The following is a 111,632-nucleotide window of genomic DNA, read 5'->3' on the forward strand; positions in this document are numbered from 1 at the left end:
AATGGGGTTACCTTGGGTAAGGCTTAGTGGCGCATATCGAGACTGACGAGATGTACCAAGAGAACTACCCAAACTACAAGGAGTACACCCGGCAGCAGCTTTAATACCACCGACGACCTTATTGCGTACAAGGGAAAGTCTTCCGGCGTGAGTAGGCGCCGGTAGTCATTTGAGCGGCTGGTCAAAGCCTTGCGCAGATGCTCTCGATAAACACAGGTACGCGTAATGGAGGACAGCATCAGACTTGTAAAAATGATGCCACACACAACTACGACATAGGCTGCTGGCCGGACGCTAGCGCCTTCGACCAGCGCGACACCAAACACTGCCGATAAAAACGCGGTGGCGGTAAGCAGATAATTAGTCTTCTGGTTCACTACCGCGTTTTCGCTCATCCAAAGTTTCGCAATTTCTTCAGGACTCACAGTATGGGTCTCGGCGCTGGCTTCACTTCCCATGGCGTGCCTCTTATTTGTTTGTGGATTTTGTCGAGCACCGCAACGCGACGGCCACGGTAACTGGTTCTTCCAATGCCTTCTTGATGTTTTCTTCAGAACAATCTTACAGTCGGTGCGCTAGCGTACGAATTATGGATTCTGATAGCGCACTAATGAGTTGACCTGCGTTTGCATAACAGCTGTTTACCATCTGAACCACGCAACCTTGTCGTCACGCCTTTTATTTCGACAAGGAATGTCAGTTTTCCGGTCCCGCTCTGGTTCGCGTTGTTGCAGCTTCCTATCGTGCAGGACTTTCCCAAACGACGACGTGCTGCTAACATTGCAGCACCTTCCGCGTCTCAGACGCATCGACACTTCCGGTTGTATAGCCGGACATCTGATTTTCTCCCACCACGGGCCTTCCTGCCCGTGGGCATGTTGGCCCTTTTTCTTTTCCAGAGGCCATCATGTTCAAGCGTATCGCTTCGCTTTTCCTTTCCTGCTTCATTTTTGCCGGCTGCGCTGCCCAGCAGACGTCTCCGAACGCCTATCGCAGTTCGGAAGCGCTGCGTACCGGTAGCGTCGAGGCTGTCACCGTCGTCCGTGTCCGTTCGGTCGCGATCGTTGACAGTGATGGCTACACCTCCGCCAACAGCGGCATCCCCGGCGTCGTTGGAGCTGTTGTGGGCGGTTTGCTCGGTGCGCGAGTCATCGGTGGTGGCAACGGCCGCTACATTGCCGGCGCCATGTCGGGAACCGTCTCCGCCGTTCTGGCACAGACGGTTGCCAGCCAGATGAACCGCCGCAACGGCGTGGAGGTGATCGTCCGCAAGGATGACGGCCGCCAGGTCGTTGTTACGCAGGACGCAGACCAGCAGTTCGTCTCGGGCGAGCGGTTGTTCCTCGTGTCTGCCGCTGGTGGCTATCGTCTGACTCGTTGATTGGGTTCCACTCGGTTCCCCAAATTCCTTCACTTCCCCGCACGGAACCCCGTGCGGGGCTTCGTGCGTCCATCGGAGCCTTTTATGCCGACAGTGGCACATACGCACCCTAAATTCTCTCCTGTCCTTACTAAGGGTAAAACGATCGCCGAGGTAGTGGAGCAGTATGCCGCGAGCCTGCGCGGTACCGAATTGGAACCGGAATGGCTTGATTCCGCCAACTTTCCTGAAGATGACAACGAGGCAATGTATGGCCCGAAGCCGGATCGGCCGTGGCCGGAACTCGGCGCACGCGATCGTCTGGCAGTCTATCTGCAGAGAGGATCGTCCGAAGGCTGGATCGTCTATGTCGACCACATAGGCTATGCCGGTGATGCGCCAAACCGCACGACAGCGCTGCAGAAGCTTCTGACCGGCAAGACGTTGTCCCAGCAGCATGGCTGGGATCTCGTTCGCGCGATCACCAAAATGCTCGATGTCACCTGACATCGCAGCTTTCAAGCCCGAGAGGGCTTGCCCAAGCCCCTAGGCTTTGGCAAGTCGCTTTCACCCGCGTCACTGACGCATCGACCCCTGTCCGGCATCGCCCGGACCACCAACCCAGCTGGGACACTCGTCCCGCAGGGAAGGGATGTCCCGTCCATATCGAGGACTTCCATGAAACTTCCCAAATCCTTTATCCGTCGGCACCAACCGACCGACTCCGCAGCCTGCCACGCGATCCGCCGAGATGCTTGCCGCATCTTGCGCGGTTTCGCTGGTGACATGGCCTTGAGCCCGCGCGATTTCACGATCCGGGAGCATCGCCAGCGTCGCCGCGATGTCAATGTGTTTGCCTTGCAAACCGATTCATTGCTGGTGGAAATCCAACATCCCGCTGGCCCTGAGGGCGGCGTGAGCATGTCCTATCGGACGTGCCGTGGCCGCAGCGACCTGACTGGGGGACGCGACAATTCGATCAGCGTTGCTTCGCTCGCCACCGATCAAGGCTATGCCGACCTGGTCACCACGTTGCGCGTGGTGGCTGGCCGGCGCGGTTGAGGAGATAACGATGTCGCGAATTGCGAAAGTCGTATTTCGCTCTACGAACGGTGTCGAGGTCTCCAGCTCGGTACGCTATGAAGGCAGTCAGGGCATAGTTGCGCTGCCAGCTCGCATCGCCTCGTTGGTTGAGCAGATCGGCGGTAACGGCGATGAACACATCCTCCTGCTCGTCGAGCGCGGCTTCGAGTATCCGCTGGTGCGTGAAAGCAGTGGCGTCTATCGGGTCGATCGTTTGCTCGGCACGCGTCCCGGGTTCCTGCACGAGTTGAAATCCTCGGTTGTTGCGCCGACGAAGGATCAGCGGCTGCAACACGGCCGCTATTGCCATACGTTGTCGGTCTCGGCCGTTGTAGGCGCAGTTGGATATGGTGCCGGCGTTCCTGGCTGGACCGCCACCTCCGTCGTCAACTGCGCGAGCCTTCTCGCCTTTGGTGTTGTATTATTTGCCGTGGGCGCTGTCCTCTCTAAAGGAGAAAAGTGATGTTTGGACCATATGTACTGTTGCTGGGCTTGCTGATCGCGGCATACATGCTGTGGGCTGACCGCAACGGCCGTCGCATCCACAAGGACTAGCCTTCCATTCTCAGGAGCCGATTCCCGGCTCACCGCTTGAACGCACCCTTGAGGTGCGTTTTTTCTTTTCTATCCCCATCCGGGCGTCGTCCCGGTGGGGCGACTCCCATTAATCGGAGTTTCCCCATGGATCAGACCATCTACGGCGCAGGCCTGGCCAGCTATCCCGCTGGCGTGAAACTGCAGACGAGCGTCTACGCGACAAACCGTCGGCCGGCCTTCACGCTGCTGTGCGCGGATGACGGCATGCCATACGGCACCCTCACCGTGAACGTTCCCCATATCGATCTTGCTTCGGACGAGATTCTCGTTTCGGCCGACTGGAACCTGCCCGCCGAACTCAAGGCGGCGCTGCTGGCCACCGGCAAGTTCGCGCCCACAGGGCGCTGGAACCAGGTCGGCCTTGGCCGCGGCGAGGTTTGGCGCATCGTCGATCCCGAGCTGCTCGCAGCTGTTGAACGAATCCACGCCTCGGTGCCTTGCCGCAAGGCGAGGGCGGCCGCATGCGCCTGACAGCCGAGCCTGTCTGAACAATCCTTCTACCCATTCCGGGGCGCTGTCCCCGGATGGGGTGGCGCTCCCTTCAGGAGCTCCTATGTACGTTGTATCGTTTGGCCAGCGCGCGGAGACCGCGACGACGCTGGCCGGTGTCTTGTATCTGCTCAACGGGGACCGCGAAAGCACGGGGCCTCGTCTCGAGGAGACGACGGTGCGGCACGTCGAGCGGGGCGCCATCCCGTTGGTGCGCCTCTCCGCTGGGACTATCGGCGTCAGGCCCGAGGGCACCGCCCGGTCGGTCCTCGCGCAGATCATCGACGAGGTTGACCGTTTCATTGTGCGCGTCGACGGCAAGGTACTGCGTCCCCACGAGATGAGCCGTGCCTCATGGGGGGCCGTCATGGTTGCAGGCCGCCTCGGCTACTTCCCGGAACAGGTGATCGAGCTTGGCCAGGCTGACGCGGGCCCACTCTTTCACACGAAAGATTTGTTCGAGGACACCGGGCCGTTCGACATGGTTTCCTACGTCGAATCGGAGTTTCAACGTCGATTCGGGTACGGGACAAATGGGCCGCTTTACGCAGCGGGCCAGATTCCCAATTGCCGGCATGAGGTGCACGTCGCCTACGCCTTGCTGCGTGGCGAGAAGCTGCGCGAATGCGTACTGAACACGTACCGGGGCAACGAGCGGTACGGCCAGCACGACCTGCAATGGATGCACACGCTGATCGCCGTGCCGTCATTGCGGGGTGCGCTGACGCCTGACCAGACCCAAGCGCTGTGCAATGTCATGCGGCACGCAAAGCTGGCGATTGACCATCAGAACACGCCGAAGCTCGTTGGGATCGTGCGCCATCTCCCGGCCAACGCCACGGCGGTGCAAGTCGACGACGCGCTGTACGCTGCCGGCGTGCTGCCGCCGCATACGGTGGCGGCGCCCAGGGCGCCCATTGGCGATTCTGCGACGGCGATATCGCCGCTTGCCCAGCGGATCCACCAACTGATCACCGAGCGCCAGTTCACCGAAGCCGTGCGCAAGGCGACGGCCGATCGGGAAGCGATGCACATCACGCAACGCCACTTGGACGAAATCTCCCGGCGCGCCGCGCACGCACGCGCAACGGCCGGTTTCGATTGGGCCAACAAGGTAGCGCTGTCGGTACTGGAGCGAAACGTGGCGCAGCTGCTGCATGTCTTCGACACTGCGAAGGATTGGAACGTCGACTCCAAGCGCGCATTGCGTGAGGTAATCGGCGTGGACCTGATCCAGTGCACTGCTTCGCAACGCAGACGGCGGATCTTCGAGATGTGCAACTTCTCGGCGGACGAGCAGGCGGCCTGGGAATCCCGCGCAGCGATCGCGAAGGTACAAGCGGGCGCAGCGCGCGAATTTGAGGATGCTCGCAAGCAAGCGGAGTGCGCACGGATCAAGATCGAGACGGGCCAGGTGATGAACGGGCGCGAGTACGTCGATTTCTGCATCGCAGCCGGCTTCTCGCAGTTGCAGGAAAGTTCGCGGGGCGCTGCGCGGCGGTACTGGATTCACAATCCGTCACATAGGGCCTCCCGACCGCTTCGCGCGAAGGACGGCACGCTGGCTTATGCCCGCGCCCGGCTTTCTCAGCAGGCAGCGACTGTTTAATGTTCCCCCCGGCCTAGGCCGGGGGATTCCTTTCGAAACAGCTATCGAAATGGTGAGCTTTCATGCCGCCACGGCGAGGATGCTCGCGCTAGTCTTTGTCTACACCGATGAGCGGTGTTCGTACTGAAACAGATTCAGTCCAAACACAGTTTGTCCGCGTCTTCCGACGCATCGACCCCAACGCCGGCACGCCGGCCACTTCTTGAAACCTCCCACAGGGACTGCTCCCTGATGGGACGGCTCCGTGGGCTTTTTACGCCCCTATGCACGCATTTTTGCTGTAGCCATTCGGCGCAACGTCTGTCGCCGCAGGCGATGGCGCGCGTCATTTCACCCCATCCGGGCGTCCGCTCGGCGTCCTTTCCTTCATTTCCATCGTGAGTTGCCGCCTACGGCGGCGCTCGCCCATTCCATTTAGGAGTAATCGATGTCCCATCTCGTTCAAACCATGGCCTATGTTGGCGCGACCCCCTGGCACGGCCTGGGAAATCGTCTGGAAGCCAATCAACCAATTGGCGTCTGGGCTGAAGCTGCCGGCATGAACTGGCAGATCGAGGAGACCGACGTCATGTTCCGGGTCGGCTCGCACGATCTGGATCCGATCCAGTCGTTTCCTGAGCAGAAGGTTCTCTACCGGTCGGACAACAAGAAGCCGTTGTCGACCGTGTCGAAGAAGTATCAGGTCGTTCAGCCGGCAGAAATCCTGGGCTTCTACCGCGACCTCACGGAGGTCGGTGGCTACCAGCTGGAAACCGCTGGCGTGCTTAAAGAGGGCCGCAAGCTTTGGGCGCTCGCGCGCACCGGGCAGTCTGCGACGCTCGCCGGCGGGGATGAAGTCCGGGGCTATCTGCTGCTGGCCACGGCCTGCGATGGCACGCTGGCCACCACGGCCCAGTTCACCTCGGTGCGCGTGGTCTGCAACAACACGTTGCAGATTGCCGTCGGCCGCAATCGCGGCGCCGCGAAGGTGCCGCACCGCAGCCAGTTCGATCCGCGCGCGGTAAAGGAGGAACTCGGCATCGCGATCTCGTCGTGGGACACCTTCAAGGCGAGCATGCAGCAGCTCGCGGACCGCAAGGTCACGCAAGCCGAAACCGAGCGCTTCTTCCAGCGTCTGTTCACGTACTCGTGGGCCGACAAGCGTGGTGCCCAGACGACGGACAGGATGAATGAACGAGGCTTCAAGTCGGTCATGAACCTCTTCGAAGGCAACGGGCGCGGCGCCTCGCTGCAATCGGCCTCGGGAACCGCGTGGGGGCTGCTGAACAGTGTCACGGAGTACGTCGACCACCAGCAGCGTGCCCGTAACGATGGGAACCGCCTGCACTCCGCATGGTTCGGCGCGGGCGCAGTTCTCAAGCAGCGTGCATGGGACGAAGCGCTCGAGCTTGCTGCGTAGCAACATCAGTGTTTGTACTCTAGACCGCCTTAAGCGACGACCAAATGTGCCGATGAAAGGTACTGAAGTGGTCGTTTCAGGCGCATGCCCCGGCTAAGTCCGGGGCTTTTTTTTTTGGTTGCACATGCAAATCCCTCTCGAAGAACTCGTTCAACGCATGCCCATTGTTAGCTTGCTGGCAACGGTGTTGGTCATTGTTGTTAGACCAGCTCACCTGGAGTTGGGAGTGGTTGCCATTGTTCTGGAGAGGGCGCGAGGCAACCAAGGAGCTTCGCTTGAACTCAGCCCCCTTGGAAGTCGACATCGATCACCTACCGCGCAAGGGATTGGTTCGACGCATATACGAATGGACCGCAGAAGCCAGATCGGGACGGACTCAGTTGTCCTTCGATGACTGGCTTACCTGCATGGCGTTGCCAGCAAATATCGCATCGGCCGGCATCATTATCCGGCAGAGAGATTTGACGTTTCTGCTCCAGCATGGACGTCGGTACGTCATCACGGATCCCGACCGCGGCATACGGGTGTTTGAATGCCGTATTGATGAGCGCCTGCCCATCGTGGCTTTTGTTGACGCGACCGGCCGTAGAGGCCCGTGGTTGACACTTCCCAAGCTGTTAACGATCGAGGAGATCGTCAGCTTGAGGCCCGCGACGCCACCATGAAAAAAGGCCCGACGAGCGAATCGTCGGGCCTTTTTCTTTGCTCGCGACCCAATAACAGTAGGGTTTTATGTGAGCTTACTGCGGAAATAGCCTGAGCATGCTCACATGTTGGAGCCTGCCGCGGCCGGTTCGGCAGATTGCCCCGGCGTCGTGTGCGCGTCGTAGGAAATCCCGGCGATCCGTGCAATCGTGCCTTCCAGCGCTGCGTTGGGGCCCAGGCGGATGGTGCCGGCGTAGGCGATTCTGCCTTTTACCTTGCCGTTGATGTGCAGCGAGACGCGGGCCGCGACATCGCCTTCCACGGTCCCGTCGATCAGGACATGGTCGCCTTCTACTGTACCGCGAATCAATCCCTCCGGGCCGACGTGCACCAGTCCGTGAGCCGAGCGCAGGTCGCCGCCCACCAGACCGAAGCAGCTAATGCCATGGTCGGAAGCCACATCCCCGTGAATGCTGAGCCCCGCTTGAATAAGGCTAAAGTGTGCTGTGGTCATCGGCTGTCAGAAGAGTTTGATCTCGTTGTTTCGCCGCGGCTCCGGAGCGTGGGCGGTTTGCGCAGGTACCATCGCGGCCGGCGCCGGAACCGGCTTCGCGGCCGTCTGAGCGGGGGCTTTAGCTGCTGGCTTGTTTGGCTGCTTAGCCGGCGTGGCACCTGGGATGGCAGACGAATCGGCCGTAGCAGAGGATGCCTCGGAACCTGGCTGCGGCAGCGCGAGGACGGGTGCCGAGGATGCCGGCGCTGCGGGAAGAGAAGCCGCTACCATCGCCGAAGGAGCAGGGGCCTCGGGCGTGTCCTTGGACGGCCATTCGTGGCTCTTGGCATCCGAAGTGCTCGCTGCCGCGCTAAGCGGACCGACCGCTGGAGCCGTTGCAGCCCGTGGGGCGTTGTCATGCTTGCCGCCCGAGGCCGTCCACATGCCGATCGGAAAGGCCACAGCCGCCACGACCAGCACCGCGATGGCCTGCCGCTGTGCGATGCTAAATCGGCTCCATATTGACGTTGCCTCGGTGGCCGGGGCGGTTGCTGCAGGACCGTCGAGCATTGGGGTGGCGCCGCCTGGGCTAGCCATTTCAATGGTCAGGGGAGGCTGGGCGTAACTGGTGTGCAGCCGTGCGATGTCTTGGATGTCCATGGCGTCTCGGGGGATAGTCTGTCAGGAATCGGCGTCCGGTTGCTTGCCGTCGCGCGCAAACCGGTCGTTGTCAGGGATACAGAGGCGATGGATAGCGCTGATATGACGGGCGGCACCGATCAATGCGTCATCCTTCTGCACGTCATCGATGGTGTGGGCCATATATGCGCCGAGGACATTCGCGAAGAGTTGATCGTGCTGATTGAGCAGTCGTGCAAGGCGGCCGGCGAGGGAGTGGGTCACCACCACTTCGCGCCTGTCGTAGCGAAGGCTGACATTGCGCCGCCGAAAGGACCTGGACCACGCCAGCTTCGCGTCCATCCAAGCATTGGCCTCCCGGAACCGCGTGTCCAGCGCGAGGATTTTGTCCCTGGAGGCCACGCTCATCTTGGCCGTGCAAAAATTCCAGTCACTGCGCACAAAGTCCCGTACGAAATCAGAACAGTAGGTGAGCACAGTACCGCTGTCGGTTTCCGGGATGATCCGCGACACGCGGTCCTGGCTGAGCAGCCGCTGTATCGGCTTCGGTCCGCTGTGCGCGACGGGATCTTGGGGTGCAAGACTGCTGTCAGGTTCCTGCGACTCAGTCTCGGTACCGCTGCCCCGGTATTGGGGGTCGGATGATTCGGCCATTTTCCATACTTATGTGGATCTCTCTCGTAGGCAATTTTCCGTCACAACGCCGCCTCAGTGAGCCGAGAAACGCATACGAAATTGCTGAGCTTTCTGACTTTTTGCGCGGTGTATCTGTGCCACAATTCATTCCATACCTCGCGTCACAGACGCATCGACCCTGACTCCTAGCGAGTCCATCTCTTTGTACAAGTCGTGCCTTCGTGCATGCGCCGACCGATTGGCTATCGGTGTGGATATTCTCTTGTGATAAGTGTTTTAGCCGAGCACTTCCCTAGTTCAGCCCGTAATACGCGTCCTCTGTCGTGCCTCTTCGTGAGCGCATGCGGGACACCGTTCGAGCCTGGGACCATGTGGCGTCTCTCTCCAGGCCCCTCCTAGGCAGAACGGCCGTCGTCGTGCTGACCGTGAACCTGCGGCCGAACCTGTGGGTTCGCGAAATGGGTAGTTGTGCAGCGTGACCATGCTGCACGAGGACGACTTTACGTCCTCAGCATTGAGCTGCGCACAATAGTGCGCCGCTCCCTGAGTGCCACGCCCCCGGAAGGGGCGTGGCATTTCGGGTTCCTGACATCAAAGCTCGCTGCCGGCGCAAACCGGGGCGGGCTTTTTTGGTTTCTGGTGAGAGACCTCGATCCTCAGGAGATGCTCATGCACCAGAACGAGATTTCCGCCGCAATCGCGGCAACGCTGAACCTGCGACGTCCTGAATACAAGGACATGCCGCAGGCCTGGCGCGCACTTTGTGAGGCGGCTTACGTCGCCGGTCTTCCGGAAGCCGCACGAACGGACTTCCTTAATCGCGTAACGACCCAGCGCGGGGCCGACACAGCCCTGCGCCTTCGGGAGCATGCTGCGTCCATCCGGGCCAACGTCGTTCAGTTCCTTCAACAAAGGAGAATGAACACATGCATGCACCCATCACCTACAGCGAGCCCGGCGGACGCCGAAGCCTGCTAGAGGAGCGGCCCATGCGGCCGCCTGTCATTGGCAAGATCAGGCCAGGCATCAAGATCCTGACGAAAGCAGCGCGCGATAGGCCCGAAGCCGTCACGATCCACGACGCCATGCTCGCCCGGGGCGAGAGCTTCGAACGGATTGGGGCCGAGATCAGCCGCGTCACCGGCATCAAGACGCCGCTCGTTCCGAAGAACGTCCCCTGGTTCACCTGCCGCGCCTCGGACTTCGCTAACCCAGCTGTAGCCGAGGAAATCGTGCAGCGCTACGGCGAGGACCGCAACGATGGCAATGGGCATCGCCTTTGGCGTTTCCCGGTCATCTTCGCGTTCGACGACTGGCTGAGCAACATGCCAAACCAGCTCGTGGCGTGGACGCAAAGCGGCCGGCAGTACTTCTCGGAGTATGGCCCCGACGGCAGGCGGTATTGCAAGATGTACGCACCGCCCGTTCGCGATGCGCGCGCCAACCGCGCAAAGCGTGTATGGGGCGGGCGCTCCGTCATCCTGCGACAGGACGACGCCATCCCGGACGGTATCTGCGACCCGCAAGAGTGCCCGCAGTATCAGACCGGGCAATGCAATCTCTCGGCCAGCTTCTTCTTTGCCGTCCCCTGTGCCCCCGGCCTCGGCCTCATCGAAATGCCCACCACCTCGATTTACGTTCTGCAGAAGGCTCACGCCGCGATGCAGACCGTTGCGATGGCGCGTGGGAGGCTGGTGGGAGTCAAGTTCTGGATGTCAAAGCAAGAGGTGGAGATCAGCCGCATTGACGACGCTGGCAAAGCCGTGCGTCAGATGCAGTGGCTGATTACGCTCGACGCGGAGATCGACATCGCGGAACTGCTGGACGGATCCGACCGTCCCGTGCCCGCACTGGCACTCGCCACCGAAGCCGCTTCCGTATTGGAAGGGACTCCTGGTGGTGAAAGGGACGACGTCACGGAGATCTCTGCGCAGGAGGGGCAGGGCTCCGATACGGATCCGCCCCCTGAGGAGGACGACCTCGAGAGCGAGTACCGCGACCTCGTTGCCCGCTTGAAACTGGACAACGATGAAGGGGCACTGCAACTCAAGGCGTTTGCCACTGCGACCTTTGGTCGCGGCTGGACTAAGCGCCCGCAGGACGTGCGGCAGTTCGTGCAAGAGCTGCGTACGGCGCTGGCCAATCCGCTCGCGTTCCGTGAACAGGTGGCGGCCATCGCCGCCGACGTCATTCCATAACCTGCCAGCCTCGTGCCGGCCTTGGAGGGGAAGCCCAGCGGGCTTCCCTTTTTCTTTGTCTCGCCGCAATGCGCCGGCACATCTCTTGGAGGTATCACAATGCCCAACGAAAGCGATCCGCTCTGGATCGCCCATTTTTCAGACCTGCATTACTCGCCCGGCAACCTCGCCGAAGCGGACCGGTGTTTCGGCTTCGCGGTCGAAAATGCGATTGTCTCTGGCTGTCACGTGGCTGTGGTGTCCGGCGACTCGACGGATCACGGTCTGGACGCTCACACGCCGGCCCTCGGTTCGCTCGCGCGGCGCATCCATCGGCTCACCGGCTACTGTCCAGTTCTCATGCTGCAGGGCACATTTAGTCACGAGCCGCCCGGCACGCTGGACGTCTTTCGACTCATCGGCTCGCAGTATCCGGTCTACGTAGCGGACAGGATTCACCAGGTGGCGCTTTGTAGCGGCGAGTTTCATCCGTCGGAAGGGCCGATCTTCACCGAAACCGAGTTCGAGGCCCTGCGCGTCGAGCACGGCGTGCCCAAGGTGATCTTCACCTGCGTGCCAACCGTCAACAAGGCGGTGCTGGCAGCAGCGGTGGGCGTGGCCAAAGCCGCGACAGCTGTGGGAGATCATCTCGCCGCCTATCTTCGGGCGGCCGGCACGATGAATGCGCGATTCCGCAGCCTGGGGATTGCAACGGTCGGTGTGTCACATGGCACGGTCAATGGGTGCCAGACGGAGCACGGTGTGCCGATGGCGGGCTTCGATCACGAATTCGGGATCGGCGCGCTATTCGATGCAGAGTGCGATGGCTTCCTACTCGGTCATATTCACCGCGCCCAGCAATGGGAGCGTGAGGGCAGGGTGATCGCCTATCCGGGCTCCATCGGCCGGTTTCACTACGGTGAGATCGGCGCGAAAGGGTACCTGCAATGGGACATCGTTCCCGGCAAGGCGACCGCGCAGTTGGTGGAGACACCGGCGCGCGAGACGATCTGCGTGGACTTCGATGGGCCGCCTGACATGGAGGCACTGGCTGCCGTCGCGGCGGATGCCGCCGACAAGTTCGTGCGCGTGCGCTGGACGGTGAATGAAGAGCATCGCCAACTGGTTGACCGCGAAGCCATCATTGCCCTGTTCGGCAAGAGCGCCGAGCTGAAGATCGAAGCCCGTGTCCTGCCAGCCGTACGCAGCCGTGCCGAAGGCATCAGCCGTGCGGCCAGTCTGCCCGAGAAGTTGTCGCGGTGGGGTGAACTGGCTGGCGTGGCGACCGAACCGCTCTCGGAACGTCTGGCAGTGCTGGAATCGCTTGACGCACAGTCGATTGCCGATAGCGTGCTCGCGCACTTGCGCGACCAGGCGGATATGGCATCCGGTGATAGTCCGCAGGAAACAGCCGATGTGTTGCCTATCCCTGAAATGGCGGCCTTGGTTTCAGAGCCTCCCGAACGGGATGCGCCAGTGCCGACGACCACGGAGGTTCATCCGGTCATCGCCCAATCTGCAGCGGCGCCTGGGATGGAGTGGCTGATGGAAGATCTTTTTGCGTAGCAATACGCCAACCCATTGAACATGCAAGCCATGTTCCGACTGCCCGCGAGGCAGTCGAAACCCGGTTTCACCCGCGTCCTAGACGCATCGACTTAGCTGTATCCATTTCTTTCCATTGACCCCTGACGGGTGCTTCCCGTCTGGGGCGCACTCCGTCCTATCCTGAGGAGTGCAACATGATCTTGTACCACGCCGGCCCGCAATGGCTGTTCGTCGACGAGACGTCTATCAACCGCTCGGAGATGGCCAAGCGCCTGACCGATCACCATGGATTTACCCCTTGCACGCTGTACGAGCCGTTCGGCGCGGGCCGCGGGGCTGTCATCGCCAAGCGAGATCACATGCTCGTGATGGCGCTTGGCGAGCCCGGCGGCAGCACCTTCTATGCTGTGGCGCCTTCCAAGGAGCTGCAGGACCTCATCTGGTCGTTCTCTCACGGACTCGCTTCGCAATGGAGCGAACTGGAACTTCGCGCCCTGACAGGCGAGGGGGACTGGAATGCCGTTATGAAGCTGGCCACCTCTCAGTTTGCGGCCGCGCGTGTGTCCGTGGAACGGGCCATTGTCGGCAAGCTGGAGGGTAAGTCCCCGGAGCTCGCAGAATCCGCGCCGGCAGAGATGCCGATGCTGGATGATGACGCCATGGAAGTGCCCTCGGACTACCTTCATTCCTTCGACGGCTTGGAGATGTCCGAATGCGCCCACTGAAATTGACCCTCGCCGGGTTCCACGGGATCCGCGATGGTATGCAGCGCGACAGCGTCACCGTTGACCTGTCCACTTTGCCTGCTGGCCTGATCGCCATTGTCGGCCCCAATGGGGCCGGCAAGACGACGATCATGGACAACCTGCATCCGTATCCCATCATGCCGAGCCACGCGTCGAAGATGTCGGTCGACGCGTTCTCGTACTGGGACCACCTCTGCGCTCCGCGCGCGGAGAAGGACCTGGAATGGGAGCACGGCGGCAAGGTCTACCGATCGGCATTTGCGTTTCGCAATCCGGGCAAGAGCCGCAAGGCAGAGTATTACTTGTTCGAGAGGGTGGGTGACGACTGGAAGCCGATGCAGCTGGCTGACGGAACCGTGTCGGATGGCAAGGCGGAAACCTATGGTCGTTGCCTCGAAGCGGTGCTTGGTTCGGCGGAGGCGTTCTTCACGAGCGTGTTTTCGGCGCAGAACCGGCGGCCGCTGGCGAGCTATCAGCCCGCCGAGATCAAGAAGCTGCTCGCCGAGTTGCTCGGGATCGATCACCTGCGCGAGTTGTCGGCCAAGGCTGGCGACGTCGCCAAGGCCCTTAGCCGGGCATTGGAGACGCTGCAACGTGACGTGCTTTTGCTGGCTGGCAAGCGCAACACCGCCAAAGCGATGGCCACGGAGATCTGGCAGATCGATGAAGGTCTTGATGCCGAGCGTGCCCACCGTGCCGAACTGTTGGCCAGCGGCAGCAAGATGGAGCAGGAGCGAGCAACATTGGCAGCCAAGCATGCCGCTTCTGCCGTTACCGAAGCACGGTTGCGCGAGTTGGATCAGCGCCATCGTGAGTTGACAGGCCGCCGGCAGCAGGTGGCCGGCGATGATCGTGTTGCGGCAAGCAAGGCCGTAACCCGGCGAAGGGAGCTGGAACGGCTTGCTGAGGGGCATCGCACGACATTGGGGCAATCCGACGCCATCCAGGCGGCGGCGCAGCAGCGTGACGACGTGCAATTGTCATTGGGTCGCCGGCGCGGCGAGCTTGAGCGCCGGCAGAAGGATCTTGCTGGCCTCGAGCCTGTTGCTGCGAAGCACGCGGCGCTGGCCAGCGAATTGCGGGGGATGGAATCCCGCGGCTCGGTTGCTGCGCAGCTGGTGAAGACGCTCAAGGCCCAGACGGAGGTGATGGACCAAGTGCCGTGTGCTGGCCATGACATCCACGATCGTTGCCCGTTGTTGGCGCAGGCGCGGGAAGCCAAAGGCAAGTTCGACACTCAGGTCATCGAGGTGACGAACCTGCGCACGAGTTACAAGGCAAAGCAGGAGACCTTGCAGCAGCTCACTGAGGCGCTAACCGAGCTCAACGATGTTCGCAGCGCCGTATCCAGGCTGCGCCAGGAGATCGAGCAGGACTCTTCGGAGTTGCAACGCCTCACGGGGCTGGCAGCGAAGAAGCCCATGCTTGATGTCGCGGCAGCCGGGCTGGAAGCAGCGCAGCGCGACGTTGCCACGCTGGAGGCGGAGGAATCCGAACGGAAGGAGCGGCTTGCCCGCGATATTCGGGACGTGGAAACTCAGCTTGCGAACCTGCAGCGCGAACGCGACAGCCTGGCCGTGGCGGATGTTACAGGCCTCGTAGCCGATCTCGATCGCCGGATAGCGGCGGGCCGCGAGGCGGTCAGTGCACTGGACGGCCGGATTGAGTCGCTAATTCGCCGACAAAGCGGACTAGACATCGAGCGCGGTTTGCTCGAGCGTGAGCTTGCTGGACTGGGTCGCCTGGAATCTCAGGCGTCGCACTTGTCGGATGAGATCTCGCAGTGGAAGCTGTTGGCCAAGGGCCTGGGGAACGACGGCGTCATTGCCTTGTCGATCGACGACGCGGGCCCGGCCATTACTGCCATGGTCAACGATCTGCTGCTTGCCTGCTATGGACGACGCTTCACGGTCGCCATCCAGACGCAGACCAAGCTGGTCAATGGCGACGCCCGGGAGGGTTTTGCCATCAGCGTGCTCGACGCGGACAATGGCACGACGAAGGATTTTGCCGTGTTAAGTGGAGGCCAAAAGGTCTGGATCAATGAATGTCTGACGCGCGGCATCGCCCTGTACCGGGCGGGGGACGCGCAGCAGCCGTTCCAGACGTTGTTCACCGATGAAGCAGATGGTCCGCTGGACCCGGAACGCAAGCGTGCCTTCATGCAGATGAAGCGCGAGGTACTGCGTCTCGGCGGCTACGAGAGGGAATTTTTCATCTCCCAGACCGCCGACTTGGTCGACGAAGCAGATGCTGTAATCGACGTTGTCGCGCTGGCGCAGCAGTAGCCTCCGGCGTACGCGCCCACCATGCTCGCGGCCCGAGAGAGGGATCATTCTGTGAGCCTATTGAACAGCCCCGGCGTCGTAAGATGGCCGGGGCTCTTTTTTTCCAATGTCTCGAAACGGCCGACTTCGGTCCATTTTGACTTCGGCCCAGCCGCAGATATCACTCACCGACGCTCGGCCGAGTAGTAACGTTCGTTCATGGCCGAGCTCTGCCTGCCGATACCTATTCGGGTACGAAGTGGCATAGGTCGCCCTGGGTAGCACTGCCGAACCGCTTCCGCGCGACGATGGCACTGACCCGGCCCGAATAAATCGAAGCCGCCAGGCGCAGCTGCCCATCCCAGCGGTCACGAATGGCCTTGAGCGAGGTCTCGTGAGACACGGCGGCCGACGATCCATCAGCCACCTGCAGGCCACGTGATAAATACAGCTTGCGCTCCGACAGGTTTCGCAGCCAGGGGCACAGGTCAAAGCCCAGCAGTTTGGCCACCGGCACTCCCACATTCGTATAACCAGGGGTGTCGACCGCGAGCCGGAGCAACCCGCCCTCTGTGTGGGTCTCGTTGTGACGTATGACACCCTCGATCACCACGCCGGTCTGGCGTTCGTTGAGCACCATGGGCTGGTTATAAGCGATGCCGTGCTGATCCAGCACGTGCATATAGATGCCGACGGCGCACCCGTGCTGTCAGTATCTATACCTGCCTGGGCGGTGGAGGCCGCAGACCCGGTTCAGAGAAGCGTGATGTGATCGAGGTCGATGGAAACAACCAGCGGCTCTGCCATGGGATGGCCGTCAGGCATGCGCGGATAGATGCGCCGCCGCGTCGGGAAGCGAATGCCGGAAACGGTGACGTAGTCGCTGACGTAATGGGCTCCTGCCGTATTTCCCGCGATCTGCACGTCGTAGTCCAGTCGGCGCACGAGGTTTTCGGCATCTACGTAGATGGCTTGCGCCTTGCTGAATACCTCCAGTGAATCGGCGTAATGCACGCGGACCTTCCGCCATTGCTCGCCGTGCTCCATCCACTCGCCCACGTCTTCGCACTCGACGCCGTCCCAGGCGAGGACGAATGGTGTATTCAGATACGTCCACATCGCGCAACCGGCGAAGAATGCCAATTGCAGGGCGTCCCAAGGCGTTTCCAACGCGTGCCCGTCGAAAGAGGCGCGGGGCTCATTGCGTTCCTGGAGCACTTGCCCCGCCCCATCCATCAGTGCGACACGGTAACCGGTGAATTCGCTCCTGGCAGCGATTGTCCCGAATGGAGAATGGGAGGCCCATTGCGTGTCGGTCGCCACTGTCACTGTTGTCTTTTCCAGCACGCCATCCTGGCCTTTCAGTGCCCACAATGCTCCACGCTGGGTCAGGTAGGCACGCACCTTGCTAAACTTGCGCCATTGTTCGATGCCGCCGTGGGCGTCGATGATTGATTGTGCGATGTTGTTCATTGCGCGTATCCAGTGTTCTAAAGGTTGATCAGTGTATTTGGGTCGGAACAGGGTTCGTCCACGTCTTGACCGATCAAGACGATATTCCTGTCGGACGAGAATGTGCCCGGTCTGCGCGTTCAGGAAAGAAAACGCTCAACCTCGGCCGCGAAGCTCTCAATTTCCTGGAACAGGAATGCATGCCCAGCATCGGGATAGAGGATCAACTTCGCGTCAGGCGCTTGTTGCGACAGAACGTAAGAACGGTACGCCGGCAGCACTACGTCGTGCGCGCCGTTTGCAACCAACATCGGAAGACGCAATTCATCGGCGCGATGAAGCACGCCTGGCCACGTGGAGATGGCTTTAACCTGGGTCATGAATGCCTCGGCAGTCACTAAAGGACCACGACCTGGCAACGCTCCAATTCGCGTCAGCGATGCCCGTCCTGCCGAGGTCGCGGTTTCGGTCTCAGGGAAGAAAAGGAACAGAAAGTCCTCGATATCGTTGGTGGGGCGCGTCATGACTTGTGGAACACGCGGATGCGGCTTTGGTCCATCCAGCGCACCTCCGGGAGTGGAGCCGGCGACAATCAATCTGCGAACGAGATGAGGGGCATCCAGCACAAGTTGCTGTGCGATGACCCCGCCTAGCGACCATCCCAGAACGTCCGCTTGCGGCGAGCCTGATCGTTCAATGACGGTAGCCGCCACCGCAGCCATGCCTCCGATTGTGTCTGGCACGCTTCCTTCCGACCTGCCAATACCTGCACTATCGAACCAGATCACCTTGCGATCGGCAGACACTAATTCGATGAAGCCCGGATCCCAGTCGTCCATCGTGCCGCGAAAGCGTTGCAGCAAGACGAGTGGTATTCCCCCATGCGGCCCAGCTTCGCGCAGTGCGAGCCGACCATAAGGGGTTTCGGCATAAAGCGATCGGGTCATGAAGAACTCGGTTGGTCATGTGATGGACCAAGCGTAACGTCGTTCGCCGCGTTCCAAAAGGACATATCCGCAGCCCTTCCGGTCATTCCATCGATTCGGCGTCGGCAAAAGCCGCGTTGCGGCGCAGGCTGCTTGGTGGCAAGCCATAGGCTCTCACGAACGCCCGGCGCATCCGGTCACGGTCTGCGAAGCCGGCGTCTCTCGCCACCGTGTCCATGGGGTGGCGGCCATCCTCAAGCATAGCTCTGGCCGCCTCGAGTCGAAGCATCTCGACCGCCTTCGCAGGAGACTGCCCAGTTTCCTCGCGAAAGATCCGGCTGAACTGGCGCGGCGAAAGCCTTGCTGCGTCGGCCAACTCCTCGACCGTTAAGGGGTTGCGCAAATGCTCCTTGGCGTAAGTCAGCGCACGCGTCACCCGGTCGGTACGCGGCTCCAGCTCCAGCAAGGCTGAGAATTGGGACTGCCCCCCCGGACGCCGGAAGTAAACGACCAGCCGCCGTGCCACATTGCGCGCGAGTGCGGCGCCGTGATCGTTTTCGATCAATGCGAGCGCAAGGTCCATGGCCGCGGACATTCCCGCCGAGGTCCAGATGTTTCCATCCTGGACAAAAATCCGGTCCTCGTCGACCCGCACCTCCGGAAAGCGTTCCTGCAGCCGTCGGGCGTGCAGCCAATGCGTAGTGGCAGTCTTGCCGTCGAGCAACCCGGCTTCGGCCAGCACGAACGCCCCGGTGCATACACCCGCGACCCGTCGCGCCTCGGAGCCGGCTCGCGAGATGTAGGACCGGAGTTCAGGATTTAACGGACCCGGTATCCGAATGCCCGCCACCATCAAGGTATCGGGCATGTCGCCCAATGTGGTGGTCTCGATGCCCACGCCGATCGTCGAACGAACCGTTCCACCATTTTGGGAAAGGATGGTCATCCGATAGGCATCCTGACCGAGTTCGGTGTTTGCAAGCTCAAACGCCGAAAGCGCGGAGAGCCCCATGACCTGGAACCCGTTCTCTAGTATCAAGCCGATCTGTCGCATTACGTGTTCGCCTTGAAATGACGACCAATATCTGACTTCCCAATGTATTGAGCAGCGGCGGCAACGTCAAGCCTGGGTCGCCGTTATGTCCGGATTTGCGTGATTCACGTCCTGATACCGGTTTGTCGGCAAGCGTGTCCGGAATTTCCGCTTATACGTCCGTCGGGCCGATCATCGCCAGCGTATCGTTGTCTCCACTTGCCAGCTTGCTTGCAATCGTCGCCGGCAGAAGCCCTTCCCAAGAGTTCCAGATGGAGTCCCCGCAAATGAAAAAGACGATCGCTCTCGGACTTGCCACGCTAGCCGTGGTCGTCGCCGGTCCCAGTCACAGTGCCAACGCCAGCGAGGGGCTTGCACAGAAGTATGCCTGCGTCGGCTGCCACCAGGCGAACACTCGCCTGGTGGGACCTTCCTGGAAGGAGATTGCCACCCGGTACAAGAACGGCTCCAAAAGCGCCAGTGACCTCGCGGCAAGCATCAAGGATGGTGGCAGCGGCAAGTGGGGAGCGGTACCCATGCCTGCGCAACCACAGGTCCCCGATGCCGACGTCGGTTTGTTGGCGCGGTGGATCCTGTCGCAAAAGTAATTGAATGGCCGGTGCTCCTTCCAGCCGCTGGCACCAGACAGCCGCGGCAAGCCCATCTCGCCCAAGACGTCGTGGAACACCCGCTTGAATGACATGCGAGCGCACGCCGGAATGCCTCACATGAGATGGCGAATCCGTACCGGCGAAAGGCCGGCCCCATGAATACAAGGACACAACCATGCAACTCACAGACAACACCATCTTCATCACCGGAGGAACCTCCGGCATCGGCCTCGCCCTCGCCATAGCCTTCCATGGCCTGGGTAACAAGGTCATCGTTGCAGGACGACGCAAGTCCTTGCTCGACGCCATCTCGGCCGCACACCCCGGCATTGACGGAATCGAACTCGATATTTCCGACCAGGACGATGTGGCAAGCGTGGGAAAAACGCTGATCGAAACGTATCCGACGCTCAATGTCCTGATCAACAACGCGGGGATCATGCCGTTCGACGACCCCTCGATGCCCGTCGATGATCAGCTTTCCCGCAAGATTCTCGAGACTAATCTGCTTGGCCCGGTGCGAATGACCTCGATGCTTATCGGGCACCTCAAGAATCGACCGCGTGCAACCGTCATCTATAACACATCGGTCCTGGCCTATGTGCCGATCGCGACGAATGCCGTCTACTCCGCCTCCAAGGCAGCGCTGCACTCGTACGCGCTGTCACAGCGTTTCATGCTGCGTGACACGAACGTGTCTGTTCAGGAGATCGCGCCACCATGGGTCGATACGGATCTGGTGAAGAAGAGCGGCGACCCGCGCGCAATGCCGCTCGATGCGTTTATCGCGGAGACCATGAAAGGACTTGCCACTGAAGAACCCGAGGTCTTCGTCGAATCCATTCGTGCGTTGCGTAACAACCCGGGACTTGGGGAGCACGAACTCGTCCACGCGTTCAACCAGAGCATTGCCGAGCATCCGATCCCGGTCTGACAAGCCGTCCGGCGGCGCCATCAGTGGGCGCCTCAGTCCCAGGAGAACCATCGTGTCCAGTCATTCAAGCACATCGCCGGCGGCTCCCGTCAAAGCAGCGGAATCTTCCAGCATCAGCGGGTCGATGGTGCCTGCGATGTTCCTGGCGCTAGGCACCTTCGCGATCGGCACCGAAGGCTTCATGATCGCGCCGCTGCTGTCGACTATTGCAGCAGACTTCCGGATGTCCGTTTCCGAAGTCGCGCTGCTCGTTGTCGTTTTCACGCTCACGATGGCCGTCAGCTCCCCGATCTCCACCGTCCTGACGAGCAGATGGAGACGTCGCGATACGCTGGTTCTGGCAATGGTCATTTTCTCGGTTGGCAACGTGCTGGCAGCATGGTCTCCAAACTTTAGGATCCTGATGGCCGCCAGGGTCCTGATGGCGTTGGCCTCGGGACTCTATGTCCCCAATGCGAATGCGCTGGCCGGTGTCATTGTCTCTCCTGTCAAGCGCGGAATGGCCCTCGCGATCGTCAGCGGGGGGATGACGATCGCCATCGCACTGGGCCTGCCGCTTGGCGCGCTGGTCGGTCACGCGTTTGGCTGGCGCTCGACCTTCCTGGCGGTCGCAGCAATGAGCATGGCGGCGATTTTCGGTGTGCTATTTGGCGTCTCCAGACAAGCGGGAGCGGGCATCCCAGTCGCGACGCTCACACAACGCGTTTCGGTCCTTCGACACCCAACCATCCTCAGGCTGCTCTCGATCAGCCTTTTTTGGTCGATTGGCGCCTACACGGTCTATCCGTATATCGCCCCCTACCTCGCGGACGTGCTTGGATTCGGCGTCGTCGGGGTCAACGCCACCGTCTCGATGTGGGGCCTGGCCGCGGCGTTTGGCGTAACGACGGGCGGCGCCTTGAACGACAGATTCGGCTCGGGCCGCGTTGCGCGGCTCTCGCTCCTGGGGCTCGGCCTCGCGTTCTGGATTCTCGCGCTATGCACACAGCTGACGCCCGGCAACGCGCTCATCCCTGCCCTCGCTGGCATTGCTGCCTGGGGTTTCACGGTATGGGCATTTTTCCCCGCACAAATGGCGCGGCTGATTGCCGCCGGAAGCCCCGCGCAGGCACCCCTTGCACTCGCGTTGAACACCTCGACGATGTATCTCGGGTTCTCCATTGGCAGTGCATTGGGGGCTGTCATTCTAAGTACCGGTTCAATCTGGGCAATCGTGCTGATTGCCGGGGCTGCCGAAATGGCCGCGCTGGGCCTGGACTGCCGCGCGCCGCCTGCCCGGCAAGAAAACGGCGGAATCTGCGCCGAGGCTGACGCGACACATCAGGAAAAATCACCATGACCAGCTTGAACATCAATGGCAAGACGGTTGACGTCGACGCCGATCCGTCGACGCCGCTTCTTTGGGCATTGCGCGACGATCTCGGCATGACCGGGACCAAATTTGGGTGTGGCGTGGCCGCGTGTGGCGCCTGCACGATCCACATCAACGGGACAGCCACGCGCAGTTGCGTCTTGCCGATCTCCGCAACGGCAGGAATGCCCATCAATACGATTGAGAGCATGGGCGAGGACAGGGTTGGAAAAGTGGTGCTGGACGCGTGGATCAGGCATGACGTTGCGCAGTGCGGCTACTGCCAGAACGGACAGGTAATGAGTGCGGTGAGCCTGCTCCGTGCCAAGCCCAGGCCGACAGATACCGATATCGATCAAGCCATGGCAGGCAACGTCTGCCGTTGCGGAACTTACCAACGGATTCGTGCGGCCATCAAAGACGCCGCACGCGTCCTGGCCTGAGGGTGGAAGACCATGCGATTTCATGGCATTGAGACACTTGCCGGCGGCACACATCTTTCCGGGGAACCCACAGTTGGACCCGTTTCGCGCCGCAGCTTTATGAAACTCGCAAGCGTCGCCGGCGGAGGGTTGGCGCTCGGAATTGCAACACCCCGCGTGGCGGCGCAAGCCAAAGGTGATGCCGCAAAGCACCCACCCTCGCCGCCGCAGGCCTTTATCGTCATCGCACCAGACAACATCGTTACCATCGCCGTCAACCGTCTTGAGTTCGGTCAAGGTGTTCATACCGCATTGCCGATGATCCTGGCCGACGAGCTCGACGTTGACTGGCAGAACGTGCGTTCTGTCCTTGCACCGGCCGGAGATGCCTATCGCGATCCCGGTTTCGGCATCCAGATGACAGGTGGCTCAACGGCGCTGGCACATTCGTTCCAGCAATACCGTGAGCTCGGTGCTAGGGCACGGGCCATGATCGTGACCGCCGCGGCACAGCAATGGAAGGTCGACCCGGGCAGTTGCGCCGCGTTGCAAGGCGTCGTTACATCGGGTACGCATCGCGCAACCTATGGAGAACTTGCCAGTGCGGCAATGCGCCTTCCCGTACCCGAGGACGTGACATTGAAAGACCCGTCGCAGTTTCACATCATCGGCAAGCCAACACCCAGGCTGGATGCTGCCTCGAAGTTGCGCGGAGACGCGGTCTTTGGACTGGACACCCGCATCAAGGGCATGGTGGTAGCCGTCGTGGCACACCCGCCACGCTTCGGCGGCAAGGTCAAATCATTCAACGCCGACAAGGCGCGTGCCATCAAGGGCGTGGCCGCCGTGATGCTGGTTCCCGTGGACAGGGGCGGTACCGGCGTTGCCGTGGTCGCAAGCGGCTACTGGCCAGCAAAGCTGGGGCGCGACGCGCTGCAGATCGCATGGGAAGACAGTGGATCGAGGGTCAGCACCAAGGTGCTCTTTGAAGAGTACAGCAAGCTCGCGAAGCAACCCGGCATGGTTGCGCGATCTCCGGAGGGCGTCGATGTCCAGATGGCCATGTCTCAGGCTGCTCGCGTGATCGAAGCCGAATACCGACTCCCCTATCTTGCGCACGCGCCAATGGAGTCGCTTAACTGCACGTTTCAGGCGGAGTTCGAGGGCAGCAAGGCCACCCGTGTCACCGCATGGATCGGTTCGCAGTTCCAGACGATCGATCATGCCGCGATTTCCCGGGCGCTCTCCCTGCCGCCGGATAAAGTTAGGCTCAATACTGTCATGGCGGGCGGCGGCTTTGGTCGACGCGCCGTACCCACCGCGGACTATGTGGCCGAGGCCGCCGGCGTACTGCGCGCCTGGATCGAGAGCGGGCACACCGCGCCACTCAAGGTCATATGGAGCCGCGAGGACGATATCAAGGGCGGGTACTACCGTCCCCTGCACGTACACCGGGCGCGCATGGGTTTCGATGCGAAAGGAGAGGTCGTGGCGTGGCAGCATACGATTGTGGGGCAGTCGATCATTATTGGAACGCCCTTTGAATCGGCCTTGGTCAAGGACGGCATCGATTCGACCATGACCGAAGGCATTGTCCAGAATGACTACGGACTACCGCTGCACCTGACGGCCCATCATCCCAAGGTCGACGTCGCGGTGCTCTGGTGGCGCTCCGTCGGCAATACCCACACCGGTTTCGTCAAAGAGACCCTCGTTGACGAGATCGCGACGATGGCACGGCAGGATCCCGTGGCGTGGCGCTTGGCGCGACTCGATGCGAAGAAGCATGCCCGCCATCGCGCGGCGCTGGAACTCGCGGTGGAGAAATCAGGCTACGGCAAGCGCAAGTTGCCGAAAGGGCGCGCTTGGGGGGTATCCCTGCACGAGTCATTCGATACAGCCGTTGCGTATGTCGTCGAGGTTTCCGTGGAAGAAGGGGAGCCTCGCGTCCATCGCGTCACGGCCGGTGTGCATGCGAACCGTGTCGTCAACCCACTAGCGGCGGAAGCTCAGGTACAGGGCGCGTGCGTCTTCGCGATGTCGATGATGAAGCCAGGCTTCGCCATCGAGATGGAGAATGGTGTTGTCAAGAACAGTAATTTCCCAGACTACCCGCCACCACGAATGCCAGACGCACCGCAAATCGACGTGTTCTTCGTGGCATCCGAAGCCCCTCCCTCGGGTCTCGGCGAGCCCGGGGTACCAGGTCTCGCCCCCGCGGTCGCGAACGCGCTGTTCAGGCTCACTGGAAAACGTATGCGGCAAATGCCATTCATCATCACGTAGCGGTCGAGAAACAGTGTGGCCGGGAATGCATGGCTTTCATCCGGTCTCCAAGCACCCCGCAGCGCCCGATAGCGATGCCCTCCTCGACAGCTCGTCTCCATGATTACCCACTCCTGCCTGCGGATCGCAGGTAGGACGGCATGACCAGCCAACTATCGTCAAACCACTCCCAGGCGATCAAGCCGATCGTTGCCCATATCCCAGAACCATAATGTCATCCAACTCGGCAGTTTCACTCTCCGCCCCGACACCATCCAGGATTTCGATTCCGGCATCCTCTTTCGGAATCGTTCTCGGCATGGCGGGGCTTGCCAATTGCTGGAAGGTCGCGCATACACTTTGGGGTACCGGCGAGGTCATCTATCACACCCTTTTCGGCCTGACTGCTGTCTTGTGGGCAATCCTTCTATCCGGCTACGCCGCCAAATGGATCTTTTGCCGGGTGGAAGCACGCGCCGAAGCCGGTCATCCGATAGGGTGCTGCTTTATCGGGCTTATTCCAGTGGCCACCCTGCTCGTCGCCGTCTGGATATCCGGCGAGCTGCCTGTGCTTGGCCGAACATTGATCGTATCTGCCGTCATTGCTCAACTGGCATTCTCGACAGTCAGAGCCGGCGGCATGTTGCGAGGCGGCCGCGAGCTCTCCAATACGACTGCGGTGATGTATCTCCCGACCGTGGCCGGCAACTTCGTTTCTGCCATCGCGTTGAGCGCGGCAGGCTGGACCGACGCAGGCAAGATGTTCTTCGGCGCGGGGCTTTTCTCATGGTTCGCCCTTGAGTCAGTGATTACCTACCGGCTCTATTTGGGCGAGGAACTTCCGAAGGCGATTCGCCCAACGCTGGGCATTCAATTGGCGCCTCCCGTCGTTGCCGCGGTCGCCTACCTGGCGATCAGCGAAGGAACGATGGACTGGCCGTTCTACGCGCTCTACGGATACGGGGTGCTTCAATTCCTGTTCCTCGCCCGGCTGGCGCGATGGTTCTCCGCATCGGGTGCCAGTCCCGCATTCTGGGCCTTCAGCTTTGGCGTTACCGCCATGGCCCTCGGATGCCTGCAGGCCGCGGTACTTGCCCCCGCGTCCGTGTTTGCCAAGGGCGCCCTGCTAGTGTTCCTCTTCGCCAACCTCTTCATTGGCGGGCTCGTCGTGATGACGTCATGGCTGCTTCTGCAAAACCAGCTTTTCCGTCAATGACGGCAGACCCGTGGATGGGCAACGCACGGCGTCGTAGCTGCCCTGCCTGCCCGGATGTCACACAAGGTTGGATAGCCACACAGGACTGGAGATAGCTTCATGGATCGGAATCATCACGGCACGGCCGTTGTCTCGGGAGCGTTACCCCTTCATTCGTCCGCTTGCCGCCGATTTTTCAACTTCGAAAACGAGGAACATAGGGTGTCCGTAGTCATTGACCAATGATCGGCCGACTGAGTCTTTCAGTACGGCGCCGCCACGATGTCTCAAACTGGCCGAACTCTGCCTTTAGCCCTCCCTTCGTCTCATTCAGGGTTAAGTGTTGGGGCTGCATTGCCGACATAGTTATATGGCACAGCTGTGCCAGTATGTGTCACACACCGGTCCCCACCATGAGTCCGCCCAAGCAAGCCCTCCGTGTGTCAGTCATCCCGGTTAATCAGAACTGGCACGCTACTCCCTTGTTCGACGATGGGACGGCGGGGCATAGTCAGAGGTTCACCGAGGTGAGTGCCGCTTGGGATTGGGCGCGCACCATTTACCCGGGCGTCCGGGTGACTGTCCAAGCCAACCCGAAGAAGCAACGGTCGGGGAATCGGGTGGCAGCCGTTAATCTGGAAATGAGACCGAAATAAAAAAGGGAGGCTGCGCCTCCCTCTCTAGTACAAAAGCGTTCAAGGTTTACAGCGCTGCATCCTTGAGCTTTTTCAGCGGACGGACCTTCACCTTCACGCTGGCCGGCTTGGCCGCGAACCACTGGTCTTGGCCAGTAAAGGGATTTTTCCCAAAGCGCTTCTTCGTGGCCGGCACCTGAATGGCCGAAACCTTGAACAGGCCGGGAAGGGTGAATTCGCCCGCGCCTTTCTTGTGCACGGCGCCGACAATCGTGTTCTCGAGGTGGGCAAGCACCGTCTGCACGGTCTTTTTGTCCAGTTCGGTCTGTGCAACCAGGTGGGCCAGCAAGCTAGACTTGTTAAAGGTGTCCTTCAGGGGCTTCGCCACCGGGGCCGTTGCGGCTTTCTTCGCAGCCGGCGCTGCCTTCTTGGCGGCGGGGGCCGACTTCTTTGCCGCGGTCTTCGGTGCGGCCGTCTTCTTCGTTGCCATGCTCATTCCTATGCGAGAACCGGCACCATTGCCGGATGCGGCGAGCATATCGAAATCCTGCCCATCCTTGCAAGGTGATATGCCGGCAGTTTTGTGTCTATTTGTCGCACTCGGATGACGAGACACCCAGGTCAACAGGCAGCGCGTTTCTGACGGCCTCGTATCGCTTGTGCTTCCACGCGTTCTTGGCGCGGATGGTGCTCTGTATTGCGCACGACGGGCACCAATGTCCTGCCCGGATGCTCTCGGACCTGGCCTGCCAGACGTGGCCATGGTGGCATTCCCACGTGAGCTTTGCTTTCCCGTTGTCGTATGTATCGGAGAGACATCGGCCGCCACGTTCGCTGGCGAGCGCACGCATGGCCTCGATGCCAGTCTTGAGCGATTCGTTATGGCAAGTCCGGCACCACCGGCCCTGCAGGATGTTGGTGGCCAGCGCCACCCATTGGTGTCCGACCGCGCAGCGAAATTGGTAGCGCTGGTTCGCCCCGCGGTAGCTTTCGCTCAGGCAGACGCCGCCGCGTGCCCGGGCAACGGATTTGAGGCGACTCAGGCCGTCGGCATCCGTTCTCTTCGCGGCCAGGCGCGCATCTGTACAAACTCGGCACCAGTTGCCCGCCCGTAGCACCTTGTAGCCAATGGCGTCCCACTGATGACCGGATGCACATTCGAAAGGGTAATGGGCCCGAGCGGTACCGAACCAGGTCGCCAAGCATTTGCCACCATACTCGGCCGCCTTTGCCTGTAGGTCTGCCAGTCCATATTTCCTCGGAGGCCCTTTTGCAGCCCGACCGCGCTTACCTGCGCAATCGGGGCACCAATTGCCCTGCAGGATGCTGCTCCCAAGGGAGCTCCACTCGTGTCCGTGGCTACACCGGAGCCGGTGCGGCACGGCGCCGCCGTGGTATCCACCGCTTAGGCACTGTCCACCACGTTTCGTAACAATATTGTCGAATTTCGACGCCGCGCCACTACGAGAGCATTCCGGACAGGCAGAGGCCTTGTAGAGGACGCCATTGCGGCGCGTTCGAACTGATGGCCTTGTCCACACTGAAACCGGTACTTTTCTCCTACGCCTTGCCACTCGGTGGACAGGCATACCAATCCTTGGGCGGCGGAAACGGCGACCATTTTGGCCAAGGCGCGCTCCGAGCGCGAGGGACTGTTACTGGAGGGGCGTTCCATCAGCCGCGTCGTCAGTCCATGATGGTCGAGCGCATGCGGTCGACAGTGCGATTGCTCGCCAGCCCTAGGCGGCGGCTAACGTCGTCGGCCGCCATACCCTGCAGCAGCGCGCGCCGGCAGTAGGTGTTGCGCAGGATCCGAGGGCTCATATCGGGTGCACGGTAATCGATGGCTTCGAGGGCTGCCCGGACGATGATTCCAAAGCTCATGTCGGTGATCGGCGTTCCGGCGCTTGTGAGGGTGAACAATCTGTCCCCGTCGGCGCCCATCTGGGGCCGTGCCTTCAGCCATGCTTCCAGCGGCGCGGCGGCGAAGGCATCGAGGTGGACCGTCCGTGGCATCTTCGGACCTTTTCCTGGGACGTGAAGGTAGGGTGGTTGTGCCTCGGGATGCAGGTCATGCAGCGTGGCATTCCGCCCCTCGCTGGCTGACACCCCGGTTCCGAGGAACAGCGCAACGATGGCGCGGCGGCGAAGCTGCGTCAGATCGTCGGCCGCGCACGGCTGCACATAGTCCTGCAGCCGTGCGTCGACGTCTTCGTCCAGGAATAGGGGAGGCGGCTCGTCCGTTGGCCACCGTCCATCCCGGACCAGATCAGCGGCAGGGTTGGAAGCGCGAACGCCGGCATTGACCAGGTGCCGGCACAGCCGGTCGATCAGCTTCAGGTAGCGCATCCGTGTCGCCGGCGTATAGCTCGCCGAGTCGGGATCCAGCCAGAAGGCATCGATGTTGTCGGGGCCGAAGCTGGCCAGCGTGGCGTTGTGGCGCACGATATGCCGGTGGAATCGGTCGAACATTGCCCGGTGTTGGACGATGGAGCGTTCGGCGAAAGGCCGCCGATCGGCGCCGGCGGCCTCGCGCTCCTGCCAGTCGGCATAGGCGCGCACGGGGTCGGAGAGCCAGAGTGTATCCATAGGCATTTATATACTGAAATTTGCCTTCCCCGACAACCCCACCGCATCTCCGATGCGATCATAGCTCGCAACTGCGGGGCGCTCACTCCCGGACAGGGCAGCTGGCCGCACGCCGGCAAGCGAGATCCATCGCGAGACCACTTTAGGTCGGCCTGCAACAATGTCCTCCACGTCCGCACTGGCGGTAGGTCCGGCCGGTCCGACAAACAACTCGGTCAGGACGGCGCATTTCGGGGGGCGCGGGCCAGCTTCGGTGAACACGACGCGATCTCCAACCGACACCGAGCCGTAGCGGCGAAACAGCGGGCGGCCGTTGGGATGGGAACCAATCTGATCCTGGAAGGCGGGGCGTTGCCGATCAAGAAAGTGCGCAAGCTGGGCACGATGATGGCCAATCCCTCCACAAACCTCTTGGATGGGGAGATCGCTCGCGCCTACCAGCCGCAACGCGGCACGCATTACGCGCCTGTACTCCCTTCCACCCACCATGAACACGCCGCCGGCCCGGCGGGGCCATGAAACCTGCGTGATGCCCCGGTGCATGGCTGCGAGCAGCTCGTCTGCTCGGGCAGCAGACATTCGCTGGTCGTACGGCTCGAGCGCTTCATCCGGTGCGATGAAACCGTGCCGGGCTGACAGGATTACGACCTCTGGCTTCGCTTCGGCCCGAACATGGACCCGAAGCGTCTGGTACATGACGCCCTGGTAGAGCTGCAGCGCCGGCGCGCGGCACTCTGCCTTCCGCCCGGAACATGCGAGAAGCAGGAGGGGCGCCACTGATGGGTCGAACGCAATCGCGGTGTTGCGCGGGAAGAGGTCCAACTGAAGCGGCATGGAGCTTTGGGTAAGGGTGATCGCTCCTTCAGCCTACCCCGCTGAATCCGAAGTCAAGGGCATGTCCGTAGCCGCATGCTCGGTGTGACTAAGGCCCCGCCAAGCTTATGTCGCGTGCTCGCCAGCCCTCTCTCGCGCCGCGTGGTCCGTTGCGGGAATTTGCGGGTTAGAAACGATGGGCGGCGCCGACGTGGCGGACAGCCCCGCGTTCGCCGTACGGATCTCGTCGACATACGCCGGTCGGTGCAATGACAACAATAAGGGGGATGCGGCAGCTGGCCCCCGGCGCTTCAGAATGTGTACGCTGACCAAACCGCCGGGAGCCGGCTCTATCGAGAGCCGCAAAGGCGCAGCCGAGGCGTCGTTGGCGGCTGCCGGCGTGCGTACCGCAAAGACCAGCGCTTCTGTGGCGGCGGCGAGGCCCTGCAGTCGACGGATGTTCTCCGCCCGGGCGCGGGGGAGCCACGCAATGACGGCGCCCAAGGCATTGGATCGAAGGATGGTCTCGCACGCCCATTGGGTGTCTGAAGGCGTTTCAGTTTTTACCCAGCGCACATTCTCGGCCAGGCCATCGCGGGATAGCTCGAGCCCGTTGGGAGCGAAGGGGCACCCCACCAACCAAATAGGGCGGCCGCGGTCGGCCACAGCGCGAAGAGCGCCGCGCACTATTGATAGTTCGCCGACGCCGGGCTGCCTGACGATCAGCTCCGCGACTGAACCCGCTGCCCAGCCTCTGCCCGGCAGCTCCTGGTCCAGCGCCTCGATCAGGCTCGGCACAACCTTGCCTACCGAGCGAGCAAGCTGGCTGGCCCTCCAAAGGGAAGGGTGAATCGACGCCGGATCGTCGAGCGGACGCACAACGGGTTCCGCCCCCGACTTTTCGGGACACGGGGCGTCCAGAGGTGCTGGCACAGCCGCCGCGGACGGAGCAAGCAGGGCGTCCCCATCCACTGCTGGCGGATCCGGGAGGAGGCTCAGTTGGGGGTCCGTTGCCTGGGAAGGTCGCTTGGCGGTCTGCATCATAACTGTATATATATACAGGGCAGAGTCTCTACCGGCAAGCCGCGATGGCCACACGCGGCGAGCGGGCCACAAGCGCACACGCGTCATTGGTATCTGATAGCTACCATGTCCAGGCTTTGCTCAAACGTCGGGGCGGGGGCTGCGGGACGCCTCCCGACGTCAAGGATAGCTGGTAGCTACTAGCTATTGGGGGAAATCATGGAGGCCAAGGCCGCCGGCCAGCCACGACCGTCGCAGAACGACCCATAGCTGTCCTCCGTGTGTCTCAGAAACGGACGTTGCCACGCGCGACGTCACGGCGGCATTGCGCCACGTCGTAGACGTCAAAGGGGGAACGCTTCCGGATAGAGACGTCGCGCCTCTGCCTCATCGACTGTGTCAGCGAAGCGCTCATGCTGCTCCCAATACGTTTCGCAAGCAGAGCAGCGATGCAATCGGGAGTGCAGCGTGAGACTGACGGCCAATTCGACGGGCCGCTGGCCCGATTCCCACTGTCCCCGACACGTCGGACATCCTTTCTTGTTCCATGCTGTGGACATGTATCTCCTATCGTCGCGGCTAATATGGGAGGGCGGCTAGTGGCCGACTCGCCGCCTCGGTTGCGTGGCCGTGTTAGCAGCCGACCCGAAGCGGACGATCAACCTGCTCTCAAGCGCCCATCAATGAAGCTGGAATACGATCTTTTGCGTGCTACTTCGAACAACGCCATCGGCGGGACAAGTCACTGCTTCTACAGCTCTAGATCCCGCCTCATCGAGGACGCGATAGCCTGAGCTCTGAATGACTTGAATGACTTTCGCATGACCCTGCCCATCTGATTCGACGGCAAAGAGAACCGCTCCGTCCATGCCGCTTGCGCGAGCTCTACTCGGATAAATGGGGGAAAGCTCGGAGCAGTATTTTCCAACCCAATTTGGTTCCGCAGGAATAATCTCGGCAGCCCATCCCAAGGGGGTGACTGTCGGCAATCCAAGCAGAATTGCCAATTTAAGGGTCTGGAGTCGCATAGCGATGGTGTTGTCAGAAAGATGGCAAGTCGAAACGTTAGCTTTTGAAACCGCTTTCATCGCATTATGGCCGGCTTTGAGCCCATTGTATCGACCAGGCAAGTAGCTATGTCGACAGACCGCTTTTGGCCGGTCGCTGCCCTCGATGCGTTGCGGGTGCCGGAGGCAATTGCCGACTCTCAAGCGACTTTCGTCAATCCAAGGGGGCGCACTAGTCAAGTAATGGATCCCGCTAGCTTCAGCCTTGATTTGCACGCCGGCGTAGTGCATTCCGGGAAATCAATAGGGAGAAATGTATCTATCGGGCAAGGAAGGAGCTCGAAGCGTCTCCGCGGATGCCCCATGAACACCACGTGCCGTCGGCCGATTGCTGAACGAGGACAAAGTCACCGGCATCCTCATCGAACAAGAGTCGATGGCAAATGTCTTCGGCGACAACGTAAGCTTTCCGTTTGCCTTTCGGCAGCCGGTCCTGGGCCGGTATGAGGGCGTCGTCGCAGTCATATCGGGTCTCATACGGCTCGACAAGCAAGTTGCGCATTTTGTCGAGTTCTTGCGAGATTTTCTCGATGCCCCATGGCTCGCCAACGGTAGTTCCTTTGGGTGGCGTGCGGAAATCCGCCATGTATTGCGCCATATCGTCGAGGACCTTGGCCCTGAGTAGTTTGAGCGCAGCTTCCGTGACCATTATTTTCCCGTAAGGAGTTACGCGTTGCGACAGCCTGATTCATCCAATCGTCGTACAAAGGCAAGTAATTCAAATTGTCGGATCGAGCTTAGCAGAGGCCGTCTCAGCAATGACATGTCGCGAAGTGGGGTGTTGGAAGTTGGGGACGGTAGTCAGTAGGCGATGCGGCCTTCGCTGAAAGTTCGTTCCGCAGTGACCGCCCTAAGCGAATGACTCCTACTGGCCGCTCACGGCTGTCTCGATAACGGACCTCCCTCAGTGCAGAGGAGCGGCCCGCGCAGCGGCAATGCGCGCCTGCGCGAGCTTAAAGGCATCGCCTTCCCAAACATCCACCTGGCTGCCGTCTGCTAGATATTGTTGAAGGAAGTCCTTCGCGAAGCTCCATGGGTGGTAGAGCCCGCCTGCTTCGCTCGCTTTCGCGCTGTTGATGAACCAGAGGTCAAGGATTGCAACGTCGATGGTCTCGGACAAATGAAGCGCCTTCCTTGTACCCGTCCGCCAGTCGCCTCCCGCGTCCGCGAAGAACACCGGATGTTTGGCAATCAGTGCGCCGATTGATTCCTGGGTCTCGGCGGGTAGCTGCCCTACCACGTCGAGAACAAGGAACTCGAAGAACAGGTCCAACCAGCGCTTTTGTTGATGGTATGGAGCCATCGTCGCATAGAGGGAATCCAGCGAGAGTGGGAGGTTCGGTGCCGCATTTTCTGCAACGGGTTCAGCTTGCTCGGAAGGCGGGGCGGGAGAGCGAAGTAGTTTGATGGCGCGCTTGAACATGGGCAGTGGAGACGTTATGGGCGGCTCACGCCGCAAATCTGGATGATAATTGAAGGTCCGATGTTGGCTGCGACTATTCCAGTCGGTAATCCGGCGAACCGATCGCGGCAGGAAGAAGTCGACCCTTCACGGTCGTTCACTAAATCTCGAAGCGCATAGCCAGGTCCAGAAAGCTGTCAGCAATGCGGATGGCGCACTCTGGCGCCATGCCGATCATGGGCAGCATAAATACAGCCCCGGTAGGGTCAAATGCCAACAGCTCTCCGCAACCATTTCCGGCGAAAGCCAGGAACCCAGGCGCGTAGGTTTCGACTTCAACGTCGGAGTTATTGCCGGCAATTTCCTTGACCGGCCATAGCGCAACATACCCCGGTCTCGCTCCCTCCAGAGTAAATCCTTCGAAGACTCCGTGGGCCGCTAAGTAGTCAATGTACTGACGTGGGATAGAAGGCAACATGTGTTGGCTCTCGGTGTCAGATTTCCATGGTTATTGCCAGCGAACGTGGCAGGTGACGAAGCTTAGAAACGACCTAAGGTCGCGAATAGTCTACGTCCGAATCGCCGAACACGCGCTTAACAGCGAGGGGACGCCTGTCGGAGATATCCTCGTTTGGCTGCAGTCGATCCGGATACGCCAGCTCGAAACTTAACGTGCCATTGTTAATCGCGTAGCTCAATACACGCCACTCTGAATTGCCTGGAGTATCCTTCCACGTCTGCCAAAGGGCGTAGACCACCTCTACCATCTGAGTTGGGCCGTAACGGAAGCGAACCGGCTTATCGGATGTCCGGTAAAAGAGGTCTGCCGAGACTACCCCATCTTCCACCTCTGCATATAACAACAGTCGATCCACCGGCTCCCCGGCTGCCTCCAATGCCAATCTTCCGAGCTCCTGATAAAGCGATTCGAGTTTTGTAGAGCTCATACGTGCCCATTCCTCATGTGAGTGAGACTATCTTGTGCGCGATTGTCGGCGAGTTGAGCCGCGAGGTCGACTGACCGTTTGTGGCCGGTAGCGGCCGCTCGGGTGAGGGCCATTGTCCCAGGTTCGACTGCCGTTTCGAGGATGAGGCTAAATCAAAACGGGTTCGGGAAAAGCTCTATGCCAAGACAGAATCTCCACGCCGTCCCGTAGCCCCACAATCCAAAATGGATCCGATTGAAGTAACGCCTCCACCTCGGCTTTGTGGGCGGCCTTGACAATCCATAGGCCTCCTACTGGCGGAGAATCCAATTCTGACCTGAGCGAGCCTGCCGCAAGTACCTTGGATTGATGGCGTCTCAGCCAATCCAAGTGCGCCTCCATGTTTGCCGCGCGCAAATGGAAATTGCCTGGATTGTCAACGAAACGAACAGCAAACAGCATTAACCACCTCCGCCGGGATGAGCGGCGCCACTGCCGCATTCAGAATATTACGACACCGATCGCGGTGCCTATCGCGGGCTCCGGTGCAGCCCTTGGTTCAAAAACCCCGTAGCCGTTCGCCCGTCCCCACCCCGCTCCAAACGCAGGCACAAGCGGCCAGCGACACCGCCTGACGGGCACCCCACAAACCGCACGCCCATGCCGACATTTGAATTTGCCGCGCGCCCCGACATCTGAGACCGCCCTGGACATTCGATGTCGAAAACTGGTCGAATAATACTTATGTTAAATAAGTCACGACGTGATTTAATGCCTCGCTTGCTTTCACACCAGGCGGACCAGCATGCGAGCGCACAGCGCACCGGAGCTTCACCTTCCGGCCGCGTGATATGGTTGCAGCTCCCCAACCACTCGACCATGCGACCATGGCATCCGATTTCAAGACCGGCTCATACGACATTATTTGGCCCGATGGCGCCATGGCACCCGTGCGCATCCAGGGTGAGTTTCTGATGTTCTTCGACGCCCCAGTGGACCCGTTATCGGGCGCGCTCCGGGTGAGCCTTCCACCTGGCACTTCGAAGGAACACATGCCGGCTATGCCTGGGCGTGACGATGAGACGCGCCATCGGATCGAGGGCAGAACCCTGCAGTTGCAAACTCCGGGTGGCGTGGTGCAGCTTACGCTCACACTGGAGTGAGGCCCGTGGCTAGCCGGACGCCGTACTGATGGACGCGGCGCGGCGAAATCGCCGTGCTAGGATGCATGGGCGGACGGGCGTGTTGAGAGGGCCAGCCGGGCAACCCGGCCGGCACGGTGCTTAGCGCGCCAGCAATTGGCCACAAAACCGCCTCCGGGCGGTTTTTTTGTGTCTCGCCGCCGTGCCGGGCCCGCAGAAATCGTTTCCGCCGCCGCCATTATGAAGAATAAAGTAGATTACCAGTCAAACGACTACGATAGACAATCACAGAGATTTGTCATTCCTTTGTACATCAAAGATGATCTAGACAACTTCGAATTTTCATCTACCGGCACATTGGCCAAGTACAAGGGGCATCACTATATATTATTTGCTGCGCACGCATTGGCCGGCAACCTGGATTTTGATAGGGTCCACATATTTGGGGCGGACGGCCAATTCCATCAGATAAAAGCTCTTTCGATCGGCCACCACGTATTCAGCGATCAAGATATAGTGATCGTCGACTGCTTTAATCAGGTGATGGACGGAAAAAACTATTTCAACTTAGACCAACATAGTCTCATCGGATTTGAAAAAAAAGTGTTTGCTTGGACAGGCTTCCCGGCGAGCCTATCAAACTCCAAGCAGGTTCACAGAAGCAACACTCCAGATAAACTAAAAGAAAGATTTGTGTCCGTCACCGACCATGGGAGCTATTTCAATAATGCCCGTTACTTTACAATACACGCGAAATTGAAAGCGAACAACAAAATCCAAATAGCAGGGGTATACAATCGCAAAAATGTAAATCTGAAATATAAAGGCAATGCGAGCACCGGCCCCCATCCAAAAGGCATGAGTGGCGGGGCCATGTATTTTTTTGCAAAAGATACTATCCTCAAGTCTAGTCTTGATGAGACATTTCGATTTGCTGGAATTGGCATAGAATACAAAGACAACACAATTATCGGTGTGCCCAGATCGAAAATCGTAGAGCTGCTAGAACTATTCGATAAAGAAATGCCGTTGCGCCTTGCTTTAGCCTCAAACCATGACCCCGATAACGGGGCTGGCCAAAATTAAAATATGGGCCCTAGAGCGACACCTGATTAGCGACCACTTCAACGTCTGTCGCCGACGCTCGAGGTTTGGAGGAACGCGGCCAACTGCTGCGGTTTCGTGTGACAAATTAAACCCCCGGTGCGGGGCGCATCTTCGATCGCAAAAGCGCTGAACCATAAGATGATCTTCAACGACTGCAGAGTCCAATCGTTTGGCGCCGAAGGCGAGGTGCCCGGCATATGCCTGATCAAACTGGACGCAAAAAATATCGCGCTTGAATACGAAGATGAGTATGGGCAGGTCGTTTACACGGGCCAAGCAGAACACCCTGGTCACTATGTTTTGCGCTGCCCTGATCGAAAGGGACTAGCTACCTTGCATCGTATGCCTGGGAGCAGCATCCTGGAAGGATTTTGGCGCGAGGGCGACGCTACAGGGATGTGGCGCATCCACCTGCCGGAGTTGGTCGATTTGGCCTAACGCCATGGTGACCGGCGCTCATCTTTGACCTCCGGTTGCTAGTTTGCTACGGGACTCCCCAGTCCCTGAGGCAAATGACGGTGACCCGGTCGACCCCATTCAGGGGACTGAAGGCCTCGCGTACCGTACTACCGGTAGCGGCTCGTCAGCCGCTGAGTCTGCCGCGTGCTCAGGTGCCGCCTCGGTGCGGTGGCTCCGCCGGTTTGTGGAAATCCTGAAGGCATGGCTTGATTCTGCACTGTATATTCATACAGTTATAGTCCTGTAGGACGCGGGCCGATACCGAGCCAGCCGTGCGCGCGGGACACTGAGCGTCATACCCCCAGACACAGGAGACGATCATGGCCAATGCAGACATCCACGTGGTGCCCGCCGGTGAAGGCTGGGCGGTCGAGGCCGCCGGCGGTGGCAAGCGCACGATGTACGCAACCCAGGACGAGGCGATCAAGGCCGGCACCGAACGCGCACAGCGCGACAAGGTCGAGCTACTCATCCACGGTCGCGACGGACAGATCCGAGAGCGCAACTCCTTCGGGCACGACCCCCGCAACGTCAAGGGCTGACGCCTTGCCCTTAGTTCACTAAAATATCGATGTCGCCGCCCGCAGGCGCGACGCACCAGTCAATTGAGGCAGCCCGCTCCCGCAGCGGGCTTTTTTTTGCGCTTGTCGGCAGCTGGCTGATCACTGTTTCCGCCTTTCGCCTACGGCGCACGGGGAACACATCTCCTACGCTCGTCTCATCCCCCTCGAAATTTCAGGAGTGCATGATGGCTGCGCGCTCTATCGCCTCGCTTTCGATCAGCTTCGGCTTGGTCTCGATCCCCGTAAAGGTCTTTTCCGCCACAGAGAGTAAGGCGGCCATCGGCTTCAATCTTCTCCACAAAGGCTGCGGCTCCCGCCTGCGACAGCAATACATCTGCCAGCGCGAGGGTGTCGTGGTGGACCGGGTCGATATGGTCAAAGGCTACGAGTTCGAGAAGGACCAGTATGTGATCTTCGAGCCAGACGAGTTGAAAGCCCTCGAGGAGGCAACGCAACACACTATCGACATAGTCGCCTTCATGCCACTGGCAGCCATCGACCCTATCTACTACGACAAGGCGTACTTCCTGGGCCCGGACAAACGAGGCGGCAAGCCCTACAGCTTGCTCGCTGAAGCGCTACGCGCAACGGGGAAATGCGCCCTGGCCAAATGGAACTGGAAGGGCAAGCAATACATGGTGCAGATCCGAGTGGGCGAGGACGGGTTGATCCTGCAGCAACTGCTGTATGCCGACGAGGTTCGGTCAATGGCTGACCTGCACGTGGAGACCGTCGCGGTTTCCGGCGCCGAGCTGTCGCTGGCCGAGCAGTTGATCGAGCAGAACTCGGTGGAAGGCTACGATCCCGCCGAGTACACCGATGAAGAGAAGCAACGGATCCTGGCACAGATCGACAAGAAGATTGCGGGCCAGGACATTACCGTGGCGCCTGAGACGCCGGGGGCGGCTTCGGGCGCTGAAGTCATCGATCTGATGGAAGCGCTCCGAAAGAGTATTGGCTCCTCGAAGGCACCCGTCACCGCGAAGACGGCGACGAAGGACACGAAGGCGCCCGCTCGGCGCGCCGCAAAGCGCGCCGAAACCACAGCCTCCCCCGCTAAGAAGACGAGGACCCTTGCCACCACTGGTCTTGAGCCAGGATTGCAGGCCGAGTTCGTCCAGCAGCGTTTTGACCAGGAGGGCCGCCTCCTGCATCGTTTGCCAGCTGACACCTTCGCCCGGGTCGAGATCCAGGATGAACCGGTCGGGAGTATCGATCTTTCGCGCCACCGAATTCCAAGTGTGAAATTCGACCACGTTCATCTGCGCGGCGGCCACAATGGCCTCAGCGGAGTTAGCTGCGAGGAGGGCCGCGTGGCCTGGCCAAAGGGCGGCCGGCAGTTCGGTAAGCCCCGGAATGGCAGTTTCCGTGTGCTTCTGGAAAAACTGTGGCTTCCCGATGCCTTCCGGCGCCCGCACGAGCGACAGCGGGCGATCTTTCAGGTGCGGGAGCATCCGGTTCGCGATGCTCTCGTAGTAGCGCACAAGTTCGAGCTTGGTAATGCCGCTGCTGTCGTCGATGACTCGTCCTGGGTTGGTGACCTTGACGGAAGTGACGCCTTGGGGGGCAACGGCGGTCTGCAAAGCCTCGCGGCGAATTTGCTTGGCCGGCTTGTCGGCGCGCATGCCCTTGAATGAAGCGTGACGAACCTGCCCTTCAGGCGTCCATTCGGAAAATTCCACCTCCACAACGAGCTTCGGCTGTACCCAGTGAACCGGCCCATCGCTACTGCGCCCCCAACGCTTCGCTTTCGTGAAGACGCCGAACGGCATGGCATCGACTACCTGGGCGCCGAGCCGTCGCCGCAAATCGGCGGCCGTCGCGCTGTCCCAGCCGGTTCCGACGCCGCCTACGTAGCGTAGCTGGTTGCCTTCATACACCCCGAGATATAACTTGCCAACCTCGTTCCCTCCGCCTCCACGATCTGAGAAGCCTCCCACAACGAATTCCTGCCTCAGCTTGCACTTTGCTTTCAGCCACGTCGGCGTGCGAGCCGATACATAGGGTGCATCGGCGCGCTTGAACATCAGCCCTTCGAGTTGCAAGTCACACGCGGCCCTGAACAGCTGGGGCCCAGGCGCGTCGAAGGCGTCGCTGAAGCGCAGGCGCTCCGAAGACTCGGACAGGATTTGCGCGAGGTGGGCGCGACGAGTGTCGAGGCGCAACTGTCGCAGGTCACGCCCATTCCAATATGGGACGTCGAAAAGGAAGAAGAGAATCTCGTCGTTTCGATGGGCGGATATCGCGTTCTGCAAGGCGTTGAAGTCTGGCAGATCGTCGCGAAGCACGACAATCTCGCCATCGAGCCACGCCTCCCGGATGTCCAGCTTGCCGATATCGCTGGCAAGCGACCGAAACTTGCTCGTCCAATCATGGCCGTTCCGCGTGAATAGTCGGACTTCGCCGTCCTGTATCCGTGCGAGCAGCCGGTAGCCGTCGAACTTTGTCTCGATGATCCATTCTGGCCCGATGGGCACGGTAGGGGAGAGGGTTGCCAGCTGCGGCGCGAGCTTTGCCGGAAGGGCGGCAAGGGGAGCGTCTTCCACGGACTGTGCCGCCGGGGCTTCGCGGTTTTGGTCCGAAGCGGGCCCGGCCGGCGGTTCTCCTTTCCCTGAGACGCTATTGGGCATCGCCGTAAGCACGTCGAAATCCGCGAGCGGGCGCGCCCAGGCGTCACGCTTCTTGAAGAGAATCCACTGTTCAGACTTATCGCCAGGCTTGGCAATACGGACTAGCTCCCACCGGCCTGCGAGCTTGTGGCCGTGAAGGTCGAACAGGATTTTTCCGTCGTGCAGGCCTTTCCTTGGATCCCCGATTGGCGTCCACGTGCCGCGGTCCCAAACGATCACGGATCCTGCGCCGTATTGGCCGCGAGGGATCTCGCCTTCGAATGACGCGTAGTCCAGAGGATGGTCTTCGACATGGACGGCAATGCGTTTTTCGGCCGGGTCGAAGCTTGGACCCTTTGGCACGGCCCAGCTGAGCAGCACGCCATCCAGTTCTAAACGGAAATCGTAGTGCAGCCGGCGGGCCCAGTGCTTCTGTATCACGAAGGACAGCGCGCGGGAGGCGCCCCGGACGCGTTTCTTGCGCGCCACCGGCTCGGGCGTAATTGAGAAGTCCCGCTTCGCATCGTAGCGGTCCAGGGCGCGGGTCGGCGACGTCATGCCAAGGGTTTAGCTGGTGATCATCCGATACTGGTTGTAATGTCTCAGCGCATCCTGCGGCCGTCCGGCGCAGTCGTAGAGCCGGCCCAAGTTGAAATGAGCGTCGGCATTCCTTGGATCCAGTGCCAAGCAATCGTGATAGGCATGTTGTGCGCCGATACAGTCGCCGAGGTCTTCGAGTGCCAGCGCCTGATTAAAGAGGAGGGCGGTGCTGTTGGGGAATCGGATGCGCGCTTCTGCCAGGACACGCAGAGCCTCACCGCAGTTTCCGTGGTCACAGAGCAGGGCGCTTAGATCTACCCACGCCGCATGCAGAGCCGGATCGAGCTTCAACGCCCGGCGGTAGGCGTCCTCCGCCTCGCCATTGCGAGCCTGTCGCTCGTACTGCCGACCTGCTTCATAGAGACGGTAAGCATCGGTGCTATCGCTCTTTCTGTGTGCGACGACGTCTCCGACACCGTAGGGCTCAGAAAGCTGGAACCGCATCTGCCCCGTGTCCGCCTGCCATTCGCGGCCGTTGGCGCGGGCGACGATGTTCTTACCTTCGGCGCGCAACGATGTGGCCGCTGCGTCTGCGGCGATGGCTTTGGTGCGGAGCAGCGATTCCTTTATACGCCCGGCAGAGATATGGGACTGGCGCAGCGCGGCGGCCATGCGCAGCACCACCAGGTCGCGGAAGCCGAAAAGGTATTCGCCATGGTGGCCGCGTACAGGCGCCATGACGCCTGCGGCAACCAGCCCCATGACTGCACTGCGCGGGATGCCGCTGATGTCGAGGACATCTCGGATGGTGTAGGTGCGCATCACGCTTGCTTCTGCACGTCGTTGTTCCGCTCACTGGCCGGCACGGCTACGACGTCGTCAAAGACTTCACCCGCGCAGCGGTCCAGCACTTGGCAGCCACCCTGCCCCAACGATTCAGCGCCAAGTCCGGACCGGCAAATCGCAAAGGGAAGATATTCGTGGACTACCTGCGAAACGGCCATGCGCAGACAACGGCGGCGGCGTTCTCAGCGCGCGCGCGGCCCGGCATGGGTGTCTCGATGCCGGTTGCATGGGACGCTCTTTCGGAACTGAAGAGTGGTGCCAACTGGAACGTCAGAAACGCCCGGGAATACCTCAGTTTCGAGCGCGTGGATCCGTGGGCAGGCTACTGGACGGCCCGTCAAACGCTCACCGCGGCGATTAAGGCACTCGGCTAATCGCATCGCCGCCAGTGCCGTCCGGGCGCTATACTACTGTATATCCATACAGTATGTGCGACGCATCATGCCTTTTCACTTGTCCGAATGTCCGATTTGCAGCGCGATGGCAGAACGGACGGGACGCCCGACTTCGCATGTCTACTACTTCACATGTCCAGCTTGCGGCACGTTCGCAATTACGCGGCCGGCACTCGCATGTCGCGCCGTGCCGTTGTCGGCGAGGCAGGACATCCGCCGGCTCAACTCGTTCGGACACACGCCACAGATCGAATTGGTCCGAGAAGGTCTTCGCGTCGTGCCTGCCAAGCACGCCAAGCCGTGACCGCGAGGCCGCCATGCTTTTTGAAGTCATGAAGCTCTGCCTTGAAGGGCGACGCCTTCACCGCGGCTGGTGGGGTGGGCAGCGCCTGTATCGCGGGCAGGTCCTTATTGAGGATCGCATGGACACGCGCGCTCATCGCGTATTGCCCCATGCCTTCATGGCCTACAGCAAACACCAGGACGTGAATGAACTCGGTGTACTTTACGATGCCCGGCTGGTAAAGCTATCGGCAGATGATCTTGTCATCAGCGGGTTCGAGCGCGACGCGATCCTGGAGAAGGAATACCGCCAAGCATGGCTGCTGCGATTGATCTCGCCGGCGGAAATGGATACGCCGATTGAGGCGGATGTGGCTCGAGGACGATCGAAGCGGCAGGAATAGGACAACGGGAGAAGCTATGTGCGTGAACTACACCCCTGTGCAACGCCAGGTATTGCGAGATGTATTCGGCGTCGAGCCACCCCCCGCGGAATGGCGGGCCGAAGCTTGGCCAGACTATCTGGCCCCGATTGTCCGGGCAGATGAAAATGGCAAGCGGGAGGCTGTGATGGGCTCCTTCAGCATGGTGCCAAAGGCGAAGATCCCACCCGGCGTTCGCTACTATCCGACTGCCAATGCGCGCGCCGAAACCATCAGCAAGCTCAGCTCGTTCGCAAAGCACTGGAAGGCCGGACAGTTTTGTTTGTTACCGGCGACGGCCTTTTACGAGCCAAACTGGGAAACGGGCAAGGCGGTGCGTTGGAAAATTGGTTTGCCCGGCGCCGAACCCTTTGCGATTGCCGGCCTGTGGCGCAGCTGGCCAGATGGGGGCCTGTCCTTCACCATGCCGACCCTGAACGCTGACACCCACCCTCTCATGCGCAGGTTCCACAAGCCCGGGGATGAAAAGCGCGGGGTCGTAATCCTACCGCCCGAAACGTGGGACGACTGGCTGAACTGTCGAGATCCGGAAGTGGCGCGTTCGTTTCTTCGTCTCTACCCTGCCGAGTCTCTGTTTGCCGAGCCGGCTCCGATGCTTCCGCGTACCGGCAAGCCTGCGACGAGCGCCGCGGAAATCTAGGTCGCGCGCGCCGATGGCAGAGAACGGCCAGAAGCGGTCAGTCGGCGTGGCCGCCCAGATCGCCGACAATTTGATACGCTCAAGAGCGAGGCCCGAACGGGAGGGGGGCAAATATGGGACCAAAAACACAAGAGACGTCGCTGAGCGGAAATCTCGGCTTATCCTCAAGCAGCCCTCCCAAAGTTCAGCGGCGCTTGCCGTAACGAGCGGCTTCGTCCAATGATCGTACCTTGGTCACCCGCATGCGGGCATCGAATGTCGGCCAGATCGTGTCGCCGTTTCGTGGCGACACGATCCAAGCAGGAAAGCGGAAGGCCCCGGGGATCTCGGTCTCAACAAAGCGATACTGGGTGCTTGATGGCAGCACCAGACACGCCGCGTTGCTCTTGTTGCCGTTCGCGTCAATCTCGCAGCGGTTGTACAGCGGCGGCAGTCGAAGATTCGATGTGTAGTCTGTCTTGCCACTGAGGAAGATCGCCGACTCGTTCAGGTTCTCGATCAGCACAGCCTTGTCGCGCTGTGGGTCCAGATAGTAGGCTACGAACGAGTGTTTGATGAGATCCTCGCCATAGGGTAGCCGGCCGTCGAGCCGCGTCACCACGCGATGCCGCGCACCTAGCTCGCGTTCGGCATACGTATAGCGCGCCGTCAGCAGGCTTTCGCGTTCACTTGAATAGGCCGCGTCAAGGTCGCGTAGATCCCGGTTCAGGGCCGCCATCGCCGCGCGCAGCTCGACAATCCCTGGCTTGGGAGCGCCGTTGGCCACTTCACCAAATGCGGTGTTGTAGATGTCGGTGATGCCCTTGATGGCATCTCCGTAGGCTTGCCCCGCACCCATCACGTCACCGGCCGCGACCGCACCGACGAAGGCTGAAATGGCAGGCTGCGCCTTCTGTATGACGCTCACGAGATCGCCAAAGCTTGCGCCGGTCTTGGCCGGCAGCGCTTCGATCTCTGCTATACGCTGCTGCACGGCGGCCAGCTTTGCCAGGAGCATCTGCTGGCGTGCCACATACAGCTGCTGGTTGAGCGCAAGTTCTACACCGTTGAGCGCGCGCAGCTGCTCGGCGCTCGCTTCAACGACCTCAGCCAAGGTATCGACCACCAGTTTGCCGTTGATCGCCGCCGTCGCATCTGGATTGGCCACACTGAACGCGCCGGAGGTCCCGGAAAAATAGGCGGAGGCCAGATTGCCGGCGGGAACGGTGTCAAGTTTGCCCAGCCGCTGCACCAAGCCACTGATACTAGGTGAGACCATCGGGTAAGGTGCGTGGGTGAGCGCGGCACGCATGCCGGCGAACGGCTCGACGGAGGGCACTTCCGACACCGGCTGGCCAGCCACCTGCCGCGCTAACTGCAGGGCCCAAAGGCGGTTGGCGGCCAAGGCGATGCGCGAAAGCGTCGAGCGCTCGAATTCTTCCATGCTGCGGTACTCGACACGGACGTCCTCGCGCGCGCGTTCGACGAGATCACGCATGTCCATCGAGGGCCGCGCATCGGTGCTCAGCGCAAATGCATCGGCGCGCTCCAGCGCTTCAAGAATCGTGGCTGTACCGACATTTATCGCGCCGGCTGTGCCGGCAGCCGCCGCCGGATGGTTGCCGACCGGCTGGCGGGCACAGATGTTGTCGGACACCTGCGCATCGACCTCGCGCGCGTCAAGCGTGCGGTAGATAGCGGCTGGTCCCGGTGGACCACCGGTCACATTGGTAGCCTGCTGCAGCCGAGCCAGCTCGGCGGAGGAGAAGGGCGCGCCGATCCGATACAGGCCCACGCTTCCCGCGTCGCCGCCGGCGCCGGGCGGCGCGCTCAATCCGCTATTCACATAAAGCTCGTCGGCACAAGAAGAGCCCCCACTGTGGTTCACGCGCGAACACCCCGGCGGACTGCCCATCCCGCCCTTACCGCCACGCAGACCACCGGCTTGAAAGGCGAAGTTTGGCGAAGCGTTGGGACCGGCGCAGATTGCAGAGATCGGGGCGACACCATGAGTGAGGGCATCGGCCACACTATAGGACTTGGCGAAGATCACAATGGCACCACTCTGGGCCAGCCCCCGGTCGGGTTCGGTGAGCAGGGGCGGCGGACTGCCGTTGGCCGTACCAAAACCTTCCGGCAGCTGGATGGTCGCGCCGCTGGGAAGCTCCGGCGCATAGGTCGCTCCACCCAACACAACGGCCTCCGGGTTATCGCGGTAGTAGCTCGCGAAGAAATTTTCGTAGGGCGCTCCAATCGTGACGCTATTGCGGTAGTAGCGCGCGCGTCTGCCGATATCGAAATAGACGCGGCTGTCGATCGGGGCGCGCACATCAAGCCGGTTGGCCAGGATAAATATATTGCCGCCGTTGGAGCGCAACGGCGCATGAATCGCAATGGTATCTCCGATGCACAGGATGTCGGCGGCGTGGTTGGTTACGATGTCGGCGTAAGCGTCCTCGCGTGAAATCATCGGTGGGCTGTAGGGCGGCTGAACGCCGCCGGGTTGATCGGCGGGATCGATGAACCGTGCGCCTGTATAATAGTCTCCGAAGCCGGTGCGTTCAGTTCGCCGGATCGTGTAGCAGCCCGTCGGGAGGTTGCGAGCCTTGTCCAGCGCGCCGTTGTTGGTGACGGGGTCGCTGGCGCCAAGTGCTGGCAGCCCCTGCAGGCCCTCGGCGGTGACACCGGCGAGCAGCAGCATTCGGCGCAGGGCGCGCCATGGCTTGGTCGACATCGTTTCCTCCATCTGCTGCATCGCAGGCCACTGCACTGGACAGGACGCGGCAATTCTGTGGTCGCAGCGAACATTCCCGCGCATGAGCTATTTGATACCGTGCGTTAGCGCACAGACCGCGATGCCCACGAACCGGCACGACGGCGTGCCGGCCCTACGCCCCGATGACCGGGAGGAGCGCTAAGTCGTCGCGCCGTTTCAATAGCCGTCTTGTCCCATAAGCCAACGGCGACCCCAGGTCTCCGCCTAGCTGCCCATTGTTCACCCCTCTGCCCTAGCGACACGTGACTGCTTTCGGTCAGCAGCGACGTCAGCAACTCAATTGTCAACTCCTCGACCGTATTACCTGGCGCAAACAGCAACGGATATTTGCGAGTAGAGCGGTTGTCGCGCATGAGCGATAATTACGCGCTTAGGCCTAGGAGACCTTATGCTGCAAAGCGCACGAGTACAGCGATTCAAATCCATTTCCGATGCTACCGTTCCATTTGGACGCGTAACTCTTCTTGTCGGGCCCAACAATGCAGGTAAAAGCAGTTTCCTTCATGCTATCCAGTTTGGAGTTTCCGTTGCGCAGAGCCTGCGCTTGGACAACGTCGCAATATGGAACGGCGAGGATTTATCTGGAAGCCTTGCTGCACAACAGCTTGTGTACACGCCGCTTCGGGATGTACATGCGCTTGCCGCAGGAGGAAACCTTCGTCAGGACGCGAATCAAGCAATCTCGGTAACGCTGACGACAGACGATATCGGTTCTGCAACGATTCAAGTAAGACGTGGAAAGAACAAGAACATCGCTGTAAGTATTCAAGGAAGTTCGCTTGGCAAGCGGCTTGAGTCAATGGAGCAACCGTTCAGCGTTGTTGCACCAGGGTTGGCCGGTATCCCAGCGTTTGAAGAGTTTCGATCGCCTGGGATAGTCCAACGAGCGGCCGCGAAAGGCGATGCAAATAGTGTGTTTCGAAACGTGCTCTGGCTTCTGAAACAAGACGCAGCAGCTTGGCAAACATTCAATACCCGTCTCGAATCGATCTTTGGCGGTTTGAATATCGATGTTTCATTCGATGCAGCCGTCGATGAATTCATCTCGGCGAAAGCGGTGAAAGCAGAGAGTACCCTGCCGGTCGATTCATGCGGAACTGGCGTTCTCCAGGCCATCCAAACGCTCGCATACATTGGGGTGTATAAACCGTCGCTTCTTATTCTCGATGAGCCGGACTCGCATCTGCACCCAGACAATCAGCGACGTATGGCGCGACTAATCGACACCATCACTCGATCGTCGGATCTCCAAGTCTTGATTTCTACGCACTCGCGGCACTTTCTGGACGAGTTTACCGAACTTGGTGCAACCGTCCACTGGTTCTCTGAAGGCGCGATTCATGCGGATAATACAGATCGGGTGTCGGTTCTGCTCGGCCTTGGCGCACTTGACGCGGGGGATCGTCTTCGCAACGGGAAAACGCCACTTATCGTCTTGACGGAGGACTCAAAGCCAGACGGCCTTCGAATCCTCCTACAAGCGTCCGGCCTAGGCGACGACGTATGTCAGATTTGGTCCTATGCTGGTTGCAGTAATGTTCAATCGGCTAAAGTCCTAGCAAGCTTCATCCGTGATCATGCGCCCGGCACGGTGGTCCTGGTCCATCGAGATAGGGACTACATGACCGATGAAAAGGCCGAGTTGTATTCTCGAAGCCTTACCGATGCCGGGATGGCGGTTTTCCTAACTACCGGTACTGACGTTGAAAGCCACTTCTTGAATGTTGACCACATCGCCTTGTTAGTACCTGAAGTCGATCGACCTGTCGCCGAACAGATGGTCAATGAAGCTACTTCCGAATCCCGTGCTATATCGGTAGAGCGATGCATTAACCACTGGCACAACGAGGCACAACGAGATCGAAACAAGGGTGGTCCGGAAGTCAATGTCGGACGTATATCTGCAGACGCAAATGCTGCGTACGACGCTGAACCAATCCGTTTTCGTTACGGGAAACGCGTCCGGGGCGTGGTGGCATCGAAGCTACAAGCCCGCCTCGGCCGTAACGTTGATATCGTTCAGGCGTCGGCAGCGTTGAGCGTCCCCCAACTGCAAGACATTGCGCGTCGGCTTGTACATGATCCAGAGTAGCGTGAGGAGGGGCGAGCTATTCATCGCGAGCCTTGATAACGCAAGTCAGCGGTCCGAACGGCCGCTTTAGGGACATGCGTTTGACCGCTTCGGGTCGAGCAGGGACTATCGAATGACCGCTGTTGATCCGCAGTCGGCTTGGCGCCGTTGGCACATCGGCGCAAATACAGACGGATCCAGCGTTGCGCACAATGTAGTTCGTGCCCTGTTCGGGCGATGCTGATCTAGGCCAAAGCTGGCTACCGCGCACGAATCCAGCATGACTGCTGTAAGTTCAGTGCAGGTCAGTATTAAATTCCATGCAATTGCCCATTGGCGACGATCTTCTACGATCCATACATTGCCGGACAGTCCGTGGTCGGCCTTCCGCGCAACAATAAGTGGCAATGCGAGGGGGAGGGCCTGCGATGACGTCAGGCACATCTACAGGTCAGGTCTTAGGCCAGCCTAGGAGACGGCACCCACCGCGCTCTCGGAATCGCGTACCGCGCCCGCAGGCGTCTCGCGCTCCGCGACTGAGAAGCAATTCACGCCAATTCCACACGCCCCTGGCACCTGCCAAGGCACCAACTCTCTATTCCACCCGGCCGCCAAACCAAATTTGGCTCCGCCTGGAAATGGCCTCATCAACCGTTGGCTAGTACCGCTGATGAAACTTGGCAGGCGCTACCCTTCGCTGTGAGCCGATGGTCATTCACGTCGAAAGAAGGAGAAATCCAAATATGGCGACGATCAACCATTTCGGACCCTACTACGTCACACCTGCTGGAGGCTTGGCCCCCGGCGCAGCGTACAACGTGGTCTGGGGCCCCAGCGATGTATTCAAGGGTTCGACGATAAATGTGACAGCTCACCCTGGCGGCAACCGCAGAGGTAGGTATGCGGCCTGGATCAGCGACATGTCGATCGAGAACGTCATTAGCGGCACAGGGGACATCAGCTTTGTAGAAACAAATGCGTATGCCACGTTCGCAAACGACGGGCAGGAGACCATTGACTATGTTTCCTTGTACCTGACAGTGACAACTGCTTAGGAGATTTCCATGAGATTGACGGTTATTCATGACAGCAACGGGAGCATCGTTTCCATGGTTGCTTATCCCGAAGGTTCGCCTCCGATGTACCCCGAGACAAAGCCCGGGCAGCATATGACTGAGATGGAAGCGCCAGCAAATATCAGGCTTGATCTGGATGCCAGGCAGCTACATGAGCGCCTGTCCGAGGTGATGCAACACTATCGGGTGGACATGGGATCGATGAAGTGCAGCCTGACCAGGAAATTCTGAGGCTTCAGCAGCCTGGGTTAGTGGGCATGCACTGGATCGGCACAAACTGCCGCTACACCCAGGCTCGTTGATCGAAACACATTTCAACTGACCCTCTCCCCAAATTAGTCCGGCTTGAAATTGGAGTCTGCGGCTAATCTTTGGGTATCCGGCTGCGCGGCACCACCACCGGGGTCCGTCATTGTGTCCTGATGTGCCGCTGCAAACTCGCGTCGGCGTGAGCCAGCCCAGGCTGCTGTGCGGTCTTGCCCGTTGTATTCATCGCGCCACGCCTGAATCGTTGCCCTGGCACGGCGTAGCAACAGGAACCAGTGGTCATTCAGGCATTCATCCCGGAATCTCCCGTTGAGGCTCTCGATGTAGTCATTCTCGACTGGACGACCTGGCCGGATGAAGCCCGGGTGGTACGCCGCGCCGATATGCACATTCATCAAGGACCTTGCCCGCAACTCCGGACCGTTGTCGACCGTGATCGATACCGGCAGCTTGCGGCTGTCAGCAGTTCTCTGTCGAGCACGGCACCGACTCGTAGTCCCGTCAGCGAGGTATCGACCTCAATGGCAAGGCATTCCCGCTTATAGTCATCGACCACGGTCAGGCATCGAATCTTGCGCCCACTGGCAAGTGAATTAGTAAGTGGCATCGCTGATGCCGTGCTTGCGGCAAAGCTCCTTGACCGGGGCTCCCGCCTCCGCCTCCTTCAGTACGGCGATGATCTGGCTCTGAGCGAATCTCGTCTTCTTCATTGTTCTGCTTCCTCTGGGTGAAGCAGACTCCAAATCAATCCGGGACTAACTCAAGGGAGGAGGTCAGGTCGGAACTTCTGATTCTGCTGGGCTAATTGGCGGGCCTTCTTTGTTTCCCATGTCGACACGAAACACGAAGAATGGCTGACGCTCAAGTTCAGTATCTGACGATCCGATATCTTCTGGCCCTTTCGGGCGATGCGCGGGATCCGTTGACAAACTATCCTCGACGCGACGGTGCGACGCCGCAAGGGGATAACCATGAATGTCATCGAAGAGGTCGAGTGCATATGCGGAACGACGGTGGAAATTTCGGAGTTCCGCCTTGGGCTGAGGGGCGAGACCGTTCCGACGAAGGCGCCCTGTCCGATGTGTGGAAGGGCCCTGTACGAAGTCGAAATGGACGGCATGATCCTAGTTGAGGTGATACTTCACGCGAACGCCCGCGCTTCGTAGCGATGGTCGCGCAGTCCCCGTCATGGCAGACTCATAGAGGCGCAAGGGAGTTTTCGGTAACTAAACCATGCAAGTCGACAGTCGCTTTTATGTGATTTTATAGACACTTACAATACTCAGCAACGCAGCGCTCTGGTGACGCCATGAGCATATCCTCGCAATTGCTAATAGGACTTGCTGTTTGCGAACCGCCCTCGTCTCGGTGCTATAATTGCACAATTAATTGTACAGGTATCCCGGAGGAAGCCCATGCGCACTATTCATTACTCCGATGCTCGCAACAACCTGAAGGCGGTCATCGATCAAGCCATCGCCGACCACGACGGCGTGCTGATCACGCGCCGTGACGCGCCCAACGCCGTCATCATGTCGCAGGAGCAGTACGACGGTTGGATGGAAACCATGTACCTGCTTAGCAGCCCCGCCAATGCGAAGCACCTGATGGAGTCCATCGAGCAACTGCGCCGCAGTGAAACGGTCGAGCGCCAGCTGATCGACCCCGATGCTGCATGACGCGCAGTGTGCTATTCACGGCCAACGCCTGGGAAACGTACCTCTATTGGCAGAACCAGGACAAAAAGACTCTCAAACGCATCAACGCGCTGATTCAGGACGCGCAGCGAGGCCCCTTTGAAGGCATCGGCAAGCCTGAGGGCCTGAAGGGCAATTTGTCCGGCTTTTGGTCCCGGCGCATCGACGATGCCAACCGGCTGATCTATGCTGCCGACGACGAAGTGCTCCGCATCGTCAGTTGCCGTTTCCACTACGGCGACAAGTAAGCCTCAGGACGGCGCAGACCTAGGCTCGCCGAACTCGGCGTTCGACACCGGGTGAAATATGACCTAAAAGGTGCTTGGTGACCTCACGTTCCCATGGACCCTAGCGTGGCTATCCTGGGCTAAGACCCACTCCAGCTAATAGTGGTGGTGGCATAGGCGCTACATCGTGACTGGGTTGTGCCAGCGTCTGTTATCTGGAGAACGCCAGGCGTGACATCATCGACGGCTTCCTGCGCTTTCAGCGAGAAGTCTATCCGCAACGCGTTGAGCTCTTCAAGCAGCTCGCGACGACGCAACATCCAAAGGCGCCGTTCGTCACCTGCTCGGGCAGCCGCGTGGCGCCTGAACTCCTTACGCAACGTGAGCCGGGCGAATTGTTCGTGATTCGCAATGCCGGCAAGATCGTGCCTTCGTACGGCCCGGAACCCGGCGGCGTCTCGGCCACCGTCGAGTATGCGGTCGCGGTGCTGGGTGTGAAGGACATCGTGACTTGTGGCCACTCCGACTACGGCGCAATGGGCGCCATTTCGCGGTGCACGTGCCTTGACCATCTCCCGGCGGTTGCGAGCTCGCTGCGCCATCCAGATGCCACCAAAGCAATCAACGCGGCGCACCATTTCGACACGCCTCGCACCAAGCTCGACGGGCTCGTGCGTGAAGACGTGATCGCGCAACTTGCGAATCTGCGCACGCATCCTTCAGTGGCCCTGGCGCTCGAACAAGGACGACTGACTGCACGGCTGGGTGTACGACATCGAGGCAGGCAGCATCGACGCACTGGACGGCACGACTCGATGCTTCGTGCCGTTGGCCGAGTCGCCGACGACAGTTGCGGTGACTGACCTTCGCCACGGAAGCGTATAACTGCCCCCCTGGCGGTCTGTACTGCGGCACGCCAATCGAAGGGCCTGAAGTGAAGAGCGTGCGGGGCAGAGATTCTGCCCCGCACCTCATTGCAACGGGGGTACCGCCCCAAGCTTTTCCGCGAGCATCCGCTCATACACGCCGAAATGCGTGTCGACTTCTGACTGATCCACCACGGTAACTTCCACCCCTACCCTGTCCTGCGGAAGCCCCAGCAGGATCGCTAGTGCGGGTTCGAGATGAAATGCCGCCTCTTTATCTCTGGCGAACGTGGTACCGATCCGGATCAGGTAGCTTTCCTCGCGCTGCGCGACCACTTCGACGAGCCTTGCCCGGGCGCTAAGGTTGCATTCGATTCCGATCTTTGCCAGTTCGGCCAACTGACGCGTACGCTCGGTCGGAAAGCCCCGCTCGCAGCGCAGGCGTGTACGGTGGCGGCCGAGGGTCAGCCATTCGGCATGAAACTCCATGATGTCCTCGTCATTCGGTTCACGCCGGCGAGACGCGCAAACATCTGCCGGCGTGTTCGGTCAACTGGCGTTGACGGTGATGCGGCGCGGCTTGGCTTCCTCGCGTCGAGGAATCATCAGCCGCAGCACGCCGTTCTGCAGATTGGCTTCGATCCGGGCGGTATCGAAATCCGGACTGACCGCGAACGTACGGGCAAAGCGCGGCTGTTGCAGCTCCAAATGCTGCACGCGCAGGTTTGGCGGTACGTCGACCATCGCTTCGCCCTCGATAAACAGGTGACCGTCGTGGACTTTGACGTCCAGATTGTCTCGTGTCACGCCCGGCAGGTCAGCAAACAACGTGATGCCACGGGCGTCCTCGACGATATCGACGGGCGGCGTCACGGTAGGCCGGCTGGGCCGGTTCTCCGTAGACTGATGCTGGATAGGCGCCGATTGGGTCGTATGTTGGCCGGCCGATGCGACCTGGGTGCTGGTGATGTCATCCATGATCTGACTCCTGGGCATTGGCGTTACTGAACGGCGATCGCCTTGGGGCGCGAGGCCTCACGCTTGCCGACACTGATGGTCAGGCAGCCGTTGACATAGCGGGCCTTGACGTTGTCAGGGTCTGCCTGCTGCGGCATTTCGATCACACGCCGGAATTTGCCGGCGAACCGCTCCTGTGCATAGACGCGCGTCGCTTCGCCGCTGCCTTCGGCTGGTACCTCCAGCGACGCACGCTCCCCACTGATTGTCAGCATGCCTTTATCGATGGAGACGTCGAAACCGTCCGCCTGCATGCCGGGAGCGAAGACGACGATCTCTATCGAGTCGTCCGTCGCGCCAATGTTGAGCAGCGGAAAGGTGCCAGTGCGGCCGGCGCGAAGGCTGGATGGAAAGCCGCCCGCCAGGTTCGCCATTTGCCTTTGCAGGCGGTCGAATTCGCTGAACAGGTCGGTTCCGAAGAAGAACTCGCTCATGATCTACCCTCCTGAGGAATGCGCAATGAAGGGCGAACGGGCCACGCGCTCCAGTTCGCTCGCCATTGCAGCCGACAAACAAATCGAAACACGCAGCGCACCACGGTACGGGTGCGACTGCCTGAGCAATCCCAAGGTAGGAGCCGGCTAGAGGATTTCAAGGGGGAGAAAATCCCACCTAGCTGAGTGCTTTTCTGTGCATTTTACGTGGCGTGAACGCTATCCGTGGAACAAAGCTTGCACAGGACAAAGGCCGACCGCCTTGGCTTCGACGTTTCTAGCGCCCGGGAGACGTTCGCGACTGCACGCTGCGGAGCCAGCTCAAGATATCGATTCGCTGACGCCAAAGCGGCCCACCACCCTAGTCCGGCGCTATTGCCCAGGAGCGGCATCCAAGCGCCGTACGACAAAGACGCAGATCCTGCACTTTCGTTGGGGGAACATGTAGATATTGCCGGCGCCACCATAGGTCGGGGCACGCTCGTGGGGATGAACGGAGGCCCCTGGGTTGGTGGGAAAAGAGCTCGCGGTAGCCTGATGGTTGCTGTGATTCTCGCCCTGCTTCCACCGTGGGGGCATCTAGCTGGGCGAACTGCTGCCACTAAAATCGAGACGACTTTCAGTGCTGTCTGCCCCGTGAATCAACAGTACGGCATCGTCTGCCATCGCCCTATGGACACCAGCGGCAATAGCATCCGTCCTTGAAGGGTATGTTGATTTCTCGTCATCGCCATCAGATTTCACCATCCAGCGGCCATGTTGAGATTGAAATACTTCGACGGTCCTTGTAGGCATCATCCCACTCCTAGACACCAAATGTTCTTTCTTTCTAGCAACCCGCCACCGCCGTTTCAGTAGGACATGCGCCGATTTTGATGCGAGATAAGAGAGCCCATACATCCGTTATATGTAACGCGTCACGTCGCAGAGGCAAAGGTCATTCATTGGAGAAGGCCCGCTGAAGCGCCGGACACAGTCGCCACTTACAGTAGAGCGTGGGCATGTGTCTTCCCTTCGTAACTATTCCCTAAGGCATCCGCGCTTGGGGCGGGTCGCGCCGCAGGGCGTGCAATCTCGTCCCTGGTTTGATACGCCTTACAAAAGCACCAGCAGAGCAAGGGCACCGCCACCAGCACGGTCAGTACCAGCGCCAGCAGGACCCACCAGGCCCAGATCATCAGCGGCAACCAGCACAGCATGCTGTAGAACACCACGCGTCGGGCGATGGCGAGCCCAGTCGGTGGAATCAGCCCAAGCTGGCGCTGCAGGCGAAACAGCCGGTCATCGCGGACGAGCGAAAAGCCCTCGGAAGCGGCAACCCCATCCCGATCCGGGGCGGCGCCTTGCGAAGTAAGGGCCATGTCGTTGGCCCCAAGGGACAGCCGCGCTGGCCGCGCAACTCAGAAGCGTGCGGGCGACGGCCGGCTGGCCATGGCGCCGCTGCCCGGCGGCGCGACGCGGGCCGCCAGCAGTGCCGCCACGCGCGTCTGTCTGGCCGGATCGCCTGCTAACACCACGAGGCCGCTATCCGCCGCCTGTTGCCAGGCGATATCCCCGGCCAACAGGCCACGCAGCACCGCTTCGCCGGTGACGACCACGACATCGCCATCGACCGGCCCCGCATCGTGGCCGGCATGGACGTCTTCAGCATCCCGGGTACGCTTGCCGGACGGCGTGTAACGCGTCCACAGCCGCGACTCGACCAGTAGTAGCGACACCGCCGGCATTCGGCCCCTGACGGACGCCAGCCGCTGCTCCAGCGTATGCGCCGCGGCGTCGGCACTCACGCGAGTGTCGGCAGGTTCCGAACCGACCGCCGGCGCCAGCGTGCCGGCGCGCCGCGCATCGAGCATGGCGAAAGCCACGCCGATGGACGCCGGATGCGCGGCCCCTACCTCATCGCCGAGTACGAAGTCAGAGCCGCACGCCGCCGCGTGCAGCGGCTGGGCGAGACAGGCGGCCGCCAGCGCGGCTCGCATCCAGTCGCGGGCGGTACTCATGGCGTCACGATGTTGAGCCAGAACGGGAACGAGTCGAGCAGCCCCAGAAACTCGCCGAGCGCCTCGCGCCGCCCTTCCACCTTCATGTCGCCCTTGGCGATGGCGTTCTCGATCATCGTCTCCTTGAGTTGGATCGAATCGAGCGTCGCCTTGGACAGCGTGATCTTCGCGTCGGCCTGAGGCAGCGGCTTGCCATAGTTCAAGACGGCGTTCTCCACTGCGAGGCCATACTGTTTTCTCAGGTCGGTGAAATCCAGGTTTAGGGCAATCTTCTTGCCTGCTGCCTTCGGGCCGTTCAGCCGCACGGACAGATAGTCGAACAGCATCTCGGGCGGCATGGCCTTAATGGTGTCCGGGCTGGCCACGTCGGTGCCGCCGGCCTTGGGCACGCCGTTGCGCAACTCGTAGGCACCCATCAGGTAGACGCCGCGCCAGGGGCCGCTTTCCGCCTGGTAGCCGAGTTGTTCCAGCGAATCGGCCAGCAGGTTTTTGCCGGCCTTGCTATTCGGATTGGCGAAGACCAAGTGCTTGAGCGCTTCGGCAGTCCAGCGATACTCGCCCTTGTCGAAGTCGGCCTTGGCGCGGCGCAGCGGCGCAGCACCGCTGCCTCCCCGCCCATGTACTCGACGTACTTCTTTGCGGCCATCTCAGGGGGGAGGTTGTTGAGATCCGACGGATTGCCGTCATACCAGCCCATGTAGCGCTGGTACACGGCCCGGGAGTTGTGGCGGAGCGTGCCGTAGTAGCCACGGTTCGGCCAGAACTTGTCGAGTTCGGGCGGCAGCTTGATGAGCTCCGAGATCTCCTCCCCGGTGTAGCCCTTGTTCATCAGGTTGACCGACTGGTCGTGCGTGTACTTGTACAGGTCGCGCTGCTTCTTCCAGTAATCGATGATCTTAGCGCTGCCCCACATCGGCCAGTGGTGGGCCTGGAACTTGAAATCGACATCCTTGCCGTAGAGGTCGATGGTCTCCTTCAGATAGCTGGACCACTTCAGTGCGTCGCGTACCTGCGCGCCGCGCAGTGTCAGGATGTTGTGCATCGTGTTGGTCGTGTTCTCGGCCATCCACATGCCCTTGAACTGCGGGAAGAACGTGTTCATCTCCGCCGGCGCCTCGGTGCCCGGCGTCATCTGAAACACCATCTTCACGCCATCCACCGTGATTTCAGTGCCGGTCTTGCTGATGACGTCCGTGGGTACGATCAACCCCGCTTCGCCCGTCGACACGGTCTGCCCCAGCCCGCCATTCACGCCGCCACGGGCATTGCGGGGCAGCAGCGCCCCGTACATATACATGGCACGCCGACCCATGGCGTTGCCAGCGATGACGTTCTCGCTGATGGCGAGTTCCGTAAAACCTTCTGGCGCAAAGATCTTGACCTTGCCCGACCTGACATCGGCCTCGTTCACGATGCCGCGCACGCCGCCATAGTGGTCGATGTGCGAATGGCTGTAGATCACGGCGACGATTGGGCGCTGCCCTAAGTTCTTGCTGACAAAGTCGAATGCGGCCTTGGCTGTTTCCGCCGAAATCAGTTCTGCATGGTCAGTTGGGCGTTGCGCCACAGGCTTGGATTCACCGTGTCCGGCGCCGGCTTGTCGATAGCAATGTATTGTTTGTATTGCTCGAGGTCCCAGACCACGTCGCCCTTGGCGTTTCGGATCGTCAGGGCGTCGGGCTTGGCCACCAACCCACGCTGCGCGTCTTCGAAATCGGAGCGGTCATTGAACGGCAGTTCATTCAGGACGGCGGCATTCGCGGCCCGGGTTGCGGCCGTGGCGGGCTTCCCGCCAACTGGCTGCGGTTGTGCGGTGTTCAGCGAGGAAGCGCCTATCGCTACCGCTGTGCTCACAATCATTGCTATCCGCATCGCCCTCTCCGAAGTTATGTTGGCGGCATATCGCGTTGGTCATTCGCGATGATCGGAGCGTAAATGCAGAATTCTCACTGACGGAAGTGAGAGATTTCGAGTTCGTATATAGCGGATTCGATTGCCACAGAATTGCGAGGGCGTCCGTTGTCCGCCTGATAGGGGCCACCTTCTTCCCATGACTGCCAGTACGCCCTGCTTGCCGAACTCGCCGCGCTGCTCGATCCCGCCGGACTGCAAACCGGCGATGCCATCGAAGTGCGCTTCCGCAAGGACTGGTATGCGCCGCTAGGTGCGCCGCCGCTTGCCGTGGCGCGGCCGCGCTCGACCGAGGAAGTGCCGGCGATCCTCGCGCTCTGCCATCGCCACGGTCAGCCCGTGGTGCCGCAGTGGGGGCTAACAGGCCTGGCGGCCGGCGCGACGCCCCATGCCGGCGAGCTGGCACTGTCACTGGAACGCATGCGCGGCGTGGAGGAAATCGACACACAGTCCGGCACCATGACCGTGCTCGCCGGCACCACGCTGCAGGCCGCGCAGGAAGCGGCGCGCGAGGCGGGATGGCTGCTGGCGGTCGACCTTGGCGCGCGCGGAAGTTGCCAGATCGGCGGCAATATTGCCACCAACGCGGGCGGCAATCGTGTGATCCGCTACGGCATGATGCGCGATCAGGTACTCGGCCTGGAGGTGGTGCTGGCCGACGGCACGGTGCTGACATCGCTGAACAAGATGCTGAAGAACAACGCTGGCTACGACGTGCGCCAGTATTTCGTCGGCAGCGAAGGCACGCTTGGCGTCATGACACGCGCGGTTCTGCGACTGGCGCCGCTGCCTTCGAGCACGCAGACCGCGCTATGCCCGCTGGCATCGTTCGACGATGTGGTGAAGCTGCTGGGTCATGCGCAGCGCGCATTGTCGGGCCGGGTCTCGGCGTTCGAGGCGATGTGGGCCGACTACTACACGCTGGTCACCACGCGCGTGCCGGGCGTGCGTGCGCCGCTGCCGGCAGGCCATCCGTTTTATGTGCTCGTCGATCTGCAAGGCAGCGACGCCGCTGCCGACGGCGCGGCATTCGTGCGCATGCTCAAAGACGCCATGAGCGAAGGACTGATCGTCGACGCCAGCCATCGCCGCCAGCGGCAAGGAAGCCGAAAGCTTCTGGAAACTGCGCGACGCCGTGGCGGAGTTCCCGCAGATGTGGGCGCCGAACGCCGCGTTCGACGTCAGCCTGCCGATCGGCCGGATCGGCGCATTTGCCGACGCGCTGCGCACCGCGGTGCTGGCGCAGTGGCCGGGCGCCGAACTCGTGAACTTCGGTCATGTCGGCGACAGCAACCTGCACTTCAGTGTGCACCTGCCTAGCGTCGCCGCAGCGGACGTCCCCGAAGCCGCCATCGACGTCGTGGCGTACGAGGTCGTCCGCCGGTTCGCCGGCAGCATATCTGCCGAGCACGGCATTGGCGTGCACAAGAAGCCTTTCATCCTCCATTCGCGCAGCCCCGCCGAACTGGCACTGATGCGAGCCATCAAGCAGGCGCTGGATCCGAAAGGAATTCTGAACCCCGGCAGGGTGTTCGACGCAGCGTCGACGTAGAAACGAGCGACTGTTATGGGTCTCGCGGCATTGACGGCCGTGACCGCCGCGATGCTGCGAAGAACCCGTCATTAGAGACCGATGGCGCCCTCAGCAAGACGGGCAGAACATGGAGGAGCGCTTCCATGCAGCGTAGCGGAGCTGTGACGGCTCGACTTTCGCTGCGCGGTGGGTTTCTCTACAGCTCCAGAGCCTCATGCACAATGCCTGTTAAGCCGACCTCAGCACCAACGTTACTTAATCAGTATTTCGTACCTCTGCAGCGCAGTGCCCCGGTTCAATCCTGAGAGTTAACACCTGCGTCGCGCGCATCCGATAGGTATAGACTAGAGATATTCCCTTCTTTCCAAGAGCGGATACGTCAGGATTTCGGCAGATTGATTTTTCGAGTATCGGTTTCGCCGACTGCATAAAGCTCGCAACGCCGGGCGACTGCGGATCGAACCCCTTCAGCACGAGGTCAAAAGATACCTCCTTGGCCTTCATCACCCTACAAGTCACAAGGTAAGTCGACTCGTCGATTTGGTGAGGTGCCGTGCGATTTAGCCGAGCGCAGGCCAGCTCCACACGCTGCCGTATATCGCTACCGGCTTTCAAATCCAAGCTGCCTCCCAACCGGTCAGGAGTTCCATAGACTGTGCCAAGAAGTACAGAGTCAAGGGAAGATGACTCGCCGCCAGCGGCTAGCGGGTACCCGAGCATGGTGCTCAGCACGAAGCAGGGCGGCCCAAACCAGTGACCAAGTCGAGACCAACCTTTATCCACGGAAGGCTCCATGCAGAAATAGGTCTGAATCTACCGCTGGCGGCTTCCTGTGACTGTCCGCATCTGTCTGACTTTACAGGCGAAAAGGCCACGAGGGCGACCGCGATCTGTAGGATGCGCCTCGCCACTCGGTTCCCGAGATGCCGCTGGCAGGCGCATTCGCTCGCGGGCCGGTCGCAGCCCCCACGATAGCGCGCGAGCACGAAGCCGTGCTGTAGGATGCCGGCGTCCTAGGCCAGCGGCGTGGCAAGCTGGACCAGGCCATCGGCCACATTGTCGAGGAGGTCTTGCGAGTACGCGGGATCGCTGACGGCAAGGGACAACCCCAGCGCGCCGACGCAGGCGGAGAGTTGAAGCAGAGCCATCGCGCGTGAATCCGCGTGCCCTTCCACCTTGCTAAGTCCTTCCAGGAGGGCTGTCGAGCGCCCGGTAAGCGCGGCTTACGGTCCCTACGTGAAGTAGTTCGCCCAGCCGCCCAGCTTGCGGTTCAACTTGCCCACCATGGCCGTGGTCTCTGGCCATCCCGTTTTCAGGGCGGTCAACGCATGGAACTTCTCGGCCATGCGCCGAATACTCCTCTTCGACGGCAGCATACCCATACGGGGCTGGCCGGTCTCCTCCGATCAGATCCGTCCATTGGCAGCAAGGACTGAACATGCGTATCGACTACACCAAAACCTTCCCAGCCGGCGTCGCCGCCTTGAACAGCGCGGCCTCTGCACGACAATGGGAGCGCGCCCGCATCAGCAGCGCTCCACCGCGCACATCGCAACTTACCGGATGCTTGCGACAGCCGACAGGCGTTTCTCCCGCTCATCCGCCGAGTCCTCCGGCCTAACTTCCTTCCGCCGCGCGACGGCGCATAACGCCAAGCTCTCTTGCGCCGGGGCGCCATGGATCTGCAACGCCACATTTTTGAGCATCGCTAACGAACGCCGGCCGCGATGGTGGCCTCGCGGCACGGCAGTAGGACGGGAAGGCTACCTCGCCAAGGCTCCAGCGACCGTCTGCGGCCGGCATAACATGACGCTGTGGGGGCGAAGTTCGAATAGTCGTTGTCAAATTTTGGGGCTTCGCGACAACGGGCTTCAGGATAATCGCGACGCGCTCGGCGTCTATGGCCCTCCTCATGGGGTAAGCCCAATGAGCCATTGTCGCGCGATTCCAATTAATATTAACTACCGGTGACGCCGCAGGTACGTGGAACGGGGAGCGCGGCGCACCGATTCGGGTGCCGGCGCTACCTGCGGGCGTCGCCTTCGTCCCGCCGGCCGGCGGGGCGGCTAGCGAGGACGGCTGCCGGACGGCCGCCTCATGCGCGCGAGCGCCTCGGCCAGGATGGCGTCGACGCGTGCCGCGCGCAACCAGTCCAGTGTCTCCTCCAGAGTTTTAATGAGCGCCCGTTTGCCTGCAGCCGGGGCACTAGCGGCCTCCAACTCGGCCAGCAATGCTTGCTGGCGATCCAACATTCTTTCCGCTTCGAGAATTGCCCGTTCAATCGCCACAAGAGACGTTGCGGCACCTGCTCGCGGTTCCATGGTGGGCTCCCTGGGGCTAGCCAATCTACAACGTGCGATGCAGTGGAGCAAAATGCACCCAGCCCGCCGGCTGCCATCTCTGGACGCGCTAGTGATTATTCCATTGTGCGACATGGTGAAACGATTGCCAATACTTGCCGCTGTCGAGCGTCTGCGCTGTGGACCCGTGCCTTCGCACCAGGTTGCGCCGCCTACTATGGCAGGACGTTTCTCGAGTTATTCCGGAGGCGCGTCCCACCGTCCCGCTTTCATATGACCAATATACTGGACAAGGTTTGCGTTTTTGCCCAGCATACTGAACATATGATCTACGTCCGAGAAACGAACCCTCTCGTAGAGCGCCAGTTGCTTCTGACGCTGGGCGATCGGCTTCGGCGTCTTCGCAAGACCAAGCGGCTGACGGCCAGTGAGTTGGCGGAGCAGGTAGGCATCTCGCGAACCACACTCGCATCTGTCGAAGCGTGCGATCCGACGCCGTCAATCGGCACCGTACTCCGGGTCATGTCGGCTCTCGGTGTCGCGGGTGACCTCGCTTTGTTGGTGTCCGACACATTCCAACCAGCGCCGCCGAACACCGCAGGATCGAACACGTACCGCGGCCGCCCGGACGTTCAGGTGACGATTAGGGCGGATTCGGCGCATCATCGGGCACAGGATCTTCAGAGCATGGCCCTTCACGAAAGGGCATTTCAATTGTTGCGCGAGAATCCCGAACTCCGGCAGCGTGCACTCGACAAGCTCGCGGCCTGGCGCGCGAAGGGTCCGTCTCGTTCAGAATCTCTCTGGCTTGAATGGGAGCACATTCTGGCGAATAAAGCGTGGCGCAGGGCACTGGGGCGTACGAAGCGCGCGCAGGAACTCAGGCAGGCATCCCCCTTGCCTACTCTGCTGCCAGAGGAGGTCCGCCGCGAGATAATTTCTCAGGTTCAGGCGCTCAAGAAAGGCGTGGTGATCGGCGATGTGCCCGAAGACGAGTCCGCTGGAGAACCGCAATGAAGCGCGAGGATCTCGAGCACATCATTCGTGCGTCCGGCGTTATCACGGACGAGTACGAGTTCGTCATAGTCGGCAGCCAGTCCCTTCTTGGCGGGCATCCGTATCCACCGGAGGTCTTCACAGCGTTGGCGGAGGCCGACATCTATCCGCTCCATGCTCCCGAGAAGGCGGATGACATCGATGGCGCGATTGGCGAAGGCTCTCAATTCCACGAGTCGAATGGTTATTACGCGCAAGGCGTCGGGCCGGACACCGCGATATTGCCTGACGGATGGTTGCGGCGAGTCGACAAGATTCAGAACGATGGTACGAATAGCCGGATAGGGTACTGTCTGAGCGCTATCGATCTATTCATGGCCAAGGTCGTCGCTAATCGTGACAGAGACCGCGACCAACGTGGCGCTGTTGGTGCACGGCTACGCGGGGGCAGAAATGGCCGTTTCGAAGTCGACCAGATGCTGATTGACACTGCGGCAAAGGGCCGCCTGCGAGCTCGGGTCAAGCGTTGGGTGGGCATCGCTCAGGCACAGGCACTCGCAAAGGACTGGGGAAAGCCGGACAAGGCGACTGCCCCAGCATTTAGGGCTGTCGTAGGCGCCAATGGCCGCCACATAAGTTGTTTTTAGCGCACTTATAGACTTTAAAAATACATAACTTTCATACGTGAAAGTTAGATTTCGCTATAAGGCGAGTGGATCCGGATCCATATGAGGAGGCCAGGCCGCCGTCCGGTTTCCGTCGCCCGTGCAAAGGTTCACTTCCAGTCCCCCTTCCACGACGTCTGTAAGGGTGGCGCTAGCCTTTACGTTTTGACCGGCGCGCGGGGCCTACAGACAACAGTAGCTAGGCCTTTCGGCCCCAAGGCTCGCTTAGAACGGTGACGGGTGCCGCTCCAGGGGAGCGGCCAGTTGTCTCAAAGTTCGGTGTGGGCGGTAAGATATCCATGCTCGACTGCCGCGGGCGTCACGCTGACAAACGTGCGGACACTACCGTGGCGAAGGCCTACGCCTTCATGCGGTTGCGATCTTTGCAGGATCCCCGCCTGCGCGAGCACAATAGCTACGAAGCCAAAGCTAGCGCACCGACAAGGTAAGAATGGGCAGGAAACAGATTTCAGAATTAAAGGCCGGCAACTACTGGGCAACCCCGCACGAACCCTTCCTTCTTGATGGCCCCAACGGCCACGATGAAGTGTTTCCAGGGGCGGAGTGCGTGTGCGACGGCAAGTGGGCAACCTTGGCACCGAGGTGTGGTCCTGCAACGCGACGTATGCCGCAGCCCATTTCAACTTTACACCTCTCCAAAATAATTCCGAATATTCAAAGCCATAGCGAGAAGCTCCCCGTTGCCATTCACAGAATAAAGCTAGGCGCTCCCGCATTGATGCATGAAGGATGAACATTAACGTCACGAGAAGAGCTTTTCCGGATCTCTTTGAAAAATCCGAAGCAAAGATCCACCGTACGCGCGCAGAAGCGATTCTGTGGATAAAATCTGCCATGGCGCGTCACGGTATCACTATCGAACAGCTATTCGAAGCTGGATGTTTTTCCTCAGCGGTCTCAGACATAGTGATTGCGAAAAGCGTCATGTATAGAGACGCTGCAGGAAACACTTGGGATGGCATCGGCGATGTTCCTGAATGGTTGCAACGCGCGACCAATGCTGGCCAGTCAATTGAGCATTTTAGGATGCCATAGTGACGCTTCCCAATTGCATCGATTCCTGGCACTCCTATGCCGAGTAGGATGCGTCCGCCCGAGTAGGCTACGGTAGCGAAAAGTTATCGAAATCTTTCACACCGCACGAGGCAGTCGATCCATGCAGGCGGATAGTTTATGCAGCCCTAACAGGCTGCTGAAGTACTCCCCGCGCAAACGGCGTACTTTCCGCCTGTGCGGGTGAGGACTGCTTGATTTCACAATCCGGAAGCTACGTGCCCTCGAATCGATTTTTTCAATCGTTCGGCGCCCATTTCCGGCCTCATTTCCTCGATTACTCCAACTGCGGACGGATTTGTCCCAGCGAACGCATGCGCACGAGGTTGTAGGCGGCCATGCTCAGGACGAACATCTGATCGACCCGCTTCAGTCCACGCACCATTACTTGCCGCATGCGCCCGACAGTCTTGACCCATCCAAAGCCTTGCTCGATCAGCTTGCGCTTTTGCTGCGAGACGGCGTAACCCTCGCTGCGAGCAATGACATCAGGTACCGCTGAGCGTCGACCTGAGGTGTTTTGCGCCACATGCGGCGTCACCTTCATCTCCAGGCACGCCTCAATGAACTCCTGCGCGTCGTAGCCCTTGTCTGCACCTACTGTGATTTCCGTGTCCGGGTCGACCGCTGCCTGCCGGGCATCGTTGAGCATGACCTTCGCAGCCTCGCGCTCGGCGTGTCCATCAGCGGTGCTCACCAGGGCGCTGACTACCAAACCGTGGCGGTTGTCACTCAACGTGTGGCCCATGTATCGCAGTTCACTGCCAGTCTTGCCTTTGCGATAGAGCTTTGCATCGGGATCGGTGCTGGACTGGTGCGTCTCGTTGCTGCGCTCGCGCCCCCTGAAGTTGCCGCTATCGTCGTCGCCGTCGCTGCCATCCTTGCGCACAAAGCTCTTGTGGCCGGCCCACGCCTGAATCAGCGTGCCGTCCACGCTGAAGTGCTCGCCCGACAGCCAGTTCTTCTTCTGCGCAATCGCAAGCACTTCATTGAAGAACCCGATCACCGCGTCGTGCTGGATCAAGCGAGCCCGGTTCTTGGTGAAGACCGTGGGCACCCATACGGCGTCGTCCATCGACAACCCGATGAACCAGCGAAACAACAGGTTGTACTGCGTCTGCTCCATCAGTTGGCGTTCGGACCGGATGCTGTAGAGCACCTGCAACAGCATCGCCCGCAACAGCTTCTCCGGCGCGATGCTCGGGCGACCGCCCTTGATGTCGGCCTCATACATCCCGGCGAACAGCCGATCCATCTTCGCCAGCGCCTGATTGGCCATCGTCCGGATCGAACGCAATGGATGGGACTTCGGTACGAAATCGTCCAGCCGCTGCATGGTGAACAAGCTTTCGGTGAAGGTGTCTGTGCCGCGCATCCGGTGTCGATGAATGAATCGTTTCGAATTCTCAGATCAACGTTTCGACATGTCGATGCGCTGACTTGGGATCGAGGTACTTCAGCAGCCTGCTAAAACGGTCGGCTTTGAACGTGTTTATGATCCTCCCGGTCTCCCTGCAGTGTTACCTTTGACAGGTCTTGAATATTTTTATCCTCTATATTATCTCCTTCCCTTCTTTGCTGATACGTTCTGATATAGGATGAAAGGACTCAACAATACTAAGGACCGAAGAATGGCAACATACAAGCAGCTGCTCGCTGAAAAACAGGCATTGGAAGCCAAGATCGAGCAAATGAGGGTTGAGGAAGTCGCAGGTGTGGTTGAGAAAATCCGCGGTCTGATGGCGACTCACGGTCTTACGGAAGGAGACATTGCTCCGAAGCGTCGTCGTGGCCGACCCGCAAAAAGTGGTGGTAGTACGGCAGCGAAAGCGGCGCTGCCTGCCAAATATCTGGATCCCAAGACTGGTAAGACCTGGTCCGGTCGCGGCCGAGCGCCGGCTTGGCTGGGAAAGAACCCGAAGCGCTTTCTAATTGCGGAGGAAGCAACGGCCTGACCAAGGAAAAGAGCAGAATCCTCAGCAGCGTGGTGAGACGCAGATCTCACCAGAGTGATTGAACACGTCGATGACGAAGGCCACGTACAGCCAGCCCTGCCAAGTCCAGACGTAGGTGAAATCGGAAACCCAAAGCTGATTGGGTCGGTCGGCCTTGAACTGTCGATTGACGCGATCAAGCGGACACGGCGCTCGCGTATCGCTTGTGGTCGTGCGCACCACCTTGCCGCGGACGACACCGCGCAGCCCTCGGCGGCGCATGAGCCGCTCGACGGTGCAACGGGCCACCGGAATGCCCTCACGGTTCAATTGCTTCCAGACCTTGTCGGCGCCATAGACCTGCATGTTGGCTTGCCAGACGCGCTCGACGTGCGCGATCAGAACATCGTCACGCCGGGCTCTGGCACTGCGCAGGGCGGGATTGCACCGCTGCGCCGCGTAACGCCAATAGCCCGACGGGGCGATCCGCAGCACCTTGCAGATCGGCTCGACCCCGAAGCTGTCGCGGTACTTGTCGATGAAGGCTCTCATCACTTCAATCGGCGGTCGAGCTCCGCCTGCGCGAAAAACGCGCTGGCCAGCTTCAGGATCTCATTGGCCTTGCGCAGTTCCTTGACTTCACGCTCCAGCGACTTGATACGCTGCTGCTCGCTCGTGCCAGGACCTTCCGTAAGCACCCGGTGAGCACCGTCTAGACGTTGAAGCATCGATAAGCACAATAGGTCCCCACCTATCGATAAGTGGGGACCTATGTCAGAGGCTGCTAAGGATCAGGAAGGTGGTTATCGCCGGGAGCCAAGGCGCCGCTTCTCGGCGGAGTACAAATGCCAGATAGTGCAGGCGCTGCTGTCGTCGCCGATGTCACTGGCGCGTTTCGCGCGCGAGCACGGCCTTAACCACAATCAACTGGCCAGATGGCGGCGCGAGTACGAACAAGGCGCGTATGGACCGATTGCCCAGGCGGCCGTGGAGTTCGTTCCGGTGTGCATCGCGCCGACGGCCACTTCCCCCTCGCAACGAGCGTCGTCTGGAACGATAACGACCGTTGAGCTTCATCTGCCCAGGGGCAGGATTGTGTTGCACGATGTCGGCGTGGACGGTCTGCGCGAGCTCATCGAGGCACTACGATGATCGGCTTGCCAGTGGGAACACGTTTGTGGGTGGCTGCGGGGATCACCGACATGCGCTGCGGCTTCAACGGGTTGGTGGCCAAGGCCCGGACCACGCTGTCCGAAGACCCATACAGCGGGCACGTCTTTGTCTTCCGCGGCCGGCGCGGCGACCTCATCAAGGTCTTGTGGTGGAGTGGAGACGGGCTCTGCCTGCTGGCCAAGCGCCTGGAGCGCGGCCGCTTCGTCTGGCCGCAGGCTGACAGCGGCAAGGTCTACCTCACGCCCGCACAGCTATCGATGCTGCTCGAAGGCATCGACTGGCGCAAGCCGGAACGCACCTGGCGCCCGACGCTCGCCTTGTAAACAGATGCGTTGCTTCCTACACTGCTGGGCATGCAGACAGATCCCGCGACGCTTCCCGATGACATCGCCACATTGAAGGCGATGATCATCGCGCGTGACAGCGCACTGCGCGATCATGCGATCGAGATCGAACACCTCAAGCTGCTGATTGCCAAGCTCAAGCGCCAGCAGTACGGCCACAGGTCTGAGAAGCTGGACCGGCAGATCGAGCAGCTCGAACTCAAGCTTGAAGAACTGCAGACGGATGAAGGCGTCGCCGCGGCAAGCGCGCCTCGCGCGCGCACTGTCCATGGCAACGTTGGACGCAATCCGATACCGGCGCACCTGGAGCGTGATGACGTCGTTCACGCGCCAGCAGAGATCACGTGTTGCGCATGTGGCGGCGCCTTCAAGGTCTTGGGTGAGGACGTCTCAGAGCAGCTCGAACTCGTGCCGGCGAAACTACGTGTCATCCGACATCGCCGCGTGAAGCTCGCCTGCACTGGCTGCGATCGCATCGTGCAGGCGCCCGCGCCCAGCCGTCCTATCGACCGCGGCATCCCCGGACCAGGATTGCTGGCCAACATCCTCGTCTCAAAGTTCTGCGACCACCAGCCGCTGTATCGTCAGCGCGTTCGCTGGGAGCGTGAAGGGATCGATCTGCCCGAGTCGACACTGGGCGACTGGGTCGGAGGCTGCTCGGCATTGCTCAGCCCGCTGGTGGCCGCCGTCCAACGCTATGTGATGGGGGCAACAAGGTGCATGGCGACGATACGCCGATCCCCGTACTGGCGCCGGGCAATGGAAAGACGAAGACGGCACGGCTGTGGACCTATGTGCGTGATGACCGGCCATCGGCCGATGTCGCGCCACCCGCAGTGTGGTTCGCCTACTCGCCCGACCGCAAGGGCGAACATCCACAACACCATCTCCGATCCTTCGCCGGGACCTTGCAAGCCGATGCGTACGCTGGCTTCAACGCGGTCTATGAAACGGGGCGAGTGCAAGAAGCCGCTTGCTGGGCGCACGCCAGACGCAAGTTCCACGAGTTGCATGCGGTGCGCCCCAATGCCGTCACCGAGCAGGCGTTGGCGCGCATCGGCGAACTCTATGACATCGAGCGCGAGATCCGAGGGCAGCCACCAGACCTGCGCCGGGAGATCCGGCAACGCGAGGCTGTACCGCGACTCGCGACGCTCAAGACCTGGCTGGAGGAGACGGCGGGCAAGCTCTCGCGCAAGTCAGATACCACGGCGGCCATCCTCTACACGCTCAAGCGTTGGGAGGCGTTCACGCGCTACGCCAACGATGGGCGTCTGGAGATCGACAACAACAGCGCGGAGCGCGCGTTGCGCGCCGTTGCCTTAGGCCGCAAAAACTTCTTGTTCGCAGGCGCTGATAGCGGCGGCGAACGTGCCGCCGCGATGTACACCCTCATCGGCACCGCAAAGCTCAATGGCCTCAACCCTGAGGCGTACCTCCGCCACGTGCTGAACCACATCGCCGATCATCCGATCAACCGGGTCGATGAACTGCTGCCCTGGGCCGTCGCCGCTGAACTGCAGCCCACCGACGTCGCCCACGCCTGACCGTACCAGCCCCACACGTATTGCTTCACCCGTCAAGGACGGTGCTCATCGGGCCGTTACGCCGGGACCGATCGCCACCACAATGGAAAACACGTGGGAAGCGCCATCGCAGCCGACCTCTCGGCCAACTGTGATGCGGCGAGGCTGGCCTTTGACACCGCCACGGAGCACCTGCCCGTGGCGGTGGACTGGCGTGTCGGGGAAGGCACGCCTATCGATGCCATGCATTGTGAAGGCCGGCTGGCAGATCTCATCATCGTGGGCCAGCCGGCGCCAGGTGAGGTCGGCGCATCTGCCACACGGCGGTTCATTGAATTGACGATCGTGGGCACGGGCCCGCCGGTGCTGGTCCTCCCCGCCGGCGGCAAGATTGCCGCGGCACCGTGGCCCTATGCATCGGCCATGGTGGCGTGGAGCGGCACCCGTGGATCGGCCATGGCGCTGCGGAGCGCACTACCCTTTCTCCTGCTCGCCCAGCGCGTGAACCTCGTATCCTGCCCGCCTGACGGCCTGGGGCGCCACCCGGGTGTCGCGCCGCCAAGCTACGCGATGAGCTGGCTTTCCCGCCATGGCGTGAAAGCGACGCTGACGGAAATGATCGTCCATCCATCCGGCAGTGTGGGCGACGCCCTGCTGGAATTGGCCGCGCGCCGCAAGGCCGACCTCCTCGTCTGTGGGGAATACGGACGCCGCGCCATGAGCGATCTCGTCCTAGGCAGGGTCGCCGACACGCTGCTGAGCAAATCGCCGATTCCCACGCTCTTCGCCTGCTAGACATCCGGGCACTTTATCCCCGCCATGTCAGGTCACCCTGACAGAAGCCGACTCATTCCTGACGCTGGTCTCAGCCATTGCTGATTTCGCTCGGCCCTGCGCTCGAAAATACACATGATGCGCACGTCCAGCGGCAGCAATCTGACGGCGCAGCAATCCAGAGGTTGCAATCGCTGCGATCACTAATTGCGCTGGAAGTTGATTGAGTCGAGGTCGAGTCGGAACAGCTCTCTCGCCGTCGCTGTCACCCGCATGGCGTGTGTCGACGAGGGGCTTTTCTAACCACAAAAAAGCGCCTGCGTCAGAGCGCAGGTGAGGAATGGGCCATCGCGGCTCGGAGCGCGCGATGGAAACATTGTGGGGCTGAAAACAGGCTTACGCATATGGTGTCCAACGATGGCATCTATGCGGACTTCGAGGTGGACGTGCCCAGCACCGAATTCGGCACGACTTCGCCGCGCCGCCACGCCTGGAGCAGCGTGCCGGGCAGCTTGCCGCTCGCCACGTAGGTGATATCGAGGAATTGCTCGACCCGTTCCAGCCGGGCCCGGGAAATACGTTGCACAGTCTTGTCTTGCATCGCCGATTCTCTTGGTTGTCGTTGCCGCGGTGTTCTGACGCGATGATGCCTGCGAGCCGCCAGACTACCCAGAGTCGAGCACCGATTGAATCCCCGCCGAAGGCCCGGCAACTTCACAACACGGCAGGCGCGCCTTGCACTATCATGCCGTCCATGACACCCGCCCTTCCTGTTTCCCGCTGATCGTTCATCGAGAACCTGCATGGCGCGCCCAACCTGAGGGCCGCGCCGCTTTCGCGCGCCCGTGCCCCGGGCGTGTGCACGGAAACAAGGAAATGTCATGCAAGCTGCATCGCTGCTCGTTACCGGCGTGTCCGGCCATCTCGGCCACCGGATGGCCACCACCCTGCTTCACGCCACCACCCTCCCCCTGATCGGCACCACGCGCACGCCCGCGCGCGTCGCGGATCTCAGCCCCGGCATGACGCTGCGCGCCGCCGACTTCAGCCAGCCCGATGGCCTCCCCGACGCCTTCGCCGGCGCTGCGCGGATGCTGCTGACTAGCCTGCCGGCCGAGACGGCCGGCCCGCTCCGCGTGGCCCGGCAGCGCCACGCGATTGATGCCGCCCGGCAGGCCGGCGTCAGGCATATCGTCTACACCTCCTTCCTCGCCACCGCAGACGGCCCGCTGGCGGCGCTAGCGGCCGACCACGTGGAAACCGAGGCCACCCTCTGCGCCACCGGTGGCGCTACCGCCCTGCGCAACGCGTGGTACGCGGAGATGTTGCTGACGACGCTGCCTCGGTCGATGGCGACAGGCGTGCTGCGTACGCTTGACCGCCACGCCGGCGTGGCCTGGATCGCCCGGGACGACTGCGCCGTGGCCGCCGCGGCGGCGCTGCGGGGGGAAGGGGATGGCCGACCGGTGTATCAGCTCACCGGCCCGCAAGCCGTGACGCCGCTGGAGCTGGCGGAGACGGCAAACGCGGTGCTCGGCGCTTCCATCAAGGTGCTGGAATTCACGCCGGAGGCCATGCTGAAGGCATTGCTGGAAGACGGCGTGGCGGAGCCGATGGCGCGGCTGCTCCTGTATATCGAGCAGGGGCTGGCCAAACGGGCCATGGCGGAGACGAGCGGTGATTTCGGGAGTCTGACCGGCCAGCGCTCTGCGGGCATCGACCAGTTCCTGGAAACCCACCGAGATGCGCTGCTCCAGGCGGCGGACGCCGCGCAGTAGGGCCAAAGCGGGAAATTGGCTGCCCGACGCCGAGGCATCGGGCAGCCAGTAAGCAGGCCTAGAACTTCGGAATCCGCAGCGTCTTGCTGATCATCAGTGAGCCGCTCAGGACGAACAGCAGCGCCATCGGGTGGGAGGTGCCCGGACCGATCAGCCACGAGCCGGCAGGCAGGGCGTCGCCCATGCGGCCGGCGGCGGCACACCAGGCGAGGATGCCGGTCAGGACCACACTGGTCGGAATCGGAGTGCCTTCGGCCAGCGTTTCCGCCGTCACGTTGAAGCGTGCCAGCCGGCTGACGCCACAGCAGACGAAGTAGATCAGGGCGGGCGAGGTCCCGGCCGCCGCACACCTCGTGGCCCAACACGCGGTGGATCTCTCGCCGATACTTGGAGCACTCGATACGCGAAGTCGGAATTTTTGCTGAACGCGATGCTGGAAAGCAGTTGCTGATCCAAGAGCGCCTACTACATTGCCGGCACCGGCAAGTGACTGAATCGCCGTCCATCAGGATGGGCCCGGCGCGCTTCAGTGCCGGAGTCATCTGCGTTAGGGCAACTTGACCGGCACCTTGAAGTTCACCCCGTTCGAAGACGCGACGGACAAAGCTTCCACCTTTTGGTTTGCTCGATCATAGTTGTTATCGTTGCTCGAACCCTCGACATCCGGAAGCTCGATGTAGCATCCATCTTGGTCGATGTGCTGTATCTTCTTCAGGCGGGTGTTGACGGCGGCCAAGCTGACGTTCCCGCCGTTACCGCCATCGATTATCTTTGGATGTACCGTCAAGGTAGTTCCTTCAAAGATTGTCGCGCGCTCGATCTGCGGTTTGCCTGTCGCGTCTCGTTCGCACTAACGCGCGTAAGTTATCGAATGACCAATCGATGTCACCGATGGCGTTACGGTTGATACGATTACCTCGGGGCGACCGATCCCGTGCTTGTCTGTCTAGGTTCTGCGTTCGGAACGCATCCACAGTAGCTGCAAAGTGGCCCCCAGCACAAAGATTCCTAACCACGCCGCCAGAGCACCACGCACTACCGGGGAGGCAGGGCCGGTGGCCAACGGATGTGCGACGGGCAGGCGAGTCAACGTTTCGTTGATGCCCGGCACGAGCAAGAGAAAGAAGCTGAATGAAAAGCCGAGCTGAGCCAGATACGTACGTGCTTTGCCAAGGAAGGACAGTCGGGGGACGAGCAACGCGCCGCCAACTATCAGAAGCGCAAGAATTCCCAAGGCGTGGCCGGCATTGAAGCCGCCGGTGCTCGATAAGCCGAACGACGTGAGCACCGACAGTGCGACGCCGCCCAGGTAGATCCGGCCGGACCGCCGCCGGGCAGGGTCAATGCCGCGATAGCGAACGAAGCTGTACAGGCCGGCGACAAACGGCACCAGGCTGATGATGGTGTGGGCAGCGCCAAGTGTGGAGAGAGGATGTGGCATCGGATGGATTCCCAGTAAAAACGATCAACTAGTTGGATGGTTGTGTGGCGCAAAAAAATCGGATCGCCTAGCATTGAAACCAGCCTGGCGATCCAATCAGATACTCAGTCGACGAATGGCTGTGTGGGCAATGGTCCCGAAGGCCTCGGGATCACCTAGTGCGCGCGACGTCAGCATGGCGCCGTGCACGGTGGACATGAACGTTTGGGCTTCAACAAGCGCGCCGGCCTGCAGACGAAACTGGCCCTTGGTCTCGCCCTGCGTCAGAACCGATGCAATCCATGCCGCCAAGTCCTGGAAATAGCCTTGCACTTCAGCGGCGATTTCGGGCGGAATCATGGGGAACTCGGCCGCCAGCATCGCGCAAATACACATCGCCAGTGACTGATCGCGTATGCACTGCGCCCAGTAATCAACGTAAGCCGTCAATTGCGCCAGCGGGCCGTCACCCACATGCTGCTGCAACGCTGCCAGACCTTCCATCGATTGCTGACGGTGGAGCCTGACAACCGTCAACACCAGTTCGGCTTTGCTGGGGAAGTGATGATGGATGCTGGCTTTGCCTATGCGAACCCGCTGAGACAGGTCCGCATAGCTGAAGCCGTTGTAGCCGCCCGCAGCGAGCAACTGCCGGGCGTGCTCGGCGATTTCGTTGGCTCGGGGGGAGAGGTCCTCGGTCATAAAGTAGGGAGTCGTATATTGCTGGCCATCCTACTAGTTGGTTGGTGGTGTTGTCAAGGCAGCAGAGCGAGGTCGGAGCAGGCTGGTGGCGGCGGGTTCGCCCTCGCCATAATCACCCTGTCGTGCTTTCGGCATCCGATAGTGTCATGTCGGCGATATCGAGCATTGCCCTCAAGCGTTCCATGTGCCTCAGGTCGTGATGGTAGCCCACCCATATATCGCGCGCCGGTGGCTGATCCGGTGTGTCAATGCGCTGCAATCCAGGAAAGGCATCGCCAAGCGGTCTGGGTAGCACCGCGATTCCCATGCCCCTCAGGCACATCTGCGCCTGGACCGTTCGGCTCGTACTTGTGAAGACACGCCGGCAGAGTGGAAACCTGTTCAATAGCCAGGCCACGTCGGGAAAGTGCGATTGCGCGGTATTCATCAGAATGAGCCCTACTGATGCAGGATCGTCCTGCATTGTCAGCGCGGTGTCGGCCGAGGCGTAGAGACCGTATGGCATCCGCATCAGGCGTCGCTGGACAATATCCGGTTCGCTGAAAGGCACTATGCGAAAAGCCACGTCCGTCTCGCGACGGGAAAGGTCGAGCAACCGGTAGCTTGCAATGACCTCCGGCACGACCGCGGGATGACGGCGGGTCAGCTCGATCAGGACGGGGGCAAGAACATAGGCGGCAAACCAGTCCGCGGACGAAATCCGGAGGATGCCTTCCAGGCGGTTGTGGTTGCCCGCCAGACGCCTTTCCATGGACAGCGCGGATTCCTCCATCGATCCCGCCAGCGCCAGCACGGTGTCACCGGCATCGGTGAGCACCAGTCCGTCGGAGGTCCGACGAAAAAGCGGTTGCCGGGCTTCCTCCTCGAGCACTTTTATGCGGCGACCGATTGTCGGATGGCTGACGTCCAGACGCCGCGCGGCCTCGCCAAAGGATCGCGCGCGGGCAACCGTCAGGAAGATGCGAACGTCGTTCCATTCCATGCTACGTACATCCGTTCAAAAATGTACGGGAAATATACAGAATTGGCAGTCCACAAACAATATTGTGAGTGCGACCATGGCGCACGTATTGGAATGTCCCCTGTGGATCGACTGTGTACCAATTCGAACCCGTCATATCTGGAACGTTAGCCATGAACACTTCAATTTCCTCCGTTGTGGTCTATGTGACCTATCACGGCACCCCACAAGACCGCTTTGATCGGGATTACTACATTGCGGCTCACCTGCCGTTCGTCATGAAGGCGTGGAGCCAGTACGGCTTGCTTGGCGTGACCGCACTATTCCCCGCTCCGGAACAGGAGGGAACGGTTGCCCTTTGTGAGTGCGTCTTTCGAGACGAAGGCGCAGTCGAAGCCGCATTTGCTTCGCCAGAAGCCTCGGCGGTGATGGCCGACGTGCCGCGATACACCGCCTTGGCGCCTCGGCGCTTTCGGGCGGTCGCGCTCTGAGTCCCGACATCATGACCACGTTCACTCAAGCAAGTGGGACGTCAGCGCCGGATTCCCGCCGCTGGCTGGCCCTGGTTGTCCTCTTGACCGGTACGCTTTTTCCGCCGCTGGATTTCTTCATCGTCAACGTGGCGTTACCGGCCATGCGGGCGGGCCTCGAAGCGTCTTCGGACGTCTCGCAGTTGGTGATTTCCGTGTATGCCGCGGCCTATGCCGTCACGCTGATCCTTGGCGGCCGGTTAGGGGATCTGTACGGCCGGAAGCGCGTATTCGTAAGTGGCATGCTCGGCTTTGGCATCGCTTCGGCATGGTGCGGCCTGGCGCCATCACCGGGCATGCTCGTCGCGGGCCGGCTATTGCAAGGGATATCGGCTGCGATCATGGCGCCACAATCATTGGCATCGATACACGCCATCTTTCCAGCAAGCGAGAAAAATCGCGCGCTCAGCCTGTATGGCGCGACATTCGGCTTGGCATCCGTAGGCGGTCAACTGCTGGGGGGCGTCCTGGTTTCGAGCAGTCCGTGGGGCTTGGGATGGCGCAGCGTCTTCCTGATCAACATTCCCATCATCGTGCTGGCCGTTCCGGCTGCATGGGTGCTGCTGCGGGAAAGCAGAGCCGAGAGCTCGGTGCGCCTGGATGTGTCGGGGGCGGTGCTGCTGGCGGCTGGGTTGTTGGCCTTTGTAGTGCCGCTCATCGAAGGGCGTGCGCACCACTGGCCTTGGTGGTCGATGGCGCTGCTGATGCTGAGTCCGCCGCTGTTGTGGGTCTTCTGGCAGCACGAAAAGGCACAAGCGTTCGCCGGCAGGACGCCGTTGGTGCTGCCTTCGCTGTTGGCCGTGCGCGAGTTGCGGCGCAGCTTGGTATCGACATTCTTTTTCTATTCGCTCGCCGCGTTCTTCCTGGTGTTCGCTGTGTACGAACAGGCCGGCCTGGGCCACGATGCGCTGGGAGCCGGCTTGGCGATCCTGCCGCTCGGCATCGGCTTCTTCCTCGGGCCGCTGTGCAGCCCGCACATTGCCCGGCGCTTTGGCGTACGCACGGCCGCCTTCGGCATGCTCCTCGAGGTGCTCGGTCTGGTCTTGGTCGCGGCGCTGGCGTTTTCGGAGGCCCCAACCTGGCTCGCGGCGCCCTTATTTCTGATCGGTGCGGGGCAGGGTATTGCGCTTCCCGCATTAGTCCGCTTGAACGTGGACCCCGTGGATAGCCGTTGGGCAGGGCTGGCCTCGGGCTTGGTAAACGGTACCTTGCAGATCAGCGCGGCGGTAAGCGTAGCCGTCTTCGGGGGGCTATTTTTCGCGATCGCGCCCAATGGCGCAGATGCTCCCGACGTGCGGCTCGGCTTTGCCGTGGCGTCGTTAGCGATCGGGGCATCTCTCGCTCTGGGAGCCGGACTAATCGTGAAGCGATCAGAACCGTAAGGTAGGGAACTGGACTCCCGAGCAGTCCCATCCCTTGTGACATCAATTGCACCCTAACCAGCCCGGGCAAACATTTAACGATCGTTACGCCGCATTTCGGTGCGACTCCCAGCAATGTCTGCGGGTCCGGGGTGCCTTGGGGGATCGGCTCATCGATTTGCGCAAACAGGCGTGACGCGTTTCCAGGGGTAGTCGTACTTTTCGCGCAAAATCTGGCGGTTTCCCCGCCAAGCCTTTGTTTATAAGGTTCCCCTGTCAGTTGTCGACAATCGACTGCTACCCTCTGGTAACTTAGAGAGTACCATGTCCGCCCGCGATTACGGATCGCGTCACCTGGATGGGGGTGGAAGATGCCGGGCTTGGAATCTCTCTATGTGGGAAAGAGCAGCTTGCCCACACGCTTGTCGGAGTTTGATGTCGAGCACTACTTTGCGCTGACCGATAGTGACCTCGCCGCGATCAACCACAAATTTCGACCTGAAGGGCGCGCCGGTGCTGCCATCCAACTGGTCTTTCTGCGCGCAAGTGGCCACACCCTCGACCAGCTCAACACACTTCCCCGACAGTTGCTGCGCTACGTCGGCGAGAAGCTCGGCGTGCCGACCCCAACCATTGCTTCGCTGCGCACGATCTATCATCGCTACAAGACGCTTTACGAGCATCAAGTCTGGGCTTGTGGATATCTGGGCCTGACGCGACTCGATGAGGTTCAATGGAGTGGCCTCGCAGCCTGGATGCGCCAGGATGCCGCCGAATCGCTGTCGCTTGAGGAGTTGCTTCAGCACGCCCACTCCATCAGGCCAGTATCCCCCAGACGGACCGCCACGGCAGCGGGCAAGAAAGCGGTGTCCCTGGCCCACGCCCCGGATCTTCTGGAGACGATGGGTGCATCGCAAGCGGTGCGCGACGTCATCGCCGAGCGACTGGAGAAAACTGCCGCTGCCCAAGATCGGAAGGCCCGCCCTACGAGCGGCCGTCCGGTCAATCCCTGCAGTAGCCTTCGCCCTGGCGAACCGTCAGACAGCTCTTCTTCTCGGCGAGCCATTTCATGCCGGTCTCGGCGCCGTTGGTGGCGCGAATGACCTCTTTGGTCCCGTCGCGCTCGAATTCGATCGCGCCGTTGGCATACCGGCCCTCGAATTGGCGCTGACCATCGAGGTTCTGCACGCTGACGTCGTACTTGCCATGGCCGCCGGCCAACTCAAGGAACGTGCCTTCGGGGCCGGTCCACTTGCCGAGCCATTCGTCGGTACGTGGTGCGCTGGCCGTAGCTGGCGTGTCTGCCGTCTTCTGTGAAGACGCGTTGCGGTCCGAGCATCCCGCCAAGGACACGATGGCGATCAGCAATGCGGCGAGGAAAAGATGGGTTGTCTTCATCAGTCGATTGACGTGGGAATGCATGCGCGAATTCTCGCACGCCTGAAAACGAGATGATGCGCCTCTACCCCTTGCGGGCGAGCCAGCTAACACTGTATATTTATACAGTAGTCGCCGCAACCCGGAAAACTGGCTGCCGAAGCCCAGCCCGTGCGTCGTCTCCGATTTCCCTCCTCACATCGAAAGGCAATCATGTTCGTGGACCGCACCGAAATCATCAACGCCGCCAAGGCACTGCGCACCAGCCAGGAAGAATCCAGGTACAGCAAGCTCGTCGCGCTCGCGAACAAGCAGCTCAAGGCCATGCAGACAGCGATCCAGAAGGGCAAGGAAGAATTCGAGACCACGCTGGTACTAGACATCAACGAAGATAATCCGCGGGCAGTGGTGGAACCACGCGCGCAACGGCTGGCCGACGACCTCCAGGCACAGGGCTACACCGCAACGGTGACCACGTTTGCGGACGCCAGCACCGACCGCAAGGACTGGATGCCCAATATCACGGTCGTCATCGGCCTGGGCGACATGGGCGCCGAAGCCGATAACGCGATCGCCAAAAGGACGGTGACCGAGGAAACGGAAGAAATGGCCTGACACTTGCCGGGCAATGCGGGATCCAGGTCATGAAGTAGCCTGGCCGGGAAAAACGGAAGATGCCTCAGTTCAACATCTGATGACTCAATATCTTCTGGCCCTTTCGGGCGATTCGCGGATGCCCTGCAGGGGTTACCCTCTACGCAGCACACCACTGCAAGAGGGAGATCATGAACGTCATCGAAGAGATCGAGTGCGTCTGCGGGACGACCGTGGAGATTTCTGAGTTTCACCTCGGCCTACGGGGCGAGACCGTTCCAACAAAGGCGCCGTGCCCGGTCTGTGGCCGTACGCTGTATGAGGTAGACATCGACGGAATGGTACTGGTCGAGGTGTCCTTGCACGCTGACACGGAACGCCGCGTGCGCTGACTGTGCAAGGTGATGCGGGGACACCCGAGCGGATCAAAACCCGATCCCGTCAGCAAATTCATTCAGCGGTTTGAATGATTGCATACCCCGCCCCGCTTCGGATACCCATGCACGCTGACCGAGGCGCGGAGAACACGAGCCCAATCACCGCAAATCCTGCGGAATATCCTGGGCACGCTGCCTTACCCGACCGAGCCGGCTGACGCGCTGCTCGAGGTGCTGGGGCTGATGCTCTTCACCACCACGCCCATCGAGCATGCCTTGCGCGCGGCCGGGACCGACATCCCGAAACGCTGCGAGGAAGAGCAGGCGCACGCGCTGCACTGGCTGATCCAGCTGGCGCTGCCACACGGCGCTGAATGGCGCGCGCGGGCCGGCAAGAGCTTGGACGAGCTGCGCGCCGCGACTCAGGCGGGCGGCGGCAACGAGAAATTGTGATGCCGGGTACGACTATGCGCCCGTCAGCCGCACTCGACCATCACATCAATTGCGCGCTTGCCATCGTGCAACGCCGCTTGCTCGGCTGCTTCCTGAGTGAAGTACTCAAAATCGTCCGATTCGGGAAAGTGCCGCATGTTGATCGAAGGCACGTTGAAACGACTGACGCCAACGAGGTAAGCCCACTTCGGCCCAGGCGCTTTGGTATCGCGCCCATCCCGCGGGAGCTCGAGGGCAAGAACATGAATGTACATACCACGGTGCGGATCAGTAATCCAGCGCAAGGGTCGGTTCATCGGTGCCTCCATTTCTGGACGCACGGTATCACGCGACCCGCAGAATCGGGGCTCGAGAAGGTTCGGTTTCGCACCAAGATTGAACGGTCCCAGTTCTCTACCTATCCACCAAGACGTTTCGGCGGGACCTACCGGCAACGGCGTCCAGCGAGGTGGGCGCATGATCCGCCGCGAATACCGTACCCTCGGCTTCTGCTGCGGCTTGGGGGGGTGGCGCCGAGGGCTTCAAGAAGGCCTCCACGCAGGTTGGTGACATGGTCGCCACGTGGCGCTGCGTCGGCGGCATCAATGTCGATCCGGCTGCCGCGCGACTTCTAGACGCTTGTGGGCGTGCCGTGCACGGGCCCCAAGTGCCGTGCGGACCATGCTATACCGACAGATCCGGCGCCGCAGCACGCGAGCAGCAACACCATAATCGAGCAGTGCCAACGCGAGCGCCTCGCGTTGCTATGCTGACACTCCCAGATCGGCCAACCATACTAAGGTTTAGGCTGACACTCACCACACGGCAATTGTTCGCCTCCCCACAACGGCCTACGCTTTCACCAACGAAAGAAAGAAGGCACGGGAGGGCCGTACTGTGAAACTTCATCGTCGATGGATCCCCATGGTGATCCTCGCCGCCGTCGTGATGGCGGGCGTAGCGATATACCTGATGTGGGAGAGGGCCATTGCCCCCATTCAGCCGCCGATGCCGTCCTCGTTCGACAGCCAGCTTACGCTGCGTGGTGCGCGCGTGATGGCACTCGGCGATTGCGCTGTCTGCCATACCGCTCGCGGCGGCAAGCCCTTTGCCGGGGGCCTGGCGTTGGCCACGCCGTTCGGCACGCTCTACTCCACCAACATCACACCGGATCCGGAAACGGGCATCGGCACCTGGTCGTTGGACGCCTTTACGCGCGCCATGCGTCGCGGCATCGCCCGTGACGGCCACCAACTCTATCCCGCCTTCCCATATATCCATTTCACACGCATGTCCGATGGCGACATCGCGGCGGCCTATGCGTACCTGATGCGCCGGGAGCCGGTAGTGGCGAAGACGCCGCCCAACGACCTGATCTTCCCGCTGAACTTCCGCCCACTCGTCGCGTTCTGGAACGTACTGTTCCTGCGCACCGGCCCCGATACGCCAGAGGGTTCGCGCAGTGCGCAGTGGAATCGCGGGCGGGAGCTTGTGAGCGGGCTTGGCCACTGTGCCGCGTGCCATACGCCGCTGAACCTCATCGGCGGCGAAAAATGGGGCCAAGCCTTCGAGGGCGGCGTGATCGATGGCTGGGAGGCGCCACCTCTGACGCGCCTGGCGCACGGACCGGTGCCATGGACGCCGGCACAGCTGGTCACGTATCTCCGCACGGGCATCTCGTCCGCACACGGCGCCGCTGCCGGACCCATGCTGCCGGTCACGCAGGAACTGGCGACCGTACCGCGGGACGACGTGGAAGCGATGGCCACCTATCTGTTCTCCCTGCAGAAGCCCACATCTGCCGACACCGGCACCGCCCGCGCTGCGGCAGCAGACCAGTTGTCGATTCAGCGCGGCAGCGTGCTGTTTGCCGGCGCATGCGCTGCTTGCCACGGCGACATGTCACCCATGCAGAGCATTGGCGGCCGCCCCAGCCTGGCGACGAGCAGCGCTATTCATGCTGCCACTCCACGCAACACAATCCAGATGATGCTGGAAGGGGTTCCGTGGCAAGGCGAGCGCCGGCTGCACTACATGCCCGCATTCGATGAAGCCTTGGGAGACGCGCAGCTTGCCGACCTGGCGGCCTACCTCCGAGCCACCTATTCCCGTTTGCCGCCGTGGGACAGCGTCTCGCAAGCGGTGACCGAACTCCGAAAGGGAGACGCAGCGAAATGATTCCACTCACCGTCAATGGCGTTCGCCACTCGCTCGACATCGCCCCCTCGACACCGCTGCTCTATGCACTGCGCGAAGACCTGAACCTGCATGGCGCGAAGTTTGGCTGCGGGCTTGGGCAATGCGGCGCCTGCACCGTACTGGTGGCCGGAAAGCCGACGTTCTCCTGCCTGATGCCGGTGGCCGCGGTTGGCGAGCGCCCGGTGCGGACCATCGAAAGCCTGGGCACGGCCGAGCGCCCCGGCCCGCTCCAGAAGGCATTCGTCGATCACCAAGCGGCCCAATGCGGCTACTGCATCGCTGGAATGATCATGCGAGCGCAGGGCTTGCTGGAAGCCAATCCGCATCCCACTGATGCCGAAATCCGCAAGCACATGGAGCCGAACCTGTGCCGTTGCGGCACGCATATGCGTATCCTGGCCGCAATTCGATCAGTCAGCGCATCGCCTTCCAGTGTCGGCAAACCTGCGGCGGAGGCTGTGCGATGAGTCGCGACACCGAACGTCTGGATAACCCCTCGCGCCGCGCCTTCATGGTATCCGGCTCGCTGGTGGTGGGGTTCACGCTGTTACCGGGCAGTCAGGCGCTGGCGGAAATGGTGCTGGCCGATGAAGGCGCTGCCGTGCGCGTGGGCAAGGGTTTCGAGTCCCTCGCGGGCAGCCTCAAGACGAATCCGTACCTGGATGCGTGGATCAAGGTGGCGCCGGACAATCGCGTCACCGTCTACACCGGCAAGGTGGAACTCGGCACGGGGGTGCGCACCGCACTGCTGCAAGTGGCCGCCGAGGAATTGCAGATCGACCCTGGCAAGATCGTCTTCCTGACCGCCGATACCGGCCGCTCCCCTGATGAAGGGCTCACCGCGGGCAGCCATACGATGGCCGATAGCGGCAGCGCATTGCTCAACGCCGCCGCACAGGTACGCGGCCTGCTGACTGCTGCTGCCGCGCGGACCCTTCGCACAGACCCGGCCGTCCTTATGGTACGCAATGCGCGGGTACAGACGCCCGACGGCCGTTCGAAGTCGTTTGCCGACCTGCTCCCCGATGTCAACCTGCACGTCGTGGCAAAGCCCACGTCGCCGTTGCGGGATCCCGCCTCCTTTACCGTGATCGGCACGGCGCTGCCCCGGCTCGACATTCCCGGCAAGGTCAGCGGCGGCGCGAGCTATGTGCAGGACCTGAAGATGCCCGGCATGGTGCACGCGCGCGTGGTGCTGCCTCCAGCCTACGACGCGCAGCTGCAGGCCGTTGACGAAGCCGCGGCACGGGCCACGCCGGGCGTTATCGGCATCGTGCGCGATGGCAACCTGCTGGCGGTGGTGGCACATCGCGAATGGCAGGCCGTACAGGCGCAGCGTGCGCTATCTGCTGGGTGCCGCTGGGGACAGGGCCGCGCGCTGCCGCAACCGGAGCAGGTAAGCACGCAGCTCAAACAGATTGCCACCGAAGGCATCGTCATCGCGGACGCTCGCACGCCGATGGCCGCACCGACCAAGACGCTCCACGCCACCTACACCAAGCGCTACCTGATGCATGGGTCGATCGGGCCGTCCTGTGCCGTGGGCCATATGCAGGACGGCGTGCTGACCATATGGACGCATTCGCAGGGTGTCTATCCGCTGCGCGATGGCCTGGCGGAGATGCTCTCGATGCCCAAGGACAAGATCCGGTGCATCCACGTGGAAGGATCCGGCTGCTATGGCCACAACGGCGCGGACGATGTGGCCGCGCATGCCGCTTTCCTGGCACGCGCGCTACCGGGGCGGCCGGTGCGCGTGCAATGGATGCGCGACCAGGAGAACCTCTGGGACCACTACACCCCTGCAATGGTCACCGAGATCAAGGCTTCACTCTCGGCCGATGGCACCATCGTGGACTGGGACTACGCGCTCTGGAGCAGTTCGCACAACGAGCGTGTGGTCAACGCGGGCCGCCTTCTGCCGGCCACGCAATTGGCGAAGCCCTTTGCGCCAGCGCCATCGGTACCGATGACCCAGCCGGAAGGCGGTGGCGACCGAAACGCCATCCCGCTCTACCGTCTGCCTAATCGCCACATCGTCAACAACTTCTCGCCGACGATGCCGCTGCGAACCTCCGCCATGCGTTCGCTGGGCGCCCATATGAATGTGTTTGCTATCGAGACATTCATGGACGACCTGGCCCACGCCGCCGGCATGGACCCGGTGCAGTTCCGCGTGCGGCACATCGACGATCCGCGTGCCCTGAATGTGATCCGGCTCGCGGCACAGAAATTTGACTGGCCTCGACGGGCCCGCAAACCGGGGACCGGGACCGGTTTCGCCTTCGGCAAGTACAAGAACCTGATGGGCTATGTGGCGATAGCGGTGGAAATCTCGGTGGAGCGCGATACCGGCCAGGTACGTCTGGAGCGGGCCGAAGTCGCCGTCGATTGCGGCCAGATCGTGAATCCCGATGGTGTCCGCAACCAGATCGAGGGCGGCATCCTGCAATCCGCCAGTTGGACGCTCTATGAGCAGTTGCGCTTCGACACGACCGGCATTCGCAGTTTCGATTGGGGAACCTATCCAATCATGCGGTTCTCGGCGGTGCCCACGCAGGTCAATGTGCATCTGATCAATCGTCCAGGCGCGCCGTTCCTGGGCGTGGCGGAAGCCGCGATGGGCCCGACCGCCGGTGCCATCGGCAACGCACTGTTCGATGCCACCGGCGTGAGATTGCGCGATATGCCGCTGGGCGGCGAGCGCCTGCAGGCCAGGATCGCGCCATGAGTATCGCGGCGGCACACGCCGGCAGAAATCGTCCTGATCGGATCCGTCCGGAGGCAGCCAGGAACGACAACGAGAGTCTATTCCTGCTGCACGGCTGGATCGTGCTGGCCGTCTTGCGTCGTGCGCTTCGCGCGCGTGCGTCATTGCATCCCGCGCAACGCTGATTTGCTCCCCGTTGTGATTCAAATTGCGCTTTCCGGCGCCTAAGCTCTCCCCATTGCAACCCTTCCCTCAACGTCATGGAATCCACAGCCTCTCCCCTCACGCCGGGCGCCGCGCCGGCGTCAGCCCCGATGTCTGGCGCGCTGGTCGCACTGTTTTCGCTGTGTGCCGGCGTGCTGGTTGCCAACCTTTACTACGCCCAGCCCATCATCGAGATGATTGCGCCGACGGTGGGTCTGTCGGCCCAAAGCGCCAGCGTCATCGTGTCGCTGACCCAGATCGGCTATGCGGTCGGTCTGTTCTTTCTGGTGCCGCTGGCAGATCTGCACGAGAACCGGCGCCTGCTTCTGATCAGTGGCGTGGCCGCCGCCATCAGCCTTGTGGGCGCCGCCACGGCATCCCAGCCAGGACTGTTCCTGCTGGTGTCGCTATTGCTTGGCCTGAGTTCCGTGAGCGTGCAGATCCTGATTCCGCTGGCGGCGCACCTTGCGCCCGAAGCGCTGCGTGGACGCACCGTGGGCACGATCATGGGCGGCCTGCTCTCCGGGATCCTGCTGTCCCGGCCATTGTCGAGCCTGCTGGCACAGGCTTTCGGCTGGCGTGCGGTGTTCTTTATCGCCGCCGCGATGACGCTGGCGACGGTGGCCATCATCGCAGCGACGATTCCTCGCCGCATGCCCGAGCATCGCGGCACCTATGGCGGCCTGCTGGTTTCCCTGTGGCATCTGTTCACGCGCTACGCGGTGCTGCGCCAGCGCTCGCTGTACCAGGCACTGCTGTTCGCCGCGTTCAGCCTGTTCTGGACTGCCGCGCCCCTCGAGCTGGTCAACCACTATGGCCTCACGCAATCGCAGATTGGCGTCTTTGCACTGGTTGGCGCGCTGGGCGCTGTGGCGGCACCGATTGCGGGCCGGCTGGCAGATTCTGGCTATACGCGCATCGCCTCGTACCTGGCAATGATCGCTGCTGTCATCAGTTTCCTTCCCGGACTTGTCGGTGGCGCGGACGGCGTCTATTGGCTCGCATTGACCGGCGTCGTCCTCGACTTTGCCGTGCAGATGAACATGGTACTGGGCCAGCGTGCGATCTATGCGCTCGATGCCACCAGCCGCGGACGCCTGAATGCGCTGTACATGACTGCCATCTTCGCCGGCGGCGCGGTGGGATCCGCCGTGGCCAGCGCGCTCTACACGCATATCGGCTGGTCCGGCATCGTTGCGACGGGCAGTGGTCTTGCGCTGGTCTCGCTGCTTGCCATGGCACTCGCTTCGCGCCGCTGAGCGGCTCGCATTCTTCTTCGAACCACTCTTCGACCAGAGACATCATCATGACATCCAATCTGTTCTCGCCCATCACAATCGGGCAGTTGAAACTGACCCACCGCGTCGCCATGGCGCCATTGACGCGCTCGCGCGCTGTCCAGCCCGGCAACGTGCCCAATGCCATGAATGTCGAGTACTACCGGCAACGTGCCTCGGCGGCATTGATCATTACCGAGGCCACCCAGATCTCGCAGCAGGGCCAGGGCTATGCCTGGACGCCTGGGATCTACACCGCCGAGCAGATCGAGGGCTGGCGTGCCGTGGCGGACGCCGTCCATGCCGAGGGTGGCCGGATCTTCCTGCAACTGTGGCACGTTGGTCGGGTTTCGCACCCGTCGTTTCAACCCGGCGGCGCGCTCCCGGTGGCGCCGAGCGCGCTCCCAGTGCCCGGCAAGACGTTCATCGTCGACGCCGACGGGAACGGCGTGTGGGGCGACATCCCAACCCCGCAGGCGCTGACCCTGGAGGGTATCGCGGCGATCGTGCATGACTACCGCCTGGCCGCGCGAAATGCCATGGAGGCGGGCATGGACGGCGTGGAGATCCATGCGGGAAATGGCTATCTGCTGGACCAGTTCATCAACTCTGAAAGCAACCATCGCACCGACGCCTATGGCGGCAGCATCGAGAACCGTGCGCGCCTGCTATTGGAGGTGGTGGACGCCGTAACGACGGAGATCGGCGCGGAGCGCGTGGGCGTACGCCTCACGCCGATGGGCCGCTTCATGGGCATGGGTGATGCCACGCCCGAGGACACGTTCGCCTACATCGCGCGCCGCCTCAACGACGAGTCGCTAGCCTATCTGCACCTGGTGGAGCCGGCGATGGTCGGTACGGTAAAGGACGAATCCGCCGACCCGCGCTGGGATGCCATCATGCGCAGGATGCGTGCCGAGTTCCACGGCGTGCTGATGCTGGCCGGCGGCTACGACGGCGCCTCCGCAGAACGTGCGATTGCCGACGGGCGCGCCGACATCGTCGCGTTCGGACGGCCGTTCATCGCCAATCCCGATCTGCCCCGCCGCCTCAAGACCTCGGCGGCGCTCAATACGCCGGATCCGGCGACATTCTTTGGCGGCACGGCTGTCGGTTACACCGATTATCCGGCACTTGCCTAAGTCATTCCTGGTGGCATGTCGGCCCGGGCAACGTCGCCAGGAATGTCAGAAACGCGGCAATCCGCCTCGAGCCGCGCTGGTTCGGCAGATACAGTGCAGAGATGGCGGAGCTTGTCTGGTCAGGATTGACGGACCATGCGTCAAACAATGGCGTCAGCCGCTGATTGTCGATATCGTCATCGACGAGCCAGTCCGGCAACAGGCCGATGCCTCCGCCCGCCAGCGCGATCTCGCGCAATACCTCCGCGTTGTTGCTGCGGAAATGACCATTGACCGGAACTGTTGTCTCACTGCCATCCTGGCGAAAGGTCCACACCTGATCCCGCGCGCCATAGCTGAATCGCAGACAACGATGATGGAGCAACTCGCCAGGCTCGGCGGGGACACCCTGGCTCTCCAGATAGGCCGGGCTGGCCACCACGCGGCGGCGAAAGCGGCCGATCTCCCGCGCGATGACGCTGTCGTAAGACGCCGGACTGCCCAGTCGTACCGAGAGGTCAATCCGCTCGCCGATCAGGTCCACGATGTCGTCGGTCAGCGTCACCTCGACCTCAAGTTTCGGAAACTGCGCGAGCCAGTCGCCAAGATAGGGGGCAATGCATCGCCGCCCAAACGCCACGGGTAGCGAAACACGCAAGCGCCCAACCGGCTCCTCGCCCCGATCCGCGATCAACGCGTCCGCTTCCTCCACGGCATCAAGAATCTTCCGAGCCTGCTGGTAATAGGCTGCACCGGCTTCCGTGACCGTGATGAGCCGTGTGGACCGATTCAGCAACACCGCTCCAAGTGACGTCTCAAGGCCGTCGAGCGCGCGCGTGACCGACGAAGTCGCCAGCTCCAGGCGTCTTGCCGCAGCGGAGAAGCCCTTCGCGTCCACGGTTTCAACGAACATCTTCAGTGCAAGCAGCTTGTCCATCTTCCAGGGATGATCGATTGATAACGATTGGTCTTTTGGGGAGCGTGGTGCAGTTCGATATGAACTGGGCAGCACGCTGGGAATCCGGCAGATGATGCCACTCCTTGATCCCGCTTGCTTTGTGAGTCAGGCACGACACAACGCCGCCCCAGTATCCCGCGCGTCGCATGGGGGGATCGTACTTTTGGTGCGAAATCTGGCGGTTGGGCAGCAAAAATTCATACGGATTCAATGGTTTGCAAGAGCGCCTATCTCACAAAGCGCGGTCGACCACGAAGCCTTGCTGCATACGGTTCCTCTACTGGCTAGCGCCAGATTTTGCACCGAAAGTACAACTACCCCCAGAGTTGGAATCAGAGCCAGCCCGGCAAATTCCGGCAACGGTCAGACCTGGCGCCATCGCCCGAGTCCGGCCAGAAGCCGACATTCAGAGGTCTTGCCGCCGACGACCGTTTCTGGTCTCAGAACGGCCCTGAACTGTCACTGGAGGCTCACTTTGAAGTGAAGTACCTAGATGCTAAGCGGGCAGCGGCCTGGCGTTTGACCTTTAAAGACGGCTATCAATTATCGAACAGCCCCTGTAAACGCTTTGACGGCGTCGATGCGCCAACCTGCCTCCGCTTCCTGCACGACGCCGCTCACCCAATCGACGAAAGCTCTGACCGTCGGCGACAGATGGCGGTTCTTGGGATACAGCACCGACAACGGGCACGCCGGTGCCGGCACCTCCGCCAGCACCCGACGGAGACGGCCGCTGATAAGTTCGGGCAGCACCATGTAGCTCCCCGCGCGAATCAGCCCCAGTCCCTGCACCGCGCACGCAACGTATGCGTCCGTGTCGTTGACGATCAGCCGTTCGCGCATTCTCACGAAGCGGTCCTCGCCCTCCACCACGAAGTGCCAATCCAGCGTGCGGGTGGTGCGGGTGGACAGGTACCCCACCGCCTGATGGTTATCCAGATCCTTGAGCGACTTCGGCACGCCATGTTGGGCAAGGTACTCGGGCGAGGCGCAGGTGACCCAGTCGAAGGCGCCGATGCGCTTAGCCACCAGCGTTGGCGAATCCTCTGGTGTGCCCGCCCGGATCACGCAATCGATTCCCTCCTGCACCAGTTCGACCGTTCGATCGGACACGCTTAGCGTGAGCTCCACGTCTGGAAACCGGGCCTGAAAGTCCTTGATGGCCGGAAACACAACCAGCCGCGCGAGCGACAGCGTCATATCCACGCGCAAGCGCCCACGCGGACGGCCTGCACTGCCGGGAAAGCTCGCCTCGACCACTTCGATTTCCGCGAGCAAACGCCGGCAATGGTCGTAGTACAGCGTGCCGTCAGGCGTTAGGCTGATATGGCGTGTGGTGCGTTGCAGCAGTCGCACGCCGAGAAACGCCTCCAGCTCCTTCACCACGCGCGTCACGCGCGACGGCGGCAACGACAGGCTTTCCGCGGCTCGGCTGAAGCTGTGCATCTCCACCACGCGGGCAAAGATCTGCATCGACTGAAGACGGTCCAAACGTCGCTCCTCACTGGGTGATTTGTTGCCATCGGGGCAATTAGCAAAAGGCCGGACCGCCCGTTCAAGCCCATTCGCGCCTAGGGTAACGCAGGCGATTATTCCATACTAGGCAAAAGAGTTAGCCAAGTTTATGTCTGGATGCGGCAGCGCCGCAAGACCAGACTTCGGGCATCGAAGCCCGTTAAGTCCGTCTCATGCACTCCCTCAACAAGCGTCAACTGGCCCTCGCCGCGGCCGTCGTGACGGTGATCGGCACCGGTGGCACGCTCTGGCACCACGGTTCCGAAGTCCGCGCCGCCCCTGCCGTCACGCCCCCTACCGTCAAATTCAAACCTGCCCTGCAGCGCTCGCTCTCGGATACGCAGGATTACACCGGCCGGCTCGAGGCGGTGGACGTCGTCGACGTGCGGCCCAAGGTCCCCGGCACGCTCCTGGCGGTCCATTTCAAGGATGGCCAGCGCGTGCGTCAGGGCGATCCGCTGTTCACGATCGACCCGGCCCCGTACGAGACGCAGGTGCGTCAGGCACAGGGCAACGTGGCGATGGCGGAAGAGCGGCAGCGCCATGCCAGACTCGAACAGGCACGCGGCCAGCGCCTGATAGAGTCGAACGCAATCGCGCGCCGTGAATTCGATGCGCTCGACAACGCCGCGCGCGAGGCTGCGGCCGCACTGAAGGCGGCGCAGGCCACGCTCGCGTATGCGCAGTTGCAGTTGAGCTATACGAAGGTGCAGGCACCGATCGCCGGGCGCGTCTCGCGTGCCGAGATCACCGTGGGCAACGTGGTCGGTGCCGGGGGGGAGGCCGCCGTGCTTACGCGGATAGTGTCCGATACCAAATTGTTCGCTTCGTTCAACGTTGACGAGCAAAGCTATCTGCGGCTGATTGCGCCGTCCCTGCGCGCGGGTGCCCGGCCGACGGTGAAGGTCGGTCTGGCCAACGAGACCACGTTCCCCTACCCGGCCGTGATCGAGACGCTCGACAACCAGATGGATACGCGTTCCGGCACCGTGCGTGTGCGTGCACGCATCGACAACGTCGGCCCGGAGATGCTGCCGGGTCTGCAGGCGCGCGTGCGGTTGCAAGGCGGCCTGTCTTACAACGCGGTGGTGGTCGATGACGACGCGGTCAGCACCGATCAAGACCGCAAGTATGTGCTCGTCGTCAACGGCGAGAACAAGGTCGAGCGTCGCTTCGTGGAGCTGGGCACCACGCACGGCAAGGAGCGCGTACTGCGCAGCGGGGTGCCCGCGGGCGCGAAGGTCGTCGTCGATGGCGCATTCCGCGCGCCGCCCGGTACCGTCGTGACGGCCATCGCCGCCGATGGAGGCCGGTCGTGAATATATCGAAATTCTTTATCGACCGCCCGATCTTCGCGGGCGTCTTGTCGGCATTGATCCTGCTCGCGGGAATCGTGTCGTCGCTGACGATGCCAGTGTCCGAGTATCCGCAGGTGATTCCACCGTCGGTCGTGATCCATGCGCAGTACCCGGGCGCCAATGCCAAGACCATCGCCGAGACCGTGGCGGCGCCACTGGAGCAATCGGTCAACGGCGTCGAGAACATGCTGTACATGGACTCGAAGGCCAGCGGTGACGGTCATCTCTTCCTGACGGTCACGTTCAAGCTCGGCACCGATCCCGACAAGGCGCAGCAGATCGTGCAGACGCGCGTGTCGCAGGCAGTACCGCGACTGCCCGAGGACGTGCAGCGCCTTGGCGTGACGGCAGTCAAGAACCTGCCGATGATCACCATTGCGGTGCACATGGTGTCGCCGAAGGGCACGTACGACAACAATTACATCAGCAACTACGCGATTCTTCACGTGAAGGACCGTCTGGCGCGGATTCAGGGTGCCGGTGATGTATCGATCTGGGGGCCCGGCGGTTATGCCATGCGCGTGTGGCTGGACCCGTCCGCGCTGGCGGAACGCGGTCTAAGCGCGAACGATGTCGCGGCGGCCATTCGTCGTCAGAACATTCAGGCGGCAGTTGGCACCATCGGCGGCGCGCCTACCTCGCCGGATACCGCGTTCCAGCTCAACGTCAACGCGGACGGCCGGCTGAAGACGCCCGAGGAGTTCAAGGGCATCGTCATCAAATCCGATGGGCGCGGCGCGATCACGCGCCTCGGCGACGTGGCACGCGTCGAACTGGGCGCGGAAGACTACGGCATTCGCGCCACGCTCGATACCTCGCCTGCGGTTGCCGTGACCGTGCAGGAGGCTCCTGGGGCCAACTCGCTGCAGATCTCGCGCGACGTGCATCGCGTGATGGAGGAGCTGAAGAAGGACTTCCCGGAGGATGTCGACTATCGCATCGTCTACGAGCCGAGCCGCGCGGTGCAGTCCGGCATCGATGCGGTGATCAAGACGTTGCTGGAGTCGGTGGCGCTTGTCGTGCTGGTGGTGTTCCTGTTCCTGCAAACCTGGCGCGCGTCGATCATCCCGCTGCTGGCGGTACCAATCTCGATCGTCGGCACGTTTACGTTCCTGCTGCTCGCTGGCTATTCGATCAATACGCTGTCCCTCTTCGGACTCGTGGTGGCGATCGGGATCGTGGTGGACGATGCGATCGTGGTGGTCGAGAACGTCGAGCGCAATATCGCGCGCGGGTTGTCGCCGCGCGAGGCGACCTATCAGGCAATGCGCGAGGTGAGCGGCCCGATTATCGCGATCGCGCTGACGCTGTCAGCCGTGTTCCTGCCGCTCGCGTTCCTCAGCGGCCTCACGGGCCAGTTCTATCAGCAGTTCGCCGTCACCATTGCGATCTCCACGCTGATCTCGGCGGTTAACTCGCTGACGTTGTCGCCCGCGCTTTCGGCCATGCTGCTGAAGGGACATGGCGCCGCACCGGATGCTGTGACGCGTGTCACGCAGAAGCTGTTCGGCCGCTTCTTCACGCGCTTCAACCGTGGCTTCTATCGTGCATCGGAAGGCTACGGAACCGGCGTGGGCCGGCTGCTGCGGCACAAGGGCGCGCTGCTGGCCATCTATGTCGGGCTGGTGGGCGCCACGTGGTGGCTGACCGACCATGTCCCGGGTGGCTTCGTGCCCGCGCAGGACAAGGAATATCTCGTCAGTCTCGCGCAGTTGCCCGAGGGCGCCACGCTCGATCGCACCGAAGCCGCGATCACCCGAATGAACGAGATCGCGCTCAGTCATCCGGCCGTGATGGGTACGTCGAGCTATAGCGGCCTGTCGATCAACGGCGTGACCAAGAGCTCGAGTACCGCGCTGAGCTTCGTGTTGCTGAAGCCGTTCAAGGACCGCAAGGGCATCAGCGCAGATCAGGTGGCCGCGGACCTGTCGCGCGAATATGCGACGATCGGCAATGCCTTCACCGGTATCTTCCCGCCGCCGCCGGTGTATGGCCTCGGCACGCTCGGTGGCTTCAAGCTGCAGATCGAGGATCGTTCGGATCTGGGCTACGAAGCGCTCTACAACGCCACGCAGGCCTTTATCAAGAAGGCCGCGGAAGCGCCCGAACTCGGTCCGTTGTTCTCGACGTACACCGTCAACGTGCCGCAGCTCAAGGTGGATATCGACCGCGAGAAGGCGCAGCAACTGGGCGTCGATACGCCGGCGATCTTCAGCACGTTGCAGGCGTTTCTCGGCGCCTACTACGTCAACGACTTCAACTTCCTCGGGCGCGTGTATCAGGTTCGCATGCAGGCCGACGGCCAGTTCCGTTCGAAGCCGGACGATATCGGCCAGCTGCATGTGCGCAGCGAGTCTGGGCAGATGATTCCGATCGCGTCGGTGGCAAAGATCAGCCAGACCTACGGCCCCGATCAGGTGCTGCGCTACAACGGCTTTACCTCGGCCGATGTGGGCGGCAGTCCCGCGCCCGGTTACTCGTCGGATCAGGCGATGGCAGCGATTCAGCGCATCGCCGCGGAAACGCTGCCGCCGGGCATGACCTACGAATGGACCGATCTCACCTATCAGCAAATCATCGCGGGCAATAGCGCGGTATGGATTCTGCCGCTGTGCGTGCTGCTCGTGTTCTTCGTGCTCGCGGCGCAATACGAAAGCCTGTCGCTGCCGTTCGCGATCATCCTGATCATTCCGATGAGCATCTTCTCGGCGCTACTGGGGGTGTGGCTCACGCATGGCGATAACAACATCTTTACGCAGATCGGTCTCATCGTTCTGGTCGGGCTAGCGTCGAAGAACGCGATCCTGATCGTCGAATTCGCGCGTGAACTCGAAATGGCGGGGATGTCGACCGTCAAGGCCGTGATCGAGGCCAGCCGCCTGCGACTGCGTCCGATCCTGATGACGTCGCTGGCGTTCGTGATGGGTGTGATTCCGCTGGTGATGTCCACCGGCTCCGGCGCGGAGATGCGTCAGGCCATGGGGATCTCGGTGTTCTTCGGGATGATCGGCGTCACGCTGTTCGGACTGTTCCTGACGCCGGTGTTCTATGTGGTGGTGCGCGCGCTGAGCGGCGGCAAGCCGCTGCGCTCGGCCACGCATCACGAAGCGCCCGCGCTCGTCCCCCACCATTCCACCGGGGAGCACGCATGAGCGTCCCACAAACGATGCGCGCCGTGGCACTCGCGGCGGCGGTTTTCACCCTGACGGCGTGCTCGCTGGCACCGGTGCGGCAGATGCCCGAGGTCGACGTGCCAGCCACCTACATGGAAGCGGATGGACTGAGCCCGAGCGAGGAGCCGGGCCGCTGGCAACCGGCGCAACCGGCGGACCAGCAGGCGCCCTCGCCATGGTGGGCCGTGTTTGGCGATGTCGAACTCACGCGACTCGAAGAGGCCGCGCTCGCGGCCAACCCTAACGTCGGCATCGCGATGGCGCGTATCCAGCAGGCCCGCGCGCTGGTCTCGCGCAGCGAGGCGGCGTGGTTCCCCGAGATCGATGCGGGCTTCGGCCCCACACGTCAGCGCACCTCGGGGGCCGCCGACGGGCGCGGCGATGGCGCGCCCGGCTCGACGCAGACGCTGTGGCGTGCGCAGATTCCGGTGGCCTACGAGGTCGATTTGTTCGGGCGCGTCGCGTCGTCGGTCAACGCCGCGCGCGCCGATGCCGCGCAGCAGCAGGCGCTCGCGCATCAGATGCTGCTGGTGGTGCAGGCCGACGTGGCGCGCGCGTATTTCGGGCTGCGGCAGCTGGAAGGCGAACGGCGTCTGCTGCGGGAGACCGTGCAGCTGCGCGAGGACGCCGTGGCGCTGCTCGTGCGCAAGCTCGAGGTCGGCGCGGTCGCGCGCCATGTGGTCGATCAGGCAAAGACCGAACTGCTGACAGCGCAGGCCGACCACATGGCCGTGGAACAGCAATACGCGTTGGCCGCGCATGCGCTGGCGATTCTGCTCGGCAAGGCGCCCGCATCGCTGCGGCTCGACGTCGAGCCGTTGCAGCCGATCTCGGTGCGACTGGCACCCGGGCTGCCCTCGACGCTGCTCGAACGCCGGCCCGATATCGCCGCCGCGGAGCGTGCCATGGCGGCCGAGAACGCGCGTATCGGCGTGGCCAAGGCCGCGTTCTTCCCCACGCTCTCGCTGACCGGCGCGCTGGGCTACGAGTCCAACGACCTTGGCAACCTGCTCAACTGGTCGCAACGCACGTTCCTGTTCGGGCCGCTGGTCGGCACCGCGCTGAACCTGCCGATCTTCGACGGTGGCCGGCGCAAGGCCGACCTCGCGTGGGCTCGCGGGCTGTATGAGGAGCGCGTCGCGCAGTACCGCAAGACCGTGCTGCAGGCGTTTCGCGAGGTCGAGGACTCGCTGGTGCTGATCCGCACCGTGGACGCACGCATCGTCTATCAGTGCGACGCCGAGGAAGCCTCGTCACGCGTCGCACGCTCGGCGAAGGCGCGCTTCGGCGAAGGCGATGTCGATTACCTGATCGTCGTCGATGCCGAACGCACGCTGCTGCGTACGCGCCAATTGCGCATCCAGTCGGAAGGCGACCGCGCACGCGCCACGGTGGACCTCGTGCGCGCGTTGGGCGGCGGCTGGGACCACCAAGTCAAATAATCGGAGACCCACGATGTCCGTTGCCGATCTGTTCCAACCCCTCACGCTGTTGCACGGCCCTGCCATGCGCAACCGCTTTATGCTCGCGCCGCTCACCAATCAGCAGAGCGAAATGGACGGCTCGACTTCCGAGTTCGATCTCGACTGGATCACGCAGGTAGCGCAGAGCGAATACGCGCTGGTCCAAACGGCTGCCGCGACGGTGGAAGCCAGTGGCATCGCGTTTGCCCGACAGCTGGGCATTCATAGCGATGCGCAGCTGGACGGCCTGACGCGCATGGCGGCCGCGATCCGTGCCGGCGGTGGCCTGTCCGCGGTGCAACTGCATCATGCGGGCCATCGCGCCAATACGTTGCTCGGCGGCCGGCCTACGCCGGCGTCGGTATTGCGCATGGATCAGGTCGAGCGCATTCGCGACAGCTTCATCGCCGCGGCGCGGCGCGCGCAGCGTGCCGGCTTCGACGGCGTGGCGCTCCATGGCGCGTTCGGATGGATCCTGTCCGAGTTCATGTCGCCCGAACTCAACGGTCGATCGGATCGTTATGGCGGCAGCGTCGAGAATCGCGCGCGCCTGACCATCGAGGTTATCGAAGGCATTCGCGCGGCATGCGGCCCGAATTTCCAGATCGGCTGGCGGCTGTCGGTCGAGCGGTATGGGCTGCGACTGGAAGAGCTGCGCGCGATCACCGCGCACATCCTCGATCGCGAGCTGATCGATTACCTCGATCTCGCACTCTGGGACTCGGCGCAAATCGTTGAGGAAGGCACGTTCCGGGGCCAGCGCATGCTGAGTGTCTTCGCCGACCTGCCCCGCAAACGCGTGCGCCTCGGCGTCGCCGGGAAAATCATGAGCGCGCAGCGCGCCGCGCAACTGCTCGACGAAGGCTGCGACTTCGTACTGATCGGGCGCGCCGGCATCCTGCAACGAGACTTCCCGCTACAGGTGAAGGTCAACCCGTACTACGACAGCCCGCGGCTTCCGGTCACGGCGCAGTACCTGCGCGCGGGCGGCCTGAGCGAACGGTTTATCGCCCACATGCGCAGATGGCCGCAATTCGTGACGCCCGACAGCGTTTAACCCCCCTCTCAATACAAGGAGATCTCTCTCGATGATGAAACTGTATTTTTCCCCCGGCTCCTGCGGACTCTCGCCGCAAATCGCCCTGCGTGAGGCGGGGCAGGAATTCGAACTGGTCAAGGTCGACTTCGACACCAAGACCACGAGCGAAGGCAATTACTTCGACGTCGCGCCCAAGGGCATGATCCCGGCGCTGAAACTCGACAACGGCGAAGTAATCACCGAAGGCACGGTGATCCTGCAATGGATCGCGGACCAGTTTCCGGAAAGCCGGCTCCTGCCGCCGGTTGGCACCAAGGCGCGCTACAAGGCGCTGGAGTGGATCAACTTCGTGGCGACCGACATGCACAAGAGCATGGCGGTGATGTTCTCCCCGCTCATCGATGCCGAATCGAAGCAGCGATTCGCCGCGGACTACCTCGCCAGCCGCTTCGCCTATATCGAAGCGCATCTCGCCACGCATGAGTATCTGCTCGGTGATCAGTTCTGCGCGGCCGACGGCTACCTATTCAACGTCCTGAGCTGGCCGTCCCGCGTCGGGATCGACATGAGCCAATACCCTGCCATCGGCAAATTCATGGCGCGCATGCGCGAACGCCCGAGCGTACGGGCTGCCCGGAGGGCCGAGGGCCTTCCAAGCGCCTGACGCAAGGGTCGTGGGAAGCCTGCGCTATGTGTTGCGGCGATAGCGCGCCACTAGGTCTGGCGCCGCGCTATCTGCGCAAGGAGGGCATTGAGGGTCGGCACCCCGGCGGCCCTGAGCCGTTGCCCGAGCGCATCCGTGAGTAACCTCTCCACACCCTCCCCTAGAGCAACTGCCGCCGCGATCCGCGCCTCCAGCGCGTGATGGCGGCCAGTCGCCGCCGCATCAGCACCGTGCGCCGCAACTGCCGCGCCAATGTGCGCGAAGCGCGTACGTGACGAGTCGAAGCGTCGCCCAGTACGCATTGACATACTCATGCACACGCCACACCCCTCCACGAAGTTCGGCTATCGGCCGCGACCGACGGCAATACGCTGTAGAACAAGCGCTGGCGGGTGAACCTTCCGAATGGCAGCAATGGGGTCGGGAACCGCCGATTGGAGGCGATAGCAGTAGTTCGAGCGAATTCGGGACTATGCGGTGCCCTTATTCTGTCCGTTTTTGGGGGCAGATCGGTCATAGCGCAACGCGCAGTGCCAGTGTCGATCCGGTGATGTCTATTGGGCTCCGCTGGCATCGCTTCGAGAGTCCAAGCAGGACCAGACTATCGAAAGTCTTCTTGATTCGGACAGTCACTACTGTGGACAGTCAGGGCCGCTCCCGGGACCACGTTCCGAGGCCGCGTTCGCGATCGTTGGACTGATGTGTGCCAGAACTCGATGAAGCAACGATACTCGCAAGTTTTGCGCAAACGGCACCGATGTTGTCGGGGTGCACGTTTGTCGCGCTGAGTATCAAGCCACCTTGCGCGTGACTGCGGCGAAGATACCAGGCAGAGAGGGCCGAAGGCGCGAGGCCGTGTGCGCGGGCGATGCCGACGATGACGCGGTCGTCGGCGGATTGTGGGAGCGGTGCGATTACTCCAAGGCCCGCCATCAGCGTGCCTGGCAAAAATTCGCTCACATGCGCTAACGTGAGGCGGCGGCGCTCGGCGTAGAGAGCCTTCATCTGACGCAGGTGCCGCAGGTAGTGCCCATCCCGCAGAAACTCTGTCACCGCCAATTGGGTTGTCCGGTTCGGAGCTGGGGCCAGCACGGCGGAGACCTCCACCAGGCGCTCCGTCGCTGAGCGTGGGGCGACGACGAACCCGAGGCCCAGCGCCGGGCTGATCGTCTTGCTGAACGCTCCGATGTGAACTACATGTTCGGCACCTTCGCCAGCCGCAAGGGCCGGTGCGGCTCGTCCGTCGAGCTGTATTTCTCCGAGATAGTCGTCCTCGATGATCCAGGCACCCCGTGCCGCCGCCCAGTCAAGCAGCGCGCGCCTTCGTTCAGGCGACATGGTGACGCCCAGCGGTGCATGCTGGCCCGGCGTGACCAGCGCCAGCAAGGCGTCTGGCGCGCTGGCGACGCCAGCTTCCACGCGCAACCCCTCGGCATCAACGGGTACGGGTACGACCTCGGCTCCAATCACCTCCAGCGCGCGTCTTCCCAGCGGATACCCTGGCTCCTCGAGCCACGCCTTGCGTCCATGCGCGCGCAGTGCGGTGAGTGCAAGCATCAGGCCCTGCCGGTATCCGCTGGTGACGATGATCTGGTCGGGATGACACTGCATCTGTCGGCTTACGGCTAGGTGGCTCGCGATCTGAGCCCGCAGGGCAGGTTCGCCGCGTGGATCGCCATAGGCCGTGTAAGCGATAGCATCGGCACGTACGGCGCGCGTCCGCATGCGGGCCCAGAGCTTGGCGGGAAACGCGTCGTGGGCAGGTACGCCCATTTGAAACGGAAGCGGCGCGCTCGAAAATGGGCGGTTGAAATCCGCCAGAGGCCCGTCGAGCGAAGCTTCGCGGCCTACTCTCCCGACGTCCAGCCGCGAGCATACGTGTGTGCCCGAAGAGCCTGCGCCGAACACCAGATTCTCGGCGATCAGACGGTCGTAGACCACGCGAATGGTGCCGCGGGCGACACCAAGCTGCGCAGCGAGGTCTCGACCGGAAGGAAGACGCTGTCCAGGTGCAAGCCGCCCCTCGACGATTGCCTGTCGCAAGCTCGCATGGATCTGATCGCCGATCGGCATGGCAGTGGCACGGTCCACCAGGATGGACAGCGCAGCGGGCGAGTTCGGGTGAGTCATTTTGGGCCAGTCGTTTCTCCACTTTTTGGGCCTGTATCTTCAATGCCTGGCGGAGTAACTTTGCGTTATGACACGAATCGCGGCCCAAGTCGATAGGCGGCTCGGGCGCGCTGACCGCGACGCTGGACCCAATCACCAACAGGAAAGGACCGAGATGACCCGCTTGAACTGGCAAGAGATAGCGCCTGACGGCGCGAAGGCGCTTTTTGGTATCCACCACTACGTCACGAAGAAGACGGATCTCCCCGAGGAGCTTGTACACCTCGTGTTCCTCCGCGTCTCACAGATCAACGGATGCGCGCATTGCATTGACATGCATAGTCGCGATCTCAGAAAGACCATGTCGGTCGACAAGATCACGCTGGTTCCGGTGTGGGATGAAGTACCGCACCTATTCGCCGAGCAAGAGCGGGCCGCATTGGCCTGGGCGGAGGAAGTGACGCGCGTCAGTGAGACACATGCCTCAGACGAAGCCTATGCGGCCGCATCGGCAGCATTTTCGGCCAAGGACCTCGTTGATCTCACGATAACGATTGCCGCTATGAACGCATTCAATCGTCTCGGCGCCCCGTTTCGGCTTCCAGTTGCGGCAAAGGCGTAATCCAGGCACGCAATCCACCCGCATGCATTTAGCCGGTTAGGAGTCAACGTGGACACAACTTCCGCCCCTTCGCCGTTTGAGGTCACGTCGCGCCACATCGGTGTAGCGGCAGAGGCCGCAGCAGCTGCGCTATTCGCGCGCGCTGGCTTCGATGTTTCTGTGCAATACGGAGCGAACCAACCCGAGTACGATTTGATCGTCGCGCGTCCTCTCGTTGCTGGCCTTCCGGATCGAAGCGGCGACATGCTGAAAGTCTCAGTGAAAGGGAGCAAGGACGGGGGGTGGGGGCTTACGCAATCGCTGATCCGAAATGCCGACTACCACTCGGCTGCGGAGGCTTGGCTCCAACGGCATGGGCCTCGCACCATCTTCTGCTTGGTGCAATACAAGGACGTCCCGATCGCCGCAATGCCGAGGGTGTATCTGGCAACGCCCGCAGAGATCGCCTCGCGTCTTCGCCAAACCGCGAACGGCCGCGGTGACACAATCCTGCACGAACGACATGTGTGGAGCGCCCGCGCGCACGCCGCCGGCACCGTCGACGAAGTGCCGCAGTCGTGGCGCTTTTCGCTGGACCGAATTGATCAGCTTCTCGACATGCTGACAAGACCCTGATTTTTGGCTCACCTATATCAGTTCGTATTTCCCCATCAGACCTAGCTTGCGGAGTTCCTTCCTGTTGCGCTCCGCACGCGCTTCGGGAGTAGGTTCGATGTCCGGCAACGAGGCCAGGGCAACATCGAATCGCTCAATGTCCCGCACCAGGTCGATCAGCTCTTTAAGTTCGATTCGGGCTTCAGAAAACATGGTCCGTCCTTGCTGTATTGGTGGAAGCTCGCACAATGCGAGACTGAGCCATGATCGCACAGACCTTGTTTAGGTCAAGCGGCCAAAATTCCGCAGCGAGTGCCAGCGCGGCGCACCGTAGCCCAGCTCCCGCTCATGGCGCGTGCTACCCCAAACGCTTCAAGACGATGCCCCAGTGCGAGGACTCCGGGTTCCCCTGCCCAGGGTTGCGACCACTGCCAGTGGCTGTAGACGGCGCCAACAATTCCCACCTTTTTTTCAACGACCTTTAGAGCAGAGTCGCCTAGCTTCCGAGACGCAAAGCTAACCCGCATCCGCTCAGCGCAGCGCAGCAGAAACGGCATCGACGATGACCGTGGCCGCGAATCCTCGACTTCTTTTGCCTCGCCCACAGACACCGGAATAGCTTTTCAATATTTATTTTGCTCACGAAACCGCATAATAAAAACATAGAAGAAAGTTATCACCTATCATAATGTTGCATTGCTCGTAGAACCATATTAAAGTAGCCCACAATCTTCACGCACGAGGGCTTTAGCATGACCTTTAAGATATTCTGTCCGCTTGCAGTAGCCGCAGTAATCGGTGCAATTGGATGGCACAATCTGGTGTCCGCCCACACGCAGCAATGGTACGCCGACAACATTGAAGCCGCGAAAGCAAAGGAAGCGGAATGCCGCCGTCGCCTAAAGGCGGACGAACAACTGACCAAGGACGAGCTCGCTGAATGTCAGCGAGCCAGCGGCGCAATACTACGTCAAGGGACGTTTGTGAAGAGCCAACCGCGCACTTGGTAACTCGTCGGAATTGACGGAGCTTCGCGCTCACCTGGAAGACAAGGTGCGCGCAGGGACGGATCCAACGAATCCCCCTGCCGACACATCGCCAGGGCAGTACTCTCCTGCGCGCGGCAAGTCCTGACGAAGGCACGTAGAGGTAGCTTCACAGGTCTCAATGTTTCGGCGGTCCTGCCGACATTGGACAAGCCAAGCCCGGCACTGCAACCCAATGGATAAAGATGGCTGCCAGCAAAGACACGTTCGAGCCGCTAAGGCTCATCGAAGAAAAGCACGAGTTGTTGGACAAGGACGAGATCAACAAGCTGCCCAAGGGTCTGCGTGGAATCTATGTCCTGTACCAAACCACGCCGAATCCCAAAAAGGCAAAGATTCCCTTCCGCAACGTGGTCTACATTGGCATGTCCGCTTCCGGGATCAAGGGTCGCTTGCGCAAACATAGCGCTGATCCCCGCAAGAGCGAGAAATGGGACACCTGCAGCGTGTTCTCGGTTTGGCCGAACGTGCGCGTAGACGAAATCCGCGAGCTGGAGGGAATTCTGCGCCATATCTACCGCTTCGATGCCGAATCCCAGGGAATGAACAATCAGGGGACGTACTTCAAGCTGAAGAAGACGCGCGACATCGAACTGAGTGACGCCAATCGCAAAAAAGTGGAATCGACCGACGCGGACGAGGACGAAGCGGAGGAGTACAACAACTGAGCCGCGGCGCTACACTACCCGAGACCACCGCCGGCTTTGCCCCTTTGTTTATTTCGCTTTGGCAGCGGATGCGTCCGACGCACGCTTACGCGCAGGGCGTATCGGCGCGCCGGGGTCTGAAACGTCGAGCACGATTATCTCTGTCGTGACTTGCAACACCTCAGGAAGATCCTCCCTAAGCATTGACTCCATCTCCGCCGCAGTGCTCGGCTTCCGGGGGTAGTCGTACTTTTCGCGCAAAATCTGGCGGTTTCCCCGCAAAGCCTTTGTTTATAAGGTTCCCCTGTCATTGTCGACAATCGACTGCTACCCTCAGGTGACTTAGGGAGTACCATGTCCGCCCGCGACTACGGATCGCGTCACCTGGATGGGGGTGGACGATGCCGGGCTTGGAATCTCGCTATGTGGGAAAGAGCAGCTTGCCCACACGCTTGTCGGAGTTTGATGTCGAGCACTACTTTGCGCTGACCGATAGTGACCTCGCCGCGATCATCCACAAATTTCGACCTGAAGGGCGCGCCGGTGCCGCCATCCAACTGGTCTTTCTGCGCGCAAGTGGCCACACCCTCGACCAGCTCAACACACTTCCCCGACAGTTGCTGCGCTACGTTGGCGAGAAGCTCGGCGTGCCCACCCCAACCATTGCTTCGCTGCGCACGATCTATCATCGCTACAAGACGCTTTACGAGCATCAAGTCTGGGCTTGTGGATATCTGGGCCTGACGCGACTCGATGAGGTTCAATGGAGTGGCCTCGCAGCCTGGATGCGCCAGGATGCCGCCGAATCGCTGTCGCTTGAGGAGTTGCTTCAGCACGCCCACTCCTGGCTGTATGAGCGACGGCTTCTGATCCCGTCAACGCGTGCGCTGCAGGATTTGGCGCGTTCAATCTGGGTTGGCATCGAGCGTGGCTTGCTCGCCACGATTGGCTAACCTCACTTACCTTCCCCTTCATTTTGCGTAGTTGCCTCTCTGTGCCTATAAGTGTCGGTTATAAAATCGATAAAGGCCACCGCCGATGCGACCGCAAGGCGGGCATGGCGCGGTTGTAGTCCGCGATACTGGCCGTCACGGCCATGCCCCGTTCCGTAGAGTCCGCGCAATTGCGCAAGGTTGTGCGTCAGCTGCGTGAGATTACGCAGAATGAGACGGATGTTCTCCGCTCCCTTGGCTTCATCATTTATACCCTCCGGCACGAGCTGCAGTTCCTTCGCAATTTTCTTGGTCAGGTCGCCCAGATCCTCGGACTTCGTGAAGGCAACATTCCGTTTGGTGAGAATCGTCTTGCAGCACGTTTCAACGAGTTCCTTTGCTGTTCCAATGGCTAGCGCTGGGTCTCGTTCAACGGCATTTTCGACCCGCTCGATCTCCTTGGCCATCCATCCTGCATCTAGTGCATCAGCCACGTTCCGTGCACGCGATACGACGCTGGAGCCAGCGTGACTGACCTGGCGATAAGAGAAGCGAGGTCGTCCAGCAATTCGCTCCTCCTCGTAGATTTCCCATCCGACGGGGCGTAGTTGCTCGTTAAAATGAGAAACGAGCTTGATGGCTTCATCGCGGTCCGGCCGCACGACCGGGTGCACTGTCTCGCATAAAAAGCGCAAGAATGGATCGCTGGGACCGTCAATCAGGTCGAACCGGTCGTCGGTGAAGATCCAATCGCGGTCCCAGTCGTCGTTGTTTATGCAATGCTGCCAGATGTCACCCGCTGCATCCTTGAACCGAGTGTCGGTCGAAGGCATGCGCTGAAAGTCGAAAAGACGACTCAGAAACTCCACATCATCGAGCGCTCCACACCAGACGACGTTCTCGAGGCGCATTCCGTCGAAGATATTTATTCTGGTTTGCTTGGCCAAGCCCGAAGTTGCGGCTCGCCAGTCCTTTTGCTTTTCCTTTGCGGGAATGAGCTTGGCCGAGTACCAGTCCGAGGAATCGGTCTCTAGTACTGTCTTCAGTCGTGCGCTAATCTGCTCTTCCAACTGCGCTCGCTTTGCCCCCAAGCGGGCGAACTCCAACGCTGGAATCTCAATCTTGATTTCCCATATTTCGGTGCCTCCATTCCAATTGTCGTAACCGGTCTGCTCCGCGCTGGCGGGATGTTCGCGCACGAGCCTGGCCGCGTCGACCATGCCCTCCGCCTGCAGCAGCGAATAAACGGTCCCGAGCGATTCTTCCAACACTTGCTTTTCCACGGTGCACGCCCCGTTTAAGTTCCGCGCGTCAAGTTCACAGCAGTACGTTCAACGCGGCGAACAATTTCGCGGCGCGTGCCAGTGCTGCCTGCGTTTCGGCGTCGTCGCCATCCAGGAACGCCGGATTCCGGATCAGCCAGGCCGACGGAGCGAAGTGATCGAACTCCGCGACATCTGCTGGCAGCAAGCGTAGTGCTGCATCTGCCTGCTTGACCACGCGCTGCGTTTGCGGGGCGCCTGCCTGCAGACGCTCTACCGTCATTGCGTTTGCACCGACGAGACCGTAGGTCGCATTCAGAAGTTCGGCATACTTGGCGGGCGGAAAAAGGTCCTCGACATCGCTTTCGTCAAGCCCGGTGAATTCCGCCATGGTCAGCACGTGTCCGGCCCGTAGGACATTGCTCTTGCGCAGTCGCTCGACCTTGGCCTTATCGCCGTTCGCAACATCGCAAAGCGCCGCGATATTGAGCTTGTTCGCCCCAAACAGCGCTGCAAACGGAGCGATCTTGTCAATACCACCGGACGGGCACATGGTCCACTGTGGATCCAGGCCAAGCCCACCCCGTTGCTGGACGGCCATAGAGAGTGCCTGCAGGTAGAGGATGTCTGACGGCCCCTCGACCAGCAGCGTGTTCTTGCCGACAAACAGGCTCTGCGTAATCTCGTAGCCGAGCGCCCCCTGCAGCGGGAACAGCGTGTCCTTGTCCACCAGCAAGACGTCGTCCCGCACTTTCGTACCTTCTACCAGTGCCCTCCCGCGATTGTCCCGCTTGACCACATCCTCGACGATGAGCACGTCGGACAGGCGGTCGCTGGGCACCATGAACGGGGAGTGGGTGCTGTAGATCACCTGATGTTCGGGCAGAAGGCGCTTCTCGATATAGTGCAGCAGGTCCGACTGCGCCTTTCCGTGCAGCGTGAGGCCAGGCTCGTCAAGGAGGATGATGGCGTTGCCAGCGGCCTTCCGCAGTTGCTTGAACTGAGCGAGGAATGAGAAGAACCAGATGAAGCCAGCGCTTCGCTCCGAAAGCGGTACCGTCACGCGATGATTGCTGTTGTGTATCCGCGCGGTGACCACCGTGCCGACATTGAACGGCGGTTTATCTTCGGGTCGACCCTCCGCGATATCGATCTGGACGTGCAGCGCGTCGTTCTGCGTCCAGAACTCGAAGATCTCATCGGTGATCTCGTTGGATGCCCCTTCGCACTTGGCCTTTAGTTCCTCCAGTCGCTTGGAAGCCTGCAGTTCCTCGATCGAGGTCCCGGCGTACGCCAGGAAGTCCAGAAAAATCCGGTCGGCCGGTGTGAGGCTGTTGTGGGCCTTCGCATGGTTCAATGCGGTGATGGAAATCTCACCTGACATCCGCTCGAAGTGCGAGGTGAGGAAGAATTTCGGCATCCGCGGTTCGAGGATACCAATGGCGGCGGATTCGAAATCCTCGTTTGCGGATTTCAGGTCGGCAAGCAGCGCGGACAATCCGGTCGATTGCTGCGCCACGGCCTCAATTGCGGCAACAGCTTCAGCAGCGTTGGTGCAACCCTTTACGACATTGCGCTCGGTTTCGTCTGACGCATGCTTCTCGACCATGAACTCGAGGCACGCAGCATGATCTATCGGCATGCTCCATCGTCTACCAAAGCCAATGCCACGCGCCACCGTGACCTCGCGCGATCTCAGCGCCTTCCCACCAAAGCGGTCGGTGATCGACTGGACATCATCGTCATCGAGGGTCCAAATCGTGTCGATAACTTTCGACTCGCCGCTTTCGGCGCGCTCCTCGAATTTGTTCAGGAAGCGGCGCGGATAGTCCCTTGTCTTGTCGTATTCGAACGTGTCGTAAGGATTGACCCCATACAGCGCCGACAGGATGGCCGTCTTCCCAGCCTCGTTCTTTCCGACCAGGCATGTCAGATCGCCAACCTTGAATTCGCCGCTGTCCTCAATGGACCGAAAATTCGTCACCCGTGCCGCCGTCAGCTTCATCGTGTTCCGTCCCTATATGTCAAAAATGGCCTTTGTGCCAAGCCTCTATTTTGCACGGGATTCTGCATGCGGAGCAGCTGCGTAGCCGCTATCTGCCCCTCGCCTGGCGGTAAGCATCGGCAGCGGTGCGCGCCGTCTTGAGTTCCTCCTCCAGGAAAGCCACCCGGCCGGCCAGCGCATCGCGCTCGGCCCGGTAAGCCTGCCGGACCTGGTCCGTTTCCAGTGCCCGGCGGCGGTCGGCAGCGGCCTGACGCTCGCCCATCCGCGCCAGTTCCTCGTTGGTCCCCTGCAATGTCGCGAGCAGGCCGGCCTCCTTGTCGGCAAGGCTGGCCCGCGCGGCGGCAAGCGCTGCCTGCGCCGCCGTGGCTTCGGTCTGGGCGGCGCGCGCGGCGGCTTCAGCGGTAGCGGCCCGCTCGCGCAGCTGCCGGTTCTCGTCTTCGAGGGTGGCCACGCGCTGGGTCAGCAGGGCCGCCAACGCACCACTCGCCTCGCCCTCCCCTCCCGACGCCGGCGCAGGACTTGGCCGGGGCGCGGGTGCGATGCCGGCCGGGCGCGGCGCGGCGGCGCCGGTTTCGTCCAGCGCCACCCGGATCTCCTTGTGCAGAAAGGCGCGCAAGCCATCGTCCAGCAACTCTCGGCGCCCGGCCTCCACATTGGCCGTCGGCTGCGCCCGGCGCTCGGCGATCACGGCCGCCACGGTCTGCCCGCTTGGGGACCGGGCCACGCCGGCGGCGGCGAGAAGGCGGCGGTAGACCGAGGCGCCGAAGGTGCGCCCGGTGATGCGATCGATCGCATCGAAAGCGCGCCGTAGGAAGGCGCGGTTGTCGGGGTGGGCGACGTCGAGCTGCTGCAACGCGCGGGTGATGGCGAGCAGTTCGGCGTCGGCAAAGGCGGTGGGCGTGCGGGGCATGGGCGAACTATCAACGGTGCGTCGAAACGGACAGGTGATAGTCTACCCTTTTTCGATACGATTACCAGTATCCATTACCGATACGATTGGTCATTATCCCAATAATGACAAATGGATCGGGAAATTCGCTACACTGCACCTGTGCCGTGCGCAAGCCGCCTCCCGCAAGGGCTGGCGGGCAGCGAACGCCGCCCAAACAGGCCCGATTCCGCCATTCACCCCTTCGCCCGCGCCATGGACGACCTGCTGCCCGCCATCCCCGCCCTCCCCCCGCATCGGGACGCCCTGCCCAACGCGCTGGCCAGCCCCGTGCTGCCCGCCGGCCAGAGCGACGCCCAGCTGGTGCGCACCTGGCTCGACACCAAGTACGCGGCAGGCCTGGGCATCCGCGCCAGCACCCGCGCCCAGTACGCGTTGGAAGCCCATCGTCTGCTGTGGTACGCCCATGCGCTGCGGCGGCCGCTGGCCAGCTGGCAGGTGGCGGACGCCAACGGCTACCTCGCCTTCCTGGCCGATCCGCCTCCCCACGCCGTGGGCGATGGGCGCGCGCGGCAGGACAGCCCGGCCTGGCGTCCGTTGCGCGGCCCGCTGTCGGAGGCCTCCCGTCGGCAGACCGCCACCATCGTGGGCGGGCTGTTCGACTGGCTGGTGGGGGTGCAGGCGCTGCGCGTGAATCCCTTCCAGGCGGTACCGCGGGCGCGGACGGCGCGGGGCCCGGGCTCGCAACGGCGCTTCCTGGAGGCCGAACAGGTGGCGGCCGTGTTCGATGCCATCGAGGCGCGCCCGGCGCCGACGCTCTGGGCCCAGCTGCACAGGGCGCGCGACCGGCTGCTGCTCGCCCTGCTGTTCCAGACGGGCTTGCGCGCCGCCGAGGTGGCGGCCCTGACCTGGCCGGACTTCGAGCGCCAGCGCGGCAAGGGCGGGGAGTTCTGGACCGTGCGCATCCGCGAGGCCAAGGGTGGCAACGACCAGCTGGTGCCGTGCGACAACGTCATGGCCGAACTGGCTCGCTTCCGCCAACTGGTGGGGCTGTCACCCGAGCCGCGCGCCACGGACACGATGGCCGTCATCCCCGCCATCGCCGGCGGCCGGCAGCGCCAAGCGCTGTTGACCGACGCCCTCGCGCTGCAACGCAAGCTCGGCCGCCCGGTGCGGACGCGCCAGGGGATTTACGCCATCGTGCGGGAAGTGTTCGACGCGGCGGCCACGCGCCTAGACGCCAGCGGCCGCGCCGAGGACGCGGCAAACCTGCGCGCCGCGTCGACGCACTGGCTGCGGCATTCGCACGCCACGCACCTGCTGCGCGCGGGCGTGCCGGTGACAGACGTGCAGCGGTCCCTGCGTCACCGCGATATCAATACCACCCGCCGCTACACCCATGAGGCACTGGAGGATGTCGCCCGCGCACTGGCTGGCAGACTGCCACAGGGCAACGGGTAGGCATCAACGACGGCGGTTCACGCTCGAATCTCGGGTTCAGGCTAAACCATTCTGGCTATCGGTCCTGACGCCGCGAATTGGTCGCGGCGGTTATCACAAGGACCGCCATGGTTATCGAAACGCTGTTTTCCCCTCCCCCTGCCCTCCAACTCTGCCTGGGCGTTCTTCTCGTGAACTGGCTTCTGCCGTTCGTCACCGTCCGGAGTGCCTGCCGGCGCGAATGGTCGCCGACCGTACCCAGCTGCGCGGCGACCGTCGGAGTCGCCGCTGTGACCTTGCTCCTGCCGGATGCCGACGGCGTAACCGCCCTCCTCAGGTTCTGCCTCGCCGGCGGGGTGGCCAGCCTGGCGACACTGGCCAGCCTGTGGGACGCCTAACCAGGCAGCAACGGCCCCTCTTCTCGGGAGGGGCCTTATTCCTGCCAAGGGTCGGCGGGCGGCGCAATGCCGATGTTGTACGTGTCCAGGAAGCCGGGCAGCAGGTAGAACCGACCCAGCGGCACTGGCCCGCCGCGTGCCTTCATCGGCGCCCGGTCGAAGATGGCAACGCTCGGCTCGTTGGCAAAGCGCGAGGTGAAATAGATGCCATCGAGGTCCGGGAACGCGTCATGGATGGCCCGGCTCCACAGGTTCGGCCCCCGATAGTCAGCTGTCGACAGGACGCGGTTGTCCATGCCGAGATGGAAATGCGGCTGGGTCAGGTCTGCCAACTGGAGGGGCCGGTTCAGCGTCGTGCCCAGGTCGCTGATGCTGCGTTGCGTCAGTTCCTCTTCGTCCAGCAGCAACGGCAGTGAGTGCCCCTGGAACCGGTCACGCAGGACAGCCTCCGCCATGCACCCCGCAAAGCTAGGCGACGCGTAGAGGACGCCGAACTCGTCATTCGGCGCGTCGAAGCGGTACGGATTGCCGCCTGTCGAGCGGCGGTTGTAGTGGATTGGCCCATAGATGGAACGATGGATGCGCCACAACGGTGTCACGGCCAGGTCGAGTTGGCGCACCGGCATGATACGGACGGCCAGATCCTCGGGCGGCAGCGGGCAGCCCAGAACCTCCGCAGTCTGAAGCTGCATCAAGCCGCTCCCTGCTCGCCGGCATACCGGTCCTTCACCGCCTGGACCACGGGCTCGACGGGCTTGGACGCATCAAGGATCCAGTCCATCGGCCGCGCATCACCGAGTACGTGCAGGGGCCGCTGCATGAAGTTATGCACGACCCAGCAACTGGCGCCCGCCTCGATGAACGGTGCCAGCACGGCGGCGAGCCGCGCCGCTTCGGCATCGAGCTGCCATTGCGGGTAGCGCAGGCCGCGCTGCTTGCCCGGCGGGACCAGGGCGTACAACTGCCCTTGCAGGCGCGCCTCGTTGATGGCGCGGTCCGACCGCCCGGCATATGCGGCGGCGTCGCGCAGGGAAAGGTTTTCCGGGCGCTGCAATTCGGCCAGCGCCTGGTGCCGGCCCCGATCACGAGCTGCCTGGAGCGGATCACCTGCGATCATCGATGCATCGCGAGCCATCGCGCCCGGCCCTTTGAGCGCTTCTGCAGCGCCTAAAATCAAGCTGTCAAGAAAGGCAACGGTGGACGGCTGAATCTGCGTCTCGTCACGAGCAAGTTGTATGACTCGCTCAAGGAGCTGGTCGGCTACTACGCGCCGTGCCGCCTCGGGATCTTGCGTCTCGAGCGACTTATACGTCATGCGACGTTTGAGAGACAGAGTTTTCGTTTCCATGACCCCATCCTAGTTCATGAACTTCATGAACGCAACCCCCTCTTCTTACAAGCTTTGGCGCGACAGCGTATGCGGCGCTCAAAGCGCATGACGAAGGCACGGGTCGCCATCTCGCTAAGGTTCAGTATATAAACAGCGCGCGCATTATGCTTCCCAAGCCGCCAGTTTAGATAGCCGATAGCTAGCCGATATCTCTTGGTTGGTAGAGATCCGTGGTTCCGTTCGTGGGCGCTGCTGTCCAGGTGGCGAACAGGCTGGAGCATCCTCTGCCTCATGCGGGTATCTGGTAGCTTTCAGATATCCGAATCGCTAATACACCGACCGATCTGCTTAGCCCTTTCGGGTGACGACCCACGGCCCCGAAGGAGAAAGCTGGTAGCTAACAAGGAACCTAGTAGCTACCAGCTTGGTGGGGCAGCGAGAGAGAGGTCTCGCGCTTATTGATGCTTGTTGCTGGTAGCTGAAAGCTACCAGCTTGCGTACGTCCCTCAGCTAGCTGGTAGCTAGCTGAAAACTTAAAAAGCCTGGGCCTAGGGGTGCTTTGAGATGGCACTGCACCGCGGCCTCTAACCGGGCGGTTCAACTATGCCACGAGTTCCGATGATACCTGGCAGCTACCAGGTAAGCACGTTACTCGCGATTTGAAAGTTATCCGAAAAGAAAGCACTCAGGGACCTGAAAGATAGCTAGTTGGTATCCTCAAGCTAACTTCGACGACCGTGAAATCTGGGACTTCACTATTGCTTCTGCTACCTTAAAGCTATCTTTTAGATACCTTCACGCTACCTCTCCGATACTGATTAGATATTATAACGGATAGCGGCATGTTACCCGTTAGCTATCCGATTTCCTTTGGCTACTGTGGTAGCTATCAGCTATACTCCGCGTGCAGGATACCGCAATGGTACTAAGAAGCTAACATCTATCCGGTAGCTACCAGCTATCAACTAGGAGCGTTTATGCCGGTAATTGCGTTTGTCTCTCCGAAGGGTGGCGCTGGGAAGACCACCAGTTGCCTGGCACTGGCTACTACCGTAGCGGAGAAGGGAGCGAGCGTCACCGTTATCGACGCCGATCCAAACCATCCCGTGCAAACTTGGGCCAAGGATGGCGCTGCTCCGCCAACGA

General features: G+C 61.4%; 112 protein-coding genes, 9 pseudogenes and 1 other annotated feature (1 of these 122 cut by a window edge). Of the genes and pseudogenes, 67 read left to right on the plus strand and 54 right to left on the minus strand.

Features of this window, described 5'->3' with window-relative positions; translation table 11 throughout:
- Positions 1-23: 23 nt before the first annotated feature.
- Entirely contained in the window at positions 24-458 is a 435-nt protein-coding gene (locus tag SB751_RS20125) for a hypothetical protein (RefSeq protein WP_410748366.1), read from the minus strand.
- Between the two features lie 449 nt (positions 459-907).
- Here SB751_RS20125 and SB751_RS20130 point away from each other — a divergent pair, with 449 nt between their 5' ends.
- From SB751_RS20130 to SB751_RS20165, 8 genes are all read left to right on the plus strand, one after another.
- On the plus strand, positions 908-1,381 hold the full coding sequence (locus tag SB751_RS20130; RefSeq protein WP_410748367.1) for a glycine zipper 2TM domain-containing protein: 474 nt from the start codon (positions 908-910) through the stop codon (positions 1,379-1,381).
- Between the two features lie 84 nt (positions 1,382-1,465).
- Positions 1,466-1,867 (plus strand): hypothetical protein, encoded by a 402-nt coding sequence (locus tag SB751_RS20135; RefSeq protein WP_410748368.1) that lies wholly within the window; start codon positions 1,466-1,468, stop codon positions 1,865-1,867.
- Positions 1,868-2,038: 171 nt separating this feature from the next.
- Positions 2,039-2,422 (plus strand): hypothetical protein, encoded by a 384-nt coding sequence (locus SB751_RS20140; RefSeq protein WP_410748369.1) that lies wholly within the window; start codon positions 2,039-2,041, stop codon positions 2,420-2,422.
- A gap of 10 nt (positions 2,423-2,432) precedes the next feature.
- Positions 2,433-2,906, plus strand: coding sequence for a hypothetical protein (locus SB751_RS20145; RefSeq protein WP_410748370.1), 474 nt, complete (start codon positions 2,433-2,435; stop codon positions 2,904-2,906).
- 218 nt (positions 2,907-3,124) lie between these two features.
- A complete protein-coding gene (locus SB751_RS20150) occupies positions 3,125-3,511 on the plus strand; it encodes a hypothetical protein (protein WP_410748371.1) in 387 nt (128 codons plus the stop codon).
- A gap of 82 nt (positions 3,512-3,593) precedes the next feature.
- Positions 3,594-5,138, plus strand: coding sequence for a hypothetical protein (locus SB751_RS20155; protein WP_410748372.1), 1,545 nt, complete (start codon positions 3,594-3,596; stop codon positions 5,136-5,138).
- 427 nt (positions 5,139-5,565) lie between these two features.
- On the plus strand, positions 5,566-6,537 hold the full coding sequence (locus SB751_RS20160) for a DUF932 domain-containing protein (protein WP_410748373.1): 972 nt from the start codon (positions 5,566-5,568) through the stop codon (positions 6,535-6,537).
- Positions 6,538-6,812: 275 nt separating this feature from the next.
- Positions 6,813-7,202, plus strand: coding sequence for a hypothetical protein (locus SB751_RS20165; RefSeq protein ID WP_410748374.1), 390 nt, complete (start codon positions 6,813-6,815; stop codon positions 7,200-7,202).
- A 101-nt stretch (positions 7,203-7,303) separates the two neighbouring features.
- Here SB751_RS20165 and SB751_RS20170 read toward each other — a convergent pair whose 3' ends face one another.
- From SB751_RS20170 to SB751_RS20180, 3 genes are read right to left on the minus strand one after another with little or no spacing between them, the layout of a single operon-like run.
- A complete protein-coding gene (locus SB751_RS20170; RefSeq protein WP_410748375.1) occupies positions 7,304-7,696 on the minus strand; it encodes a bactofilin family protein in 393 nt (130 codons plus the stop codon).
- A 6-nt stretch (positions 7,697-7,702) separates the two neighbouring features.
- Positions 7,703-8,335, minus strand: a complete 633-nt coding sequence (locus SB751_RS20175) for a hypothetical protein (protein ID WP_410748376.1) — start codon at positions 8,333-8,335, stop codon at positions 7,703-7,705.
- A 21-nt stretch (positions 8,336-8,356) separates the two neighbouring features.
- Positions 8,357-8,968, minus strand: coding sequence for a hypothetical protein (locus SB751_RS20180; protein ID WP_410748377.1), 612 nt, complete (start codon positions 8,966-8,968; stop codon positions 8,357-8,359).
- Positions 8,969-9,619: 651 nt separating this feature from the next.
- Between SB751_RS20180 and SB751_RS20185 the strand changes: the two genes are divergently transcribed.
- The 5 genes from SB751_RS20185 (at position 9,620) to SB751_RS20205 (ending at position 15,709) form a co-directional block, all read left to right on the plus strand.
- Complete coding sequence (locus SB751_RS20185) at positions 9,620-9,928, plus strand: hypothetical protein (RefSeq protein ID WP_410748378.1); 309 nt, start codon at positions 9,620-9,622, stop codon at positions 9,926-9,928.
- Entirely contained in the window at positions 9,877-11,148 is a 1,272-nt protein-coding gene (locus tag SB751_RS20190; protein ID WP_410748379.1) for a hypothetical protein, read from the plus strand. Before SB751_RS20185 ends, SB751_RS20190 begins: the two co-directional genes overlap by 52 nt.
- 99 nt (positions 11,149-11,247) lie before the next feature.
- A complete protein-coding gene (locus tag SB751_RS20195) occupies positions 11,248-12,693 on the plus strand; it encodes a metallophosphoesterase family protein (protein WP_410748380.1) in 1,446 nt (481 codons plus the stop codon).
- A gap of 176 nt (positions 12,694-12,869) precedes the next feature.
- Positions 12,870-13,400, plus strand: a complete 531-nt coding sequence (locus SB751_RS20200; protein ID WP_410748381.1) for a hypothetical protein — start codon at positions 12,870-12,872, stop codon at positions 13,398-13,400.
- On the plus strand, positions 13,388-15,709 hold the full coding sequence (locus SB751_RS20205; protein ID WP_410748382.1) for an AAA family ATPase: 2,322 nt from the start codon (positions 13,388-13,390) through the stop codon (positions 15,707-15,709). The genes SB751_RS20200 and SB751_RS20205 overlap by 13 nt, the downstream gene beginning before the upstream one ends.
- A 223-nt stretch (positions 15,710-15,932) precedes the next feature.
- Here SB751_RS20205 and SB751_RS20210 read toward each other — a convergent pair whose 3' ends face one another.
- The 4 genes from SB751_RS20210 to SB751_RS20225 form a co-directional block, all read right to left on the minus strand.
- Complete coding sequence (locus SB751_RS20210) at positions 15,933-16,376, minus strand: Tn3 family transposase (RefSeq protein ID WP_410748507.1); 444 nt, start codon at positions 16,374-16,376, stop codon at positions 15,933-15,935.
- A 65-nt stretch (positions 16,377-16,441) separates the two neighbouring features.
- Complete coding sequence (locus tag SB751_RS20215; RefSeq protein WP_410748383.1) at positions 16,442-17,161, minus strand: hypothetical protein; 720 nt, start codon at positions 17,159-17,161, stop codon at positions 16,442-16,444.
- Positions 17,162-17,280: 119 nt separating this feature from the next.
- On the minus strand, positions 17,281-18,087 hold the full coding sequence (locus SB751_RS20220) for an alpha/beta fold hydrolase (RefSeq protein ID WP_410748384.1): 807 nt from the start codon (positions 18,085-18,087) through the stop codon (positions 17,281-17,283).
- Between the two features lie 82 nt (positions 18,088-18,169).
- Positions 18,170-19,120, minus strand: a complete 951-nt coding sequence (locus tag SB751_RS20225; protein WP_410748385.1) for a GlxA family transcriptional regulator — start codon at positions 19,118-19,120, stop codon at positions 18,170-18,172.
- 266 nt (positions 19,121-19,386) lie between these two features.
- Between SB751_RS20225 and SB751_RS20230 the strand changes: the two genes are divergently transcribed.
- The 6 genes from SB751_RS20230 to SB751_RS20255 all read left to right on the plus strand — a co-directional run bounded on the left by SB751_RS20230 (position 19,387) and on the right by SB751_RS20255 (position 25,898).
- Positions 19,387-19,707, plus strand: a complete 321-nt coding sequence (locus tag SB751_RS20230; RefSeq protein ID WP_410748386.1) for a c-type cytochrome — start codon at positions 19,387-19,389, stop codon at positions 19,705-19,707.
- Positions 19,708-19,885: 178 nt separating this feature from the next.
- Positions 19,886-20,644: an SDR family oxidoreductase gene (locus SB751_RS20235; RefSeq protein WP_410748387.1), complete on the plus strand. Its 759-nt coding sequence runs from the start codon at positions 19,886-19,888 to the stop codon at positions 20,642-20,644.
- 49 nt (positions 20,645-20,693) lie between these two features.
- On the plus strand, positions 20,694-21,983 hold the full coding sequence (locus tag SB751_RS20240) for an MFS transporter (protein ID WP_410748508.1): 1,290 nt from the start codon (positions 20,694-20,696) through the stop codon (positions 21,981-21,983).
- Positions 21,980-22,438, plus strand: coding sequence for a (2Fe-2S)-binding protein (locus SB751_RS20245; protein ID WP_410748388.1), 459 nt, complete (start codon positions 21,980-21,982; stop codon positions 22,436-22,438). Before SB751_RS20240 ends, SB751_RS20245 begins: the two co-directional genes overlap by 4 nt.
- 12 nt (positions 22,439-22,450) lie before the next feature.
- The gene (locus SB751_RS20250) at positions 22,451-24,703 is read left to right on the plus strand and encodes a molybdopterin cofactor-binding domain-containing protein (RefSeq protein ID WP_410748389.1); all 2,253 of its coding nucleotides are present in this window, start codon (positions 22,451-22,453) and stop codon (positions 24,701-24,703) included.
- A gap of 211 nt (positions 24,704-24,914) precedes the next feature.
- Positions 24,915-25,898: a dicarboxylate transporter/tellurite-resistance protein TehA gene (locus tag SB751_RS20255; RefSeq protein WP_410748390.1), complete on the plus strand. Its 984-nt coding sequence runs from the start codon at positions 24,915-24,917 to the stop codon at positions 25,896-25,898.
- A gap of 681 nt (positions 25,899-26,579) precedes the next feature.
- Here the strand turns inward: SB751_RS20255 and SB751_RS20260 are convergent.
- The 11 genes from SB751_RS20260 to SB751_RS20310 form a co-directional block, all read right to left on the minus strand.
- Positions 26,580-27,002, minus strand: coding sequence for an HU family DNA-binding protein (locus SB751_RS20260; RefSeq protein ID WP_410748509.1), 423 nt, complete (start codon positions 27,000-27,002; stop codon positions 26,580-26,582).
- A 97-nt stretch (positions 27,003-27,099) separates the two neighbouring features.
- Positions 27,100-27,714 carry a hypothetical protein gene (locus SB751_RS20265; RefSeq protein WP_410748391.1) on the minus strand — a complete coding sequence of 205 codons (615 nt, stop codon included), beginning with the start codon at positions 27,712-27,714 and terminating at the stop codon, positions 27,100-27,102.
- A 484-nt stretch (positions 27,715-28,198) separates the two neighbouring features.
- The gene (locus tag SB751_RS20270) at positions 28,199-29,101 is read right to left on the minus strand and encodes a tyrosine-type recombinase/integrase (protein WP_410748392.1); all 903 of its coding nucleotides are present in this window, start codon (positions 29,099-29,101) and stop codon (positions 28,199-28,201) included.
- 6 nt (positions 29,102-29,107) lie between these two features.
- Entirely contained in the window at positions 29,108-29,935 is an 828-nt protein-coding gene (locus tag SB751_RS20275) for a DUF6884 domain-containing protein (RefSeq protein WP_410748393.1), read from the minus strand.
- Between the two features lie 105 nt (positions 29,936-30,040).
- A complete protein-coding gene (gene imuA / locus SB751_RS20280; RefSeq protein ID WP_410748394.1) occupies positions 30,041-30,793 on the minus strand; it encodes a translesion DNA synthesis-associated protein ImuA in 753 nt (250 codons plus the stop codon).
- 824 nt (positions 30,794-31,617) lie between these two features.
- Positions 31,618-32,025 carry a TonB family protein gene (locus tag SB751_RS20285; RefSeq protein WP_410748395.1) on the minus strand — a complete coding sequence of 136 codons (408 nt, stop codon included), beginning with the start codon at positions 32,023-32,025 and terminating at the stop codon, positions 31,618-31,620.
- 238 nt (positions 32,026-32,263) lie between these two features.
- Positions 32,264-32,653: a hypothetical protein gene (locus tag SB751_RS20290; protein WP_410748396.1), complete on the minus strand. Its 390-nt coding sequence runs from the start codon at positions 32,651-32,653 to the stop codon at positions 32,264-32,266.
- Between the two features lie 255 nt (positions 32,654-32,908).
- Positions 32,909-33,427, minus strand: coding sequence for a hypothetical protein (locus SB751_RS20295; RefSeq protein ID WP_410748397.1), 519 nt, complete (start codon positions 33,425-33,427; stop codon positions 32,909-32,911).
- Between the two features lie 139 nt (positions 33,428-33,566).
- Positions 33,567-33,884: an SMI1/KNR4 family protein gene (locus SB751_RS20300; protein ID WP_410748398.1), complete on the minus strand. Its 318-nt coding sequence runs from the start codon at positions 33,882-33,884 to the stop codon at positions 33,567-33,569.
- A gap of 73 nt (positions 33,885-33,957) precedes the next feature.
- Complete coding sequence (locus SB751_RS20305; protein WP_410748399.1) at positions 33,958-34,353, minus strand: hypothetical protein; 396 nt, start codon at positions 34,351-34,353, stop codon at positions 33,958-33,960.
- A 147-nt stretch (positions 34,354-34,500) separates the two neighbouring features.
- A complete protein-coding gene (locus SB751_RS20310; RefSeq protein ID WP_410748400.1) occupies positions 34,501-34,833 on the minus strand; it encodes a YciI family protein in 333 nt (110 codons plus the stop codon).
- A gap of 386 nt (positions 34,834-35,219) precedes the next feature.
- Here SB751_RS20310 and SB751_RS20315 point away from each other — a divergent pair, with 386 nt between their 5' ends.
- From SB751_RS20315 to SB751_RS20335, 5 genes and pseudogenes are all read left to right on the plus strand, one after another.
- Positions 35,220-35,495, plus strand: coding sequence for a hypothetical protein (locus SB751_RS20315; protein ID WP_410748401.1), 276 nt, complete (start codon positions 35,220-35,222; stop codon positions 35,493-35,495).
- Positions 35,496-35,630: 135 nt separating this feature from the next.
- Positions 35,631-36,560, plus strand: coding sequence for a hypothetical protein (locus SB751_RS20320; protein WP_410748402.1), 930 nt, complete (start codon positions 35,631-35,633; stop codon positions 36,558-36,560).
- Between the two features lie 159 nt (positions 36,561-36,719).
- The gene (locus tag SB751_RS20325) at positions 36,720-37,019 is read left to right on the plus strand and encodes a hypothetical protein (RefSeq protein ID WP_410748403.1); all 300 of its coding nucleotides are present in this window, start codon (positions 36,720-36,722) and stop codon (positions 37,017-37,019) included.
- A 341-nt stretch (positions 37,020-37,360) separates the two neighbouring features.
- Entirely contained in the window at positions 37,361-37,582 is a 222-nt protein-coding gene (locus tag SB751_RS20330; RefSeq protein WP_410748404.1) for a DUF2188 domain-containing protein, read from the plus strand.
- 257 nt (positions 37,583-37,839) lie between these two features.
- A pseudogene (locus SB751_RS20335) lies at positions 37,840-38,508 on the plus strand (Ku protein); the annotation flags it as partial.
- A gap of 165 nt (positions 38,509-38,673) precedes the next feature.
- Here the strand turns inward: SB751_RS20335 and ligD (SB751_RS20340) are convergent.
- Both ligD (SB751_RS20340) and SB751_RS20345 read right to left on the minus strand, forming a co-directional pair.
- Positions 38,674-40,770 (minus strand): annotated as a pseudogene (gene ligD, locus SB751_RS20340) (DNA ligase D); the annotation flags it as partial.
- A 9-nt stretch (positions 40,771-40,779) separates the two neighbouring features.
- Entirely contained in the window at positions 40,780-41,574 is a 795-nt protein-coding gene (locus SB751_RS20345; protein ID WP_410748405.1) for a tetratricopeptide repeat protein, read from the minus strand.
- A gap of 8 nt (positions 41,575-41,582) precedes the next feature.
- Between SB751_RS20345 and ligD (SB751_RS20350) the strand changes: the two are divergent.
- The 3 genes and pseudogenes from ligD (SB751_RS20350) to SB751_RS20360 all read left to right on the plus strand — a co-directional run.
- Positions 41,583-41,972, plus strand: a pseudogene (ligD, locus tag SB751_RS20350) (ATP-dependent DNA ligase); the annotation flags it as partial.
- A gap of 338 nt (positions 41,973-42,310) precedes the next feature.
- Positions 42,311-42,679, plus strand: a complete 369-nt coding sequence (locus SB751_RS20355; protein WP_410748406.1) for a hypothetical protein — start codon at positions 42,311-42,313, stop codon at positions 42,677-42,679.
- Between the two features lie 16 nt (positions 42,680-42,695).
- Positions 42,696-43,358, plus strand: coding sequence for an SOS response-associated peptidase (locus SB751_RS20360; protein ID WP_410748407.1), 663 nt, complete (start codon positions 42,696-42,698; stop codon positions 43,356-43,358).
- Positions 43,359-43,542: 184 nt separating this feature from the next.
- Here the strand turns inward: SB751_RS20360 and SB751_RS20365 are convergent, their stop codons facing one another.
- Positions 43,543-46,092 carry a hypothetical protein gene (locus tag SB751_RS20365; RefSeq protein ID WP_410748408.1) on the minus strand — a complete coding sequence of 850 codons (2,550 nt, stop codon included), beginning with the start codon at positions 46,090-46,092 and terminating at the stop codon, positions 43,543-43,545.
- A 409-nt stretch (positions 46,093-46,501) separates the two neighbouring features.
- Between SB751_RS20365 and SB751_RS20370 the strand changes: the two genes are divergently transcribed.
- From SB751_RS20370 to SB751_RS20380, 3 genes are all read left to right on the plus strand, one after another.
- Positions 46,502-48,205: an AAA family ATPase gene (locus tag SB751_RS20370; protein ID WP_410748409.1), complete on the plus strand. Its 1,704-nt coding sequence runs from the start codon at positions 46,502-46,504 to the stop codon at positions 48,203-48,205.
- A 722-nt stretch (positions 48,206-48,927) separates the two neighbouring features.
- Positions 48,928-49,239: a hypothetical protein gene (locus SB751_RS20375; protein WP_410748410.1), complete on the plus strand. Its 312-nt coding sequence runs from the start codon at positions 48,928-48,930 to the stop codon at positions 49,237-49,239.
- 9 nt (positions 49,240-49,248) lie between these two features.
- Positions 49,249-49,491 (plus strand): hypothetical protein, encoded by a 243-nt coding sequence (locus SB751_RS20380; RefSeq protein WP_410748411.1) that lies wholly within the window; start codon positions 49,249-49,251, stop codon positions 49,489-49,491.
- A gap of 104 nt (positions 49,492-49,595) precedes the next feature.
- On the opposite strand, the gene SB751_RS20385 is transcribed toward SB751_RS20380, so the two are convergent.
- Both SB751_RS20385 and SB751_RS20390 read right to left on the minus strand, forming a co-directional pair.
- Entirely contained in the window at positions 49,596-49,922 is a 327-nt protein-coding gene (locus SB751_RS20385) for an integrase core domain-containing protein (RefSeq protein ID WP_410748412.1), read from the minus strand.
- A 201-nt stretch (positions 49,923-50,123) separates the two neighbouring features.
- A pseudogene (locus tag SB751_RS20390) lies at positions 50,124-50,237 on the minus strand (transposase); the annotation flags it as partial.
- A gap of 705 nt (positions 50,238-50,942) precedes the next feature.
- On the opposite strand from SB751_RS20390, the gene SB751_RS20395 reads away from it, so the two are divergent.
- The 3 genes and pseudogenes from SB751_RS20395 (at position 50,943) to SB751_RS20405 (ending at position 52,336) form a co-directional block, all read left to right on the plus strand.
- Positions 50,943-51,206, plus strand: coding sequence for a type II toxin-antitoxin system Phd/YefM family antitoxin (locus SB751_RS20395; RefSeq protein ID WP_410748413.1), 264 nt, complete (start codon positions 50,943-50,945; stop codon positions 51,204-51,206).
- A complete protein-coding gene (locus SB751_RS20400) occupies positions 51,203-51,472 on the plus strand; it encodes a Txe/YoeB family addiction module toxin (protein WP_410748414.1) in 270 nt (89 codons plus the stop codon). Before SB751_RS20395 ends, SB751_RS20400 begins: the two co-directional genes overlap by 4 nt.
- Before the next feature lie 194 nt (positions 51,473-51,666).
- Positions 51,667-52,336 (plus strand): annotated as a pseudogene (locus tag SB751_RS20405) (carbonic anhydrase).
- 86 nt (positions 52,337-52,422) lie between these two features.
- On the opposite strand, the gene SB751_RS20410 reads toward SB751_RS20405, so the two are convergent.
- The 9 genes from SB751_RS20410 to SB751_RS20450 all read right to left on the minus strand — a co-directional run bounded on the left by SB751_RS20410 (position 52,423) and on the right by SB751_RS20450 (position 57,628).
- The gene (locus SB751_RS20410; RefSeq protein ID WP_410748415.1) at positions 52,423-52,806 is read right to left on the minus strand and encodes a hypothetical protein; all 384 of its coding nucleotides are present in this window, start codon (positions 52,804-52,806) and stop codon (positions 52,423-52,425) included.
- A 60-nt stretch (positions 52,807-52,866) separates the two neighbouring features.
- The gene (locus SB751_RS20415; protein ID WP_410748416.1) at positions 52,867-53,295 is read right to left on the minus strand and encodes an Hsp20/alpha crystallin family protein; all 429 of its coding nucleotides are present in this window, start codon (positions 53,293-53,295) and stop codon (positions 52,867-52,869) included.
- A 23-nt stretch (positions 53,296-53,318) separates the two neighbouring features.
- Entirely contained in the window at positions 53,319-53,768 is a 450-nt protein-coding gene (locus SB751_RS20420; protein ID WP_410748417.1) for an Hsp20/alpha crystallin family protein, read from the minus strand.
- 579 nt (positions 53,769-54,347) lie between these two features.
- Positions 54,348-54,668, minus strand: coding sequence for a DUF2188 domain-containing protein (locus SB751_RS20425; protein WP_410748418.1), 321 nt, complete (start codon positions 54,666-54,668; stop codon positions 54,348-54,350).
- A gap of 83 nt (positions 54,669-54,751) precedes the next feature.
- The gene (locus SB751_RS20430; protein WP_410748419.1) at positions 54,752-55,129 is read right to left on the minus strand and encodes a hypothetical protein; all 378 of its coding nucleotides are present in this window, start codon (positions 55,127-55,129) and stop codon (positions 54,752-54,754) included.
- A 39-nt stretch (positions 55,130-55,168) separates the two neighbouring features.
- A complete protein-coding gene (locus SB751_RS20435; RefSeq protein WP_410748420.1) occupies positions 55,169-55,768 on the minus strand; it encodes a hypothetical protein in 600 nt (199 codons plus the stop codon).
- On the minus strand, positions 55,765-56,292 hold the full coding sequence (locus tag SB751_RS20440) for an alkyl sulfatase C-terminal domain-containing protein (RefSeq protein ID WP_410748421.1): 528 nt from the start codon (positions 56,290-56,292) through the stop codon (positions 55,765-55,767). The genes SB751_RS20435 and SB751_RS20440 overlap by 4 nt, the downstream gene beginning before the upstream one ends.
- On the minus strand, positions 56,184-57,230 hold the full coding sequence (locus tag SB751_RS20445; RefSeq protein ID WP_410748422.1) for an alkyl/aryl-sulfatase: 1,047 nt from the start codon (positions 57,228-57,230) through the stop codon (positions 56,184-56,186). The genes SB751_RS20440 and SB751_RS20445 overlap by 109 nt, the downstream gene beginning before the upstream one ends.
- Before the next feature lie 71 nt (positions 57,231-57,301).
- Positions 57,302-57,628, minus strand: a complete 327-nt coding sequence (locus SB751_RS20450) for a hypothetical protein (protein WP_410748423.1) — start codon at positions 57,626-57,628, stop codon at positions 57,302-57,304.
- 207 nt (positions 57,629-57,835) lie between these two features.
- Here SB751_RS20450 and SB751_RS20455 point away from each other — a divergent pair.
- A pseudogene (locus SB751_RS20455) lies at positions 57,836-59,231 on the plus strand (FAD-binding oxidoreductase).
- A gap of 995 nt (positions 59,232-60,226) precedes the next feature.
- Here SB751_RS20455 and SB751_RS20460 read toward each other — a convergent pair.
- Together SB751_RS20460 and SB751_RS20465 are read right to left on the minus strand one after the other, a co-directional pair.
- A complete protein-coding gene (locus SB751_RS20460) occupies positions 60,227-60,361 on the minus strand; it encodes a hypothetical protein (RefSeq protein ID WP_410748424.1) in 135 nt (44 codons plus the stop codon).
- Positions 60,362-61,279: 918 nt separating this feature from the next.
- Positions 61,280-61,534 (minus strand): hypothetical protein, encoded by a 255-nt coding sequence (locus SB751_RS20465; RefSeq protein WP_410748425.1) that lies wholly within the window; start codon positions 61,532-61,534, stop codon positions 61,280-61,282.
- A gap of 303 nt (positions 61,535-61,837) precedes the next feature.
- On the opposite strand from SB751_RS20465, the gene SB751_RS20470 reads away from it, so the two are divergent.
- The 3 genes from SB751_RS20470 to SB751_RS20480 all read left to right on the plus strand — a co-directional run bounded on the left by SB751_RS20470 (position 61,838) and on the right by SB751_RS20480 (position 64,230).
- A complete protein-coding gene (locus SB751_RS20470) occupies positions 61,838-62,530 on the plus strand; it encodes a helix-turn-helix transcriptional regulator (RefSeq protein ID WP_410748426.1) in 693 nt (230 codons plus the stop codon).
- A complete protein-coding gene (locus SB751_RS20475; RefSeq protein ID WP_410748427.1) occupies positions 62,527-63,156 on the plus strand; it encodes a DUF6036 family nucleotidyltransferase in 630 nt (209 codons plus the stop codon). Before SB751_RS20470 ends, SB751_RS20475 begins: the two co-directional genes overlap by 4 nt.
- A 768-nt stretch (positions 63,157-63,924) precedes the next feature.
- On the plus strand, positions 63,925-64,230 hold the full coding sequence (locus SB751_RS20480) for an H-NS family nucleoid-associated regulatory protein (protein WP_410748428.1): 306 nt from the start codon (positions 63,925-63,927) through the stop codon (positions 64,228-64,230).
- A gap of 295 nt (positions 64,231-64,525) precedes the next feature.
- Here SB751_RS20480 and SB751_RS20485 read toward each other — a convergent pair whose 3' ends face one another.
- A complete protein-coding gene (locus SB751_RS20485; RefSeq protein ID WP_410748429.1) occupies positions 64,526-65,623 on the minus strand; it encodes an IS5 family transposase in 1,098 nt (365 codons plus the stop codon).
- Positions 65,624-65,879: 256 nt separating this feature from the next.
- On the opposite strand from SB751_RS20485, the gene SB751_RS20490 reads away from it, so the two are divergent.
- Positions 65,880-66,203, plus strand: coding sequence for an H-NS histone family protein (locus SB751_RS20490; protein ID WP_410748510.1), 324 nt, complete (start codon positions 65,880-65,882; stop codon positions 66,201-66,203).
- A 60-nt stretch (positions 66,204-66,263) separates the two neighbouring features.
- Here SB751_RS20490 and SB751_RS20495 read toward each other — a convergent pair.
- A pseudogene (locus SB751_RS20495) lies at positions 66,264-66,868 on the minus strand (IS3 family transposase); the annotation flags it as partial.
- Positions 66,660-66,776 (minus strand) — a sequence feature (AL1L pseudoknot). Its footprint overlaps the pseudogene before it by 117 nt.
- Before the next feature lie 85 nt (positions 66,869-66,953).
- Between SB751_RS20495 and tnpA the strand changes: the two are divergent.
- The 4 genes and pseudogenes from tnpA to SB751_RS20515 all read left to right on the plus strand — a co-directional run bounded on the left by tnpA (position 66,954) and on the right by SB751_RS20515 (position 70,020).
- A complete protein-coding gene (gene tnpA, locus SB751_RS20500) occupies positions 66,954-67,334 on the plus strand; it encodes an IS66-like element accessory protein TnpA (RefSeq protein ID WP_410748430.1) in 381 nt (126 codons plus the stop codon).
- The gene (gene tnpB, locus SB751_RS20505) at positions 67,331-67,678 is read left to right on the plus strand and encodes an IS66 family insertion sequence element accessory protein TnpB (RefSeq protein ID WP_410748431.1); all 348 of its coding nucleotides are present in this window, start codon (positions 67,331-67,333) and stop codon (positions 67,676-67,678) included. The genes tnpA and tnpB overlap by 4 nt, the downstream gene beginning before the upstream one ends.
- A 30-nt stretch (positions 67,679-67,708) precedes the next feature.
- Positions 67,709-69,246 (plus strand): annotated as a pseudogene (gene tnpC / locus SB751_RS20510) (IS66 family transposase).
- Between the two features lie 93 nt (positions 69,247-69,339).
- Positions 69,340-70,020 carry a universal stress protein gene (locus SB751_RS20515; protein ID WP_410748432.1) on the plus strand — a complete coding sequence of 227 codons (681 nt, stop codon included), beginning with the start codon at positions 69,340-69,342 and terminating at the stop codon, positions 70,018-70,020.
- 403 nt (positions 70,021-70,423) lie between these two features.
- Here SB751_RS20515 and SB751_RS20520 read toward each other — a convergent pair whose 3' ends face one another.
- Positions 70,424-70,600 carry a hypothetical protein gene (locus tag SB751_RS20520; RefSeq protein ID WP_410748433.1) on the minus strand — a complete coding sequence of 59 codons (177 nt, stop codon included), beginning with the start codon at positions 70,598-70,600 and terminating at the stop codon, positions 70,424-70,426.
- Between the two features lie 280 nt (positions 70,601-70,880).
- Here SB751_RS20520 and SB751_RS20525 point away from each other — a divergent pair, with 280 nt between their 5' ends.
- On the plus strand, positions 70,881-71,777 hold the full coding sequence (locus tag SB751_RS20525) for an NAD(P)H-binding protein (protein WP_410748434.1): 897 nt from the start codon (positions 70,881-70,883) through the stop codon (positions 71,775-71,777).
- A gap of 58 nt (positions 71,778-71,835) precedes the next feature.
- On the opposite strand, the pseudogene SB751_RS20530 reads toward SB751_RS20525, so the two are convergent.
- The 5 genes and pseudogenes from SB751_RS20530 to SB751_RS20550 all read right to left on the minus strand — a co-directional run.
- Positions 71,836-72,102: pseudogene (locus tag SB751_RS20530) on the minus strand (CDP-diacylglycerol--serine O-phosphatidyltransferase); the annotation flags it as partial.
- A gap of 222 nt (positions 72,103-72,324) precedes the next feature.
- Complete coding sequence (locus SB751_RS20535) at positions 72,325-72,564, minus strand: hypothetical protein (protein WP_410748435.1); 240 nt, start codon at positions 72,562-72,564, stop codon at positions 72,325-72,327.
- Positions 72,565-72,723: 159 nt separating this feature from the next.
- Complete coding sequence (locus tag SB751_RS20540) at positions 72,724-73,218, minus strand: hypothetical protein (protein ID WP_410748436.1); 495 nt, start codon at positions 73,216-73,218, stop codon at positions 72,724-72,726.
- Positions 73,219-73,314: 96 nt separating this feature from the next.
- The gene (locus SB751_RS20545; RefSeq protein WP_410748437.1) at positions 73,315-73,899 is read right to left on the minus strand and encodes a TetR/AcrR family transcriptional regulator; all 585 of its coding nucleotides are present in this window, start codon (positions 73,897-73,899) and stop codon (positions 73,315-73,317) included.
- Positions 73,900-74,011: 112 nt separating this feature from the next.
- Positions 74,012-74,881, minus strand: a complete 870-nt coding sequence (locus SB751_RS20550) for a LysR family transcriptional regulator (RefSeq protein ID WP_410748438.1) — start codon at positions 74,879-74,881, stop codon at positions 74,012-74,014.
- 152 nt (positions 74,882-75,033) lie between these two features.
- Here SB751_RS20550 and SB751_RS20555 point away from each other — a divergent pair, with 152 nt between their 5' ends.
- The 3 genes from SB751_RS20555 (at position 75,034) to SB751_RS20565 (ending at position 77,854) form a co-directional block, all read left to right on the plus strand.
- Positions 75,034-75,351, plus strand: a complete 318-nt coding sequence (locus SB751_RS20555; RefSeq protein ID WP_410748439.1) for an EthD family reductase — start codon at positions 75,034-75,036, stop codon at positions 75,349-75,351.
- Positions 75,352-75,362: 11 nt separating this feature from the next.
- A complete protein-coding gene (locus SB751_RS20560) occupies positions 75,363-76,772 on the plus strand; it encodes an MFS transporter (RefSeq protein ID WP_410748440.1) in 1,410 nt (469 codons plus the stop codon).
- A gap of 359 nt (positions 76,773-77,131) precedes the next feature.
- Entirely contained in the window at positions 77,132-77,854 is a 723-nt protein-coding gene (locus SB751_RS20565; RefSeq protein ID WP_410748441.1) for a DUF4158 domain-containing protein, read from the plus strand.
- On the opposite strand, the gene SB751_RS20570 is transcribed toward SB751_RS20565, so the two are convergent.
- Positions 77,754-78,173, minus strand: a complete 420-nt coding sequence (locus SB751_RS20570; RefSeq protein ID WP_410748442.1) for a hypothetical protein — start codon at positions 78,171-78,173, stop codon at positions 77,754-77,756. The two genes, SB751_RS20565 and SB751_RS20570, sit on opposite strands and share 101 nt — an antisense overlap.
- A gap of 168 nt (positions 78,174-78,341) precedes the next feature.
- Here SB751_RS20570 and SB751_RS20575 point away from each other — a divergent pair, with 168 nt between their 5' ends.
- The 3 genes from SB751_RS20575 to SB751_RS20585 all read left to right on the plus strand — a co-directional run bounded on the left by SB751_RS20575 (position 78,342) and on the right by SB751_RS20585 (position 79,552).
- Entirely contained in the window at positions 78,342-78,743 is a 402-nt protein-coding gene (locus SB751_RS20575; RefSeq protein WP_410748443.1) for a hypothetical protein, read from the plus strand.
- 170 nt (positions 78,744-78,913) lie between these two features.
- A complete protein-coding gene (locus tag SB751_RS20580; RefSeq protein ID WP_410748444.1) occupies positions 78,914-79,114 on the plus strand; it encodes a hypothetical protein in 201 nt (66 codons plus the stop codon).
- A 78-nt stretch (positions 79,115-79,192) separates the two neighbouring features.
- Positions 79,193-79,552, plus strand: coding sequence for a hypothetical protein (locus SB751_RS20585; RefSeq protein ID WP_410748445.1), 360 nt, complete (start codon positions 79,193-79,195; stop codon positions 79,550-79,552).
- Positions 79,553-79,575: 23 nt separating this feature from the next.
- On the opposite strand, the gene SB751_RS20590 is transcribed toward SB751_RS20585, so the two are convergent.
- Positions 79,576-79,848 (minus strand): hypothetical protein, encoded by a 273-nt coding sequence (locus SB751_RS20590; protein WP_410748446.1) that lies wholly within the window; start codon positions 79,846-79,848, stop codon positions 79,576-79,578.
- Positions 79,849-80,428: 580 nt separating this feature from the next.
- On the opposite strand from SB751_RS20590, the gene SB751_RS20595 reads away from it, so the two are divergent.
- The 5 genes from SB751_RS20595 (at position 80,429) to SB751_RS20615 (ending at position 87,063) form a co-directional block, all read left to right on the plus strand.
- Positions 80,429-81,709: a c-type cytochrome gene (locus SB751_RS20595; RefSeq protein ID WP_410748447.1), complete on the plus strand. Its 1,281-nt coding sequence runs from the start codon at positions 80,429-80,431 to the stop codon at positions 81,707-81,709.
- Positions 81,706-82,197, plus strand: coding sequence for a (2Fe-2S)-binding protein (locus SB751_RS20600; RefSeq protein WP_410748448.1), 492 nt, complete (start codon positions 81,706-81,708; stop codon positions 82,195-82,197). Before SB751_RS20595 ends, SB751_RS20600 begins: the two co-directional genes overlap by 4 nt.
- Positions 82,194-84,461, plus strand: a complete 2,268-nt coding sequence (locus SB751_RS20605) for a molybdopterin cofactor-binding domain-containing protein (protein ID WP_410748449.1) — start codon at positions 82,194-82,196, stop codon at positions 84,459-84,461. The genes SB751_RS20600 and SB751_RS20605 overlap by 4 nt, the downstream gene beginning before the upstream one ends.
- 239 nt (positions 84,462-84,700) lie before the next feature.
- Positions 84,701-85,903: an MFS transporter gene (locus SB751_RS20610; protein ID WP_410748450.1), complete on the plus strand. Its 1,203-nt coding sequence runs from the start codon at positions 84,701-84,703 to the stop codon at positions 85,901-85,903.
- 47 nt (positions 85,904-85,950) lie between these two features.
- Complete coding sequence (locus tag SB751_RS20615; RefSeq protein ID WP_410748451.1) at positions 85,951-87,063, plus strand: alkene reductase; 1,113 nt, start codon at positions 85,951-85,953, stop codon at positions 87,061-87,063.
- 1 nt (position 87,064) lies between these two features.
- Here the strand turns inward: SB751_RS20615 and SB751_RS20620 are convergent, their stop codons facing one another.
- A complete protein-coding gene (locus SB751_RS20620) occupies positions 87,065-87,979 on the minus strand; it encodes a LysR family transcriptional regulator (protein ID WP_410748452.1) in 915 nt (304 codons plus the stop codon).
- 564 nt (positions 87,980-88,543) lie between these two features.
- Complete coding sequence (locus tag SB751_RS20625) at positions 88,544-89,491, minus strand: LysR family transcriptional regulator (protein WP_410748453.1); 948 nt, start codon at positions 89,489-89,491, stop codon at positions 88,544-88,546.
- A 197-nt stretch (positions 89,492-89,688) separates the two neighbouring features.
- Between SB751_RS20625 and SB751_RS20630 the strand changes: the two genes are divergently transcribed.
- The 5 genes from SB751_RS20630 to gstA are packed head-to-tail and all read left to right on the plus strand — an operon-like array spanning position 89,689 to position 97,212.
- Positions 89,689-90,834: an efflux RND transporter periplasmic adaptor subunit gene (locus SB751_RS20630; protein WP_410748454.1), complete on the plus strand. Its 1,146-nt coding sequence runs from the start codon at positions 89,689-89,691 to the stop codon at positions 90,832-90,834.
- Positions 90,831-94,025, plus strand: coding sequence for an efflux RND transporter permease subunit (locus SB751_RS20635; protein ID WP_410748455.1), 3,195 nt, complete (start codon positions 90,831-90,833; stop codon positions 94,023-94,025). The genes SB751_RS20630 and SB751_RS20635 overlap by 4 nt, the downstream gene beginning before the upstream one ends.
- Positions 94,022-95,488, plus strand: a complete 1,467-nt coding sequence (locus tag SB751_RS20640; RefSeq protein WP_410748456.1) for an efflux transporter outer membrane subunit — start codon at positions 94,022-94,024, stop codon at positions 95,486-95,488. The genes SB751_RS20635 and SB751_RS20640 overlap by 4 nt, the downstream gene beginning before the upstream one ends.
- A gap of 13 nt (positions 95,489-95,501) precedes the next feature.
- A complete protein-coding gene (locus SB751_RS20645) occupies positions 95,502-96,566 on the plus strand; it encodes an NADH:flavin oxidoreductase (RefSeq protein WP_410748457.1) in 1,065 nt (354 codons plus the stop codon).
- A gap of 31 nt (positions 96,567-96,597) precedes the next feature.
- The gene (gene gstA / locus SB751_RS20650) at positions 96,598-97,212 is read left to right on the plus strand and encodes a glutathione transferase GstA (protein WP_410748458.1); all 615 of its coding nucleotides are present in this window, start codon (positions 96,598-96,600) and stop codon (positions 97,210-97,212) included.
- A gap of 645 nt (positions 97,213-97,857) precedes the next feature.
- On the opposite strand, the gene SB751_RS20655 is transcribed toward gstA, so the two are convergent.
- A complete protein-coding gene (locus SB751_RS20655) occupies positions 97,858-99,342 on the minus strand; it encodes a PLP-dependent aminotransferase family protein (RefSeq protein WP_410748459.1) in 1,485 nt (494 codons plus the stop codon).
- A 154-nt stretch (positions 99,343-99,496) separates the two neighbouring features.
- On the opposite strand from SB751_RS20655, the gene SB751_RS20660 reads away from it, so the two are divergent.
- Both SB751_RS20660 and SB751_RS20665 read left to right on the plus strand, forming a co-directional pair.
- Positions 99,497-99,943, plus strand: a complete 447-nt coding sequence (locus SB751_RS20660) for a carboxymuconolactone decarboxylase family protein (RefSeq protein ID WP_410748460.1) — start codon at positions 99,497-99,499, stop codon at positions 99,941-99,943.
- Positions 99,944-99,991: 48 nt separating this feature from the next.
- Entirely contained in the window at positions 99,992-100,558 is a 567-nt protein-coding gene (locus SB751_RS20665) for a hypothetical protein (protein ID WP_410748461.1), read from the plus strand.
- 12 nt (positions 100,559-100,570) lie between these two features.
- Here SB751_RS20665 and SB751_RS20670 read toward each other — a convergent pair whose 3' ends face one another.
- On the minus strand, positions 100,571-100,750 hold the full coding sequence (locus SB751_RS20670) for a hypothetical protein (RefSeq protein ID WP_410748462.1): 180 nt from the start codon (positions 100,748-100,750) through the stop codon (positions 100,571-100,573).
- Positions 100,751-101,289: 539 nt separating this feature from the next.
- On the opposite strand from SB751_RS20670, the gene SB751_RS20675 reads away from it, so the two are divergent.
- The 3 genes from SB751_RS20675 to SB751_RS20685 all read left to right on the plus strand — a co-directional run bounded on the left by SB751_RS20675 (position 101,290) and on the right by SB751_RS20685 (position 103,183).
- Complete coding sequence (locus tag SB751_RS20675) at positions 101,290-101,547, plus strand: hypothetical protein (RefSeq protein WP_410748463.1); 258 nt, start codon at positions 101,290-101,292, stop codon at positions 101,545-101,547.
- A gap of 221 nt (positions 101,548-101,768) precedes the next feature.
- Entirely contained in the window at positions 101,769-102,251 is a 483-nt protein-coding gene (locus SB751_RS20680) for a hypothetical protein (protein ID WP_410748464.1), read from the plus strand.
- Between the two features lie 389 nt (positions 102,252-102,640).
- Positions 102,641-103,183 carry a DUF4158 domain-containing protein gene (locus SB751_RS20685; protein WP_410748465.1) on the plus strand — a complete coding sequence of 181 codons (543 nt, stop codon included), beginning with the start codon at positions 102,641-102,643 and terminating at the stop codon, positions 103,181-103,183.
- A gap of 2 nt (positions 103,184-103,185) precedes the next feature.
- Here SB751_RS20685 and SB751_RS20690 read toward each other — a convergent pair whose 3' ends face one another.
- The 3 genes from SB751_RS20690 to SB751_RS20700 all read right to left on the minus strand — a co-directional run bounded on the left by SB751_RS20690 (position 103,186) and on the right by SB751_RS20700 (position 107,339).
- Positions 103,186-104,445: an abortive infection family protein gene (locus SB751_RS20690; protein ID WP_410748466.1), complete on the minus strand. Its 1,260-nt coding sequence runs from the start codon at positions 104,443-104,445 to the stop codon at positions 103,186-103,188.
- Between the two features lie 34 nt (positions 104,446-104,479).
- Positions 104,480-106,429, minus strand: coding sequence for an ATP-dependent nuclease (locus tag SB751_RS20695; protein ID WP_410748467.1), 1,950 nt, complete (start codon positions 106,427-106,429; stop codon positions 104,480-104,482).
- Between the two features lie 88 nt (positions 106,430-106,517).
- On the minus strand, positions 106,518-107,339 hold the full coding sequence (locus SB751_RS20700; protein ID WP_410748468.1) for a cell envelope biogenesis protein TolA: 822 nt from the start codon (positions 107,337-107,339) through the stop codon (positions 106,518-106,520).
- A 234-nt stretch (positions 107,340-107,573) separates the two neighbouring features.
- On the opposite strand from SB751_RS20700, the gene SB751_RS20705 reads away from it, so the two are divergent.
- Positions 107,574-108,779, plus strand: coding sequence for a tyrosine-type recombinase/integrase (locus tag SB751_RS20705; RefSeq protein ID WP_410748469.1), 1,206 nt, complete (start codon positions 107,574-107,576; stop codon positions 108,777-108,779).
- A 107-nt stretch (positions 108,780-108,886) separates the two neighbouring features.
- Positions 108,887-109,156, plus strand: a complete 270-nt coding sequence (locus tag SB751_RS20710) for a hypothetical protein (protein ID WP_410748470.1) — start codon at positions 108,887-108,889, stop codon at positions 109,154-109,156.
- A gap of 35 nt (positions 109,157-109,191) precedes the next feature.
- Here SB751_RS20710 and SB751_RS20715 read toward each other — a convergent pair whose 3' ends face one another.
- Both SB751_RS20715 and SB751_RS20720 read right to left on the minus strand, forming a co-directional pair.
- Complete coding sequence (locus SB751_RS20715; RefSeq protein ID WP_410748511.1) at positions 109,192-109,848, minus strand: RES family NAD+ phosphorylase; 657 nt, start codon at positions 109,846-109,848, stop codon at positions 109,192-109,194.
- The gene (locus tag SB751_RS20720; RefSeq protein ID WP_410748471.1) at positions 109,848-110,504 is read right to left on the minus strand and encodes a hypothetical protein; all 657 of its coding nucleotides are present in this window, start codon (positions 110,502-110,504) and stop codon (positions 109,848-109,850) included. Before SB751_RS20720 ends, SB751_RS20715 begins: the two co-directional genes overlap by 1 nt.
- Positions 110,505-111,463: 959 nt before the next feature.
- Here SB751_RS20720 and SB751_RS20725 point away from each other — a divergent pair.
- On the plus strand, positions 111,464-111,632 hold the 5' portion of the coding sequence (locus SB751_RS20725) for an AAA family ATPase (RefSeq protein ID WP_410748472.1). Its footprint extends 542 nt past the window's final position; 169 of the gene's 711 nt are visible here — the first part of the coding sequence; the start codon lies at positions 111,464-111,466; its stop codon lies off the right edge, out of view.

It is taken from the genome of Cupriavidus sp. SIMBA_020 (assembly GCF_046535395.1).
Taxonomy (GTDB): Bacteria; Pseudomonadota; Gammaproteobacteria; order Burkholderiales; family Burkholderiaceae; genus Cupriavidus; species Cupriavidus campinensis.

What these genes read in the sequence shown, in the direction of transcription:
- SB751_RS20560 (WP_410748440.1), top strand. Translation starts at nt 75,363, where the DNA reads ATGACCACGTTCACTCAAGCAAGTGGGACGTCAGCGCCGGATTCCCGC.
- SB751_RS20620 (WP_410748452.1), bottom strand. Translation starts at nt 87,979, where the DNA reads ATGGACAAGCTGCTTGCACTGAAGATGTTCGTTGAAACCGTGGACGCG.
- SB751_RS20490 (WP_410748510.1), top strand. Translation starts at nt 65,880, where the DNA reads ATGGCAACATACAAGCAGCTGCTCGCTGAAAAACAGGCATTGGAAGCC.
- SB751_RS20400 (WP_410748414.1), top strand. Translation starts at nt 51,203, where the DNA reads ATGACGCGCAGTGTGCTATTCACGGCCAACGCCTGGGAAACGTACCTC.
- SB751_RS20205 (WP_410748382.1), top strand. Translation starts at nt 13,388, where the DNA reads ATGCGCCCACTGAAATTGACCCTCGCCGGGTTCCACGGGATCCGCGAT.
- tnpB (WP_410748431.1), top strand. Translation starts at nt 67,331, where the DNA reads ATGATCGGCTTGCCAGTGGGAACACGTTTGTGGGTGGCTGCGGGGATC.
- SB751_RS20370 (WP_410748409.1), top strand. Translation starts at nt 46,502, where the DNA reads ATGCTGCAAAGCGCACGAGTACAGCGATTCAAATCCATTTCCGATGCT.
- SB751_RS20660 (WP_410748460.1), top strand. Translation starts at nt 99,497, where the DNA reads ATGACCCGCTTGAACTGGCAAGAGATAGCGCCTGACGGCGCGAAGGCG.
- SB751_RS20520 (WP_410748433.1), bottom strand. Translation starts at nt 70,600, where the DNA reads ATGCAAGACAAGACTGTGCAACGTATTTCCCGGGCCCGGCTGGAACGG.
- SB751_RS20430 (WP_410748419.1), bottom strand. Translation starts at nt 55,129, where the DNA reads ATGGCCCTTACTTCGCAAGGCGCCGCCCCGGATCGGGATGGGGTTGCC.
- SB751_RS20545 (WP_410748437.1), bottom strand. Translation starts at nt 73,899, where the DNA reads ATGACCGAGGACCTCTCCCCCCGAGCCAACGAAATCGCCGAGCACGCC.
- SB751_RS20655 (WP_410748459.1), bottom strand. Translation starts at nt 99,342, where the DNA reads ATGACTCACCCGAACTCGCCCGCTGCGCTGTCCATCCTGGTGGACCGT.
- SB751_RS20395 (WP_410748413.1), top strand. Translation starts at nt 50,943, where the DNA reads ATGCGCACTATTCATTACTCCGATGCTCGCAACAACCTGAAGGCGGTC.
- SB751_RS20450 (WP_410748423.1), bottom strand. Translation starts at nt 57,628, where the DNA reads ATGATTGTGAGCACAGCGGTAGCGATAGGCGCTTCCTCGCTGAACACC.
- SB751_RS20410 (WP_410748415.1), bottom strand. Translation starts at nt 52,806, where the DNA reads ATGGAGTTTCATGCCGAATGGCTGACCCTCGGCCGCCACCGTACACGC.
- SB751_RS20680 (WP_410748464.1), top strand. Translation starts at nt 101,769, where the DNA reads ATGGCTGCCAGCAAAGACACGTTCGAGCCGCTAAGGCTCATCGAAGAA.
- SB751_RS20475 (WP_410748427.1), top strand. Translation starts at nt 62,527, where the DNA reads ATGAAGCGCGAGGATCTCGAGCACATCATTCGTGCGTCCGGCGTTATC.
- SB751_RS20290 (WP_410748396.1), bottom strand. Translation starts at nt 32,653, where the DNA reads ATGGTCACGGAAGCTGCGCTCAAACTACTCAGGGCCAAGGTCCTCGAC.
- SB751_RS20150 (WP_410748371.1), top strand. Translation starts at nt 3,125, where the DNA reads ATGGATCAGACCATCTACGGCGCAGGCCTGGCCAGCTATCCCGCTGGC.
- SB751_RS20185 (WP_410748378.1), top strand. Translation starts at nt 9,620, where the DNA reads ATGCACCAGAACGAGATTTCCGCCGCAATCGCGGCAACGCTGAACCTG.
- gstA (WP_410748458.1), top strand. Translation starts at nt 96,598, where the DNA reads ATGATGAAACTGTATTTTTCCCCCGGCTCCTGCGGACTCTCGCCGCAA.
- SB751_RS20640 (WP_410748456.1), top strand. Translation starts at nt 94,022, where the DNA reads ATGAGCGTCCCACAAACGATGCGCGCCGTGGCACTCGCGGCGGCGGTT.
- SB751_RS20260 (WP_410748509.1), bottom strand. Translation starts at nt 27,002, where the DNA reads ATGGCAACGAAGAAGACGGCCGCACCGAAGACCGCGGCAAAGAAGTCG.
- SB751_RS20705 (WP_410748469.1), top strand. Translation starts at nt 107,574, where the DNA reads ATGGACGACCTGCTGCCCGCCATCCCCGCCCTCCCCCCGCATCGGGAC.
- SB751_RS20155 (WP_410748372.1), top strand. Translation starts at nt 3,594, where the DNA reads ATGTACGTTGTATCGTTTGGCCAGCGCGCGGAGACCGCGACGACGCTG.
- SB751_RS20695 (WP_410748467.1), bottom strand. Translation starts at nt 106,429, where the DNA reads ATGAAGCTGACGGCGGCACGGGTGACGAATTTTCGGTCCATTGAGGAC.
- SB751_RS20200 (WP_410748381.1), top strand. Translation starts at nt 12,870, where the DNA reads ATGATCTTGTACCACGCCGGCCCGCAATGGCTGTTCGTCGACGAGACG.
- SB751_RS20170 (WP_410748375.1), bottom strand. Translation starts at nt 7,696, where the DNA reads ATGACCACAGCACACTTTAGCCTTATTCAAGCGGGGCTCAGCATTCAC.
- SB751_RS20190 (WP_410748379.1), top strand. Translation starts at nt 9,877, where the DNA reads ATGCATGCACCCATCACCTACAGCGAGCCCGGCGGACGCCGAAGCCTG.
- SB751_RS20645 (WP_410748457.1), top strand. Translation starts at nt 95,502, where the DNA reads ATGTCCGTTGCCGATCTGTTCCAACCCCTCACGCTGTTGCACGGCCCT.
- SB751_RS20465 (WP_410748425.1), bottom strand. Translation starts at nt 61,534, where the DNA reads ATGGAACCGCGAGCAGGTGCCGCAACGTCTCTTGTGGCGATTGAACGG.
- SB751_RS20550 (WP_410748438.1), bottom strand. Translation starts at nt 74,881, where the DNA reads ATGGAATGGAACGACGTTCGCATCTTCCTGACGGTTGCCCGCGCGCGA.
- SB751_RS20250 (WP_410748389.1), top strand. Translation starts at nt 22,451, where the DNA reads ATGCGATTTCATGGCATTGAGACACTTGCCGGCGGCACACATCTTTCC.
- SB751_RS20615 (WP_410748451.1), top strand. Translation starts at nt 85,951, where the DNA reads ATGACATCCAATCTGTTCTCGCCCATCACAATCGGGCAGTTGAAACTG.
- SB751_RS20245 (WP_410748388.1), top strand. Translation starts at nt 21,980, where the DNA reads ATGACCAGCTTGAACATCAATGGCAAGACGGTTGACGTCGACGCCGAT.
- SB751_RS20415 (WP_410748416.1), bottom strand. Translation starts at nt 53,295, where the DNA reads ATGGATGACATCACCAGCACCCAGGTCGCATCGGCCGGCCAACATACG.
- SB751_RS20600 (WP_410748448.1), top strand. Translation starts at nt 81,706, where the DNA reads ATGATTCCACTCACCGTCAATGGCGTTCGCCACTCGCTCGACATCGCC.
- SB751_RS20435 (WP_410748420.1), bottom strand. Translation starts at nt 55,768, where the DNA reads ATGAGTACCGCCCGCGACTGGATGCGAGCCGCGCTGGCGGCCGCCTGT.
- SB751_RS20700 (WP_410748468.1), bottom strand. Translation starts at nt 107,339, where the DNA reads ATGCCCCGCACGCCCACCGCCTTTGCCGACGCCGAACTGCTCGCCATC.
- SB751_RS20605 (WP_410748449.1), top strand. Translation starts at nt 82,194, where the DNA reads ATGAGTCGCGACACCGAACGTCTGGATAACCCCTCGCGCCGCGCCTTC.
- SB751_RS20590 (WP_410748446.1), bottom strand. Translation starts at nt 79,848, where the DNA reads ATGAACCGACCCTTGCGCTGGATTACTGATCCGCACCGTGGTATGTAC.
- SB751_RS20285 (WP_410748395.1), bottom strand. Translation starts at nt 32,025, where the DNA reads ATGAAAGCGGTTTCAAAAGCTAACGTTTCGACTTGCCATCTTTCTGAC.
- SB751_RS20275 (WP_410748393.1), bottom strand. Translation starts at nt 29,935, where the DNA reads ATGCCGCTTCAGTTGGACCTCTTCCCGCGCAACACCGCGATTGCGTTC.
- SB751_RS20270 (WP_410748392.1), bottom strand. Translation starts at nt 29,101, where the DNA reads ATGGATACACTCTGGCTCTCCGACCCCGTGCGCGCCTATGCCGACTGG.
- SB751_RS20220 (WP_410748384.1), bottom strand. Translation starts at nt 18,087, where the DNA reads ATGACCCGATCGCTTTATGCCGAAACCCCTTATGGTCGGCTCGCACTG.
- SB751_RS20485 (WP_410748429.1), bottom strand. Translation starts at nt 65,623, where the DNA reads ATGCGCGGCACAGACACCTTCACCGAAAGCTTGTTCACCATGCAGCGG.
- SB751_RS20130 (WP_410748367.1), top strand. Translation starts at nt 908, where the DNA reads ATGTTCAAGCGTATCGCTTCGCTTTTCCTTTCCTGCTTCATTTTTGCC.
- SB751_RS20710 (WP_410748470.1), top strand. Translation starts at nt 108,887, where the DNA reads ATGGTTATCGAAACGCTGTTTTCCCCTCCCCCTGCCCTCCAACTCTGC.
- SB751_RS20355 (WP_410748406.1), top strand. Translation starts at nt 42,311, where the DNA reads ATGCTTTTTGAAGTCATGAAGCTCTGCCTTGAAGGGCGACGCCTTCAC.
- SB751_RS20230 (WP_410748386.1), top strand. Translation starts at nt 19,387, where the DNA reads ATGAAAAAGACGATCGCTCTCGGACTTGCCACGCTAGCCGTGGTCGTC.
- SB751_RS20380 (WP_410748411.1), top strand. Translation starts at nt 49,249, where the DNA reads ATGAGATTGACGGTTATTCATGACAGCAACGGGAGCATCGTTTCCATG.
- SB751_RS20325 (WP_410748403.1), top strand. Translation starts at nt 36,720, where the DNA reads ATGATCTTCAACGACTGCAGAGTCCAATCGTTTGGCGCCGAAGGCGAG.
- SB751_RS20195 (WP_410748380.1), top strand. Translation starts at nt 11,248, where the DNA reads ATGCCCAACGAAAGCGATCCGCTCTGGATCGCCCATTTTTCAGACCTG.
- SB751_RS20525 (WP_410748434.1), top strand. Translation starts at nt 70,881, where the DNA reads ATGCAAGCTGCATCGCTGCTCGTTACCGGCGTGTCCGGCCATCTCGGC.
- SB751_RS20425 (WP_410748418.1), bottom strand. Translation starts at nt 54,668, where the DNA reads ATGTATGGGCTCTCTTATCTCGCATCAAAATCGGCGCATGTCCTACTG.
- SB751_RS20555 (WP_410748439.1), top strand. Translation starts at nt 75,034, where the DNA reads ATGAACACTTCAATTTCCTCCGTTGTGGTCTATGTGACCTATCACGGC.
- SB751_RS20470 (WP_410748426.1), top strand. Translation starts at nt 61,838, where the DNA reads ATGATCTACGTCCGAGAAACGAACCCTCTCGTAGAGCGCCAGTTGCTT.
- SB751_RS20570 (WP_410748442.1), bottom strand. Translation starts at nt 78,173, where the DNA reads ATGCATTCCCACGTCAATCGACTGATGAAGACAACCCATCTTTTCCTC.
- SB751_RS20345 (WP_410748405.1), bottom strand. Translation starts at nt 41,574, where the DNA reads ATGCGCACCTACACCATCCGAGATGTCCTCGACATCAGCGGCATCCCG.
- SB751_RS20420 (WP_410748417.1), bottom strand. Translation starts at nt 53,768, where the DNA reads ATGAGCGAGTTCTTCTTCGGAACCGACCTGTTCAGCGAATTCGACCGC.
- SB751_RS20480 (WP_410748428.1), top strand. Translation starts at nt 63,925, where the DNA reads ATGAACATTAACGTCACGAGAAGAGCTTTTCCGGATCTCTTTGAAAAA.
- SB751_RS20160 (WP_410748373.1), top strand. Translation starts at nt 5,566, where the DNA reads ATGTCCCATCTCGTTCAAACCATGGCCTATGTTGGCGCGACCCCCTGG.
- SB751_RS20255 (WP_410748390.1), top strand. Translation starts at nt 24,915, where the DNA reads ATGTCATCCAACTCGGCAGTTTCACTCTCCGCCCCGACACCATCCAGG.
- SB751_RS20310 (WP_410748400.1), bottom strand. Translation starts at nt 34,833, where the DNA reads ATGCGGCAGTGGCGCCGCTCATCCCGGCGGAGGTGGTTAATGCTGTTT.
- SB751_RS20460 (WP_410748424.1), bottom strand. Translation starts at nt 60,361, where the DNA reads ATGGCTCTGCTTCAACTCTCCGCCTGCGTCGGCGCGCTGGGGTTGTCC.
- SB751_RS20300 (WP_410748398.1), bottom strand. Translation starts at nt 33,884, where the DNA reads ATGTTGCCTTCTATCCCACGTCAGTACATTGACTACTTAGCGGCCCAC.
- SB751_RS20225 (WP_410748385.1), bottom strand. Translation starts at nt 19,120, where the DNA reads ATGCGACAGATCGGCTTGATACTAGAGAACGGGTTCCAGGTCATGGGG.
- SB751_RS20375 (WP_410748410.1), top strand. Translation starts at nt 48,928, where the DNA reads ATGGCGACGATCAACCATTTCGGACCCTACTACGTCACACCTGCTGGA.
- SB751_RS20135 (WP_410748368.1), top strand. Translation starts at nt 1,466, where the DNA reads ATGCCGACAGTGGCACATACGCACCCTAAATTCTCTCCTGTCCTTACT.
- SB751_RS20330 (WP_410748404.1), top strand. Translation starts at nt 37,361, where the DNA reads ATGGCCAATGCAGACATCCACGTGGTGCCCGCCGGTGAAGGCTGGGCG.
- SB751_RS20175 (WP_410748376.1), bottom strand. Translation starts at nt 8,335, where the DNA reads ATGGACATCCAAGACATCGCACGGCTGCACACCAGTTACGCCCAGCCT.
- SB751_RS20675 (WP_410748463.1), top strand. Translation starts at nt 101,290, where the DNA reads ATGACCTTTAAGATATTCTGTCCGCTTGCAGTAGCCGCAGTAATCGGT.
- SB751_RS20630 (WP_410748454.1), top strand. Translation starts at nt 89,689, where the DNA reads ATGCACTCCCTCAACAAGCGTCAACTGGCCCTCGCCGCGGCCGTCGTG.
- tnpA (WP_410748430.1), top strand. Translation starts at nt 66,954, where the DNA reads ATGTCAGAGGCTGCTAAGGATCAGGAAGGTGGTTATCGCCGGGAGCCA.
- SB751_RS20575 (WP_410748443.1), top strand. Translation starts at nt 78,342, where the DNA reads ATGTTCGTGGACCGCACCGAAATCATCAACGCCGCCAAGGCACTGCGC.
- SB751_RS20305 (WP_410748399.1), bottom strand. Translation starts at nt 34,353, where the DNA reads ATGAGCTCTACAAAACTCGAATCGCTTTATCAGGAGCTCGGAAGATTG.
- SB751_RS20540 (WP_410748436.1), bottom strand. Translation starts at nt 73,218, where the DNA reads ATGCCACATCCTCTCTCCACACTTGGCGCTGCCCACACCATCATCAGC.
- SB751_RS20215 (WP_410748383.1), bottom strand. Translation starts at nt 17,161, where the DNA reads ATGAACAACATCGCACAATCAATCATCGACGCCCACGGCGGCATCGAA.
- SB751_RS20315 (WP_410748401.1), top strand. Translation starts at nt 35,220, where the DNA reads ATGGCATCCGATTTCAAGACCGGCTCATACGACATTATTTGGCCCGAT.
- SB751_RS20715 (WP_410748511.1), bottom strand. Translation starts at nt 109,848, where the DNA reads ATGCAGCTTCAGACTGCGGAGGTTCTGGGCTGCCCGCTGCCGCCCGAG.
- SB751_RS20365 (WP_410748408.1), bottom strand. Translation starts at nt 46,092, where the DNA reads ATGCAGCAGATGGAGGAAACGATGTCGACCAAGCCATGGCGCGCCCTG.
- SB751_RS20145 (WP_410748370.1), top strand. Translation starts at nt 2,433, where the DNA reads ATGTCGCGAATTGCGAAAGTCGTATTTCGCTCTACGAACGGTGTCGAG.
- SB751_RS20235 (WP_410748387.1), top strand. Translation starts at nt 19,886, where the DNA reads ATGCAACTCACAGACAACACCATCTTCATCACCGGAGGAACCTCCGGC.
- SB751_RS20180 (WP_410748377.1), bottom strand. Translation starts at nt 8,968, where the DNA reads ATGGCCGAATCATCCGACCCCCAATACCGGGGCAGCGGTACCGAGACT.
- SB751_RS20140 (WP_410748369.1), top strand. Translation starts at nt 2,039, where the DNA reads ATGAAACTTCCCAAATCCTTTATCCGTCGGCACCAACCGACCGACTCC.
- SB751_RS20125 (WP_410748366.1), bottom strand. Translation starts at nt 458, where the DNA reads ATGGGAAGTGAAGCCAGCGCCGAGACCCATACTGTGAGTCCTGAAGAA.
- SB751_RS20360 (WP_410748407.1), top strand. Translation starts at nt 42,696, where the DNA reads ATGTGCGTGAACTACACCCCTGTGCAACGCCAGGTATTGCGAGATGTA.
- SB751_RS20610 (WP_410748450.1), top strand. Translation starts at nt 84,701, where the DNA reads ATGGAATCCACAGCCTCTCCCCTCACGCCGGGCGCCGCGCCGGCGTCA.
- SB751_RS20580 (WP_410748444.1), top strand. Translation starts at nt 78,914, where the DNA reads ATGAACGTCATCGAAGAGATCGAGTGCGTCTGCGGGACGACCGTGGAG.
- SB751_RS20385 (WP_410748412.1), bottom strand. Translation starts at nt 49,922, where the DNA reads ATGAATGTGCATATCGGCGCGGCGTACCACCCGGGCTTCATCCGGCCA.
- SB751_RS20720 (WP_410748471.1), bottom strand. Translation starts at nt 110,504, where the DNA reads ATGGAAACGAAAACTCTGTCTCTCAAACGTCGCATGACGTATAAGTCG.
- SB751_RS20670 (WP_410748462.1), bottom strand. Translation starts at nt 100,750, where the DNA reads ATGTTTTCTGAAGCCCGAATCGAACTTAAAGAGCTGATCGACCTGGTG.
- SB751_RS20295 (WP_410748397.1), bottom strand. Translation starts at nt 33,427, where the DNA reads ATGTTCAAGCGCGCCATCAAACTACTTCGCTCTCCCGCCCCGCCTTCC.